88 protein-coding genes and 2 pseudogenes are annotated in these 100,846 nt (G+C 69.6%); 55 read left to right on the top strand and 35 right to left on the bottom strand.

Annotated features, from left to right (window positions below):
- From HLA95_RS18850 to HLA95_RS18830, 5 genes are all read right to left on the bottom strand, one after another.
- Positions 1-602, bottom strand: a 602-nt coding sequence (locus HLA95_RS18850) for a hypothetical protein (RefSeq protein ID WP_222184159.1), incomplete at its 3' end; no start/stop codon positions are given.
- Between the two features lie 541 nt (positions 603-1,143).
- Complete coding sequence (locus HLA95_RS18845) at positions 1,144-3,087, bottom strand: hypothetical protein (RefSeq protein WP_222184157.1); 1,944 nt, start codon at positions 3,085-3,087, stop codon at positions 1,144-1,146.
- 391 nt (positions 3,088-3,478) lie between these two features.
- A complete protein-coding gene (gene ypfJ, locus HLA95_RS18840) occupies positions 3,479-4,348 on the bottom strand; it encodes a KPN_02809 family neutral zinc metallopeptidase (protein ID WP_191060912.1) in 870 nt (289 codons plus the stop codon).
- Between the two features lie 370 nt (positions 4,349-4,718).
- Positions 4,719-6,065, bottom strand: a complete 1,347-nt coding sequence (locus HLA95_RS18835) for a calcium-binding protein (RefSeq protein WP_191060911.1) — start codon at positions 6,063-6,065, stop codon at positions 4,719-4,721.
- 21 nt (positions 6,066-6,086) lie between these two features.
- A complete protein-coding gene (locus HLA95_RS18830; protein ID WP_222184156.1) occupies positions 6,087-6,257 on the bottom strand; it encodes a hypothetical protein in 171 nt (56 codons plus the stop codon).
- 266 nt (positions 6,258-6,523) lie between these two features.
- Here HLA95_RS18830 and HLA95_RS18825 point away from each other — a divergent pair, with 266 nt between their 5' ends.
- The 9 genes from HLA95_RS18825 to ccmI all read left to right on the top strand — a co-directional run bounded on the left by HLA95_RS18825 (position 6,524) and on the right by ccmI (position 16,335).
- Entirely contained in the window at positions 6,524-7,984 is a 1,461-nt protein-coding gene (locus HLA95_RS18825) for a UbiA family prenyltransferase (protein WP_222184154.1), read from the top strand.
- A gap of 2 nt (positions 7,985-7,986) precedes the next feature.
- Positions 7,987-8,979, top strand: coding sequence for a lysylphosphatidylglycerol synthase transmembrane domain-containing protein (locus tag HLA95_RS18820; RefSeq protein WP_191060164.1), 993 nt, complete (start codon positions 7,987-7,989; stop codon positions 8,977-8,979).
- Positions 8,976-10,331, top strand: a complete 1,356-nt coding sequence (locus HLA95_RS18815; RefSeq protein WP_191060163.1) for an FAD-binding oxidoreductase — start codon at positions 8,976-8,978, stop codon at positions 10,329-10,331. The genes HLA95_RS18820 and HLA95_RS18815 overlap by 4 nt, the downstream gene beginning before the upstream one ends.
- Positions 10,324-11,064, top strand: coding sequence for an SDR family NAD(P)-dependent oxidoreductase (locus HLA95_RS18810; RefSeq protein WP_191060162.1), 741 nt, complete (start codon positions 10,324-10,326; stop codon positions 11,062-11,064). The genes HLA95_RS18815 and HLA95_RS18810 overlap by 8 nt, the downstream gene beginning before the upstream one ends.
- 277 nt (positions 11,065-11,341) lie before the next feature.
- Positions 11,342-11,800, top strand: a complete 459-nt coding sequence (gene ccmE, locus HLA95_RS18805; protein ID WP_191060161.1) for a cytochrome c maturation protein CcmE — start codon at positions 11,342-11,344, stop codon at positions 11,798-11,800.
- A complete protein-coding gene (locus HLA95_RS18800) occupies positions 11,797-13,785 on the top strand; it encodes a heme lyase CcmF/NrfE family subunit (protein ID WP_222184153.1) in 1,989 nt (662 codons plus the stop codon). Before ccmE ends, HLA95_RS18800 begins: the two co-directional genes overlap by 4 nt.
- Positions 13,782-14,420: a DsbE family thiol:disulfide interchange protein gene (locus HLA95_RS18795; protein ID WP_255513347.1), complete on the top strand. Its 639-nt coding sequence runs from the start codon at positions 13,782-13,784 to the stop codon at positions 14,418-14,420. The genes HLA95_RS18800 and HLA95_RS18795 overlap by 4 nt, the downstream gene beginning before the upstream one ends.
- Positions 14,417-14,938 carry a cytochrome c-type biogenesis protein gene (locus HLA95_RS18790; RefSeq protein WP_191062512.1) on the top strand — a complete coding sequence of 174 codons (522 nt, stop codon included), beginning with the start codon at positions 14,417-14,419 and terminating at the stop codon, positions 14,936-14,938. Before HLA95_RS18795 ends, HLA95_RS18790 begins: the two co-directional genes overlap by 4 nt.
- Positions 14,935-16,335, top strand: coding sequence for a c-type cytochrome biogenesis protein CcmI (gene ccmI, locus HLA95_RS18785; RefSeq protein WP_222184152.1), 1,401 nt, complete (start codon positions 14,935-14,937; stop codon positions 16,333-16,335). Before HLA95_RS18790 ends, ccmI begins: the two co-directional genes overlap by 4 nt.
- Before the next feature lie 516 nt (positions 16,336-16,851).
- On the opposite strand, the pseudogene HLA95_RS29825 reads toward ccmI, so the two are convergent.
- A pseudogene (locus HLA95_RS29825) lies at positions 16,852-17,797 on the bottom strand (IS3 family transposase); the annotation flags it as partial.
- A 736-nt stretch (positions 17,798-18,533) separates the two neighbouring features.
- On the opposite strand from HLA95_RS29825, the gene HLA95_RS18780 reads away from it, so the two are divergent.
- Complete coding sequence (locus HLA95_RS18780; protein ID WP_191060531.1) at positions 18,534-20,237, top strand: bifunctional metallophosphatase/5'-nucleotidase; 1,704 nt, start codon at positions 18,534-18,536, stop codon at positions 20,235-20,237.
- A gap of 235 nt (positions 20,238-20,472) precedes the next feature.
- Here HLA95_RS18780 and HLA95_RS18775 read toward each other — a convergent pair whose 3' ends face one another.
- From HLA95_RS18775 to HLA95_RS18760, 4 genes are all read right to left on the bottom strand, one after another.
- Positions 20,473-20,658 (bottom strand): hypothetical protein, encoded by a 186-nt coding sequence (locus HLA95_RS18775; protein WP_191060530.1) that lies wholly within the window; start codon positions 20,656-20,658, stop codon positions 20,473-20,475.
- A gap of 277 nt (positions 20,659-20,935) precedes the next feature.
- A complete protein-coding gene (locus HLA95_RS18770) occupies positions 20,936-22,249 on the bottom strand; it encodes an MFS transporter (RefSeq protein ID WP_222184151.1) in 1,314 nt (437 codons plus the stop codon).
- A gap of 161 nt (positions 22,250-22,410) precedes the next feature.
- On the bottom strand, positions 22,411-23,193 hold the full coding sequence (locus HLA95_RS18765; protein WP_191060737.1) for a Crp/Fnr family transcriptional regulator: 783 nt from the start codon (positions 23,191-23,193) through the stop codon (positions 22,411-22,413).
- Positions 23,190-24,971, bottom strand: a complete 1,782-nt coding sequence (locus tag HLA95_RS18760) for an adenylate/guanylate cyclase domain-containing protein (RefSeq protein WP_191060738.1) — start codon at positions 24,969-24,971, stop codon at positions 23,190-23,192. Before HLA95_RS18760 ends, HLA95_RS18765 begins: the two co-directional genes overlap by 4 nt.
- 166 nt (positions 24,972-25,137) lie before the next feature.
- Between HLA95_RS18760 and HLA95_RS18755 the strand changes: the two genes are divergently transcribed.
- From HLA95_RS18755 to HLA95_RS18685, 15 genes are all read left to right on the top strand, one after another.
- Positions 25,138-25,491: a hypothetical protein gene (locus tag HLA95_RS18755; RefSeq protein WP_191060739.1), complete on the top strand. Its 354-nt coding sequence runs from the start codon at positions 25,138-25,140 to the stop codon at positions 25,489-25,491.
- Complete coding sequence (locus HLA95_RS18750) at positions 25,481-26,587, top strand: YcaO-like family protein (protein ID WP_222184150.1); 1,107 nt, start codon at positions 25,481-25,483, stop codon at positions 26,585-26,587. The genes HLA95_RS18755 and HLA95_RS18750 overlap by 11 nt, the downstream gene beginning before the upstream one ends.
- Positions 26,588-26,595: 8 nt before the next feature.
- Positions 26,596-28,503, top strand: coding sequence for a TfuA-like protein (locus tag HLA95_RS18745; protein ID WP_222184149.1), 1,908 nt, complete (start codon positions 26,596-26,598; stop codon positions 28,501-28,503).
- A 265-nt stretch (positions 28,504-28,768) separates the two neighbouring features.
- Positions 28,769-30,814 carry an oxidoreductase gene (locus HLA95_RS18740; protein ID WP_191061226.1) on the top strand — a complete coding sequence of 682 codons (2,046 nt, stop codon included), beginning with the start codon at positions 28,769-28,771 and terminating at the stop codon, positions 30,812-30,814.
- A 13-nt stretch (positions 30,815-30,827) separates the two neighbouring features.
- On the top strand, positions 30,828-32,753 hold the full coding sequence (locus HLA95_RS18735; RefSeq protein ID WP_222184148.1) for a DUF3483 domain-containing protein: 1,926 nt from the start codon (positions 30,828-30,830) through the stop codon (positions 32,751-32,753).
- Positions 32,750-33,940 (top strand): electron transfer flavoprotein subunit alpha/FixB family protein, encoded by a 1,191-nt coding sequence (locus tag HLA95_RS18730; protein ID WP_222184147.1) that lies wholly within the window; start codon positions 32,750-32,752, stop codon positions 33,938-33,940. The genes HLA95_RS18735 and HLA95_RS18730 overlap by 4 nt, the downstream gene beginning before the upstream one ends.
- The gene (locus tag HLA95_RS18725) at positions 33,933-34,691 is read left to right on the top strand and encodes a hypothetical protein (RefSeq protein ID WP_222184146.1); all 759 of its coding nucleotides are present in this window, start codon (positions 33,933-33,935) and stop codon (positions 34,689-34,691) included. Before HLA95_RS18730 ends, HLA95_RS18725 begins: the two co-directional genes overlap by 8 nt.
- Before the next feature lie 45 nt (positions 34,692-34,736).
- Positions 34,737-35,234, top strand: coding sequence for a Fur family transcriptional regulator (locus HLA95_RS18720; protein WP_191060238.1), 498 nt, complete (start codon positions 34,737-34,739; stop codon positions 35,232-35,234).
- On the top strand, positions 35,231-35,815 hold the full coding sequence (locus HLA95_RS18715) for a UbiX family flavin prenyltransferase (RefSeq protein WP_191060239.1): 585 nt from the start codon (positions 35,231-35,233) through the stop codon (positions 35,813-35,815). The genes HLA95_RS18720 and HLA95_RS18715 overlap by 4 nt, the downstream gene beginning before the upstream one ends.
- A 358-nt stretch (positions 35,816-36,173) precedes the next feature.
- A complete protein-coding gene (locus tag HLA95_RS18710; protein ID WP_222184144.1) occupies positions 36,174-36,494 on the top strand; it encodes a DUF8189 domain-containing protein in 321 nt (106 codons plus the stop codon).
- Entirely contained in the window at positions 36,491-36,979 is a 489-nt protein-coding gene (locus HLA95_RS18705) for a DUF8189 domain-containing protein (protein ID WP_222184142.1), read from the top strand. Before HLA95_RS18710 ends, HLA95_RS18705 begins: the two co-directional genes overlap by 4 nt.
- 204 nt (positions 36,980-37,183) lie before the next feature.
- Positions 37,184-37,618 carry a N,N-dimethylformamidase alpha subunit family protein gene (locus tag HLA95_RS18700; RefSeq protein ID WP_191060241.1) on the top strand — a complete coding sequence of 145 codons (435 nt, stop codon included), beginning with the start codon at positions 37,184-37,186 and terminating at the stop codon, positions 37,616-37,618.
- Between the two features lie 77 nt (positions 37,619-37,695).
- Positions 37,696-40,077 (top strand): LamG domain-containing protein, encoded by a 2,382-nt coding sequence (locus HLA95_RS18695; RefSeq protein ID WP_191060242.1) that lies wholly within the window; start codon positions 37,696-37,698, stop codon positions 40,075-40,077.
- Positions 40,077-40,988, top strand: coding sequence for an aromatic ring-hydroxylating oxygenase subunit alpha (locus HLA95_RS18690; protein ID WP_191060243.1), 912 nt, complete (start codon positions 40,077-40,079; stop codon positions 40,986-40,988). The genes HLA95_RS18695 and HLA95_RS18690 overlap by 1 nt, the downstream gene beginning before the upstream one ends.
- 6 nt (positions 40,989-40,994) lie before the next feature.
- Positions 40,995-41,297, top strand: a complete 303-nt coding sequence (locus HLA95_RS18685; protein ID WP_222184140.1) for a hypothetical protein — start codon at positions 40,995-40,997, stop codon at positions 41,295-41,297.
- Here the strand turns inward: HLA95_RS18685 and HLA95_RS18680 are convergent.
- Both HLA95_RS18680 and HLA95_RS18675 read right to left on the bottom strand, forming a co-directional pair.
- Positions 41,294-42,010: a glutathione S-transferase family protein gene (locus tag HLA95_RS18680; RefSeq protein WP_222184138.1), complete on the bottom strand. Its 717-nt coding sequence runs from the start codon at positions 42,008-42,010 to the stop codon at positions 41,294-41,296. The genes HLA95_RS18685 and HLA95_RS18680 overlap by 4 nt on opposite strands.
- 77 nt (positions 42,011-42,087) lie before the next feature.
- Complete coding sequence (locus HLA95_RS18675) at positions 42,088-43,179, bottom strand: GNAT family N-acetyltransferase (RefSeq protein ID WP_191061094.1); 1,092 nt, start codon at positions 43,177-43,179, stop codon at positions 42,088-42,090.
- 74 nt (positions 43,180-43,253) lie between these two features.
- On the opposite strand from HLA95_RS18675, the gene hutU reads away from it, so the two are divergent.
- The 6 genes from hutU to HLA95_RS28960 all read left to right on the top strand — a co-directional run bounded on the left by hutU (position 43,254) and on the right by HLA95_RS28960 (position 50,797).
- Positions 43,254-44,927: a urocanate hydratase gene (hutU, locus tag HLA95_RS18670; RefSeq protein WP_191061093.1), complete on the top strand. Its 1,674-nt coding sequence runs from the start codon at positions 43,254-43,256 to the stop codon at positions 44,925-44,927.
- A gap of 2 nt (positions 44,928-44,929) precedes the next feature.
- Complete coding sequence (locus HLA95_RS28385; protein ID WP_223861652.1) at positions 44,930-45,190, top strand: hypothetical protein; 261 nt, start codon at positions 44,930-44,932, stop codon at positions 45,188-45,190.
- Positions 45,187-45,573, top strand: a complete 387-nt coding sequence (crcB, locus tag HLA95_RS28380) for a fluoride efflux transporter CrcB (RefSeq protein ID WP_223861651.1) — start codon at positions 45,187-45,189, stop codon at positions 45,571-45,573. The genes HLA95_RS28385 and crcB overlap by 4 nt, the downstream gene beginning before the upstream one ends.
- A 42-nt stretch (positions 45,574-45,615) precedes the next feature.
- Positions 45,616-47,145 (top strand): trimethylamine methyltransferase family protein, encoded by a 1,530-nt coding sequence (locus tag HLA95_RS18660; protein ID WP_222184136.1) that lies wholly within the window; start codon positions 45,616-45,618, stop codon positions 47,143-47,145.
- Positions 47,146-47,487: 342 nt separating this feature from the next.
- Positions 47,488-48,888 carry a CRTAC1 family protein gene (locus tag HLA95_RS18655; protein WP_222184134.1) on the top strand — a complete coding sequence of 467 codons (1,401 nt, stop codon included), beginning with the start codon at positions 47,488-47,490 and terminating at the stop codon, positions 48,886-48,888.
- 49 nt (positions 48,889-48,937) lie between these two features.
- Positions 48,938-50,797: an adenylate/guanylate cyclase domain-containing protein gene (locus tag HLA95_RS28960; RefSeq protein WP_222184133.1), complete on the top strand. Its 1,860-nt coding sequence runs from the start codon at positions 48,938-48,940 to the stop codon at positions 50,795-50,797.
- Between the two features lie 280 nt (positions 50,798-51,077).
- Here the strand turns inward: HLA95_RS28960 and HLA95_RS18645 are convergent, their stop codons facing one another.
- From HLA95_RS18645 to HLA95_RS18635, 3 genes are read right to left on the bottom strand one after another with little or no spacing between them, the layout of a single operon-like run.
- Entirely contained in the window at positions 51,078-51,560 is a 483-nt protein-coding gene (locus HLA95_RS18645) for a glycosyltransferase (protein ID WP_191060995.1), read from the bottom strand.
- Between the two features lie 22 nt (positions 51,561-51,582).
- Positions 51,583-52,038, bottom strand: coding sequence for a glycosyltransferase family 28 protein (locus HLA95_RS18640; RefSeq protein ID WP_191060994.1), 456 nt, complete (start codon positions 52,036-52,038; stop codon positions 51,583-51,585).
- The gene (locus HLA95_RS18635) at positions 52,035-52,769 is read right to left on the bottom strand and encodes a nucleotidyltransferase family protein (protein ID WP_191060993.1); all 735 of its coding nucleotides are present in this window, start codon (positions 52,767-52,769) and stop codon (positions 52,035-52,037) included. The genes HLA95_RS18640 and HLA95_RS18635 overlap by 4 nt, the downstream gene beginning before the upstream one ends.
- 55 nt (positions 52,770-52,824) lie before the next feature.
- Between HLA95_RS18635 and HLA95_RS18630 the strand changes: the two genes are divergently transcribed.
- Complete coding sequence (locus tag HLA95_RS18630) at positions 52,825-54,045, top strand: O-antigen ligase family protein (RefSeq protein ID WP_222184130.1); 1,221 nt, start codon at positions 52,825-52,827, stop codon at positions 54,043-54,045.
- A 69-nt stretch (positions 54,046-54,114) separates the two neighbouring features.
- Entirely contained in the window at positions 54,115-55,752 is a 1,638-nt protein-coding gene (locus HLA95_RS18625) for an AMP-binding protein (protein ID WP_222184163.1), read from the top strand.
- Here the strand turns inward: HLA95_RS18625 and HLA95_RS18620 are convergent.
- From HLA95_RS18620 to HLA95_RS18585, 8 genes are all read right to left on the bottom strand, one after another.
- Positions 55,728-56,504 (bottom strand): alpha/beta fold hydrolase, encoded by a 777-nt coding sequence (locus HLA95_RS18620; RefSeq protein WP_222184128.1) that lies wholly within the window; start codon positions 56,502-56,504, stop codon positions 55,728-55,730. The genes HLA95_RS18625 and HLA95_RS18620 overlap by 25 nt on opposite strands.
- A gap of 35 nt (positions 56,505-56,539) precedes the next feature.
- The gene (locus HLA95_RS18615) at positions 56,540-57,466 is read right to left on the bottom strand and encodes a calcium-binding protein (RefSeq protein ID WP_191059093.1); all 927 of its coding nucleotides are present in this window, start codon (positions 57,464-57,466) and stop codon (positions 56,540-56,542) included.
- Positions 57,467-57,613: 147 nt separating this feature from the next.
- Positions 57,614-59,470: a glycosyl hydrolase family 28-related protein gene (locus tag HLA95_RS18610; protein ID WP_191059094.1), complete on the bottom strand. Its 1,857-nt coding sequence runs from the start codon at positions 59,468-59,470 to the stop codon at positions 57,614-57,616.
- The gene (locus tag HLA95_RS18605; RefSeq protein WP_191059095.1) at positions 59,470-59,667 is read right to left on the bottom strand and encodes a hypothetical protein; all 198 of its coding nucleotides are present in this window, start codon (positions 59,665-59,667) and stop codon (positions 59,470-59,472) included. The genes HLA95_RS18610 and HLA95_RS18605 overlap by 1 nt, the downstream gene beginning before the upstream one ends.
- Position 59,668: 1 nt before the next feature.
- Positions 59,669-59,992: a hypothetical protein gene (locus tag HLA95_RS18600; protein WP_191059096.1), complete on the bottom strand. Its 324-nt coding sequence runs from the start codon at positions 59,990-59,992 to the stop codon at positions 59,669-59,671.
- Positions 59,993-60,120: 128 nt separating this feature from the next.
- On the bottom strand, positions 60,121-60,999 hold the full coding sequence (locus HLA95_RS18595; protein WP_191059097.1) for an ABC transporter permease: 879 nt from the start codon (positions 60,997-60,999) through the stop codon (positions 60,121-60,123).
- Positions 60,999-61,940: an ABC transporter permease gene (locus HLA95_RS18590; protein ID WP_191059098.1), complete on the bottom strand. Its 942-nt coding sequence runs from the start codon at positions 61,938-61,940 to the stop codon at positions 60,999-61,001. Before HLA95_RS18590 ends, HLA95_RS18595 begins: the two co-directional genes overlap by 1 nt.
- Before the next feature lie 82 nt (positions 61,941-62,022).
- On the bottom strand, positions 62,023-63,717 hold the full coding sequence (locus HLA95_RS18585) for an ABC transporter substrate-binding protein (RefSeq protein WP_191059099.1): 1,695 nt from the start codon (positions 63,715-63,717) through the stop codon (positions 62,023-62,025).
- A 257-nt stretch (positions 63,718-63,974) separates the two neighbouring features.
- On the opposite strand from HLA95_RS18585, the gene HLA95_RS18580 reads away from it, so the two are divergent.
- The 9 genes from HLA95_RS18580 to HLA95_RS18540 all read left to right on the top strand — a co-directional run bounded on the left by HLA95_RS18580 (position 63,975) and on the right by HLA95_RS18540 (position 74,810).
- A complete protein-coding gene (locus tag HLA95_RS18580) occupies positions 63,975-64,844 on the top strand; it encodes a fatty acid desaturase (RefSeq protein ID WP_191059100.1) in 870 nt (289 codons plus the stop codon).
- A 100-nt stretch (positions 64,845-64,944) separates the two neighbouring features.
- Positions 64,945-66,159, top strand: coding sequence for a glycosyltransferase family protein (locus tag HLA95_RS18575; protein ID WP_222184126.1), 1,215 nt, complete (start codon positions 64,945-64,947; stop codon positions 66,157-66,159).
- A 103-nt stretch (positions 66,160-66,262) separates the two neighbouring features.
- The gene (locus tag HLA95_RS18570; RefSeq protein WP_440588850.1) at positions 66,263-67,540 is read left to right on the top strand and encodes a glycosyltransferase family 4 protein; all 1,278 of its coding nucleotides are present in this window, start codon (positions 66,263-66,265) and stop codon (positions 67,538-67,540) included.
- Positions 67,541-67,602: 62 nt separating this feature from the next.
- Positions 67,603-68,709: a glycosyltransferase family 4 protein gene (locus HLA95_RS18565; RefSeq protein ID WP_222184125.1), complete on the top strand. Its 1,107-nt coding sequence runs from the start codon at positions 67,603-67,605 to the stop codon at positions 68,707-68,709.
- On the top strand, positions 68,706-69,260 hold the full coding sequence (locus HLA95_RS18560; protein ID WP_222184123.1) for a histidine phosphatase family protein: 555 nt from the start codon (positions 68,706-68,708) through the stop codon (positions 69,258-69,260). The genes HLA95_RS18565 and HLA95_RS18560 overlap by 4 nt, the downstream gene beginning before the upstream one ends.
- Positions 69,257-70,375 carry a glycosyltransferase family protein gene (locus HLA95_RS18555; RefSeq protein WP_222184121.1) on the top strand — a complete coding sequence of 373 codons (1,119 nt, stop codon included), beginning with the start codon at positions 69,257-69,259 and terminating at the stop codon, positions 70,373-70,375. The genes HLA95_RS18560 and HLA95_RS18555 overlap by 4 nt, the downstream gene beginning before the upstream one ends.
- On the top strand, positions 70,372-71,055 hold the full coding sequence (locus HLA95_RS18550) for a polysaccharide deacetylase family protein (protein ID WP_191061674.1): 684 nt from the start codon (positions 70,372-70,374) through the stop codon (positions 71,053-71,055). Before HLA95_RS18555 ends, HLA95_RS18550 begins: the two co-directional genes overlap by 4 nt.
- On the top strand, positions 71,052-72,923 hold the full coding sequence (locus HLA95_RS18545; RefSeq protein ID WP_191061673.1) for an ABC transporter ATP-binding protein: 1,872 nt from the start codon (positions 71,052-71,054) through the stop codon (positions 72,921-72,923). Before HLA95_RS18550 ends, HLA95_RS18545 begins: the two co-directional genes overlap by 4 nt.
- Positions 72,924-72,968: 45 nt before the next feature.
- Complete coding sequence (locus HLA95_RS18540) at positions 72,969-74,810, top strand: ABC transporter substrate-binding protein (RefSeq protein WP_222184119.1); 1,842 nt, start codon at positions 72,969-72,971, stop codon at positions 74,808-74,810.
- A gap of 9 nt (positions 74,811-74,819) precedes the next feature.
- Here HLA95_RS18540 and HLA95_RS18535 read toward each other — a convergent pair whose 3' ends face one another.
- The 6 genes from HLA95_RS18535 to HLA95_RS18510 form a co-directional block, all read right to left on the bottom strand.
- Positions 74,820-75,908 carry an ABC transporter ATP-binding protein gene (locus tag HLA95_RS18535; protein ID WP_191061318.1) on the bottom strand — a complete coding sequence of 363 codons (1,089 nt, stop codon included), beginning with the start codon at positions 75,906-75,908 and terminating at the stop codon, positions 74,820-74,822.
- A complete protein-coding gene (locus HLA95_RS18530) occupies positions 75,905-76,747 on the bottom strand; it encodes an ABC transporter permease (protein WP_191061319.1) in 843 nt (280 codons plus the stop codon). The genes HLA95_RS18535 and HLA95_RS18530 overlap by 4 nt, the downstream gene beginning before the upstream one ends.
- Positions 76,748-76,758: 11 nt before the next feature.
- Entirely contained in the window at positions 76,759-78,012 is a 1,254-nt protein-coding gene (locus HLA95_RS18525) for an ABC transporter permease (RefSeq protein WP_222184118.1), read from the bottom strand.
- Positions 78,013-78,085: 73 nt separating this feature from the next.
- Positions 78,086-79,129 carry an ABC transporter substrate-binding protein gene (locus HLA95_RS18520; RefSeq protein ID WP_191061304.1) on the bottom strand — a complete coding sequence of 348 codons (1,044 nt, stop codon included), beginning with the start codon at positions 79,127-79,129 and terminating at the stop codon, positions 78,086-78,088.
- Between the two features lie 185 nt (positions 79,130-79,314).
- Complete coding sequence (locus HLA95_RS18515) at positions 79,315-79,644, bottom strand: DMT family transporter (protein WP_191061303.1); 330 nt, start codon at positions 79,642-79,644, stop codon at positions 79,315-79,317.
- 27 nt (positions 79,645-79,671) lie between these two features.
- Entirely contained in the window at positions 79,672-80,820 is a 1,149-nt protein-coding gene (locus HLA95_RS18510; protein ID WP_222184116.1) for an iron-containing alcohol dehydrogenase, read from the bottom strand.
- An 83-nt stretch (positions 80,821-80,903) separates the two neighbouring features.
- Between HLA95_RS18510 and HLA95_RS18505 the strand changes: the two genes are divergently transcribed.
- The 4 genes from HLA95_RS18505 to hemA all read left to right on the top strand — a co-directional run bounded on the left by HLA95_RS18505 (position 80,904) and on the right by hemA (position 85,539).
- Entirely contained in the window at positions 80,904-82,013 is a 1,110-nt protein-coding gene (locus HLA95_RS18505; protein ID WP_191058697.1) for a mandelate racemase/muconate lactonizing enzyme family protein, read from the top strand.
- The gene (locus HLA95_RS18500) at positions 82,013-82,849 is read left to right on the top strand and encodes an MOSC domain-containing protein (protein WP_191058696.1); all 837 of its coding nucleotides are present in this window, start codon (positions 82,013-82,015) and stop codon (positions 82,847-82,849) included. Before HLA95_RS18505 ends, HLA95_RS18500 begins: the two co-directional genes overlap by 1 nt.
- 153 nt (positions 82,850-83,002) lie before the next feature.
- Positions 83,003-84,199 carry a type III PLP-dependent enzyme gene (locus HLA95_RS18495; protein ID WP_191058695.1) on the top strand — a complete coding sequence of 399 codons (1,197 nt, stop codon included), beginning with the start codon at positions 83,003-83,005 and terminating at the stop codon, positions 84,197-84,199.
- Positions 84,200-84,327: 128 nt separating this feature from the next.
- On the top strand, positions 84,328-85,539 hold the full coding sequence (hemA, locus tag HLA95_RS18490) for a 5-aminolevulinate synthase (RefSeq protein ID WP_191058694.1): 1,212 nt from the start codon (positions 84,328-84,330) through the stop codon (positions 85,537-85,539).
- A 43-nt stretch (positions 85,540-85,582) separates the two neighbouring features.
- Here hemA and HLA95_RS18485 read toward each other — a convergent pair whose 3' ends face one another.
- Both HLA95_RS18485 and rpoZ read right to left on the bottom strand, forming a co-directional pair.
- Entirely contained in the window at positions 85,583-87,802 is a 2,220-nt protein-coding gene (locus HLA95_RS18485) for a RelA/SpoT family protein (RefSeq protein ID WP_191058700.1), read from the bottom strand.
- Between the two features lie 70 nt (positions 87,803-87,872).
- The gene (gene rpoZ / locus HLA95_RS18480; protein ID WP_191058693.1) at positions 87,873-88,244 is read right to left on the bottom strand and encodes a DNA-directed RNA polymerase subunit omega; all 372 of its coding nucleotides are present in this window, start codon (positions 88,242-88,244) and stop codon (positions 87,873-87,875) included.
- Between the two features lie 276 nt (positions 88,245-88,520).
- Between rpoZ and HLA95_RS18475 the strand changes: the two genes are divergently transcribed.
- Together HLA95_RS18475 and HLA95_RS18470 are read left to right on the top strand one after the other, a co-directional pair.
- A complete protein-coding gene (locus HLA95_RS18475) occupies positions 88,521-89,144 on the top strand; it encodes a LabA-like NYN domain-containing protein (protein ID WP_191058692.1) in 624 nt (207 codons plus the stop codon).
- Positions 89,141-89,803, top strand: a complete 663-nt coding sequence (locus HLA95_RS18470) for a uracil-DNA glycosylase (RefSeq protein WP_191058699.1) — start codon at positions 89,141-89,143, stop codon at positions 89,801-89,803. The genes HLA95_RS18475 and HLA95_RS18470 overlap by 4 nt, the downstream gene beginning before the upstream one ends.
- On the opposite strand, the gene HLA95_RS18465 is transcribed toward HLA95_RS18470, so the two are convergent.
- From HLA95_RS18465 to HLA95_RS18455, 3 genes are read right to left on the bottom strand one after another with little or no spacing between them, the layout of a single operon-like run.
- The gene (locus HLA95_RS18465; RefSeq protein ID WP_191058691.1) at positions 89,781-90,701 is read right to left on the bottom strand and encodes an alpha/beta fold hydrolase; all 921 of its coding nucleotides are present in this window, start codon (positions 90,699-90,701) and stop codon (positions 89,781-89,783) included. The two genes, HLA95_RS18470 and HLA95_RS18465, sit on opposite strands and share 23 nt — an antisense overlap.
- Entirely contained in the window at positions 90,698-91,693 is a 996-nt protein-coding gene (locus tag HLA95_RS18460) for a threonine ammonia-lyase (RefSeq protein ID WP_191058690.1), read from the bottom strand. The genes HLA95_RS18465 and HLA95_RS18460 overlap by 4 nt, the downstream gene beginning before the upstream one ends.
- Before the next feature lie 60 nt (positions 91,694-91,753).
- A complete protein-coding gene (locus HLA95_RS18455) occupies positions 91,754-93,694 on the bottom strand; it encodes a lytic transglycosylase domain-containing protein (RefSeq protein WP_222184113.1) in 1,941 nt (646 codons plus the stop codon).
- Positions 93,695-93,909: 215 nt separating this feature from the next.
- Between HLA95_RS18455 and dapA the strand changes: the two genes are divergently transcribed.
- The 6 genes from dapA to HLA95_RS18425 all read left to right on the top strand — a co-directional run bounded on the left by dapA (position 93,910) and on the right by HLA95_RS18425 (position 99,908).
- Entirely contained in the window at positions 93,910-94,785 is an 876-nt protein-coding gene (gene dapA / locus HLA95_RS18450; protein WP_191060393.1) for a 4-hydroxy-tetrahydrodipicolinate synthase, read from the top strand.
- Between the two features lie 11 nt (positions 94,786-94,796).
- Positions 94,797-95,279 carry an SsrA-binding protein SmpB gene (gene smpB, locus HLA95_RS18445; protein ID WP_191060394.1) on the top strand — a complete coding sequence of 161 codons (483 nt, stop codon included), beginning with the start codon at positions 94,797-94,799 and terminating at the stop codon, positions 95,277-95,279.
- 90 nt (positions 95,280-95,369) lie between these two features.
- Positions 95,370-96,248 (top strand): flagellar motor stator protein MotA, encoded by an 879-nt coding sequence (motA, locus tag HLA95_RS18440; RefSeq protein WP_191060395.1) that lies wholly within the window; start codon positions 95,370-95,372, stop codon positions 96,246-96,248.
- Between the two features lie 6 nt (positions 96,249-96,254).
- Complete coding sequence (locus HLA95_RS18435; RefSeq protein ID WP_191060396.1) at positions 96,255-97,208, top strand: flagellar motor protein MotB; 954 nt, start codon at positions 96,255-96,257, stop codon at positions 97,206-97,208.
- A gap of 938 nt (positions 97,209-98,146) precedes the next feature.
- Positions 98,147-98,872 (top strand): sugar isomerase domain-containing protein, encoded by a 726-nt coding sequence (locus HLA95_RS18430; RefSeq protein WP_191060397.1) that lies wholly within the window; start codon positions 98,147-98,149, stop codon positions 98,870-98,872.
- A gap of 16 nt (positions 98,873-98,888) precedes the next feature.
- On the top strand, positions 98,889-99,908 hold the full coding sequence (locus tag HLA95_RS18425; RefSeq protein ID WP_222184112.1) for an SIS domain-containing protein: 1,020 nt from the start codon (positions 98,889-98,891) through the stop codon (positions 99,906-99,908).
- Between the two features lie 234 nt (positions 99,909-100,142).
- Here the strand turns inward: HLA95_RS18425 and HLA95_RS18420 are convergent.
- Positions 100,143-100,682 (bottom strand): annotated as a pseudogene (locus HLA95_RS18420) (transposase); the annotation flags it as partial.
- Positions 100,683-100,751: 69 nt separating this feature from the next.
- Here HLA95_RS18420 and HLA95_RS18415 point away from each other — a divergent pair.
- A partial coding sequence (locus tag HLA95_RS18415; protein WP_222183311.1) for a transposase occupies positions 100,752-100,846 on the top strand: 95 nt, incomplete at its 3' end.

Below are 100,846 nucleotides of genomic sequence, written 5' to 3'. Positions count from 1 at the left end.
AAGATCTTGATCGAGGTCAGGCCGCAGCCGGACACGTTGGGCTTCTTGTTGTAGCGGAACCCGTCATAGACTGGCTTGCGCTTGCCGCTGCTGGGCTGGGCGGCGCTGATCGGCGGGTTCGAGCCGCTCGACGAAGCCGGGCTGCTGCTCTTGGGCGACGAGCCGCCACCGAACTTGGCGTCGACCGCCGCCTTGTAGGCCACGACCCAGGCGTCGGTCAGCTTATGCTTGGCGAGATATTCCTTGTACTGCTTGGCCTTGAAGGAGCTGGTCTTGGCCTGCTCCCGGATCACCGTCATGTTGTAGCGCCAGCCGCTCTTGGCGATCGGCACGTTGCCCAGGTTCACGCTGCTCGAGGAACTGCCGCTATTGGACGAAGAACTACCGTTCTTCGACGAGGAGCTGCCACCGAACTTGGCGTCGACCGCCGCCTTGTAGGCCACGACCCAGGCGTCGGTCAGCTTATGCTTGGCGAGATATTCCTTGTACTGCTTGGCCTTGAAGGAGCTGGTCTTGGCCTGCTCCCGGATCACCGTCATGTTGTAGCGCCAGCCGCTCTTGGCGATCGGCACGTTGCCCAGGTTGACGGACGCCTGGGCCACGGGCGCTACAGCGGTAAGTGCCGTCGAGCAGGCAAGGAACGCGGCTGCACATAATGCAGCCAAGCGTAGGCTTCTCATGATCCCCCCCAGGATCGCAATGGACAAAGCGATCCGGGAAGTTCCGCCTCCATGGCCGCAGTTCTCCTGTCCCCGCGCCATGACGACGCGAAGCAGATGCAGCCTATTGTAGCTCGGGGCGGTTGCTTCCCGGAAATAACACTGGAAGCGATACCCCATGATCGCGGAGCCGTGAACGCCCACGACAGAAGATCGTCAGTTTATAACGGAACGTTCACGGTACATCTAGGCGAACGTCGACGCCTGATCGGAAAATGAACGATGGTCAATCTGTGCCATGCGGCGCTGCTTTGGCCGTAGGTCATGAAACGGCTGTCATTCTGCTTATGAGGATCTGTGTGCGTGCAGCGCGCTGTCCACGCTCGCGAGGCGGCTCAGGGAGGCTACGGCCGCCAGAAACGAACAACGCCTCCTCCCAGAGGGAAGAGGCGTGCTCAGGAAGTGCTGAAGCCTTGGCTGGGCCTCAGTCGGCACAGCTCGCGTTCTGCGGCACGTTGGTGTAGTCGGCCGCGAACTTCCTCGTATAGGGCCACCACTCGCGGGTCTTGTCCCAGTTGTCCCAGCCCTTCGCCTGGAAGGCCACCGAGCCCCAGATCACCACGCTGTCGGAGATGTTGTAGACCTCCTTCATTTGGATCTCCCAGAACTTGATCGGCAGGTAGGTCGTGCCGATGCCGGGCGTGGTGTCATGGTATTGTGGCCAGAGCACCGGGATGACCGGCTTGTTGTACTTGCGCGCTTCCGCGATGTTGGCGCGCGCATAGGTCAGCCAGTCCTGGCGGTTCTCGTAGGGCGTGTAGAGCGAGGGAAAGATCACGTCGACCTCGGCCGCCAGGCGCCGCATCTGCTCGTTGGTCGCCATCCAGGCATCCCAGCGGTCCGGGCGGCTGCCGCGCATGGTCGGCGCCAGATAGTTCCGCTCCGGCACCAGCATGTAATAGCCGAACTGCATCCTGGTGTTCCCGGCCGCGCGCACTCCTTCCTTCAGGGTGCGCACCACCGTGATCAGCTTGTCCATCTCGGTGACGGCGTTCCAGTGCTCGATGTCGATCATCACGTAGGTGACGTTGCGGCGCAGCAGGTCGGGAACGATCTTGTTCTTCAGATGGCTGACGTTCGGCACGTTCTTGCTGGCACCGCCGAACAGCTCGTCATGGTAGAGGATGCGGATGTCGGTGCTCAGGCCGCAATTGGCCAGGCTCGGCATGCCATGATAGCGAAAGCCGCGATAGACGGTGAAGTTCGGCTTCCTGGTGACGGTGATGTCCTTGCCGACATCGTCGGGATTGTACTTTTGCGCCACGGCCGCGGCGTAGGCGTCGACATAGGCATCGGTGACGCGGTTCTTGTCCCGCCAGTATTCATAGGTCGCCTGCCGCTCGGCGCTGTATTCCCCGAGCTTCTTCATCACGGTGAGATTGTAGCGCCAGCCCGAGTTGCTGACCTCGATCCCGTTCAGGATTGGGTCCTGGACGAAGGTCGGGCTGCCGGGCTGGTTCGGCGTCTGGGCCGGGGGCGGCGTTGGTGTGGGGGCAGATGCGGGGGGCGCGGCAGGCGGCTCCGGCTGGGGCGATGTCGCGGGCTCGCTGGGCAAAGGCGTGCCGAACTTGGCGGCGAGCGCCTTGGCATAGGCTACGACATAGGCGTCGGTGATCTTGTGCTTGGCCAGGTACTCCGCGTACTGCTGGGCCTTGAAGCTGCTGGTCCTGGCCTGCTCGCGGATGATCGTCATGTTGTAGCGCCAGCCGGCGTTGTGGACCTCGATCCCGTTCAGGATCGGGTCCTGGACGAAGGTCGGGCTGCCCGGCTGGTTCGGCGTCGGGGCTGGGGCTGGCGTCGGCGTGGGGGCAGGTGCGGGGGTCGCGGCAGGCGGGTTGGGCGATGCCGCGGGCTCGCTGGGCATGGGCGTGCCGAACTTGGCGGCCACGGCCTTGGCGTAGGCCACGACATAGGCGTCGGTGATCTTGTGCTTGGCGAGATAGTCCGCGTACTGCTGGGCCTTGAAGCTGCTGGTCCTGGCCTGTTCGCGGATGATGGTCATGTTGTAGCGCCAGCCCGAGTTGCTGACCTCGATCCCTTTCAGGATCGGGTCCTGGGCGGGTGCCGACCGGTTGTTCTCGCTGGGTAGGGGCGTGCCGAACTTGGCGGCGACGGCCTTGGCGTAGGCGACGACGTAGTCGTCGTTGATCTTATACTTTACCAGATAGTCCGCGTACTGCTGGGCTTTGAAATCGTTGGTCCTGGCCTGCTCACGGATGACGGTCATGTTGTAGCGCCAGCCCTCGTTGCGGATCTCGACATTGCCGAGATCGACGGCTGCGTGCGCAGGATAGGCCAGAGCGCCAGCAAGGCAGGCGCCGGCGAGCAATGACACGGCGACCAGCGCCATGCCTCGTGAAGAACGCATGGATACCTCGGGCTCTATCGGCTGTCCCTGAGGAGTGGTCGCAAGTTGTCGCCACGCGAACTCATGCTTCTCGCAGCCGAGTCGAGCATGTTCGGCGGCCTGTTCTCGGATTCCCCCTCAAGAACCAAGTAATTCATCGATACACGAGGCAAATCTTTCCGGAAACAATGACGAAAGCCGAGGTTGCAAAATGGCGGAAAATTCATCTTCGAGAGAAGAAGATGCTGCTTCCATGAAGCATGAATGACTCTTCATTCATTCGCGTCGATGATCGGCCAAGTTGAGCTGCTCGTAGACCGCGGCGTTCCGGAGGACGCATGACAAGAAGGCCGGATGCACCGCATCCGGCCTCGTGGCGAACTCGCTGCCGAAGGAGACGCAGACCCGGCGTTCAGCCGAACGTGTTGCAGTCGCTCACTTCGCCCGACTGGAGGCCGCGGGTGAACCACTCGACCCGCTGCTCGGAGCTGCCGTGGGTGAAGCTCTCCGGGCTCGCACGCCGCCCGGCTGCCCGCATGATGCGGTCGTCGCCCACCGAGGCCGCAGCATCCAGCGCCTCCTCGACGTCGCCCGGCTCGATCACGCCCCGGCTGCGGTCGGCCCGGTTCGCCCACACCCCCGCCAGGCAGTCGGCCTGCAGCTCGACCCGCACCGACAGGGCATTGGCGGAGGCGCGGTCGGCGCCGGCCTGCGCCTCGTGCACCTGCGGCAGGATGCCCAGCAGGTTCTGGACGTGATGGCCGACCTCGTGCGCGATCACATAGGCCTGTGCGAAGTCGCCGGGTGCGCCGAAGCGCTGGGACAGCTCGTCGAAGAAGCCCAGATCCAGATAAACCTTGCGGTCGCCCGGGCAGTAGAACGGGCCGGTCGCCCCCTGGGCGAAGCCGCAGCCCGACTGGGTGGCGTCGGTGAACAGGACGAGGCCTGGCTCCTGGTAGGTCTGCCCGTCCGCCTGGAACAGCTCGTGCCAGACATCCTCGGTGCTGGCGAGTACCGCGCTGGTGAACTCGGCCTGCTCGTCGCCAGCTCCGCCACCCTGGCGCGGCAGCTCCTGCCGGGTCTCGACCGGGGCGCCGCCATCGATGGCACCGATGATCATGCTGGGATCGATGCCGAGCAGCCAGGAAACCACCAGGATCCCGACCAGGCCCAGCCCGCCGATCCCGCCGCCGACCCGCATGGCGCCGCCGCCCATGCGCATCCCGCCCATGCCGCGACGGTCCTCGACATTGCTGCTGCGCCGGCCGCTCCGCCATTCCATCGCTCAGGCCTCTCCATTCGTCCTCATGCCTGGCGGCCGCGCAGGACGAGCTGCGCCAGGATCATCAGCAACAACGAGGCAGCCAGTATCAACGTTCCGACGGCGTTGATTTCCGGGGGATGCCGCAAGTGCGAAGAATTTTCTCCAAATTGGTGTGTGGTTTCGACAAAGGGACGGGAACGGGCCAGCCAGCTCCCCGGTCTCGGGTTCGTTCGTGCAATACGCGATGAGGCAGGCTTCCCGCCCGGCCTCCGCGACTGGACGAAGCCGATCCAGCCATTCTGCCATGGCCGGGGCCGAAATCCCAGGAGCCTGCCGCAAGAAGATCGCGCCCGGCAGGAGGTCGGGCGCGACTTGCCGGAGGGACGGCTCAGCTGGACGGCGTCGCCAAGTTGCCGACCAGGTCGATGACCATGCCCACGAGCGACAGGTCCGGGCCCGGGATCACGTCCGGCAGGCTGTCGGTGAAGTCGTCGCCGTCGAGCCGAGTCTGGCCCACCACGATCAGGGTGTGGTCCACGTCCGCGAAATGGGTGTTGATCACCAGCGATCTGGCGCCGTCGATCTTGCTCGTCGCCACGTTCTCGTCGTTGCGGTCGACGAAGCCGTCCCCGTTGCTGTCGAGGGCGGAGAACAGGTCGAAGCCGTCGGTCAGGATCCGGTCGCTGCCGCGCTGGAAGTCGACGATCTTGTCGACGTTGAACTCCGGGTCCTCGAACAGGTCCTCGGTCAGGTCGAACAGGTCGTCGCCGGCACCACCCTCCAGCTCGTCGCCGCCGGCACCGCCCGCCACGACGTCGTCGCCCTCGCCGCCGTGGACGAGGTCGTCGCCGTCATCGCCGAACAGCAGATCCGCGCTGGAATCACCGTCCAGGTGATCGTCGCCGGTGCCGCCCAGCAAGGCGTCCTCGCCGCTGCCGCCGGACAATTCGTCGTCGCCGGCATCGCCCACGATCAGGTCGGACTCGCCGCCGCCCTGCACGACGTCGTCGCCGGCACCCGCCAGGATGAAATCGTCGCCGTCGCCGCCGTCGATCCGGTCGTTGCCGGAGAAGCCCGGCGGGTGGTCGGGGACGAATTCCTCCGGCACGCCTTCCAGGATGAAGTCGTCGCCGTCGCCGCCCTCGATCGTGTCGTCGCCGTCGCCGCCGGACAGGATGTCGTCACCCGCATCGCCGCGGATCAGGTCGTCGCCGCTGTTGCCGTAGACCAGGTCGTTGCCGTCGCCGCCATAGGCCTTGTCGTTGCCGGCACCGGCGTCGATGCCGCCGATCCGCGCCAGGATCATGGCCAGCAGGTCGCTGGTGTCGGTGGGCGTGCCGCCGATCCCGCCGGTGAGCAGGGCCGCGAGGCTGAGCCCGTCGCTGCCGCCGCCGCCGGTGATATAGTCGATGCCGTCGCCGCCATGGATCTGGTCGACGCCGTTGCCCCCGGCGATGACGTCGCGCCCGGCGCCGCCAACAATCAGGTCCCGGCCATCGCCGCCATTGAGCCGGTCATGGCCGTCGCCGCCATAGATCGTGTCGTTGTCGGCATCGCCATGGAGCAGGTCGTCGCCTTCATCGCCGAAGATCAGGTCGCGCCCGGTGCCGCCATAGATGTTGTCGGCGCCGCCCTTGCCGGCCAGCATGTCGTTGCCGCCATAGCCCCAGATCGTGTCCGCGGAAGCGGTACCGTCGAGGATGTTGGCCCGGTCGTCGCCCTTGATGATCGCCATGTTTCCTCCCTTGCCGCGAATTTACGTCGTGGCGGGCGGAAATTTTACGGCAATCGGATCAGGTGGTGAAGTGAAAATGTCCGGAAATGTACCAGAAATCACTAAGAGTCCTGCATTGGATAACAAAGCTTCCCAACCGTTGATCGGAGGAATGAAGTCATCATTGATCTCCCGTGACTCGACGGTGGCCATGACTTCGCAGCGTCCTTTGCAAGTCCCCGTGCATGCCACGTCCCCGCGGTCGCGGCCGCATCGGCGCCGGCTGAGCCCGGACGATTGGCGCACCGGCGGAACCCGGCCGGAACCTCGGACGTGGATCCCGATTTTCTGAGGGCAAGCTTCACGTGCGGCTCGCTCAGGAGCCCGAACGCACGTTCATGTCCGTTTAATTCGACGAACTCGGCGCCGATCGGCATCCTGCCACGATAATTCGTATTTTCCGGCGTGGGGTAGCCCTGATGATGAACCTGAATTTCGAGGTCGCAGAGACGGTCGACAGCTCACCCGTCATCGTCGTCGACCTCGATGGCACCCTCACGCCGGTCGATACGCTGCACGAGACCGTCCTGCAGCTGCACCGCACCTCGCCCCAGGCGGCCATCGGCCTGGTGCAGGCGCTGCGCCAGGGCAAGGCAGCGTTCAAGCGGCACGTCGCCCAGTCCCTGTCCCTGGACGGGGCGCTCCTGCCGCTGCGCCAGGATCTCCTGGAATGGCTGACCGAGCAGCATGAGCTGGGCCGCCGGATCGTGCTGGTGTCCGCGGCCGACCAGGCCTTCGTCGATGCGGTGGCGGCCCATCTGCCCTTTCGGGTCGATGCCGCGATCGGCAGCGACGGCCTGGCCAATCTGAGCGGGGAAGCCAAGCTCGCCCGGATCCGCGAGATGGTCGGCGAGAATTTCGTCTATGCCGGCGACGCGGCGGTCGACCTGCCGATCTGGCGGGCGTCCCAGGGCGCCATCCTGGTCGGCCGCGGCATGCGCTTCGAGAAGCGGCTGGGCGACGTCCCGGTGGTCGGCCGATTCCCGCAGCAGAGCGGTCCGCTGCAGGCTTGGCTCAGGGCGCTGCGCCTCTATCAGTGGCCCAAGAACCTGCTGGTGTTCCTGCCGGTGCTGCTGGCCGGGCCGATGGCCGGGATCGACGATTGGGGCGAGGCGGTGCTGGCCTTCCTGATGCTGTCGGTGCTGGCCTCGGCCGGCTACCTGATCAACGACCTGCTCGACCTCGCCGCCGACCGGCAGCACCCGACCAAGCGCAACCGCCCGTTTGCCAGCGGAGCCCTGCCGGTGGCGCACGGCGTGATCGCCGTGCCGGGCCTGCTCGTGGTGGCGGTCCTGCTCGGCCTGTTCCTGCCGCCTGCCTCGCTGCTGGTGGGCTTCGTCTATCTGTGCGGCACGCTGGCCTATTCCTTCTTCCTGAAGAAGGTGCCGATGCTGGACGCGATCGTGCTGGCCTGCCTGTTCACGCTCCGGATCGTGGCGGGCATCGTGCTGATGACGCTGCCCTGGTCGTTCTGGCTCCTGACCTTCTCGATGTTCTTCTTCCTGTCGCTGGCCCTGCTCAAGCGCTTCACCGAGCTGCGCGAGGTGAGCCAGTCGCCCGACCGCGAGCTGCGCCGGCGCGGCTACACCACCGACGACCTGGCCCTCCTGCTCTCCATGGGCAGCAGCTCCGGGATCGCCGCCTGCGTGATCTTCGTGATGTACCTGATGGAGGAGCAGTTCTCGCGCTCGATCTATGCCTCGCCCGAATGGCTCTGGGTGATCCTGGTGCTGCTGCTCTACTGGCTGGGGCGGGTGTGGCAGCTTGCGGTGCGCGGCCACATGAACGAGGACCCGCTCCTGTTCGCCCTGCGCGACCGTGTTTCCCACCTGATCGGCCTTGGGGCCATTGTCTTCATCCTGCTGGCTCGGGCTGCCTGAACGTGATCGACTCACCCCCCGGCGGCGCCGCCCTCGGCGCCCGCCTGCACGATGCCCGCCGCTGGACCGGCTGGCTGATCTTCCTGGCGGCCCTGACGGTCGTCCTGGCCGGCCTGCTGTTCGGCGGCCAGGACCTCATGGCCTATCTGCGCCATCTCACGCCCGGGGTGATCGCCGTCCTGCTCGGCCTGTCGCTGGTCAACTACGCGCTGCGCGCCTGGCGCTGGGACATCTTCGCCCGGCAGCGGCGCATCCGCGTCCCGTTCCTGCGCAACGTCCTCTACTACGTCGCCGGCTTCGCCCTGACCGTCACACCCGGCAAGGTCGGCGAGGCCCTGCGGCTCTGGCTGATGCGCCAGCGCGACGAGCAGCCCTATGGCCGGACCCTGCCGCTGCTGCTGGCCGACCGGCTGGCGGACGGGCTGGCGCTGCTGGCGGTGGCCTGCGTCGGTATCGCCAGCCTGAATGGCGGGATCATCCTGGCCCTGGTGCCGGCGGCCCTGGTCCTGCTCGCCATGTGGTGGCTGTGCACCCGCCCGCGCTTCCTGCTGATGATGGCCCATTGGGTGCAGGGACGGATGGGCCGGGGCCGCGGCCGGGGCGGGTTGCGCAAGCTGCACCGGCTGAGCCGGGAGATCTCCGGCCTGCTCGGCTCCGGCCCGTTCCTCCTGGGCCTGGTCCTCTCGGTGATCGGCTGGATGGCCGAGGCGGCGGCCTTGTGGTGGCTCCTGGACAGTTTGGGCGCCCCGCTCGACCTGCACGTGGTCGCCTTCGTGTTCGCCGCCGCCATGCTGGCCGGGGCCGTGGCGATGCTCCCGGGCGGGCTGGGCGGTGCAGAAGTGTCGATGGTGGCCCTGCTCGTGGGCTTCGGCGTCGCCGCCGAGCCCAGCGTGATCGCCACTGCCCTGATCCGGCTGACCACGCTCTGGTTCGCCGTGGGCCTGGGCTTTCTGGCATTGCCGCTGGCGTTGCGGGTGGCGAGGCAGCGGCCATGACGGCGTGGAAGCGCATGGAGGTGACCGGCTGGGGCCGGGTGCCACGTGTCCTGGCCGAAATCGCCCGGCCCGAGCGCGACGCCGAGTTGGACCGCATCGTCCAGGCGGGCACCGGCCCGTTGCTCGCGATGGGGGCGAGCCGCTCCTATGGCGATGCCGGCCAGCCGGTTCCGGGCGGGCGCGGCCTGCTCACCACCAGGCTCGATCGGGTGCTGGCCTTCGATCCGGAAGCGGGCACGATCACGGTCGAGCCGGGCGTCACCTTCGCCGACCTCCATCGCCACTTCCTGCCGCGCGGCTGGCTGGCGCCGGCCATTCCGGGCACTGCATTTGCCACGATCGGCGGGGCGCTGGCCAACGACGTGCACGGCAAGAACCAAGCGGCGGCCGGGAGCTTCGGCGACCATGTCCGCTCGGTGGAACTGCTGACCGCGGACGGGCAGCGGCGGACGGTGGACCGGGACAGCGACCCGGAACTGCTGCGCGCCACGATCGGCGGGCTGGGGCTCACCGGGATCGTCACCAGGGTGACCTTCGCGCTCCAGCGGGTGCCGTCCAACGCGGTCACCCTCACCGAGCGGCGGATCGACGGGCTCGACGCCTTCCTGGCCGCCTTCGAGGCAGCCCGCGACGCCACCTATTCGGTGGGCTGGATCGATGCGCTGGCGAGCGGCCGCAGCCTCGGCCGGGGCATCCTGGAGACGGCGGAGCATGCCGCGACCAGCGTGGCACCGGTGCCGCCGCGGCAGCGGACGGTCCCGGTCGACCTGCCGAGCTTCGCCATGTCCGCCGCGTCGACCCGGCTGTTCAACGCCTGGTGGTGGCGCCGCATCCCGGCGGAGGGGCGCACCCGCAGCGTGACCATCCCCGCCTTCCTCCATCCGCTGGACGGCCTGCGGCAGTGGAACCGGATCTATGGGCGGCAGGGCTTCCGGCAGTTCCAGTGCGTGGTGCCGTTCGAGGGCGGCGAGGCCAGCCTCCGCCGGCTGCTGGAGGAGATCGGCCGGCACGGCCAAGCCTCGTTCCTGGCGGTGCTCAAGGCGTTCGGCCGGCAGGGGACGGGCCATCTCTCGTTCTGCATGCCGGGCTGGACCCTGGCGATCGACCTGCCCGAGCGCAAAGGCGTGACCGAGTTGCTGGGTGCGCTGGAGCGGATCGTGCTGGATGCGGGCGGGCGGATCTATCTCGCCAAGGACAGCCGGCTTTCCGCGGAAGGCTTTGCCCGGATGTACCCGGAGCTCGACCGGTTCCGTGCGGTGCTGGGCCGGGTCGATCCGGACGGGCGCTGGCAGAGCGGCCTGTCCCGGCGCCTCGGCATCCATGCGCCGCTGCAGGAGGCCATCCATGGCTGAGACCTGGCTGATCCTGGGCGCCTCGTCCGGCCTCGCCCGTGCCATCGCCCGTGAGGTCGCCTCCCGCGGCCACGAACTGCTGCTGGCGGGCCGCGATCTGGGCGACCTGGAGCGCAGTGCCGCCGACCTGCGGCACCGGTTCGGCGTGCGGGCACAGGCGCTGCCGTTCGACGCGCTGGATACGGCCAGCCATGCCGGGTTCGTCCAGGACGTGGCGGAGCGGGCGGCAGGCCCGCTCACCGTGGTGGTGGCGTTCGCGGTGATGACGCCGCAGGACCTGGCCGAGCGCGAGCCGGACACGGCACTCGCCATGATCTCTGCCGGCTATGCCGGGGCGGTATCGATCCTGCTGCGGCTGATCCCGCATTTCGAGCGGACGCGGGCCGGCCGGGTCGTGGTGATCGGCTCGGTGGCGGGCGATCGCGGGCGGCGCTCCAACTATGTCTACGGCTCGGTGAAGGCCGGCCTCGCCACCTTCACCGAAGGGCTGCGCGCCCGCCTGTTCGGCGCAGGCGTGCCGGTGACCCTGATCAAGCCGGGTTTCCTCGACACCGCGATGACCTGGCCGATGAAGGCCGGGCCGCTCATGGCCGATCCCGCCGATGCCGCGCGCAGCATCGTCACCGCCGCCGAGAAGGGCCGGCAGACCGCCTATGTGCCGTTCGTCTGGTGGGGAATCATGCAGGTGATCCGGCTGATCCCGGGCCGGATCATGCAGCGGCTGAGCTTCTAGCCATGGATGATCCTTGATCCGGCCAGATGGCCCGGCACCGGCATGCGGCGTCTTTTCAGGAAGTCTTCAGGAATTCGTGCGATAAGAAGGGCAGGGCAGGGCGAGCGGGCCTCTTGACGCAGGATGGTTCTGCGCCAACGCTGGCGACCATGCTTGTATTGCCGGCGCGGCTGGGTGTCGCAGCGGGGCGGACGGGGTGTTCCATCGGGCGTTCCCCTGGCTACCTCCGCTACGACACCGACCGGGTCCGGGCACCATCGGATTTTTGAACCACTCTATGCGCCTTAGAAAGAAGCAGCGTCTCTATCTGGTGCTGGGCAGCCTCGTGCTCCTGGGTGGTGCCGCCGCCCTGGTGCTGACGGCGCTCGAGCAGAACGTCGCGTTCTTCGTGACGCCCAGCCAGGTGGCGGCGCGCGAGGTACCCGAGGCCCGCAACTTCCGGATCGGCGGCCTGGTGGTCGCCGGCAGCATCGTCCATGACGGCGACGGCGTGGTCCGCTTCCGGCTCACCGACACGCAGCAGGAGGTGCCGGTGCAGTACGCGGGCGTGCTGCCCGACCTGTTCCGGGAGGGGCAGGGAATCGTGGCCCAGGGCGAGTTGGAGCCGGACGGGACCTTCCGCGCCGTCGAGGTGCTGGCCAAGCACGACGAGAGCTACATGCCCAAGGAGGTGGTGGACTCGTTGAAAGACGCCGGCGTCTGGCAGCATGACGGCAGCGGGGTGCCCAGCCAATGATCCCTGAACTCGGCCATCTGGCGCTGGTGCTGGCCCTGGCCCTGGCCCTGCTGCAGGGCACGCTGCCGCTCTGGTCGGCCGCCCGGGGCGACCCGGTCGGCATGCGCCTGGCGGTCAGCGGTGCGGTCGGCCAGTTCGTGATGGTGACCCTGGCGTTCGGCGCGCTGACCTGGGCCTATGTGGCCTCCGACTTCTCCGTGGCCAACGTCGCCACCAATAGCCATTCCGCCAAGCCGCTCATCTACAAGATCAGCGGGGTCTGGGGGAATCACGAAGGATCCCTGCTGCTCTGGGTCTGGATCCTGGCGATCTTCGGCGCGGCGGTGGCAGGGCTGGGTGCCAACCTGCCGCTGCCGTTCAAGGCCCGCGTGCTGGCGGTGCAGGGCCTGATCGGGGCGGGCTTCCTCGCCTTCGTCCTGTTCACTTCCAATCCGTTCCTGCGCCTGGACCCGGCACCCTCGGACGGCAACGGCCTGAACCCGATCCTGCAGGATCCTGGCCTGGCCATGCACCCGCCCATGCTCTACCTGGGCTATGTCGGTCTATCGACGGCCTTCAGCTTCGCCATGGCCGCCCTGATCGAGGGGCGGGTGGATGCCGCCTGGGCCCGCTGGCTGCGGCCCTGGGTGCTGGTCGCCTGGGCTGCCCTGACCTTCGGCATCGCGCTGGGCTCCTGGTGGGCCTACTACACGCTGGGCTGGGGCGGCTGGTGGTTCTGGGACCCGGTGGAGAACGCCTCCTTCATGCCGTGGCTGGCCGCGACCGCCCTGCTGCACTCCGCGGTGGTGGTGGAAAAGCGCGACACGCTGAAGGCCTGGACCATCCTCCTGGCAATCCTGTCCTTCGCCCTGTCGCTCCTGGGCACCTTCCTGGTGCGCTCGGGCGTACTGACCTCGGTGCACGCCTTCGCCTCCGACCCGACCCGCGGCGTCTTCATCCTGGCGCTGCTGGTGGTGGCGATCGGCGGGGCGTTCGCCATGTTCGCCTGGCGGGCACCGATGCTGCGCCCGGGCGGCAGCTTCGCCCCGATCAGCCGCGAAAGCGGGCTGCTCCTGAACAACGTGCTGCTGGCCACGGCGGTCGGCACCGTGCTGCTCGGCACGCTCTATCCCCTGTTCCTCGATACGGTCGGCGGGCCGAAGATCTCGGTGGGCCCGCCCTATTTCGACGCGACCTTCGTGCCCCTGATGGTGCCGCTGCTGCTGGCCATGCCGGTCGGCAGCCTCCTGGCCTGGAAGCGGGGTGATCTGCCGGGCGTGCTCCAGCGCCTGCGCCTGGCCTTCCTGGCGGCACTCCTGGCCGCCGGCCTGGCCCTGCTGCTGCTGGGCTGGCAACATCTGGGTGCCGCCCTGGGCTTCGGCTTGGCGCTGTGGCTGGTGCTGGGGGCGCTGGTCGACCTGGCGGAGCGTATCGCCCTGTTCCGCGTGGCGCCGGCACAGTCGCTGCGCCGGCTGCGCGGCCTGCCGCGCTCGGCCCTGGGTGTCGCCCTGGCCCATGCCGGGGTGGGTCTGCTGGTGCTGGGCATCACGGGTGCCACGGCTCTGCGCGAGGAGCGCATCGCAGCGCTCGCGGTGGGCGAGGCGACGGCGCTGGGCTCCGTGCAGGTCCGGCTGGTCGAGGTGCATCAGGAGCAGGGGCCGAACTATGTCGCCACGGTCGGGGAGTTCCAGGCCGAGCGGGACGGGGAAGAAGTGCACCGGATCCGCTCGGAGAAGCGGTTCTTCCCGGTGGAAGGCATGCCGACCACCAAGCCCGGTATCCTGACCTCGCCCTGGGCCGATCATTACTACGTGCTGGGCGACCAGGCCGCGGACGGGCGCTGGGCCGTGCGACTGTATCGCGAGCCCCTGGTGGTGTGGATCTGGTGGGGTGCGGCGGTCACCGGCCTGGGCGGCCTGGTCAGCCTGTCGGATCGCCGCCTGCGGGTGGGTGCGCCCACTCCGGCCAGGCGCCGGCTGCCGGTCGGCGAGGGGATGGCGGCGTGAGCACCAGCGAGCAGCCGCGGGGCGTCGACGCACCATCACCCATGCCGCCCGCGGACACGCCGGCCATGGCGCAAGCGTCGGCGATGCGTACGCGAGCACGCGGTGGGTGGCGCTGGCTGGCCTTCCTGCCGCTCGTCCTGATGCTGGTGCTGGGCGGTGTGTTCTGGCTGAACATGGGCAAGAACCCGGCGGAACTGCCGTCTGCCCTGGTCGGCAAGCCGGTGCCGGACTTCGATTTGCCGCCCTTGCCCGGGCGCACCGACGGATTGGCCGCCGCCGACCTGCGCGATGGGCAGCCGAAGCTGGTGAACGTGTTCGCCTCCTGGTGCGTGCCATGCCGGATCGAGCATCCGGTCCTGATGGACCTCCAGCGCCAGGGCATCTCGGTGGTCGGCATCAACTACAAGGACGAGCCGGCCAAGGCGCTGGCCTTCATCGACCAGTTGGGCGACCCCTATGCCCGGATCGGTGCGGACCGGGATGGGCGCGCCGCGATCGACTGGGGGGTGTACGGGGTCCCGGAGACCTTCGTGATCGACCGGGAGGGCAGGATCGTGCTGCGCTTCCCGGGGCCGCTGTCGCCGGAGATCGTCCGGGACCGCATCCTGCCGGCACTGGCGGGAGGCGAGGAATGACCCGCTGGATCGGGGCAGCACTCCTGGCCTTCCTGCTGGTCTTGGCACCGGACGGCGGAACACCGCTCCTGGCGGTGACCCCGGACGAGCAGCTGGCCGACCCGGCGCAGGAGGCGCGGGCGCGCGAGCTCGGCCGGGAGCTGCGCTGCCTCGTCTGCCAGAACCAGTCGATCGACGACAGCGATGCCGACCTGGCCCGGGACCTGCGCCGGATCGTGCGCGAACGGATCGCCGCCGGCGACGACGACCAGGCGATCCTGGCCTATCTGACCGACCGCTATGGCGAATTCGTCCTGCTGCGCCCGCCGGTGACCGCCGCCACTTGGCTGCTGTGGTTCGGCCCGCTGGCGCTGTTGCTGGCAGCGGGGGCCACGGCGTTCCTGTGGCGGCGCCGCTCGGCGATGGAACAGGAGCCTGGCCTGAGCGCGGAGGAGGAGCGCCGGCTGGACCGGATGCTGGCGGAAGCCGGCCCGGATGCGCCGCTGCCGGGTCCCGGCGGGCGGCCGTCCACCGGATGATCGACGGATCCTTCCTGCTGGCGGCCGTGCCGGTGCTGGCCGTCGTCGTCCTCTGCCTGCTCTGGCCGCTGCTGGCGCGACGGGGCGTCGCCCCGCGCGGCCGGCACGATCTGGCCGTTTACCGCGACCAGCTGGCCGAGGTGGATCGCGATCAGGCCCGTGGCCTGATCCCCCGGGATCAGGCCGAGGCCGCGCGCGTCGAGATCCGCCGCCGGATCCTGCGCGTCCGTGCTGCCGAGGAGGCCGGTGCGCCGGGTTCAGCACCCGGGCGGCGCGCACCGGTTGCCGCGGTCGCAACCCTCGCAGCGCTGCTGCCGGTGCTGGGATTCGCCACCTATCTGACGCTCGGGCGGCCGGACCTGCCCTCGAGGCCGGCGGGTGACGCCGTGGGCCCGCTCGCGTCGGGCGAGCATCGCGCCCTGCTCGAGAAGGCCGCGGCCGAGGTGTCCGACCGGCTCAGTCAGGAACCGGACGATCCGGGTGGCTGGCTGGAACTCGGCCGGCTGCAGGCCGAGCTCGGCCGGATGGACGAGGCGATCGCCTCCCTCCGCCGCGCCAGGACACAGGCGCCGGACGATCCGCGGCTGTCGGTGGAACTGGCCGACCTGCTGACCCGGGCGGCCGGGGGCGTGGTACCGCCGGAGGCCCTGGAACTGTTCCGTGCGGCACTGGAGGCTCCGGGCGGGGAGGCCGCCGCGGACCCGCGCGCCGCCTACTTCGTGGGCGTTGCCGAGGCCCAGGCGGGTGATGTCGCCGGTGCGATCGAGAGGTGGCGGCGGCTCCTGGCACGGGCACCGGAGAATGCGCCATGGCGCGCTCAGCTGGTCGAAGCGATTCGGGTCGCGGCAAGCCAGGCCGGTCTGGATGCCGGCGACACGGGGGCGACGACGGCGCCCGGCATGCCCGACGCCCAGGCCATGGCGGAGATGGCCGAGCTGGCGCCGGAGGAGCGTGACCAGCGGATCCGGGCCATGGTTGACGGCCTGGAGGCGCGCCTTCAGGCCGAGCCCGACGATGCGGATGGCTGGCTCCGGCTGGCCCGGGCGCGCGAGGTCCTGGACGAGAAGGCACGGGCGGCGACTGCCTATGAGCGAGCGGCCGCGCTGCGTCCGGACGATCCGGCGATCCTCGCCGCCTGGGGCAATGCCCTGATCACCGAGCAGCACGCGCCGACCGGGCTGCCGTTGGTGGACGATGCCGCCAGGGACGTGTTCGAGCGGCTGGAGAAGCTGGCGCCGGACGATCCGCAGCCGGCTTGGTTCCTGGGCCTGGCCGCCGTCCAGGCAGGCGATCGCGCCGGAGCTCTCACCCACTGGACCGCCCTGCTGGACCGTCTGCCCAACGACCATCCGGACCGCGCCGCGATCGAACAACTGATCCACGAGTTGCGTCCATAGGCGTGGCCTAGGGAGGACTCGCAAGATCATGAGCTTCGGATCTTGCTGGCCTCCTCGGCATGATCGGGCTCATGGTGGCAGCTCGCCGCCCATCCGCGGCCAGCAGACCATTGCTTCGGCCCACGGAGGAGGTGCCGGCGGATGCTGAAGGGGCTGCGTTTTTCTGATGCCTCGTGCCAAGCTCCTCGAAGATCTGCTCGGCGAGCCTTTCGGCCAGAGACTCGCAAGCCGTGCGTTCGAGACCCCAGCCATGCCGGCCCTCGTCCTTCACGAAGCCTTTGCCGCGGGTCGGTGCCATCCTGCCCGTCACGAGCCGCACGGAGCGTACCATCGAGCGTCTGCTGGCGATTGGCTACGCCCTTGACGGCTGCTGGCGTGCCTAAGCCGCCGCTTGGGCGGCATGGAGCGGCAGGCCCTGCGGGATGCCGTGCTTTGCCACATCGTCAACGAGCCTTGAAGCCCTGCACGACCGGTCGCGCTCTGTCCGCCTGGCAGGATGCGCTTCCGACCAGCAGGCGGAGCAGGGTCGTAGCAGACGCCGCTGCGGCTCCTTGAGGCTACGGCGCCAATCTGATGGAGGTTGTTGCCGTAGGCATAGGCCGCATACTGGCCGCCGCGGTCACTGTGGTGAACGAGCTCCCAAGGCGGTCTTTGCCCTTGCACCGCCGTCATGACGACACCTGTCGTCAAGGCGGCCTGTATGTGATCGCCCATCGCCCGCCCGACCATCTTGCGGGTGGCAAGGCCCTGCACGATGGCCAGGTAGAGCTAGCCCTCGCCGGTGGGCAGGCAGGTGATGTACGCAAGCCAAAGGCAATTGGGCGCCAAGCCACAAGAAGCACTGCTGCAGCAGGTTGGGCGCGATGGGCAGGGGATGCCGGCTGTCGGTTTTGCCCGGTCGGAACGCGCGACCGACGAGAGCCCGGATACCGCGGCGGCGCATCAGGCGTTCCACCCAGCCAGGGCTGGCCGAGCGACCTTCGGCAGGGGCAGTGAGGCGTGGATACGAGGAGCCCCATACCTTCCGTAATGGCTGGCATGAAGCCGGCCTACATCTTCCAGGAGATGGTGATTTCCGGGAGATGGTGACCGGCCGCCGATCTCGTACACTTAGGACGGGCCCGCCGCCGTGGTAGCCGCTCGCGAGACACCGAGCACGCGGCACCTGCGATGCACCGGCCAGGTGCGGGCATGCTGCTCGATGAAACCGTATCTCGCTTTCTGCATCTCGAACGAAGATGCCGGTCGCTTTATTTAGACACAGCACTCCATGCGCGTCCGGTCGAGTTCACGACGGAGCCGGGCGATCTCGGCCACCTGGTCGGACGGCGACGCACCGGGCTCCTCGGCAAGGAGACCGCCAGAGTTTCTGGGCGTACGCGTGAGGCCGCGCCAGACAGGGCTGCGCGTCACTGTCTCTCGCTTGAACTTGGGGCGTGAACTCCCGTCGCGTCTTCACCATCAGATCACCTGACTCGCCTGCAAGAAGCGTGGCAGAGGCGTCGGTGAAATCGTGGAAGGATCAGCAGCGGCCAAGCCAATTCGGCAGACTGCTGCGGTCGATGCGCAGCTCCGGCAACGGCTGGGGCACCGTCATGTCTAACCAAGTAGCGGAGGCGGGCGACTGGTACCGCGGCATAGGCAGTCGGCCATCACGGATCGCTTGGCGCTGTAGCCAGCGGCGCAGCCAGCAGGGCGTGGCTTTGCCCCGGAGCTGTCGGAGCGGCGGCGTGCCGCATGCGCTGCGGGTTCATTTGGGGGCAGTGCACGGGGCATGAGGAGGGACGTGGCTTCAGCCATCCGACTGCCTGCGGATGGCTGCGCAGGTGCGAGCCGTCATAGGGGCGGATGGCGCACCGGCCGTGTCGGCGGCGAGTGCGCGCTGGGAAGAAAGAGGGGCGGCCTCCGGATCGGGGGCCGCCCCAAGCAGGCATCACAACGTCAGGAAGAACTGGGCCGGCCGCACCCTGGGGGGAGAAGGGTCGCCGGCCCATGACCTGAACTGTACGCCTGCGCGGTGAATCAAAGGTTAACAGGCGCGGCTGCGCCAAAACATTCTGGCCTGCCGAAGGCGAATAGTACGTATCATAATATACGGAAGCACGGTTTCGCTTGAAACGCTGCGGTGGCTTGTCCTGCACCGGCGAGGTGCTAAGGCATGAGCAACCCATCGGTATGACAGCAAAGGATGTGTATGTATGAAGCTCCGGCTCCGCCTGTGCAGCGTGTTGACCCTGGTCCTGGCCGTGCCGCTGACCATTCAGTCGCCGGCACGGGCGCAAGCGCAAGGTGATCCTGGGCCGGGAGCCGGCGAGCGGGTCGAGCTGCGCATCCTCGCCATCAATGATTTTCACGGCAACCTGCTGCCGCCGGCCGGGGGCATTAAGCTGCCGGATCCGGACCATCCGGGGCGGACCGTCGCGGTGCCGGCCGGGGGATCGGAGGCGATGGCGACGCTGGTGGCACAGCGCCGGACCGGCGTAGCGAACACGATCTTCGTGGCGGCCGGCGACCTGATCGGCGCCAGCCCGCTCCTGTCCGGCATCCTACACGACGAGCCGACGATCGAGAGCCTGTCGATGATGGGGCTGGAAGCCAGTGCCGTCGGCAACCACGAGTTCGACGACGGCCTGACCGAGCTGCTCCGCCTCCAGCATGGCGGCTGCCCGCCGGGCCAGCCGGACTGCGCTGCCGAGGACCGGTTCAAGGGTGCGGGCTTCCAGTACCTGGCCGCCAGCACGATCGACGATGCGACCGGCCAGCCGGTCCTGCCAGCCTACCATGTGAAGGAGTTCGAGGGGGTGCCGGTGGCGTTCATCGGCCTGACCCTGAAGGGCACGCCCGGCATCGTGGTCCCGTCCGGCGTGGCCGGCCTGACCTTCAAGGACGAGGTCGAGACGGTCAATGCGCTGGTACCGGAGCTGCGCGCGAAAGGCATCGAGGCGATCGTGGTGCTGATCCACGAGGGCGGCTACCCGACCGGTGGAATCAACGAGTGCCCGGCCATCGTCGGGCCGATCACCGGGATCGTGCCGAAGCTCGACCCGGCCGTGGACCTCGTGATCAGCGGCCATACCCACCAGGCCTATGTCTGCGAGATCGACGGGCGCCTCGTCACCAGCGGCGACAAGTTCGGGACGCTGGTGACCGAGATCGACCTGACCCTCGACCGGAACAGTCGTGATGTCGTCGCGGCCAGGGCTGAGAACCTCGTCGTCCGGACCGGGGAGCTCGCCAAGGACCCGGGGCAGACGGCGCTGATCGAGCACTACGGGAAGATCGTGCAGCCGCTGGCCGAGCGCGTGGTGGGCCATGTGGCAGTAGCTCTGACCAAGGAGGAGACGTCGGCGGGCGAGACCACGCTCGGTGACGTGATCGCCGATGCGCAGCTGGCGGCGACCCGGGCCGAGAGCGCCAGCGGCGCGGAGATCGCCTTCATGAACCCGGGCGGGGTGCGCACCGAGCTGCCCTTCAGGAACGGCGGTGCCGTCACCTATGCCGACCTGTTCGCCGTGCAGCCGTTCGGCAACTCGCTCGTGACCATGGAGGTGACCGGGCGGCAGATCGAGCGGCTCCTGGAGCAGCAATGGCTGGACCAGCCCAAGCCCCGCATCCTCCATGTCTCGGCCGGCTTCACCTATCGCTGGGACGGCACCAAGCCGCCGGGCGAGCGGGTGGACCCTGCCAGCATGATGCTGCATGGCCGGCCGATCGAGCCGGAGGGGGCCTACCGGATCACCGTCAACGGCTTCCTCGCCGAGGGGGGCGACGGGTTCTCGGTGCTGAAGGAGGGCAAGGACCGGGTGACCGGGCCCTACGATGTCGATGCGCTGGCCGACTATTTCGGCGAGCTGGAGGTGGTGAAGCCGGGGCCGCTCGACCGGATCGGCCGGGTCGACTAGGGCCGGGTGTGCCGGGGTAGCGCACCCATGCCGGTTGCCAGGACACTTCGCCTGCGTGGCATCGGGGAAGCATCCTGGCTTGGCAGCGTCGCACATCGCGAGCCGTAACGCGCGTGGGGCCAGCGAGCATGGACCTTTGAGGTGGCTCAGTGCTTCGCCACGGGATCCTCGATCATCGTGGCGAAGCCGGTGTGATCGCAGACTGGCCCGTCATGATCGACGTCCGGCTGTGCGGCTACCTCCATCGCGGTGCCGAGCACAGCAGCGGCATGACCCGCGCGTTGTCGAGCTGCATCGCCGGGAGTTCCTGCGGCTGGCGCTCGAAGTCGGGCGGCGGCGTCTGGAACACGCCGTCGGTCAGGACCTTGGCAGCTTGCTCCGCATCACCCGCCTCCACAGCGTCGGTGACAGGATGAGGCACCGAACGACGTCGGGATCGGCCAGTGCTGCGGCGATGGTCACATCCTCGCCATAGGACCATTCGACCAGTCGTTGGTACCGAAGTATTGGAGGGCAGGAGCAATGAAGCGATACTTGCCGGTCATCTCCGCCCGGATCGGGTCTCAGGCACCGAGGTCGCTCACCCCGCCATGCCTCCTGGCGGCGTCCAAGGACGGTTCTTTGGGCCTTTCCTCGGACAGTGGCATCGAGGCCCGCAGCGCCGGCGGCCAGGCGGCGGCCGGCGCTGGCGGGAACGATCAGGCTGCCCGGGCGGCGGCCCCCTCGGGCCGGCCGGCCGGCCGGTCCTCGTGGATGCAGGCCAGGGCTATCAGGGTGAGCACGGCCGAGCCGGTCAGGTAGTAGCCGACATGGCTGAGCCCATAGCTGGAGGCCAGCCAAGTCGCGATATAGGGGGCCAGCGAGGCGCCGAAGATGCCGGCCAGGTTGAAGGCGAGCGAGGCGCCGGTATAGCGGACCGCGGTGGGGAAGGGGTCGGCCAGGGCGGCGCCCAGGGGGCCATAGGTCATGCCCATCAGGGCCAGGCCCAGGATGCAGAACAGCAGGGCGGAGGCGGGATCGCCCGGCTGGAACAGGCTGGACAGGACCAGGCCGAACAGGCCGATCGTGGCGGTGACCAGGCCCAGCACCAGCCGGCGGCCGAACCGGTCGGACAGCCAGGCCGCCACCGGGATGGTCAGGCCGAAGAACAGGACGCCGATCATCTGGTAGATCAGGAACTCGACCCGGGTGTAGCCCAGCGCCGTGGTGCCCCAGCTCAGCGAGAACACCGTCATCAGGTAGAACAGCACGAAGGTGGCCAGGGCCGCGACCGTGCCGATCAGCACGTTCAGCTTCTGCTCGCGCAACACGACCATCACCGGGACGGCGACCCGCTCCTGCTTCTCGATGGCGCGGCGGAAGGCCGGAGTCTCGGAGATCCTCAGCCGGACATAGAGGCCCACGATCACCAGGATGGCGCTGAGCAGGAAGGGCAGCCGCCAGCCCCAGGCGAAGAAGCTCTCATCGGTCATGGTCTCGGTCAGCAGCAGGAACAGCGCGGCCGAGAGCAAAAAGCCGATGGGGGCGCCCAGCTGCGGGAACATGCCGTACCAGGTGCGCCGGCCGGGCGGGGCGTTCTCGGTGGCGAGCAGCACGGCCCCGCCCCATTCGCCGCCCAGGCCCAGCCCCTGGCCCAGCCGGCACAGGGCCAGGAGCAGCGGTGCCGCGACGCCGATCGTCTCGTAGGTCGGCAGCAGGCCGATCAGGACGGTCGACACGCCCATGGTCATGAGGGCCGCCACCAGCGTCGCCTTGCGGCCGATCCGGTCGCCGAAATGGCCGAACAGGGCGGCACCGATCGGCCGGGCGAAGAAGGCGATGGAGAAGGTGGCGAACGACTGCAGGATCGCCGAGGTGGGGTCGCTCGCCGGGAAGAACAGGTGGGGGAACACCAGCACCGCGGCGGTGGCGTAGATGTAGAAGTCGAAGAACTCGATCGTGGTGCCCACCAGGCTCGCGGTGAGCACGCGGCGCGGGTTGTCGGCGACCGGCTGAACGTTGCGGGAGTGCATCGAGATCCGTCCGAAAGGGCCCTGGGATCAGGCCGGCAGCATGGACCGCACCGGCAGGCCGCCGGCGGGTCGGGTCGATGGGGCAGGTCCATAGAACCGGCCACGAGCCAAAACCAGCCCGGACGTGCGGGACGCCGGCAGGTGGCGTCGATGCCGCACGGTCAGCCGCGCACGTCCTCCAGGTGCCGGCGCAGGGCCGGCAGGTCGAGCACGACCATGGCGGCGCGCGAGCGGCTGAGGAGGCCCCGGCGCTTGAGCTCGTTGACCACGCGGTTGACTGCCTCGCGATGGCTGTCGCAGCGTGACGCCAGTTCCTCGTCGGTGGGGGCGGGGACGATCTGGACCCGCACCGCGTCCGAACGGTCCGCCGCCGCCTCGGCCAGGCGGACGATGCCGCCGATGATCCGCACCGCCGCCTTCGCCCCGTTCTCCGCGACCCGGTCGCTCAGGGCACGGACCAGCCGCGCCAGGGATTTGAGCACCTCCTCGGCTACGCCCGGATGGGCCGCCACCAGGCGGTGGAAGCCCGCGGCGGAGATGCGCAGCAGCCGGCTCGGCTGCATCGCCTTGGCGTTCGCCGAGCGCGGCTTGCCGTCCAGGGCTGCCAGCTCGCCGAACCCATCGCCCGGCTCGTAGTGGCGAAAGCCGATCTCGCGCCCGGTGAACCCGGTGGTGCTGATGGCGATCCGCCCGGAGATCAGGATGTAGACCTCGCTGCTGTGGTCGCCGGTGCGGAACAGCATGCGGTTCTTGGGCAGGGTGACGAGGCTGCCTTCCTGAAGGACGTGGCGCAGGCCGGCCTCGTCCAGCCGGCGGAACCAGCGGCACTTCGCCAGCACGGGCAGGATCTCCGCACTGCGCGGGTGCCGTTGCAGCGTCCGGGCGTCCGGCTCGTCCATACGTTCGGCCACGCAGGCCGGTGGCATGTCGTCGGAATCGGTCATGGCGGCAGGCCCGCGCGGAGCAGGCCGATGCGGAAGCGCTCCTTGTCGTCCTCCAGTGCATCGGGCTGGGTGTCCATCCAGCCGCTCACCGTGAAGCCGGGCTGGCGGCGCAGCACCTCGTCGCGCCAGCGATACGCCTCGTCCAGCATGTCGAGATGGGCATAAGCCGACGCCAGCAGCCGTGCACCCTCCCCAGGATCGCGCATCTTCTGGATCACCTGGATGACCCGCCGGTACTCGCCCTTCTGGAAATACACGTCGCCCAGCCGCCAGAACAGAATGTCGGGCGTGTCCGGCTCGAGCTGGATCGCGCGCTCCAGCAGGGCCTCGGCCTCCTGGGTCCGGCCGGCATAGGAGTGGACGATGGCGAGCTGGGACAGGATCTCGCTGTCGTTGGGATTGTGGCGCAGCGCGGTCTCGTAGGTGGCGAGCGCCCGGTCGAGCTCGCCGCGATAGAGCTGGACCCAGCCGAGCTCGCCATGGGCGCGCGCATCGCTCGGGTCCAGCCCGATCGCGTGCTCGGCGCAGATCTGGGCCAAGTCCATCGAGCGGTCGGGTGCATCGCTCCAGCGATAGCGCCACTCATGGTTGTAGGCCCGCGACAGGTTGCTCCAGGCGCGGGCGAAGTTGCGGTCCAGGTCGATCGCCTGCTGGAACAGGCTGCGCGCCCGCGCATTGCCGGCCGGATCGTAGCGGTTCATCTCGTAGCGGCCCCGCAGGACCAGATGGTAGGCCTCCAGGCTGCTGGTGCCGCGGCCCAGCGCCTGGCGCTCCTCGTGGCGCACCAGGCCGCCCACCAGGTGTCCCACGATCTGCCGGGTCAGCTCGTCCTGGACGTCGGCCAGCTCGGTGAAGCCGCCGCTGTAGCGCCGGGACCAGGCGACGAACCCGGTCTCGACCTCGACCAGGTTGGCGTTCAGGCGGAAATGGTCGCCCAGCAGCATGACCACGCCTTCGAGGATGTAGCGCACGCCCAGTGCGCGGCCGATCTGCTGGAGGTCGCCGCCGCGGCTGCGCAGGGCGAAGGAGGTGGTCCGGCCGATCACGAACAGCTCGCGGAAGCGCGACAGGTCGGTGATGACGTCCTCGGTCATGCCCTCGGCGAGATAGGCGTACTGCCTGGCCTCGCCGCGCAGGCTGAACGGCAGCACCACGATGGACGGGATGCCCGGCAGGTGAACGCGGCCGAACGGGCTGGTGGCCGCCTCGTCCGGCTCGTTCGGCCGGCGCAGCCGCCACAGCCGGACCGGGCGCACGATGTTCTTGAGCCGGACCTCGCCGAGATCGACCGGTTCCAGCCCCTCGGCCGCCCCCAGGCTCAGCACGAAGCCGTCCGAGGCGCAGATCGTGCCGGGTGCCGCCTGCTCCTGGATCCGTGCGGTCAGGTTGACCGCGTCGCCCCAGATCCCGTCGCCGTCCACCAGCACCGCACCGCGGTGCAGGCCGATCCGGTAGCGCAGGGTCTGCTCGCCGCCGGCCAGCTCGGTCTGGATGCGGACCGCGCAGCGGGCGGCATGGCGGCAGGTCGGGAACTCCGCCAGCACGCTGTCCGCCGCCAGGTTGACGATGCGGCCCCCCTGGCGCTGGACCTCGTCCTCGAACACCGCGAAGGACCGCTTGAGGGCGCGGAAGGTGCCGGTCTCGTCGTGCCCCATCCGGCCAGTATAGTTCTCGACGTCGGCGTGCAGCAGCACGGCATCACGGCGCGCGGGGCCGGCCTCGTCCGGCAGCGGGCCGATGCTGAACTCTCCGGGCGTCGGTTCGATGGCGGGCGGCACGTTCTAGTACGTTTTGCTTGAGGGCGGCTTCCGGTCGGATGGTCAACCCGACAGCATCGTGAGAAAAATCACAGATCCAGCCATTCACCAAGGGTAGCTTGAGCGACGGCCGGGTCGGTGTGCGTATGCAATCGATTTCTAACCGGCGTAGCGCAAGGCTGATCCGATGACGAGCACGGCAGGCGCCAGTTCCGGCAAGCGGGCGGGAATCCTGATCCGCGACGAGCAGGATGTTACCTACTTCATTCCCTTGGATGAACTGGTAAATTATCGCCTGCCGGACGATCAGCAGCTCGGCTCCGCCACGGGCGACCGGGCGGTCGACGCGCTCAATGCTGCCGCACCGATCCACCGGCTCAAGAACGCAATCCTCACCGAGGACGGCATGGAGTTCGAGGCCGATCCCGCGAGCCCGCGCGGCGGCAAGGACAAGTTCAAGATCGATTCAATCGTGGCCGATCCCGGCAGTGCGCGCGGCGGCAAGGACAAGTTCGCGCCCGGCAGGTTCGGTGACGACTGAGGCGCGCCCTTCGTTCGAGCCGCCACCGTCGGCCAAGCGCTGGTGGACGGGCAGCCACCGGACCCGCCTGCCGGAAACGACCCTGGCGGACCTCCTCCCGCATCTGCCGGCCTATGGCATCACCCGGCTGGCCGACCTGACCGGCCTGGACCGGGTGGGCGTGCCGGTATGGTCGGCGGTGCGGCCCCGCACCCGCTCGCTGTCCGTGGCCCAGGGCAAGGGGCTGGACCCGGTCCTGGCCAAGGTGTCGGCGATCGTCGAGGCGATCGAGCTGTGGAGCGCCGAGCGCTTGGCACCGGAGCGGCAGGGCTGGGCGGGCGAGCCCCTGGTCACCGCCCACGACCTCTTCAGCGGCGAGCCGGGCCTGGTCCCCTGGGCCGCGGTTTCCCTGGACGCGCGGGTGGCGACGCGGCCGCGGCCGTGCGGGACCTCCAATGGGCTGGCCGGCGGCAACTGCCGCGACGAGGCGCTGCTGCATGGCCTGTGCGAGCTGGTCGAGCGCGACGCGCTGGCGCGGGCGGCAGCCATCGGCCAGGTCGCGGGCGGGCTGCCCCGCATCGACCCGGCCAGCGTCCAGGACGGGCAGGCCAGGCGGCTGATCCGGTTGCTCGACGAAGCCCAGGTGCTCCATGCCGTCTGGCGCCTGCCGGCCTGCGTGGACCTGCCGGTGTTCCTTTGCCATGTCATGGACGCGGCCGAGCTCGGCGATGATGCCCGCGGCTGGGCACATGGCTCGGGCTGCCATCCCGACCCGGTGGTGGCCTGGCTGCGTGCGGTGACCGAGGCGCTGCAGGCCCGCCTGACCCATATCTCCGGGGCGCGCGATGACACGGGCTGGGACCGCTACGCGCCCCTCGACCTGGACCGGGTCGGGCGCCAACGCCGCATCCTGCGGGAGGGCAGGGGGCTGCGGCCGCTGCCCGCGCCTAGCGCGCTCGGCCCCGGCGACAGCATCGCGGACGACGTGGCCATGGTGCTCGCTGCGCTGCAGCGTGCCGGGATGGGGCCGGTGCGGGCCGTGGACCTGCCCTCCGGACCGGCACCGGTCGCCGTGGTCAAGCTGCTGGCACCGGCCCTGCGGGAGCCCGTCCACTGAACCGCGCGGTGATCTTCGCGGGGCCCAGCCTGCATGGTGTCGCGCCGCCGCTGCCGGACGGGGTCGAGCTGCGCCCGCCCGCAGCGCTGGGCGATCTGTGGCAGGCGGCCTTGGCCGGCTACCGGATCCTGGGGCTGGTCGACGGCCGGTTCGGCGACGTCCCGGCCATCTGGCACCAGGAGATCCTGGCGGTGCTGGACATGGGTGCCACCGTGCTCGGTGCCGCCAGCATGGGGGCATTGCGCGCTGCCGAGCTGGACGGGCTGGGCATGATCGGGCTGGGCCAGGTCCATGCCGCCTTCCGCGACGGGCTGCTGGTCGCCGACGACGAGGTCGCGGTGGTGCACGGGCCGGCCGAGACCGGCTTCGCCCCAGCCAGCGACGCCCTGGTCGACCTGCGCGCCACGCTCGATGCCGCCAGCGCCCGCGGCGAGATCGCCGTCCACGAGGCGGTGCTGCTCACCGAGGCGATGCACCGGATCTGGTTCCCCGAGCGCAGCCGCGCCCGGCTGGTGGCGGAAGCCCAGTCCCTGCTCGGCCCGGCGCGCGCGGGCGTGATCGAGGAATTGTGCGCGGAACGCTGGGTGTCGGTGAAGACCGCCGACGCGCTGCTGCTCGTGGACGAGGTCGTGGCGCTCCAGGCGCGCGGCCTGCCCGCAGGTCGGGGCGACGGCGCGTTCGAGGAAACCCTGCCCTGGCGGGCGGCGCGCCTGAGCCTGCCCGGCAGCAACCCGATCGATCGCCCCTCGGAGGAGCCCATGCCCAGTTGGTTCGACCGCGCCCCTCTGACCGCGCCGGACCGGCGGCCCTGGGCACTGGCGCTTTATGTCGGTGCCGACAACGACCTGGCCGCCGACGTGGGCGGGGACATCGACGAGCTGCGCAGCGCTGGCGCCAGCCCCAAGGTGCATGTGGCGGGCCAGGTCCATGTGCCGGGCTGCTCGGTGTCCGGCCGGTTCCTGCTGGGCCCCAAGGCCGATGGCGAGCTGCGGGCCCCCATCGAGATCGCCCCCTTCGGCCCCCGCAATTCCGGCGACGCCGCGACGCTCACGGGCTTTTTGGAGTGGAGCCTGGTGGCATTGCCGGCCGACCGGCGCGCCCTGGTGATGTGGGGCCATGGCCGCGGCCTGTCGGTGCTGGGCGACGATACCGAGGGCGGCTGGATCGAGCTGGACGAGCTCGGCCGGGCCTTTGCCACCGCCGGGCTGGACACCGACCGCCGCCTGGCGCTGCTGGGCTTCGATGCCTGCATGATGGCCAGCGCCGAATGCCTGGTGGAGTGCGCGCCGTTCGCGGACTGGATCGTCGCCTCCCAGCAGGTGGTGCCCGACGAGGGCTGGGCCTATGACGCGATCCTCCAGGGGCTGGGCGCGGCGGTGCTGGAGCCCGAGGCGCTCGGGCGGCTGATCGTCGACAGCTACGTGGCCGACCATGGCAGGCGCCGCCAGGGGGACGTGGACATCGCCCTGCTCGACCCCGACCCGGCGGGCGACCTGGCCCGCGCCGTGGGCGCACTCGGCGACGCGCTGATCCCGCTCCTGGCAAAGGACGGCAAGGCGATCGACGGCCAGCGCATGCTGGCCCGCACCTTCCGCAACGGCGAGCTGGTGGATATCGGCGACGTGGCGGACCGGCTCCTCGCGGTCTGCGACGACCGCCGCCTCCAGTCAGCCGTCCGGTTCCTGAAGGAGCAACTGGCGGCGATCGTGGTGCACCAGCGCTCGATCCGCGGCTTCGATGCCCAGGGCCAGGCGCAGCCGGATCCGGCGCGCTGTGGCCTCTCGCTGGTCTGGCCGCGCATCGCCGGCTCCTGGCAGCGCCTGCGCCCAGCCTATCAGCGCCTGCGCCTGGTGCGGGAGGGCGGGGAGGGCTGGGTGCGCTTTCTCGACGCAGCGCTCGGTTCTGGCACGGCCTGACGTCATGTGATCAATGTCACAGACCGACGGGCTGGCAGGGCATACGTGGTTCTCGTGCCTCCCTCGCACGTGATTCTTCGAGCTCCGGCCGCCGAGCGACCAGTCCCCCCGTAGCTCGGCGGCCGGCTTTTTCTCAGGCGGCACGTGATGCCGCTCCCGGGCTTGACGCCCGGCCGCCCCGGTCGCCACCATCGATCCTAGAACGCCCATCCGGCCTGCGCCCCACTTGGCCCGCGCATGGTGCGCTTTCGGGGGATCCTTCGCGATGGCGTCGACCGACGCGCTGTTCCAGCCCTTGACCATCCGGAACTGCACGATCCGCAACCGGGTGATGAGCACCTCGCATGCGCCGTCCTACGGCAAGGACGGCATGCCGCAGCTCCGCTACCAGCTCTACCACGAGGAGAAGGCCAAGGGCGGCATCGGGCTGACCTCCGTGGGCGGCTCCTCCTCGGTGGCGCCGGACAGCCCGGCCGCACTCTGGAACCAGCTCGACATCGGCGAGGACAAGGTCATCCCGTTCCTCCAGGAGTTCAGCGAGCGGGTGCACCGGCACGGGGCCAAGATCTTCTGCCAGATCACCCATATGGGCCGGCGGACCCGCTGGGACGCCGAGAACTGGATGGCGACCATAGCACCCTCGCCCCTGCGCGAGCCCTCGCACCGCTCCTTTCCCAAGGAGATGGAGGACTGGGACATCCGGCGGGTCCGGCAGGACTATGCCGCGGCGGCGCGCCGGCTAAAGGAAGGCGGCTTCGATGGGGTGGAGGTCCTGGCCGACAGCCATCTGCCGGGCCAGTTCTGGTCGCCGCACGTCAACCGCCGCACCGATGGCTATGGCGGCTCCACCGAGAACCGCAGCCGGTTCACGCTCGAACTGTTCGAGGCGGTCCGCAAGGCCATCGGCGACGACATGGTGTTCGGCATCCGCATGTCCGGCGACGAGCTGCTGGACGACGGCATCACGCCCGAGGAAGCCATCAAGCTCGCCCGCATCCATGTCGGCCAGGGCTGCATCGATTATCTCAACATCAACTGCAGCCACGTCTATACCGAGCGGGGCCTGGCCAACCTGATCCCCAACATGTCGATGCCGGTGGCGCCCTATCTCGCCCTGGCGAGTCTCATCAAGCGCGAGATCGGCACGGTGCCGGTGTTTCATGCCGGCCGCATCCCCGACGTGAACACCGCTGCCCGCGCGGTGGCGGAGGGCCATGTCGACATGGTCGCGATGACCCGCGCCCACATCGCCGACCCGCACATCGTCAACAAGCTGCGGGAAGGCCGGGCCGACGACATCCGCCAGTGCGTGGGGGCCGGCTACTGCATCGACCGGATCTATGTCGGCGGCGACGCGATCTGCATCCAGAACCCCGCCACCGGCCGGGAGGCGACCCTGCCGCACATCGTGCCGAAGGGACAGGGCGGGAAGAAGGTGGTGGTGATCGGCGGCGGGCCGGCCGGCATGGAGGCCGCCCGGGTCTCGGCCGAGCGTGGCCACCAGGTCGTCCTGTTCGAGAAGGCTCCAGCGCTGGGCGGGCAGATCACGCTCGCCAGTAAGGCCGACTGGCGGGAAGGCCTGAACGGCATCACCCGCTGGCTGCACGGTCAGTTGCGCAAGCTGGGCGTGGAGGTCCGGCTCGCGACTGAAGCCACGGTCGAGGCGGTGGCGGCGGAGGACCCCGACATCGTGGTGGTCGCCACCGGCGGGCACCCGAACCTGAACGAGGTCAAGGCCCAGCCTGGCCACGTGGTCAGCACCTGGGACATCCTGAACGGCACCGTCGCCCCCGGCGAGAACGTCCTCCTGTTCGACGACCATGCCGACCATCACGGGCCCTCGGTCGCGAGCTTCCTGATCAAGCGCGGCAGCAAGGTCGAGGTCGTGACGCCGGAGCGCAAGCTCATGGTGGAGGTCGGCATGACCAACTTCCCCCACTATCTGCGCGACCTCTACAAGAGCAAGGCAGTGATCACCCCGGACACAAGGCTGACCGAGGTCTATCCCGAGGGCAACAAGCTGGTGGCGGTGCTGGTCAACGAATACACGGACGAGGAGGAGGAGCGGGTGGTCGACCAGGTGGTGGTCGAGCACGGCACGCTGCCCGACGATGAGATTTACTTCAAACTGAAGCCACTCAGCCGGAACCTGGGCGAGGTCGACATGCGCCGGCTGCGTGACCGGCTGCCCCAGGAGATCGTGCGCCACCCGGACGGGCGCTTCATGCTGTTCCGGGTGGGCGATGCGGTCGCCTGCCGCAACATCCATGCGGCCCTCTACGACTCCCTCCGGCTGTGCCTGACCTTCTGATGGGGCCGGGCTGATGGGTTCGGGCGGCGTCGTCCTCCTCATCCTCCTGGGGGCGCTCGGCTGGGCGCTGATCGGGGTGCTCGGGCGGGTTGCCGGCTGGCGGGCCGGGCGGCCGGCGAAGGTCGACTGGCTGGCGGGGCTCCTGGCCCTGCCGCGCCGCTACTTGGTCAATGTCCACGAGGTGGTTGCGCGCGACCGCTATGCCTCCACCATGCATGTGATGGCGGCGGGCGGGCTGGTGCTGGCGCTGCTGCTCCTGGTCCTGGTCCATGGCTTCGGCATCGCCAGCCCCTGGCTGGCCTGGCCGCTGCTGCTCGCCTGCGGCCTGACCCTGCTGGGTGCCGAGCGCGTCCTGCGCCGCCGCACCGACCGGCCGCCCCGCCTGTCCGGGGGGCGCTGGAACCGCTTCGGCTGGGCGATCGGCGGCTTCGCCCTGGGGCTTGCCTGGTTCACCCTGCCGGCCGCGGGCGTCATGGCCGACCCTGGCCTGTTTCATCCGGCGTCGCTGGTCTTTGCCGCCCTGCTGGCCTGGTCGGCCTTCGAGCTGGCCGATGGTCTGGCCCATGGCCCGATGCGCCATGCCCTGGCCGGTGCCCTCAATCTCGTCGCCCATCCGAGGGCGCAGCGTTTCTCCGCCGACCGGCCGGTGGCCGCCATCCACCCGATCGACCTGGACGCGCCGAAGCTGGGGGTGGAAACCCCGCAGGACTTCACCTGGAACCGGCTGGTGATGGCGGATGCCTGCGTGGCCTGCGGCCGCTGCGAGGAACAGTGCCCGGCCTTTGCCGCCGGCCAGCCGCTCGACCCGAAATTCGTGATCCGCGCGGTCGCGATGGCCCAGGCCGCCGACCATGTCGACGACCGGCACTATGCGGGCCGCCGCTGGCCCGGGCTGGAAGGGCGGGTGGGCGAGGGCGGTGCCGCCCGGCCGCTGGTCGCCGACGGGGGGCTGATCCCGCCAGCGGCCCTTTGGGCCTGCACGACCTGCCGTGCCTGTGTCGAGGCCTGCCCGATGATGATCGAGCATGTCGACGCGATCATCGACCTGCGCCGCTTCCAGACCCTGGAGCTGGGCGCCGTGCCGGGCAAGGCCCCGGCAGCACTGGCCGAGCTCGCGGCTTCCGACAACATCCATGGCCGGGCTGCCGCACGGCGGATGGATGCGTTCGTCGACCTGGACCTGCCGCTGCTGCGCGAGGTCAAGAGCACCGACCTGCTGCTCTGGCTGGGCGATGGTGCCTTCGACCCGCGCGGCCAGTGCGCGATCCGCGCCTTCGTCCAGGTCGCCCGCCATGCCGGCCTGGAGCTGGCGGTGCTGGGCGAGGAGGAGCTGGACACCGGCGACCTCGCCCGGCGCTTAGGCGACGAGGCGCAGTTCCAGCGCCTGGCGGAAGCCAACATCGCGACGCTCGCCCGCTACCGCTTCCGGCGGATAGTCACCACCGACCCGCACGTGCTGAACAGCCTGCGTAACGATTACCCGGCGATGGGCGGCCATTACGAGGTGGTCCACCACACGGCCGTCCTGCTGGAGCTGGCCCTGGCCGGTCGCCTCCAGTTCCAGCCGAGCGATGGACAAGGCGCGTTCACCTATCACGATCCCTGCTATCTCGGCCGCTGGAACGGCGAGTTCGAGGCGCCGCGCCGGCTGCTCGACCTGCTGGGCGAGGGGCGGGTCGAGATGGCCCGGCACGGGAAGACGGCGCGCTGCTGCGGCGGCGGGGGCGGGGCGCCGCTTACCGACATTCCCGGGCCGCGGCGGATTCCGGACATGCGCATGGCCGATGCGAAGGCGACCGGGGCGGACACGGTGGTGGTGGCCTGCCCGAACTGCGCGGTGATGCTGGACGGGGTCACCGGCGACTATCCCGCGGTCGCCGAGGTCGCCGAGCTGGTGCTGGCGCGGCTGGCCGTGCCGGCCGAGCGGGTGGTTGCATGAGCGCCCGCCCGCGCCGCGATCCGCATGCCGAGCGGGCAAGGGCAACCCGGGTCGGTCCCGCCGGCCGGGCGCGCCGTATCCTGGGCGACGTGGCACCGGCAGCACCGGTGCGGCCGCGCCGCGACCCGCACGCCCTGCGTACGGCCGCCGTGCCCGGCCCGGCCGGCCGGATGCGCCTGGACCCGCATGGCGGCGAGCTGCTGGCCCATATGCCCTCCCTGGCCGCGCCGGGGGCGGAGCAGCCGATCGTCGTGGAGCGGCCTGCCTGCCTGATCCTGGCGGTGCTCGACCTGCCGGGCGGGCGGCTGGAAGGCAGCGATCTCGGCCTCCTGGCCGCTGCCCGCGATCTGGCCGACCGGCTGGAGGGGGCGGTCCTGGCGCTCACCCTGCACGGACGGCCCGACCTCGGCCGGCTGGGCGTGGACCGCCATATCGCCCTCGACCTGCCGGACCGGTGGGACCCTGCGGCCGCGCTTTCCGTGCTGGGCACCGTGCTGGCCGACCACGCCCCGGCCCACATCCTGTTCGCCGAGACGCCGCTGCTGGGCGCGGACGTCGCCCGCCGCCTGGCGGCCGCCACCGGGCTTCCCGCCGCGTTCGCCGTGCATCGGCTGGAGCCCGACGAGATCCGCGCACGCGGCGCCGGGCTCGACCTGGTGGGCCCGCCGCCGCCGATCATGACCCTGCACGAGGTGCTGCTCGCCGACCGGCCGGAGCCCGTCCTGCGCGAGGCGCGGCCCGTGGCCGTCGCGGTCAGGCCCGATGCCGGCCTCATCGAGGATCTGGGCGAAGTTCCCGTCGACCTCACTGGGGCACCACTTGCCGAGGCGGACCTGATCGTCAGTGCCGGCGACGGGGTGACCGACTGGCCGGCGTTCCACGCGCTGGCGGCGCGGCTGAACGCCACGGTGGGCGGCTCGCGCCAAGTCTGCGACCGCGGCCTGCTGCCCCGCGACCGCCAGGTCGGCGCGTCCGGCACGCTGGTGGCGCCCAGGGCCTATCTCGCCTTCGGCATCAGTGGGGCCCCGCAACATCTGCAGGGGATCGAGCGCTGCCAGCGGGTGGTGGCGGTCAACACTGACCTCCATGCCAAGATGATCGAGCGGGCCGACCTCGCGATCGTGGCCGACGCCCAGGCGGTGATGCCCGCACTTCAGACCCTCCTGGAGCAGCGGCGTCATGGCTGAGATCGTGGCCCTCCTGTCCGCCGGCTGCCATCCCGAGACCGGGCGCCTGCGCCCGGCAGCCGGGGATGCCGCCGCCCTGGCGCTGGGCCTGGCGCTCTGCGCGTCTGGTCACCGCCTGATCGGCCTGCATGCGGGGCCGGCCGACGACGCGCTGCGCGTCTATGCCGGCTTTGCCGCGTTCGACCTGGTCCGTCTCGACCTGCCGGCCGAGGCCGACGCCCTGCCGGCGATCCTCCCCTGGCTCGCGGAGCGGCACCCGGCCCTGGTGCTGGCGGGCGCCAGGGCGGAGCAGGGTGCTGGCACCGGGCTCCTGCCCTATGCCCTGGCCCAGGCCATGGGTGCCGCCTGCATCCCGGAGGTGGCGGGGGTGGAGGAACTGGCCGAGCGCGTGACCCTGGTGCAGGCGCTGCCGGGCGGGCGGCGACGGCGGCTGGCAGCACCGGCACCGGCCGTGCTGGTGGCGGCGGCGAGAGCGGCCCCACCGTCCGGCTGGGCCTATGCCCGTGCCCTGCGGGCGCGGACCGTGCCTGTTACCGTCCAGGAGCCGGCAGCGACACCCGCCTGGCGCAGCGAGCCGGCCCGCCCGCTGGCCCGGCCGGTGCGCCGGATCCGGGGTGGTGCTGCGGCGCGCATGGCCGCGGCCACCTCGTTCACCGCAGGCAAAGGCCAGCTCCTGGTCCAGCCGCCGCCGGACGAGGCTGCCCGGGTGATCCTGGCCTATCTGGAGGCCGAGGGGCTGCTGCGCTCCTGATGCATGCCTGACATGACGAGGCGGCGACACTATGTTCGGCGGGACATGGCCAGCCTCCCGCACTCCCACGAGCACGACCACCAGCACTGCATCGCCGATGCGCTGGCGACCGCCGACCGCGTCTGCAGCCGCAATGGCGGCCGGCTGACGGCGATCCGCCGCCGTGTCCTGGAGATCGTCTGGGCCAGCCACCGCCCGGTCGGCGCCTACGACATCCTGGAAAGCCTGTCCGCCGAGCGTGGCCGGGTAGCACCGCCCACCGTGTACCGGGCGCTCGACTTCCTGGTGGGGCAGGGGCTGGTCCATCGGATCGACCGGCTGAACGCCTTCATCGGCTGCCCGCATCCCGACGAGCCGCACAGCAGCGCCTTCCTCCTGTGCCGCTGCTGCGGTGAGGTGGCGGAGCTGGCCGCAGGCGAACTGGACACGGCGCTGGCCGGGATCGCCAAAGCCAGCGGGTTCCAGGTGGAAAGCCGCACGGTGGAACTGGCCGGTCTGTGCCGCAACTGCGCCGCGTCCGAAGCGGCGGGCGCCCAGACATGAGCAGCCGCCCCCGCCTGATCGTGGGCATCACCGGGGCATCCGGTGCGGTCTATGGCGCCCGACTGCTTGAGGTGGCGCGCGACCTGGACGTGGAAACCCACCTGATCCTCACCAGGGCGGCGCGGCTGACCATCGCCTATGAGCTGGATCGGTCGATCGACACGATCGAGGCGCTGGCCGACCGGGTCCATCCGGTGGCGGACGTGGGGGCGTGCATCGCGTCGGGGAGCTACCGGACGCTCGGCATGGTGGTGGCACCCTGCTCGATGAAGACGGTGGCCGCGATCGCCTCGGGCGTGACCGACAACCTGCTGACGCGGGCGGCCGATGTCGTGCTCAAGGAGCGCCGCCGGCTGGTGCTGCTGGCGCGCGAGACGCCGCTGCATCTGGGTCACTGCCGCAACCTCCTGGCGGTCACGGAGATGGGTGCGATCGTCGCCCCGCCCGTGCCGGCCTTCTACGCCAGGCCGCGCAGCATCGAGGACATGGTCGACCATACGATCGGCCGGGTCCTGGACCTGTTCGACCTCGATGCCGGGCTGGCGCATCGCTGGCGTGACGACGCACCAATAACGAGTTGACGGCAGAGCATCGGCTGGCCTGCGAGCCCGTCGCTCCGGATGTTCACACGACTTCAGCCGAAGTTGTCGCGAAGACTTCCGCCAGTATTGTTCGGTTCTTGATTTTCTCGGAAAAATCGCCAGCAGGTCACCGCCTATCAGGACGTGGTGCTGATGGGCGGCTGGTAGTATCCTAGAAGAATCCTTCTGCTAGCCTGCCTTGGCGGTCGATATGAGTGGTCGCCCGAAGGTCCGGTTGACTATGCCCTTCAGGCACATGCAGGCGGGAAGGTCCGACCCGGCCGGGTATAGCATGTGCCATGCTCTGTCCTGGGAGCAGGCGCTGCCGGCTGCGTCGGCGATTGCACCACTGGAGGACATGACGATGCTTTCGGGACGTGCTGGTCCGCCCGCGGCGGGCATTCGTGCGATTCGAGCTTGGCGGACGTTCGCGGTGGCCCTGGTGCTGGCAGCGATGGCGTGGATGCTGCCGGGTACCGCCCGAGCCCAGTGGGGTGGCTGGGAAAGCCTGGGCGGCATCATCAAGGAGGAGCCCGAGTGCGTCAGCTGGGGCTTCAACCGGATCGACTGCTTCGCCCGGGGCACCGATCGGGCCATGTGGCACCGTTGGTGGGATGGCCGGAGCTGGACGGCTGGGAGAGCCTGGGCGGCATCATCAGGGAGGAGCCGTCCTGCGTGACCTGGAGCCGTAACCGGATCGACTGCTTCGCACGCGGGACCGACCGCGCCCTGTGGCATCGCTGGTGGAACGGGAATCGCTGGCTGGGCTGGGAAAGCCTGGGCGGCGTGATCACGCACAAGCCGGAATGCGTGAGCCGGGCGTCCAACCGGATCGACTGCTTCGGGCGCGGCACCAACGGCTCGATGTGGCGGCGCTGGTGGGATGGCAGGCAGTGGCTGGGCTGGCAGAACCTGGGTGGAATCATCAAGGAGCAGCCGTCCTGCACGAGCTGGGGCCCGCAGCGGATCGACTGCTTCGCGCGCGGCACCGACGAGGCACCGTGGCATCGCTGGTGGGACGGTTCGCGCTGGCGCGGCTGGGAAAGCCTGGGCGGCATTCTCACCCACCGGCCGGAATGCCTGAGCTGGGGTCCGCGCCGCCTGGACTGCTTCGGGCGCGGCAGCGATGGGGCGCTCTGGCATAACTGGTGGCCCGACGACTGAGCTTCCTTCTCGCTTGTCATGGGTGCCCGGATCAGCCGGGCACCCTGCTGCGCGCAGGCTGGGCAGCCGAAAGCAACGTCGCGGCCTCGGCCCTGTTCTGGGAAGCAACATGCCATTAACCGATTAACCTCGGGCGCTTCTCGTTGGCGGCAAATCGTGCTGAGCTTGCGGACGACCAGAGGGCGAGCGCAGGGAGGCAGCGCGATGATCCCCATTCCCCGGCCCGGGACACCGGAGCGCCAGCGCCTGATCGACACGCATTGGCGATGCATCCAGTCGATGAAGGGCGTGGCCGGCTGCGCGATCCTCGAATGTGCCACGCCCGGCGACACCACCGATGTCGGCGGCGGCATCTATGACGACCCGCTGCTGCGCCAGGTCCTGTTCCGAATGCGGGCCCAGCCGCCCGCCGGCAAGCTCGTGGTCATCTGCACCAAGCCCGACCGGGAATGGCGCATCGGCCGGCTGTCCGGCATCCGCGGCGTGCCGCCCAGCTTCGTGGATGAGCGGGTGTTCGAGGACGAGCAGGAGGTCCAGCACGCGATCTTCCTGATGCGCCTGGACGAGCTGCCCGAATCCGACGGCATGCCCGAGCATTTCCACGAAGGCTGGAAGCGCGGCGCCTACAACTGGACCTGACCGCCCAACCCTCCCGCCATCCCGATCGTCGAGAGCAAGAACGTGGCGCCCGTGGCGCGCCATGCGGAGAGCCCAGCATGCCTGCGATGCGCCTGACCGGATATGCCGACAAGTTCAGCGTCCACCCCGGCGAGCCGATCAGCTTCTTCGTCAACTGCGACGGCCCCAGGACCTACCGGGCCGAGATCGTCGAGCTGGTGAACGGCGACACCAACCCGCGCGGGCCCGGCTTCATCGAGCGCCATGTGCCGAGCGACATCGAGGGCGAGTATCCCGGAAGGCCGCAGGTGATCCATAGCGGCTCCTATGGCTGGGTGGCCGACTGCCCGCAGCTCGACCTCCAGAGCTTCACCCTGCAGTGCTGGATCTGGCCGACTGCGCCAAAGACCCACGAGCGCTACTGGAAGCACGGGCCCCAGGCGATCATCGGCCAGTGGAGCAGGGGCAGGGGCTATGGCCTGTTCATCGATGTCGATGGCCATCTGGAGCTGCGGGTCGACGACCAGGTGGTGACGGCACCCATGCCGCTGCGCGACCGTGCCTGGCACTTCGTCGCGGCCAGCTTCGATGCGGCCACGGGCAGGGCGGTGCTCCATCACGAGCCGCAGGTCGTCTATGCGCTGGACCCGGTGGCGGAGCCGGTCGAGGCGCAGCTCAGGCCGGGCCTGACCCATGCGGCCGCACCGTTCGTGATCGCGGGCTATCCGGCCGAGGCCATGCCGGGCGACCGCCAGCATCCGTCCGGCTTCCGGATCGCCGGCAACTATAACGGCAAGATCGATGGGCCGCGCCTGTGCAACCGGGCGCTGTCGCGGCTCGAGATCGAGATGATGAAGGCCGGTGCCGATCGCGGCCTGACCGAGCGCACCCATGCCGGCCCGACCAACGCGCTCGCCAGGTGCCTGGTGGCCTCCTGGGACTTCGGCCAGGGCATCGATACGCTCATCGGCCACGACCGCGGCCCCTATCGCCTCGACCTGACCCTGGTGAACTGCCCGACCCGGGCCATGACCGGCCACAACTGGCGGGGCGAGAATTTCGACTGGAAGCACGCCAAGGACGAGTACGGCGCGATCCACTTCCACGACGACGACGTGGACGATGCCCGCTGGGAGGTGGACTTCACCTGGACCGTGCCGGAGGGCACCAGGAGCCGCGCTTATGCGGTCAAGCTGACCACGGCAGAGGGCGACGAGGACTATCTGCCGTTCTGGGTGGTGGCGAAACTCGGCACGACGTCGGCGAAGATCGGGGTGATGATCCCGACCATCAGCTATCTCGCCTATGCCAACGAGCACATGGCGACCAATGGCGCCGGGGCCGAGCTGATCATGTATCGCGTGCCGATCATGCAGGACCAGAACATGTTCCTGGCCGAGCATCGCGAGTACGGCAGCTCGCAATATGACGTGCATACCGACGGCAGCGGCGTCAGCTTCTCGTCGCGCCTGCGGCCGATCCTGAACATGCGGCCGAAATACGATACCTTCGTGGCCCAGGCGCCCTGGCAGTACAATGCCGACCTGCATCTGATCTACTGGCTGGACCGGATGGGCTACGAGTACGAGGTGTTCACTGACGAGGACGTCACCTACGAGGGCCTGGCTCGGCTCCAGCGCTACAACGTGGTGCTGACCGGCTCGCATCCCGAGCACAACAGTGGCCCGCAGATCGACGCGCTCCACGACTACACCCAAGCCGGCGGCCGGCTCATGTATCTGGGCGGCGATGGCTGGTACTGGGTGCAGACCTACCATCCGGCCTATGATCATCTGGGCCGGGGCGTCATCACCGAGCTGCGCCGCTGCGAGAGCGGCATCCGGCCCTGGTTCGCCGATCCTGGCGAATACTACCACCAGAGCACCGGCGAGCTCGGCGGCATGTGGCGCTTTCGCGGGCGGATGCTGCACGCGGTGGCCGGCGCCGGCATGGCCGCGCAGGGCTTCGACGTCGGCACCTACTACACCCGCACGCCGGACAGCACCAACCCGCGGATCGCCTGGGCGTTCGAGGGGATCGGGCCCGACGAAAAGCTCGGCAATTTCGGCCTGTGCGGCGGCGGTGCCGCTGGCCTCGAGGTCGACATTGTCGACACCATGCTGGGCTCGCCGCCGCACACGCTGACCGTGGCGACCTCGGCCGGCCGGCATACCGAGGCCTATCTGCTGGTCGGCGAGTATTACGGCACCAGCCAGCCCGGCATCGACGGGACCCAGCATCCGCGGGTCCGCTCGGACCTGGCCTATCACGAGACCCCGAACGGTGGCGCCTGCTTCGCCTTCAGTTCGATCGCCTATTGCGGGGCGCTGCCCTGGAACAATGGCGACAACAATATCTCGAAGCTGACCAAGAACGTGCTCGACCGGTTCATGCAGGACGGCCCGCTGCCGCCGCCCCCGCCGGAATCGATCAAGCCGCGCGGCCGCGCCGACTACGACCCGAACGCCATGATCCCCTGATGGAGCCGGACTTCACCGATCCGGCCACCTACCGAAACGGGCTGCCGGCGGCTGCCTTCGGCTCGTCCGGGTTCGGCCGGCTGGAGGACGAGCGGCTGTGGCCAAAGGTCTGGGTGTGTGTCGGCCGGGCTGAGGAGATCCCGAACCCCGGCGACCTGCTGCCCTACACGGTGGGCGTCCATGGCATCCACGTGCAGCGGATGGCGGACGGGGGGCTGGTGGCACGCCTCAACAAGGCGCAGCACGGCGGCTGCCACTTCATCCCGCTGCAATGCCAGAGCGGCAGGAAGACCCGCTGCGGCTTCACCTCCTGCGGCTACAGCCTGGACCGTCCGGCCATCCCGGCCGGGCCGGACGGCGAGCCGGTGCCCGAGATGTACCAGTATCTCGGCATGCGGCCCGAGCGCCTGCCGGTCCTGCCGCTGGCCCTGCAAGCCGGGCTGCTGTTCGTCGCCGTCGATCCGGCACTAGGCGAGCGCCCGCCCGAGCCTGGCCCGTTGCCGCTCCACGCAGCACCGGCTTGCTGGCGCACGCTCGCCGGCAACTGGAAGCAGGTGGCCGCAGCGCTCCTGGCCGGGGACGGCGACGAGCCGGCAACGTGCGCGACTTGGCATTTCCCGAATCTCGTGCTGCTGCAGGGCGAAGGTGAGACCTGCATGGTCGTGCTTCAGCCGGTGGCACCAGAGCGCACCTTGTGCCGGCTGAGCCTGCTGGCCCGGACTCCGCCTGCCGACCAGGCGCGTGCCGCCTGGACGGCCCAGGTCGAGCGATGGGCTGCCGCCGCTGCACCGGCGGACCTGCCCCAGCACCGGTGGCTGATCGAACTGCTGCTCGCCGGGCCGGCCCGTCCGACCGGCCCGCGCCCGGACAGCGTCTATCGCAGCCATCCCCGCTTCAACCACGTCGCCTGAGCGGCCATGCAGCGCGCCTACAGCGTCAGCCAGATCCAGTTCGACTGCCTGAGCTATATCAAGGAGTTCGGCGCCAGGCCCGAAGAGTGGCTGGTCGGCACGGCCGAGGCGCCTGAGCCGTTCCTCGAGGTTCATGGCGGGGCAGGCGGCCTAGCGGTGCCCTGGCTGGCCAAGCCGGCACTCACCCCGAAGGCAGCGCAGGCGGTGGCGGCGGGGCTCCACCGGCGCTACGGCGTGGCGCTGGCAGCCCCGCCGCCCGATGGGCCGAGAGGCCGCTACGTCTGCCTGCTGCGCCGCCCTGCCGGCTAGGCCGGGGGCGGCACCGCCCGCGCCTGTGCCAGCTCGCCCACCCGCTGGCAGTGCGCCACCAGTTGCGGGGTGGCCTGGACCGTCTCCTTCAGCGGCGTGTCGATCTCGTAGCAATGGATGTTGGCGACGAAGCCGTAGATCGCCGCGTCGATGCCGTGCACGCGGTCGCCGAACAGGAACGGCCCGTCTCCCAGCAATGCCGCCAGCACCTCCAGGTCCCGTACGCCCCGGGCATAGGCATCGGCCGGCTCGTAGCGGCCGATGCCCTGGTAGTGGTAGCGCTGGAAGTTGTAGCCGCGCGCCGCCTCCAGCTGGTCGGCGGTCAGCTCCGCATGGGTCGTCAGCAGGGCATCGCGGAACAGCGGCCAGTAGCGGTCGTCCCGCCAGCGGGAATACGACATCACCCAGTAGAGGTCGTCCAGCATGCGCCGGACCAGGAGGTCGGTGCAGCGCTGGGACGGGCTCAGGTCCCGGTCGATCGCGAGGTCGAGCTTCGCCGTCAGGTGCGCGATGATCGCATCACTGTCGCCGATGACCTGGCCGTCGTCGTCCAGATAGGGCAGTTGCCCGCGCGGTGCCGCGCTCGCGTCGATGATGTGCGCGTGCCGGAACGGGACGCCGCACAGCTGCATGAAGGTCGCCACCTTCAGCCCGTAGGGGTTGTTGTCCGACAGTCCGAACAGCTGGGGGTAGGAGAACAGCGTGAGGGTCATCGAAGGGACGCTCTTTCCTCGCAGCCAAATGCAATCCAGCTTGGGCGTGTCGGCTGGTTCCGACCACCGTCATTCTGTCACCGAGCATCTTCCGTCCGCCACATGGCGACGTGCGGGATGCCCGCGTCGTCGAACGGCTCGCCTTCCGCCCTGAAGCCCAGCCGCGCGTAGAAGCCCTGCGCATAGGTCTGCGCGTTCAGGAGCAGGGTGGCATGGCCCTGCGCTGCCAGCACCTGGGCCGCAAAGCGCACCAGCCGCTGGCCCAGCCCCAGGCCCCGCGCCTCTTTCAGCAGCGCCACCCGTTCAATCTTGCCCACCGCACCATCCCGGCCATAGGCCCGCAGCCGTGCGGTCCCGACCACCCGGCCGACGACCGTCGCCACCAGGTGCCGGCACTGGTCGTCCAGGCCATCCATCTCCTCGGCCAGCGACACGCCCTGCTCGTCGCAGAACACCGCGCACCGCACGTCCAGCGCCGCCGCCACTTCCGCCTCGTCCCGGGCGAAGCGGACGATGCCCGTGCCTTCTGGCAGCTCCAGCACGTCCGCCCGCATCGGCTGGCGGAACGCCCTTCCGTCCTCAACTGCCCGGCCATGCCGGGCGAAGGCTGCCTCGACCGCGTCCTTGGCCTGCGCCACCGCCGCCGCCCGTTCCGGATCGACCGTGACGAAGCCTTCGAGGATGGAAGGCACATCCTTCGCCCGCCGCTCGATCTCGAAGAACCGCCGGTCGCTCGGAACGAACCCGACGACCCCAGCGCGCGCCAGCGCTGCGGCCGCCGCGTTGCGGATCCCGGTCTCGTCCTCCACCGGCTGCAGGATCTCGAACCATTCGCCTTCTGGCAGCGGTTCCACCACCACCAGAAGGCCGCCCGGCCGCAGCACTCGGGCGCCCTCGCCCAGTGCCTGGTCCATCCCGTGCACCGGGACGTGGTGCAGGCTGTTGACGAACAGCACGGCGTCGACCGATCCGCTCGCCACCGGCAGGGCTTCTGCCACGCCTTGCAGCAGCCGGTCGCCCTTTGCCTGCGGATCGACGCCCTGGGCATCGAAGCCGTTCCGGCCGAGCCAGCGCACCAGCCCGCCATCGGCGCAGCCGACATCCAGGACCCGCCCCCGCGCAGGAAGGACCGCCTCGAGCACATCGGTCACCCGCACCGTCCCGGTCATCGCTGGCACTCCCTGGCCCTGGCCTGAGCTTCGTCCTAGCTTCCGGTAGGCCGTTCGACCAAGGAGCAATCGCCATGTCCGAGAGCCGCCGGGATAATTCGCGCCGCATCCGCGCGCCCCGCGGGCCGGAGCTGACTTGCCGGAACTGGCAGGCCGAGGCGGCGCTGCGCATGCTCATGAATAACCTGGATGCCGAGGTCGCCGAGAAGCCCGAGGAGCTGGTGGTCTATGGCGGGATCGGCCGGGCGGCGCGGGACTGGCAATGTTTCGATGCGATCGTCGCCACGCTGAAGCGGCTGGAGGACGACCAGACCCTGCTGGTGCAGTCGGGCAAGCCGGTGGGCGTATTCCGGACCCATGCCGATGCGCCGCGCGTCCTGATCGCGAACTCCAACCTGGTCGGCCGCTATGCCACCTGGGAGCATTTCCACCAGCTCGATCGGCTGGGCCTGATGATGTACGGCCAGATGACCGCCGGCTCCTGGATCTATATCGGCACCCAGGGGATCGTGCAGGGCACCTACGAGACCTTCGTCGAGTGTGGCCGGCGCCATTACGATGGAGACCTCAGGGGCCGCTGGATCCTGACCGGGGGGCTGGGCGGGATGGGCGGGGCCCAGCCGCTGGCGGCGACCATGGCCGGTGCCTCGATGCTGGCGGTGGAGTGCCGGGCGTCCCGGATCGAGCGGCGCATCCAGACCCGCTATCTGGACCTGATGGCGCTCGACCTGGACGACGCGCTGGAGCGGATCGAGCAGGCCAACCGGGACAAGAGCCCGGTCTCGATCGGTCTGCTCGGCAACGCCGCCACCGTGTTCGAGGAACTGGCCCACCGCGGCATCCTGCCGGACATTGTGACCGACCAGACCTCCGCGCATGATCCGGTCCATGGCTACCTGCCGGCCGGGTGGACCGTGGAGGAGTGGGAGGAGCGGCAGGAGAGCAATCCCGAGGCGGTGCGCGAGGCGGCGCTGGAGACCATGGCGCGCCATGTCCGGGCGATGCTGGCCTTCCATGCCGCGGGCGTGCCGACCCTCGACTACGGCAACAATATCCGCCAGTTCGCCATGGAGGCGGGGGTGGACAATGCCTTCGACTTCCCGGGCTTCGTGCCGGCCTATATCCGGCCCCTGTTCTGCCGGGGCATCGGGCCGTTCCGCTGGGCAGCGCTCTCCGGCGATCCGGAGGACATCTTCCGCACCGACCAGCGGGTCAAGGAACTGATCCCGGACGACCGCCACCTCCACCACTGGCTGGACATGGCCAAGGAGCGGATCGCGTTCCAGGGCCTGCCGGCCCGGATCTGCTGGCTGGGCCTGGGCCAGCGCGCCCGGATCGGCCTGGCGCTGAACGAGATGGTGGCACGCGGCGAGGTCAAGGCGCCGATCGTGATCGGCCGTGACCATCTGGATTCCGGCTCGGTAGCCTCGCCCAACCGCGAGACTGAGGCCATGCAGGACGGCTCGGACGCGGTGGCGGACTGGCCGCTGCTCAACGCCCTGCTCAACACCGCGTCGGGCGCCACCTGGGTCAGCCTGCACCATGGCGGCGGGGTCGGGATCGGCTTCTCGCAGCATGCCGGCATGGTGGTGGTGGCCGACGGCACGGCCGAGGCGGCGCGGCGCCTGGAGCGGGTGCTGACCAACGATCCGGCCACCGGCGTGATGCGCCACGCCGATGCCGGCTACGAGATCGCGATCGACTGTGCCAAGGAGCAGGGGCTGGACCTGCCGATGCTGGGCCGCTGAGCATGCCGGGATGGATCGTGATCGCGGCCCTCCTGTCGCTGCTGGGCGTTGCCGCCTGGGGCTCGTGGCAGCTCTGGCAACAGCTGGACGGTGTCGTCATCGGAATGCACGGGCAGATCGCGCTGGCGCTGGGCGGCAGCCTGGCGCTACTGATGACCGTCCTGTTCATGGTCCTGATCTATGTGAGCCGGGCCAGGGGCTTCGACGGGCCGGAGGAAGAGGAGAGGGCGGCGGACGCTCGGCCGGGCGAGGCACAGGGGTGAGCGGCCAGAGCCTCCTGCTGGTATTCCTGGGCGGCGGGCTGGGGGCGGCCGCGCGTCACCTAGTCAATCTCGGTGCCGGCCGGCTGCTGGGCCTGGGCTTCCCGTTCGGCACGCTCATCGTCAACGTGCTGGGTAGCGCGCTCATGGGCGTGATTGTCGCAGGCGCAGCGCTGCGCTGGCAACTGCCCCAGGACGCGCGCCTGTTCCTGACCACCGGCGTGCTCGGCGGCTTCACCACGTTCAGCGCCTTCTCCCTGGACGTGCTGACCTTGTGGGAGCGCGACCGGCACGACCTGGCGCTCCTTTATGTGGCGGCCTCGCTGCTCCTGTCGCTCGCAGCGATCGCCTTGGCGATGTACGGCATGCGCCGGGCACTCGCCTGATCTAGCGTGCCGTCCGGCGGTAGTGGACGGTGCGGGGGCGGGATGCGCGAGGCGGGACGGAACCGGCGGCGGACGCGGCGGGATGCGGGCGCAGGCCCGGCGCAGCGCCCCTGGCGCCGGGTGGACAGCCACCTGGCACCGGTCGAGCCGCTCTCGGCCGACCAGATCGAGCAGATCCACCACGCTTCCCTGCGCGTGCTGGAGGAGATCGGCATCGAGTTCCTCCATGAGGAGGCGCGCGCGATCCTGAAGGCGGCGGGTGCGGAACTGGTGCCGGGCTCGGCCCTGGTGCGCCTCGACCGCGGCTTGGTGCTGGAACGGATCGTGGAAGCGCCGGCCGAGGTCACCCTGCACGCGCGCAACCCCGCCCACGACCTCAGGATCGGCGGGAACACGATCAACTTCGCGACCGTGGCGTCTACGCCCAATGCCCATGACCGCCGGGGCGGCAGGCGGCCGGGTTGCCTTGCCGATTTTTTGAACTTCGTCCGCCTGGGGCAGGCGCTGAACTGCATCCATCTGTTCGGCGGCTATCCGGTGGAGCCGATCGACCTGCCGCCGGCCACCCGTCACCTGGACTGCCTGGCCGCGTTCGCGACCCTGTCGGACAAGGCCTTCCACGCCTATGCGCTGGGCCATGCCCGGATCAGCGACGGGATCGAGATCGCCCGGATCGTCCGCGGGATCAGCCGGGAGCAATTGCTGCGCGAGCCGTCTTTGTTCACCATCGTCAACTCCAACTCGCCGCTCCGCCTGGACGGGCCGATGCTGGAGGGGATCATGGCGATGGCCAGGGCCGGCCAGCTCATGGTGCTGACCCCGTTCACGCTCGCCGGCGCCATGGCGCCGGCCACGGTGGCAGGCGCCCTGACGCTGCAGAATGCCGAGGCCCTGGCCGGGATCGCGTTCGCGCAGATGGTCAGGCCAGGGGCGCCTTGCGCCTATGGCGGGTTCACCAGCAATGTCGACATGAAGTCCGGGGCGCCGGCCTTCGGCACGCCCGAATACGTGCAGGCGACGCTGGCCGGCGGGCAGCTGGCACGCCGCTACCGGTTGCCCTACCGCTCGTCGAATGCGAACGCAGCCAACACGCTGGATGCGCAGGCGGCGTATGAGTCGATGATGTCGCTCCAGGCCGCGGTGATGAGCCACGCCAACATCGTCATGCATGCGGCGGGCTGGATGGAGGGCGGGCTGGTCGCGAGCTTCGAGAAGATGATCCTGGATGCGGAGCTGATCCAGATGCTGGCCGAGACGGTGCAGCCGATCCGGGTGGACGAGGACACGATCGGGCTGGATGCGATCCGCGAGGTGGGCCCCGGCGGCCATTTCTTTGGCAGCGCCCATACGCTCGCCCGCTACGAGACCGCCTTCTACCCGCCGATCGTCTCGGACTGGCGCAACAGCCGGCAGTGGGCTGAGGCGGGCGAGCCCACCGCCTATGACCGCTGCGAGAAGCTGGTAGCCGAGCTCCTGGCCGGTTTCGAGCCGCCGCCGCTGGATCCCGGGATCGCCGAGGAACTCGCCGAGTTTGTGGCCGGCCGCAAGGCGGAGGGCGGGGCACCGGCCTGACGGTCCAGGCACGACTGGCTGTTCAACCGGTCCGTGATTGGACGTCCGCCGGAATCCGGGCAGTTCTTCTGCATGCCACCTGTCCTGCCTGTGGACGGGGCTGGAGAATGGCAGGCTGCCGTCGGCAGGCGACTGTACAGTCCCGGGAAGTCGCGAACAGACGTCGTGTTGGCGAGAATATTCTGCATTCGCCAGCGTCTAGTCGGATGTTTCCTTGATTCACCTAAGTTAATGCCCCCGGTAGTCTGCAAGACGCTCACCGCGGCCATGCGAACAACGCGCTTCCACTCCCTGGCGTATTCAACTATCAGTAAAGAAACGGGTCAGGCAGGGTGTGGGCACATGTTTCGCGATTGCCGCAGCTTCGTCAGTCCTTGCCGACCGGAAGCTCATGGCGGCCTGGCAGCCGTCCATATCGACCCGAAATGCGGGCCGGCGCTGCTGCTGGCCGGCATGAACGGGCCCAACCGTCTGTACCGCTTCCGGGGCGGCCGGCTGGTCGACGAGGCCGACCCGGTCCTGGCCGATGCCGGCGCCGCCACGCTCGCGGTCGCCGGCGCCGACATCGACCGCGACGGCCGCGAGGAACTCTACCTGCAGAACTGCGAGGTGCTGGCCGGGCCCAAGCAGGCCCAGGACCGGCTGCTCACCCGGCTCGGCCGGAGCTGGCTGGACCGGTTCGACGACCCTTATGTAGAGCCGCTGCTCAACCGCCTGGCAGCCCGCAGCGTGGTGGCCTTCGACCGCAAGGGTGGAGGCAAGTACGGCTTCCTGGTGGCGGCCTATGGCGGGCCGATCCGGCTGTTCGAGATCGACGCCAGCCAGGGCCGGCTGATCGATTCCGCCCCGGCCGTGCACCTGGACGAGATCGTGGGCGCCAACGGCTTCGCCATCGCGCCCCTGGAGGGCGAGGTCACCGGCCTGTTCGTGGCGTCCGCGATCGGGCCGGACCTGTTCTTCCGCGCCAAGCCGGAGCGCACCTTCGCCGAGGTCGGTGCCAGCCTCGGCCTGTGCACCGAGCCGGGCGCGCAGGCGGCCCTGCCGGTCGACCTCGACCAGGACGGCCGGCTCGACCTCCTGCAGGTCGGCACGAGCGGGCCGCACCGGATGATGGTGCGCCGGGGCGAGGCCGACTGGCACGATGTGGCGCCAGCCCTGTTCGCCGAGCCGTCGCCGGTGCGCGGCGTGGTCGCCGCCGACTTCGACAATGATGGCTACCAGGAGATCTTCCTGCACCACCAGGGCGAGCCGAACCGCCTGTTCGGCTGGCGCGAGGGCCGCTGGCGCTCGCTCGACCCGGGCGACGCGCTGGAGCCGGCGGCACCGGGCCTGGGCTGCATCGCCGCCGACCTGGACGGCGACGGTCGGCTGGAACTGCTGACCAGCTATGGCGAGAGCGGCGAGGGGCGGCTCGGCTGGTTCGCCCTGGCAAAGGACAACGACCATCACTGGATCCGGATCGCGCCCTGCACCGCGGCCGGCGCGCCGGCCCGGGGCGCCCGGGTGACGATCGAGGCGGGCGGGCGGCGCCAGGTGCGCATGATCGACACGGGCAGCGGCTATCTCTCGCAGAACGAGCCGGTCGCCCATTTCGGGCTGGCCCAGGAGCGCCATGTCGACCGTGTCACTATCCTGTGGCCGGACGGCACCGAGATGTCGCTGCATCATCTGCCGGCCGACCGCACGCACTCGGTCCAGCATCCGGCCCGGCTGCGCGATCCGGTGAGCCGGCTCAGCCGCTGACCACCCGTTCCCCCTTTCACAGCTGCGAGCGGCCGGCCAGACTGGCCGCGTGAAGGGCAACGTCCATCCAACGCGCCGGCACTACCGCATCGGCCTGGGCCCGCTGCTGACCGGCGGCTCGGTCCTGTTCGTATCGGCCGTGACCGTCATCCTGGTGCTGTTCGCGCTGGTCAGCGCTCGCGAGGCGGCGATCGAGCCGCTGCGCCAGGGCACCAGGCTGTTCGTCGACGCGCTGGCGGCCCGGATCCAGGACCATCTGCAGACCGCGCAGAACCAGGGCGACTTCATCTCGGGCATGGTGGCCCGTGACCTGGCCGAGGGGGCCGGCGCCGCCCAGTTGACCGGGACGCTCACTGCCTCGCTGGCCGCGGCCCCGCAGGTCGCCTCCATCGTCTATCTGCGCCCCGACCTGACCGGGCTGGAAGTGAGCCGCGAACCCAGCGGTCCGGCGCGCGTGCAGATCCTGGACCTGTCGGGCAATGTGGACGCCCACCGGCACGCCCGGGAGGTGCGCGCGCAGGAGGGCGGCAGCTGGGGCCGGCCCTTCACCCTCGCCGGCAATCCCGGCCTCGCCGTGCTGAACTACCGGGTGCCGCTGCGGGACCCGCATGGCGGTGCCGAGCCCGGGATGATCGTGGTGACGCTGCGCTCGGACCGCCTTTCGCGCTTCATGCGCGAACTGTCCGCCCCGCCCGTGCGGGCCGCCTTCATCCTCTACGGCAGCGACCGGGTCCTGGCCTATCCCGGCTTCGACGGCAGCATGGGGAGCATGCCGAAGCTGGCGGAGATGCGCGACCCGGCGCTGCGGGCCCTGGTCCGCCCGTCGCCGGACGAGAGCTTCTTCGGTGAACGGGTGGACGGCACCCTCACGCTCCGCCAGGTGGATGGCCGGCAGCTCCTTTATCTGCTGCGCGATCTGCCGGGCTTTGCGCCCGAGACCCTGTGGGTCGGCGCCTATGTCGACCTGAACGATGTCGGGGTCGGGCCGGACCGCTTCTACATGATCGCCATGGTCGGGCTGTCGATCGTCGTGGCCGCCGCGGTGATGGCGGCACTGCTGGCGCGGCGGCTCACCAGCAGCATCCGGAACCTCGCCGACATCGCGGCGGCGATCGGCCGGGTCGAGCTCGACGAGCTTCGCCTGCCCCGGGCCTCGCGGGTGCGCGAGCTGGACGAGCTGGCGCGGGCCTTCGCCCTGTCGCTGCGCACCATCGGCGCGTTCGCGACCTATGTGCCGCGCCAGCTGGTGCGCCAGCTCCTGGCGGTCGATCCGGCCGACCGGCCGCCGTCCGAGCAACGCGAGCTGACCGTGATGTTCACCGACCTGTCGGGCTTCTCCCGCCTGGCGGAGCACCTGTCGGCGGAAGAGACGGCGCGGCTGCTGAACGACCATTTCCGCCGCCTGACCGCCTGCATCGTCGCGGAGGGCGGCACGGTCGACAAGTTCCTGGGCGATGCGGTCATGGCCTTCTGGGGCGCGCCGGAACGGCAGGCGGATCACGCGGCACGGGCGATCCGGGCTGCCCTGGCCATGCAGGAAGCCTACGGGGACGACCCGCTGCTGCGCGACCACGGCCTGGGCCTGCGCATCGGGCTGCATACCGGGACCGTGCTGGTCGGCGACATCGGTACGGCCGAGCGGCTGAACTACACGATCGTCGGCGATGCCGTGAATGTGGCGGCCCGGCTGGTGGATCTGGGCCACCAGGCCGGCGGCGGCAGGGAGGTGGTGGTCCTGCTGTCCGAGACCACGGTGCACGCGGCCGGTGCCGAACCGATCGTCGAGGATCTGGGCGATCAGCAGATGCGCGGCCGCTTTCGGGCCCAGCGGGTCTACCGGCTGCCGCGTCGCCCCCTGCCTGATGCTGATCTGAATGTCAGTCTAACTCATCTAACTCCGCATCCATGAAATGAAGTCGCCAGATTGTATGTATGACTTTGGTTATAGCGCGCTATAGCCCCGAGTTGGGCAAGATCCTTACACGCTTTACATATGTTGATATATTGTGCTGCTCCTGTCTGAGGCGGTACATTGCCTGTGCTGGATCGATATCGATCGGGCATCAACCACTCTGCATTGTCTCTTGGTTACCGCATTGACATCTTATTCCGACTGAGGCGGCCCGGCTGATTGTCCTCTGCGCCGGGCCGCTCTTTTTTTTGCCGTCGGATACGGAGGAGTCGGCGGTTCAGGGACTCGGCCGGCCGAGCCAGTCGGCGAGGATCGCCGGGACATCGCTCGCCAGCCGATAGGCGGGGCGCTCCGGGCGGTTCAGCAGCTCCGACGCCAGATCGGGCAGGTCCGCCGGTCGATCGCAGACAGTCAGCCCGTGCCTGGCCGCGAGCCTGCGGGCCAGAGGCGTCTGGTCATTGGCCGGATGCAGGGCGCTGGTTGCACCCTTGCGCGGGAACAGGATGATCGGAACACCTGAGCGCATCGCCTCGCCGACGATCCCCATGCCGGCATGGCACACCACCAGCCGCGCCGTCTGGAAGCGCGCCACCAGCTCGCCATGCGGCAGGAAGCGCTGCCAGCCCATCCGCTCCGGCAGGTAGCGCGACTGGCCGATCTGGGCGAAGCCCGGCAGGTCGAGCTCCATGCAGGTCCGGTCCGCGGCCTCGACCAGCGCATCGAACCCGGCGATGAAGGTGCCGACGGCCGCTACCAGCATCGCCATGGCCTGCCGGACGTGCTCACAGCAGCGGCCCGCTCGCCAGCACCGCGCGCGGGAAGGCCGCCAGCTTCTCCGGCCAGGGCACCACGAACAGGTGGCAGAAGGGATAGACCAGCCGGCCGGTCAGCGACGGCTCCAGCGTGCCGCTGGTTTCCACGAACACCACCTCGGCGCCCAGCAGCCGGCCGAGGATCAGGGTCGGCACGGCGACGTCGGCACCAGTGGACAGGATCAGAGCCGGGCGCTCCTTCAGCAGCACCCGGAGCGACTGGATCAGGTTGAGCAGCGTGCGGCCCGGCCGGCGGCGCGGGTGGCAGACCAGATGGACCCGCTCGCCCGCTGCCGGCTGGCGTCCGGACGCGAAGGTGACATGGTAGAGGTCGGTGAACCGGATCCCGGCCGTGGCCCGCTCCAGCTCGGCCAGATGGCCACCGGGCGAGTAGACCCAACAGGTCCGGCGCACTTCCACCATCATGCCACCCGTCCCTCCATGGCGGTGCCGGCGAGCTGGCCGAACCAGGCGGCCCGGCCCGGGAACGCCCGGTGCAGCCGGCCCAGCTCGTCCTTCACCACCAGCAGCGGCTCGTCCTGGTCGAAGCGGTGCAGGGCGTCCGGCCGGTCATAGGCGTAGAGGTCCAGCGGCACGCCCTGGACCAGCGCCCGGCTGCGCAGGCGCAGGAGCAGCCAGTTGGTCCGCCACCAGCCGAGGAGGCCCGGGGGGAACACCAGGCGCAGGTCGATGTCGGAGCGGTCGTTGGCCCGGCCACCCCGCGCGCGCGAGCCGATGAAGGCCGCCTCGGTCAGCCAGGGCAGCCGGGCGATCTCCCGGGCGAGGTCCCAGGTCGCCCGCTCGATGTGCAGGGCCTGGCCGCGATAGGCCCGGCAATAGCGCGCGCAGACCCAGAACTGGCCGTTGAGGAGGAAGTTCACGCTGTGCCCGACCAGGATGCCGGCAATCGCGGCCAGGGGTGCCGGCAGGTCGGCCAAGCCCAGAGGGAGGGCGGTCGCCAGCGCCAGCAGGGCGCCCAGGCCGATCCGGAAGGCCAGCTCCTTGGCCTGCATGCCGCGCATGCCCTGGAACACCCAGTTGATCGCCAGGATCACGAGGCAGCTCTGCAGCAGGTGGTCGAGCCAGGCGGCACCCGGGCGGATCGGGAAGTGCTTGCGCTTGGGCGGCGTGGTGAGGTTGGCAGGCGGCAGGCTCATGCGCTATTTCTATCATTAGTTGAAATTCTGTCGAGCGGACTCTATTCACAAGCCCATGCCCTCCGTGATCCCGGCCCTCCCGCGTCGCCTGGCCCTGACCCTGCTGGTGCTGCTGGCGGCCCTGGCCATGCTCAGCGCCGACCAGGCCGAGCGCCTGGCGCTGGGCGGGCTGCGCATGCCGGTCTTCCTGCTCGTCTGCCTGGTGCTGGCGGCTTTGTGCCTGATGCTCCGGCCGCGGCTGGACCCGGACGAGGCAACGGCGCCGGCCCTCCTGCTCCTGCTCGCGGCCGTCATGGCGGTCCTGGACCTGCAGGGGCAGGTCGATCCGCTCGACTACAAGCTGCTCCTCCCGGTCCTGGCCCTGCTGATCGCGGGTCCGCTCGCCGCCATGCTCGGGCCCTTGGACCTGCCGGGCCTGCTCTGGCGCCTCCTGGCCCTCTATGTCCTGGCCGCCTCGCTCAGCGTGCTGGTCCACGGCACCGAGGCGCTGGCGCGCGGTGCCGATGGCGTGGTGCGGATCGATGCCTCGGGCTCGCTGGTCACCCATGGCAGCATGTGCGTGCTGGCGCTCGGCCTGAGCGCCATGACCTGGTCGCGTGCCGGCGTGATCGGCCGCCTGCTGCGCCTCCTGGTCCTCGGTGCTGGCGGCCTCCTGCTGCTGGCCGCCGCCACCCGCACCCCCTTCCTGGTGCTGGCGATCGCCGCCCTGCTGGTCCTCGTCACCAGCCGCCGGCGCGGCCGCTGGCTGTCGGCCTGCCTGCTGCTGGCCGCCGTCGGGGCACTCGTCCTGCTGCTGCACACCCTGCTGATCGACGCTTCGCTCTGGCGGCGGCTGACGGCCGACGGCCAAGCCGAATGGTCGACCGGTCGCGCCGTGGCCATCGCCGGCTGGCTGGAGCGTGCCGCCGACCACCCGCTGGGCATGGGGCTGGGCACAGTGCGGGCCACGCTCGCCGACGGCAAGCCGTCCCTGGACGGGGACGCGATCTTTGACTGGCCGCACAACGAGGCGGTGCGCTTATGGGTGGAGGCCGGGCCGGCGGGGCTGGCCTTTCTCCTGGTGCTGCTCGCGACCCTGCTGGCGCAGGCGGTCCGAGTGGCCCGGCACCATCCCGACCCGGCCGCACGCGGCCTGGCCCTCCTGCTCGCGGCGGACGCGCTCGCACAAAGCATGTGCCAGAACTGGCTGAACAGCGTCTACCACGCCACCTTCCTGGTGCTGGCCCTGGGCCTGCTCGCCCGGCAAGGCCGGATCTTGGCCGAACATCCCGCCTGACACCTGCGCCGGCTTCGGCGTAGGCTTTTGGCGGGGAGGGAGGAGCCTCGTGGGGAGACGCGGATGGCCATGGAGCGCGGCAGGGACCGGGTCGATGCACGCGATCTGGACAAGGTGCGCGCCACCCATCAGGCGCTGACGCCACTCGGGTTCCTGGACTGGGCGGCCGACGTGTATGGCGGCCGCACGGGCTGCATCTACGGCCAGGAGCGCCGGAGCTGGGCGGAGATCCGCCGCCGCTGCCGCCGCCTGGCCTCGGGCCTGCGCGGGCTGGGCGTGCGGCCGGGCGACACCGTCTCCGTGCTGCTGCCCAACGTCCCGGCCATGCTGGAATGCCAGTTCGGCGTGCCGATGGCGGGTGCCGTCCTGAACGCCCTGAACGACCGGCTGGATGCCGTGACCCTCGCCGCCATCCTCGGCCATGCCGAAAGCACGGTGCTGATCACCGACACGACCTATGCGCCGGTGGTGCGCGAGGCGCTCGGCCGGCTGGCCCGGCCGATCCTGGTGGTGGACCTGGTCGACCCGGCGGAGGCCGGCCAGGCGCTGGGCCAGCTCACCTATGAGGAACTGCTCGACCAGGGCGACCCGGAGGCAGCGATGCCGCCGCCGGCGGACGAGTGGTCGCCCATCTCGCTCTGCTACACCTCCGGCACCACCGGGCCGCCCAAGGGCGTGATCTGCCACCATCGCGGCGCGTATCTGAACGCGCTGGGCAGCGCGCTGATGCTCGGGCTGCGCGCCGACAGCGTCCATCTCTGCACGCTGTCCATGTCCCACTGCAACGGCTGGACCCTGCCCTGGGCGGTCACCGCGGCCGGGGGTACTCATGTCTGCCTGCGCCGGCCCGAGCCGGCCCGGATCTTCCGGCTGCTGGTGGAGGAGCAGGTCACCCATCTGTTCGCCGCACCGCCGGTCCTGAACATGCTGGTGCATTGCCCGCGTAACGTGCTGGCGGTACTGCGCCGCCCGGTGGAGGTGCTGACCGGCAGTGCCGCCCCGGCGGACGCGGTCATCGAGGCGATGGAGGCGATGGGCTTCCGGGTGACCCATGCCTACGGGCTCGCGGAAGCGCACGGGCCGGCCATGTTCTCGGCACCGCAGCCGGCCTGGCAGGACCTGCCGTCGCCCGAGCGCGCCCGGATGATGGCCCGCCAGGGGGTGCGCTCCGCGATCCTGCCGGAACTGCAGGTGGCCGATCCCGTGACCCTGCGGCCGGTGCCCAACGACGCGACCACGCTGGGCGAGATCATGCTGCGCGGCCATACCGTCATGGCCGGCTACCTGAAGGATCCGGCCGCCACCGCCGAAGCGTTCGCCGGCGGCTGGTACCATACCGGCGACCTCGCCGTGGTCCACGCGGACGGCTATGTCGAGCTTCGTGACCGGGTCCAGGACATCATCGTGTCGGGCGGCGAGAACATCAGCTCGCTCGAGGTCGAGCAGGTGCTCCAGCGCCATCCGGCCGTGCTGGAGGCGGCGGTGGTGGCCCGACCGGATCCCGTCTGGGGCGAGGTGCCTTGCGCCTTCCTGATGCTGAAGCCGGATGCCAGGCGGCCCGACCCGGCCAAGCTGCTGCGCTGGCTGCGCCAGCAGCTCGCCAGCTACAAGCTGCCGCGCCGCTTCGTGTTCGGCACGCTGCCCAAGACCGCGACCGGCCGGGTGCGGAAGAACGAGCTGCGTCAGCGTGCCCGGCTGCTCGACTGAAGGCCCGTCAGGAACGGCACCACGGCCGCCGCGAACGCTGCCGGCCGCTCCAGCATCATCATGTGCCCGGCGCCCTCGATCCGGACCAGCCCAGCACCCAGTGCCGCGGCGAGCTCGGCACCCCGGGCGGCCGGCGTCATCCGGTCCCTGGCACCCGTCACCACCAGGGCCGGCATGTGCAGGGGCACCGGCTCCGGCCGGGCGGCGTCGCAGGCCCGCAGGTCCCGGGCCAGCACGCCCGGCCGCGAAGCCGCCAGCAAGGCCATGCCGCCGCCGGCCAGGCGGACGCCGGGCGTGGCGGGGGCTGCCAGCCGACCAGCCGGGGCGATGGCGAAGGTGGCGACCATCCGTGCGGCCTTGGGCAGGTCGTGCTCCGCCGCCTCGATCAGGGCCGGGTTGACCGGCATCCTGGCGGCGGCACCCGCCAGCACCAGGCCAGCGCAGCGCTCCGGCTGACGCAGAGCCAGCTCCAGCGCCACCAGCGCGCCCATGGAATGGCCGACCAGGCAGGCAGCTTCGATGCCCGTCTCGTCCAGCACGCCCATGACGAACCGGGCATAGGCCCCGATCGAGTCGCAGCCGGGCGCGGTCGAGCGGCCGTGGCCCGGCAGGTCGAGCGCCAAGCTCGGGACCGAAGGCAGGTCAGGATCGCGGGCGGCCAGCATCCACACGGTCCGGTCCATGCCGGCACCGTGCAGCCAGACGATCGGCACCTGCCTGTCCGCCCTTGCCGAAGCCTGCTGTTCCGCCATGCCGTGCTCCCTCCTGGAGCCCCATTCTGGCAGGCTCAGAAGGTGATGTCGCTCCCGGGAGCCTGGCCGATCGAGAGGCCGAGCGCGTCGACGTTGCCGCCGAGCGTGATCTGGTAGCTGGCGCCGCCGGCACTGTAGACGATCTGGCCGGCATCGATCGCCTTGACGCCGGAAGCTCCGGCCAGGCGGATCTGGTCCTCGCCCTTGACGAAGTCGGTGATGGTGAACGAGCCGGAGAAGGCCTCGAACCGGTCGCGGCCGGCGCCGCCGCTCGCCACATCGCCGGCATCGACGAACAGCATGTCGTCGCCCTTGCCGCCGGACAGGATGTCGGCGCCGAGCCCGTCGTTCAGCGTGTCGTTGCCCGTCCCGCCCAGCAGACGGTCGTCGCCGCCAAAGCCCATGAGGGTGTCGTTGCCGGCAGCACCATGCAGGACATTGGCGGCGGCACCGTCGCGGATCACGTTGGCGACGTTGTCGCCGATGATGTCCAGGCCGCCCCGGCCAAGCCCCTCGTCATAGATCGCGGTCTGGATGCGCTCGACCGTGCTGGACGCGGACAGGGCATGGCAATGCGCCGGATCATCGTTGAGGCCGGCCTCGGCCAGCAGGGCGGTCGGGGTCCCGCTGCCGAGATAGACGACACCTTCATCCCCCAGGAGGTCGTAGAGCTCGGTATTGAGCTGTACGGTGTCGTAGCCGGCTCCGCCATTGACGATGACGCTCCGGCCCTTGACCGACATGAAGTCGTCACCGTCGCCGCCGCGGATCTCGCGGGTGTGGGCTCCGCCGATGATCACGTCGTCGCCGCCGCGGCCATCCAGCAGTGAGGTGCGCGGGCCGGCATGACTGTCGGTGATCCGGTCGTCGCCCTGGCTGCCATACACCACCATGTGCTGGGTGGGCGTCCCGGAAAGGGTGAAGGTCCGATTATCGTCGGTGAGCTGGATATATAGGGTCATGCCGTTCCTCGTATGCAACCTAGAAGCGATGAAAAAGCGAATTATCAACTTATAGTATAAGAAGCAGATGAGATAATCCTCTTCCGGCTGCATGCTGCGGCGATGGCGACCCCAGGGCGGCCGGCTGCCCGCCCCGAGGCCGCTCGCTCAGACGAGCCGGGTGCGCACCAGGGTCGCCGTCACCCAGCGCAGCACCAGGGTCTGGCCATCGGCGCTGGTGGAGGTCGGTCCCTCGATCACCACGCCGCTCGCCGGCACGAGCGTTACGGTACCGCTGTCCACCTGGCCGACGCTCGTCTCGCAATAGATCTTCCGGCCGGAGATCACGTTGGTGCCGCCAGGCGGCTTGGTGCCCGACGCACCCGGCACGGAGGGCAGGGACGGCACCGTTACCGTCTTGGCAGCCGTGCCTTTCATCTCCACCCAGTCGCCGACATCGGTTGCCGCCAGCGTATAGGTGGCACCGGTCTGCTCGTTGACCGCCACCCAGCCCTTCATTCGGCTGTCCTGCAGCCGGTGCCAACTCCCCCCGGCCCGCAGGTACAGGCCCCGGTCATAGGCCGGGTTCCAGCCGCCGGAGGTGGGGTTGCCGTCCGCGAAGGTCAGCATGAAGTCGGTCTGCATGGGCGGCGCGGCGTTGCGCTCGTTCATGTGCAGGACCGGCTCCACCGTCACCTTGCGGATGTTGGTGTCGCCCAGATACAGGGTCGAGTCATAGGGCGCGCTGAGCCCGTCCACGCCGCAGGTCACCCGGGAGTTGTTGCCGGTGGCGGGCGCGCCGAACTGGATGTAGGCCGCGGCACCGCGATCGACCCGTAGTGCCCCGGCGGCTTCGGTCGTCCGCACCGCCGGCAGCCCGGTGGTGGTGGAGCTCAGCCACATCCCGCGCGGCAGCATGGTGTCGCCGTCGGCAAAGGTCGCGGTCAGTGCCGGGAAGTTGTCGCAGCCGAGGAAGCTACGGTGCCGCACGGCACCGGGCACCGCACCGTTGTTGTCGGCATAGGCGGTGGCCGGGCTCGTGCTGTTGGCGAGGAAGAAGGTGCCGAGCCAGGAGTTCACCTCGCTCATCGCGGCCGCCGTGCCTTCCTCGAGCACGCCGGTGGTGAGCGATTCCAGGTCGACCGAGACGAAGGTCAGCCGGCGGGCGTTCCTGATGTGGATGCCCGTGCAGCCGGTCTGGCCGGGCGCCACGATGTTGGCCTTGGCGACCAGCACGTTGTTGACGATGCCGGGCGACGCGGCGCCACCCTCGAAGAACAGCCCCTTTAGGTTCGGGCCGCCCAGCTTGATCGAGACCTGGCGCAGCGAGCCGTCGCCGTAGTTGACCGCGGCGGCGGTCGAGTTGCGCACCCAGATGCCGTTGCCGGCGAACGCGTCGGCGGCATCGCCCCAGGCCAGCAGGTCGACGATCGACCAGTCGTTGGACCGGTCCAGCTCGATCGCCCAGGCCTGCGGCCCGCCGCCGCGAAAGCGCAGGTCGCGCCCGATGAAGTTGTTGCCGGCCACCTTCAGCGCTGCCGCCTGAGCGGTGGCGCGCAGGGTGATGCCCAGGCCGATGCAGGTCCCGTCGGTATATTCGGCCGTCCCGGCGGCAAAGCCTGCGCCGAAGAACAGGCCGACCCCGTCATGGTCCAGGCGCAGGATCGAGCTGTCGCGGCCCTGGCCCACGATCGCGGTGCCGTTCGGGACCTGCACGGGGACGGTCAGCCGGTAGCGGCCGGGCGGCACGTGGATCGTCCTTGCACCCGAGGCCATGGCGAGCTGGAAGGCTTGGCTGTCGTCTGCGGCATCGTCGCCCTTGGCACCGAAGTCTTGCACCGAGACGTCCTCGCGCAGCTTGCCGGGCAGGGTGCGCGCCACGGCACCGGGCCTGGCCGCCCGGAAGGGCAGGGCTTCCAGCGTGGCGCGGCGGGTGAGGTTGCCGCTGGCGGTCGAGACGACGATCCGGTCCGTTTCGGTCAGGGACGTCACCCCGTCCAGCTCGTGGATCTGGCGGTTGGCCATCAGGAATTCTCCCAGACGAGGTTGTTGCCGGCCTCGTCGACCAGCGGGTCGCCGCTCGCGGCCAGCAGGAAGCTGGTCTCGACGACCGGCGGCGGCGGTGGGGGAGGCGGTGGCGGCGGCGAAACGGGCGGCAGCAGCTCGGCGGAGACCTGTCCCGAGAATGCCAGGGTCTGCGCCAGCCCCAGGCGCAGCGCCATCTCAGGTCCGCCCGATCACATAGGCCTGGCAGGTGCCGCTCTCGGCGATCAGCGCCACATGGCTGGCATGGCCCGGCACGGGCAGGTCCACATAGACGCCCGGATGCAGATAGGGGCTGGTGGCCGCGTCCGCGGTTACCGTGGCACCGCCCAGCTCGAAGCGGACCGGGCCGGTCGCGATCAGGCTGATCACCGCGATATCGGCGGCCAGGGCGGTACTGCGCACCGAGGCCGTGCCGACCGTGAGCTTCTGCGTGCCGCGCGGCACGAAGCCGAGAATCGTGATCGGGTGCCCGTTATCGTCCAGAGGCAAGAGGGTGCTCATGATCAGGACCTCGCAACTCGTCTGCTCGCAATCCTAACGATCCGAGTTGAATTGCTTATATTCCTATCATCAGCCCAAGGCAAGAGAACTAGGACTGTGTTCCTCGCTCGCTTGCCTGCTCGCTTTCCTCAGTCCTTGAGCGCCAGCTCCCGGATCCCGTCGGCCAGCAGGTTGAAGCCGATCACGAGCGACGAGATCGCCGCAGCCGGGATCAGCGCCATGTGCGGGTAGACCGACATCAGCCCGTACGTATCCTTGACCATGCCGCCCCAGTCGGGGTCGGGCGGCGGCAGGCCCAGGCCCAGAAAGCCCAGCACCCCGATCGCGATGATCGTGTAGCCCATGCGCAGGCAGGCATCGACGATCAGCGGCCCCCTGGCGTTCGGCAGGATCTCCACCGCCATGATGTAGAGCGCCGATTCGCCCCGGATCTGCGCCGCGGTCACGTATTCGCGGTTCTTGATGTCCAGCGTCAGGCCGCGGACGATCCGCATGATCTGCGGCGTGGCGGTGAAGGTGACCGCCAGCACGATGTTGAACGCCGAGGCGCCGAAATTCGCGATGATGATCAGGTAGAGGATGATCACCGGGAAGCTCAGCACGATGTCGGCCAGGCGCGAGAACACCGTATCGACCCAGCCGCCGAAATAGCCGGCCAGCAGCCCCATGGTGCAGCCGATCAGATAGGCCACCACCACCGCGATCGGTGCCACCACCAGCACGGTGCGCGCACCCCACATCACCCGCGAGAGCATGTCGCGGCCGAGCATGTCGGTGCCCAGCAGGTGTTCGCCGCTGGGCCGCGGGTTGGCCAGCGCCATGAAGTCCTGGAAGTTCGGGTCGTAGGGTGCCGCGAACGGCGCGATCACCGCCACCACCACCCAGAACAGCACCAGCGTGGCGCCCACTACCGCCACCCAGGAATGGCGCAGCCCCAGCAGCTTGCTGACCAAGCCCGGCGGCTTGGCCGGGGCGCGGATCTCCAGCTCGTCGGGTACCGTGGCCATCACGCGATCCGGATGCGCGGGTTGAGGAGCATGTAGCCGATGTCGCCGGCGACCTGGGTGGTGACCGCGATCGCGACCGCGACCAAAGCACCCGCCTCGATCAGCGCCACGTCCTTGTTCAGTGCCGCCTCCAGCATCATCCGGCCAAAGCCCGGATAGGCGAACACTGCCTCCACCACCACCACACCGGTGATCAGATAGTTGATCTGCAGCAGGATCACGGTGAAGGGGGCGATCAGCGCGTTGCGCAGCGCATGGCGGCGGATCACGTCGGGGAAGCTCAGGCCCTTGAGGATCGCCGTGCGGATATAGGGTGCCAGCATCACCTCGATCATGGAGGCGCGCACCATCCGGATCACGTAGCCGGCGTCGTAGAGCACCATGACCATGACCGGCAGCACCAGCTGGCTGGCGATGCTCCAGCCGCTGCCGGGATCCAGGGTCGAGGTGCCGGGCAGGATGCCCAGCCAGATCACGAAGATCGACGACAGGAAGGCGCCGAGCGCGAACTCGGGCAGGGAGGTGCAGATGATCGCCGCCACCGAGATGACCCGGTCCAGGAGCGAGCCTTCGCGCATCCCGGCCAGCACCCCGAACAGGATCGAGACCGGCACGATGATCGCGAACGCGATCGCCGCCAGCATTGCGGTATTGGCCAGCCGGTCCCGGAAGATCGGCGCCACCGGCTGCTTGTAGAGGGTCGAGTAGCCGAGATCGCCTTGCAGGATGTTGCCGGCCCACTCGAGGTAGCGGACCACCACCGGCCGATCCAGGCCCAGTTCCTCCGTCAGGATCTGGACCTGCTGCTCGGTGGCATAGGGCCCGAGCGTCTTGCGGGCGACGCTGCCGGGCGTCCATTCGGAAACGGCGAAGATCAGGAACGAGGCGACGATGATCGTGAATGCCATCTGGCCGAGCCGGCGCAGGACGAAGTTCAGCATCGTCGTTGCTATCCGCGAGCGAGGTTGCGGCTACCGGGGGAGGCGGGGGGCGGCCCGCTTCGGGCCGCCCGGTTGAGCCGGCTCACGCCTCGTTGAGATAGAGCTGCTCGCCGAAGATGTAGCTGGTCGGGTGCTGCTTGAAGCCGCCGACCTTCTTGTCCCAGAAGGTGAACATGCCGCGCCACAGCGGGATCACCGCCGGGCCTTCCTCAAGCATCAGCTCCTCGATCGGCACCATGGCCTGGCGCCGCTCCTCCACGTCCAGGATGCCCTCCGCCACCGAGAGCAGCTCGTCGAACTTCTTGTTCGACCAGTTCGACTCGTTCCACGGCACGCCGGTGCGGTAGGCCAGGCCCAGCACCATCACCCCCAGCGGCCGGTGGGTCCAGGCGGTGAAGCCGAACGGCACCTTGGTCCAGTTGTCCCAATAGGCCGAGGACGGCATCACGTTGATCTTCACGTTGATGCCGGCCTGCTTCCACATCTCGGTCATCGCCTGCACGGCGATCAGCTCCCAGGCCGGGTCCTGCTTGCAGGAGATCTCGGCCTCGATGCCGTCCGGGTAGCCGGCATCGGCCAGCAGCTTCTTGGCCCCCTCGATGTCCTGCTGCATCAGCCCGATATCGGCATATTCCGGATGGACCGGAGCCACATGATGGTGCTCGCCGGGCGCGCCGATGTTCAGATGGGCCAGTTGCAGGAGCTTGGGCGTGTCCACCGCGAGGCGCAGCGCCTTGCGGACCCGGGCATCATCGAACGGCTTGATCGGATGGACCCGCGCCACGCCGGTCTGCGCCGACACGCCCTGGTAGAGCTCCAGGTGCGGCATCTGCTTGAGGACCTCGTACTGGGTCACCGAGGCCTCGTACATGCCGTCGGCCTGCCTGGACGCCATCGCCGCGACCTGCGCCGAGGGATCGTCGCCGTGGTCGATGAAGTGGAGCTCGTCCAGATAGGGGCCCTCGCCCCAGTAGCCCTCGCGCGCCTTGAACACCGCCCGCTTGCCGGTCTCGATCACGGCCGGATCGAACGGGCCGGTGCCGGGCGAGCCCACGCCCCACTTCCCGTTGTCTTCGGGCCAGAGCATGAAGGCCGGATAGTGGAACAGGTTCTCCGGCACCGCCATCTGCGGGCCCTTGCCGTTCAGGACGATGGTGAAGTCGTCCTTCTTCTCGATCGCGTTGGCGTCCCAGTAATCGGTCGTCATGACCGGGTTGCCGTCCGCGTCCTTCTGGCCGGTGTCCTTGTCCTCCACCAGGAAGCCGCTGAACAGGCCCAGCACCGACGAGCCGGTGGCCGGGTCCAGCATGTGCTTGAGGTTCCAGATCGCATGGTCGGCGACGAACTGCTCGCCGTTCGACCACTTGACGTCCTTGCGCAGCCGGAGCGTCCAGGTCTTCAGGTCGTCGGAAGCCTCCCAGTTCTCCAGGAGCCACGGCACCGTGATATTGTCGACGCCGGTACGGGTCAGGTAGTCGTTGCACTGCCGGACCGAGTTGCTGTCGTAAACCCAGGAGAAGATGTGCGGCGTCGACAGGTCCGGGATGCGGATCGACACCCGGACGATGCCGCCCTTCTTGGGCGTCGCGTCCTGGGCGCGGGCCTGCGGGACGAAGCCGGGTCCGTCGATCCTGCCGACAATGCCGTAGGCGGTGGCCGCCGACAGGCCGAGCAGCGTCGAGGTCCGTAGGAACTCGCGCCGGTCGACCTTGCGCTGCTCGTACTGGTCGACGAGCTTCGGGATGAACGGATGAATCCTGTTCTCACGATCGGCCATGAGCTCCTCCCTGTCGTCAGGATATGCCGGTCCGGATCGTGGATCCGAATCGCCCCCTGCGAACCGTATCGGTTCCAGCCTACCTGTCAACGCGCCGACACTGCTCCCTTCCCAGGGGGACTGCCTCTTCTACGGCGACATGAATTTCGGTAGAACAAGCCATTTCTCGTAAACAAGGACGGGACATGGCGGACACGATTGAACAGGTTGCTACTTCTCGGTTGATCAAGTCCGAATTGATTGCTTCTGAAGGTTGGATGTCCTGGGCGAGCGTCGCCGGCGCCTGGCTGGCTTGGCTGACCCTGACCTGGTTTGCCACCGCACTTCCCTGGTGGCTCCTGCTCCCCGGCGCCGCCTTCACCATGGCGCTCTATGGCTCGCTCCAGCACGAGGCGCTGCACGAGCTGATGACGACCCGGCGCTGGCTGAACCATGTGGCGGTCTATCTGCCTTTGAACCTCTGGCTGCCCTATCCGGTCTATCGCGCCTCGCATCTGGCCCATCACCGCAAGCTGCATCACCTGACCGATCCCCGCCGCGACCCGGAAAGCTACTATGTCCCGGCGGAGCGGTGGGCCACGCTGCCCGGCTGGTGGCGCCAGATCCTGGTCTTCAACCATACCCTGCTCGGCCGGCTGACGGTCGGCCCGTTCCTGATCGTGGGCCAGTTCCTGCGCTACGAGGCGCTGGCCGTGCTGCGCGGCGATCGCGCCAATCTCGGCTACTGGCTCTGGCATGTGCCGTCGGTGGCGCTGGTGCTGTACTGGGTGACGGGGGTCTGCGGCCTGCCGGCCTGGCAGTATCTCCTGCTGTTCGTCCTGCCCGGCACCTCGCTGAGCCTGGTCCGCTCCTATTGCGAGCACATCGCGCACGAGACCCCGGAGGAGCGCACCGCTCTGGTCGAGGCGGGCCCGCTGATGAGCTTCCTGTTCCTCAACAACAACCTGCACTACGTCCATCACAAGCGCCCGGACCTGCCCTGGTACGCGATCCCCCGCTACTACCGCGAGCATCGCACCCTGCTCCACCAGGAGAACGGCCACTACGTCTTCGACGGCGGCTATCTGGAGGTCTTCCGCCGCTTCCTGCTGACCCCCTTCGACCTGCCCAGGCACCCGTTCATGTAGGCACATGGCGCAGCACCGGCGGCGCGCCTTCGTCCGCAGGTAGGCGGCGCCGTCGAAATCTGCCATCTTCCGCCGCCGGCCGCCCACGGATCAGAGCCGCATGAACGATCACGCCCGCCTTCTGATCTACAGCCATGACAGCTTCGGCCTGGGTCACCTGCGGCGCTGCCGGACCATCGCGCACCATCTGGTCGAGCGCTTCAAGGATCTGTCGGTCCTGATCCTGTCCGGCTCGCCGATCATCGGCAGCTTCGACTTCAAGACCCGCGTCGACTTCATCCGCATCCCTGGCGTCATCAAGCTGCGCAATGGCGACTACACGCCGCTCGGGCTGCATATCGACCTGGAGAAGACGCTGGAGATGCGCCGCTCGATCATCGAGCACGCCGCGGCGATCTTCGACCCCGACGTGTTCCTGGTCGACAAGGAGCCGCTGGGCTTGCGCGGCGAGGTCGAGCACACCCTGCGCCTGCTCAAGGAGCGTGGCACCCGATTGGTGCTGGGCCTGCGCGACGTGATGGACGACCCGGCCAGCCTGGAGGAGGAGTGGCGGCGCAAGAACGTGCTGCCGGCCCTGCGCTCGCTCTATGACGAGATCTGGGTGTACGGCACGCCGGAGATGAGCGACCCGCTGGACCAGATCCATGACTGGGCCGGGCTGGCCGCCAAGACCCGCTTCACCGGCTATCTGCGCCGCCACGTTTCCGAGACGGCCGGCCTGGAGCCGGCCATCGAGCTGCCGGACCGGCCTTATGTCCTGGTCACCACCGGCGGCGGCGGCGATGGCGAGGATCTGATCGACTGGGTGCTCTCCGCCTACGAGACCGACCGGAGCCTGCCGCATCCGGCCGTGGTGCTGCTCGGTCCCTTCATGCACCGCGAACGGCGCGCCGCCTTCATGGAACGCGCCCAGCATCTACCCGAGGTCACCATGCTGACCTTCGCCGCCCGCACCGAGCCGCTGTTCGACCGGGCGCTCGGCGTGGTCGCGATGGGCGGCTACAACACGTTCTGCGAGATCCTGTCCTTCGGCAAGCCGGCCCTGGTGGTGCCGCGCACCCGGCCGCGGCTGGAGCAGGCGATCCGGGCGGAGCGTGCCGAGCAGCTGGGCCTGCTGCGCATGCTCCCCGACGACGGCCGGCGCGACCCTTCGATCATGGCTGCCTGCCTTCACGCCCTGCCGGGCTGGCCGGCACCCGCCGGCGCCAGGATCAGCGGGATGCTGGACGGCCTGCCGCGGATCGAGGAGTTCATGCGCCCCTGGCTGGAGCGCGACCCGGTCGTCCACCGGCTGATCGCCCGCCGCAGCGCCTGACCGGCCGGCCCTGCCCGCTTGTGTCGGCGCGGCAGCGCGGGCAGGCTCCGCGCGGCCGTGCCCCGGCCGGTCCATCCCCAGTTTCGCCTGACCGAGACCCGTCCTGCCCAAGATCGCCGTCGTCCTGAAGGGCTGGCCCCGCCTGTCCGAGACCTTCATCGCCCAGGAACTGCTGGGGCTGGAGCGGCGCGGCTTCGAGCTGGCGATCGTGTCGCTGCGCCATCCGACCGATCCGGCGATCCACGATCTCCACGAGGCGGTCCGCGCGCCCGTGCGCTACCTGCCGGAATATCTGGAGGACGAGCCTGCCCGGGTGGCCGCCGCGGTGCGCGCGGCCACCCGTCTGCCGGGCTATCCCCTGGCGCTGCGCCGCTACCTCGCCGACTACCGGCGCGACCCCACCGAGAACCGGGTACGCCGCTTCGGCCAGGCCTGCGTGCTGGCGACCGAGCAGGAGCCGGACACGGCACTGCTCTACGCACATTTCCTGCACACGCCTGCCTCGGTCGCGCGCTATGCGGCACTGATGCGCGACCTGCCGTTCGCCGTCTCGGCCCATGCCAAGGACATCTGGACCACGCCTGCTTGGGACAAGGCGGAGAAGCTGGTGCAGGTGCGCTTCTGCGCCACCTGCACCGAGGCGGGTGCCCGCCATCTCCAGGCCCTGGCCCCGCCGGGCCGGGTCCATCTGGTCCATCACGGCGTCGATCCCTGCCGGTTCGCCCCGCCCCCGGAGCGGCCGCCACGCGACGGCAGCGATCCCGGCGATCCGGTGCGGCTGCTCACGATCGCGCGCGCGGTGCCCAAGAAGGGTCTGTTCCTGCTCCTGAACGCCCTGGCCCGGCTGCCGCCGGGGCTCCACTGGCAGCTCGAGCATGTCGGCGGCGGGCCGCTCCTGCTGGAGCTCGCCGCCCACGCGCAGGCGCTGGGCCTGGCCCCGCGCGTGAACTTCGCCGGCCCGCAGCCGGCGGCCCGGGTGCGGGAAGCCTATGCCCGGGCCGACCTGTTCGTGCTGCCGGTCCGGGTCGCCGAGGACGGCGATCGCGACGGGCTGCCCAATGTGGTGGTGGAAGCCGCGGCGTGCGGCCTGCCGGTCCTGTCCACCCATGCCGCCTCGGTGGCCGAGCTGGTCCAGGACGGGCGGAACGGCCGGCTCGTGCCGCCGGACGACCCGGCAGCCCTGGCCGCAGCGCTCGCCGAACTGCTGACCAGGCCCGAGCTGCGCCAAGCATATGGGCGTGTGGCCCGCGGTGACGTAGTCGTCGGGTTTGACTCCGGGCGTGGTATCGAGCGTATTGCGGGGCTACTGGATGCGGCGCTGGGCAGGGGAGGTGCCAGTACCAGCAATGCCGCCAGTGAGCGCGGAAGGGAACCAAGTTGAGGATCGCGTTCTACGCGCCGATGAAGCCACCAGACCATCCGGTCCCTTCCGGCGATCGGCGCATGAGCCGCGGCTTCATCCGGATCCTGGAGCGGCTCGGCCACGAGGTCCGGGTGGTGTGCCGGCTGCGCAGCTATGACCGCGCGGGCGATCAGCTCCACCAGCTCCGCCTGGCCCATACTGCGGCTGGCCTCGCCAATCGCCTGTCGGTGCGCCTGGCGCGGGACTGGCTGCCGGACGTCTGGTTCACCTATCACTGCTACCATAAGGCGCCCGACCTGCTCGGCCCAACCGTGTCGGAGCGGCTGGGCGTGCCCTATGTGGTGGCCGAGCCTTCCTTCGCCCGGCGGCGCCGCGAGGGCAATTGGGCGGTCGGTCATGCCGGCTCGATCCGCGCCCTGTCGCGGGCCGACCTGCTCTTGCCGATGACCAAGGTCGATCTGCGCGGCATGCATGCCGCCGGTTCACGGATCAAGGGCGTGGTGCGCCGCCTGCCGCCCTTCATCGACACGCTGCCGTTCCGCCAGGCGAATGCCCGGCGCTTCGCCCATCGCAACGAGGTGGCCCAGGCCTTCGGGCTCGACCCAGGTGCCGTGTGGCTGCTCACCGTGGCGATGATGCGAGACGACGATGCCAAGCGGAACTCCTATCTCCAGCTCGCCGACGCGCTGTCCCGGCTGACCGCTTGGCCATGGCAGCTCCTGGTGGTGGGCGACGGCCCGGCGGCGCCGAAGATTCGGGCGGCGTTCGCGCAGTTCGAGCCGGAGCGCGTCCGGTTCGCGGGTGCGCTGCCCGAGGACCGGCTGCCGCCCATCTATGCCGCCTCGGACATGTTCGTCTGGCCGGCGCTGAACGAGGCCTATGGTGTCGTGTTCCTGGAGGCGCAGGCGGCGGGCCTGCCGGTGGTGGCCGGGCGCGGCACCGGGGTCGCCGACGTGGTCCTGCACCGCCGCACCGGCCTGCTCGCCACCGGCGGCGATGCCGTCTCGTTCGCCAACAGCATGATGATCCTCCTGGACGAGCCCGAGCGCCGCGCCAGCATGGGGCAGGCCGGCATCCGCCATGTCGAGCGGGTCCACAGCGAGGCGGCCGCCGCCCATGCGCTGGACGCCGCACTCGACCTGGCGGTGGCGCGCCGGGTGCGCCGCGAGGAAACCGGCGAGCGGTGACCCTGCTGCTGATCCGGCACGGGCCGACCCGCTGGAACGAGGAGCGGCGCCTGCAGGGTCGCGCGGACATCCCCCTGTCGGAGGCGGGCGCCCGGCAGGTCGCCCTCTGGCGGCTGCCCGGGCGCTTTCGCGACTTGCCGGTCAAGACCAGCCCGCTCCTGCGCGCGACCGCGACCGCGGCCCTGCTGGGCCTGGCCGCCGCCGTGGAGCCGGACCTGGTGGAACTGGACTGGGGCGGCTGGGAAGGGCGCTCGCTCGCCGAATTGCGGCTGGGCGATCCGCGGGAAGTGGCCAGGCGCGAGGCGCTGGGCCTGGATTTCCGCGCACCGGGCGGTGAGTCCTACCGGGAGGCGGCGATGCGCGTGGCGCCCCATCTGGAGGGGGCCAAGGTCGTGATCGGCCATCGCGGCCTGATGCTGGCGGCACTGGCGGTTCGTACCGGCTGGGCGATGCAGGGCCCGCCGCCGGTCGAGTTCGGCCATGCGGACGCGATCCTGATCGAGAACGGCACCGTCGGCATCGTGCCGCTGGCAGCGCCGGCTGTCGCATGAGCGTCCTGATCTGGACCCAGCACCTGCTCGGCACCGGCCATCTGCGCCGGGCCCTGGCGGTGGCTGCCGCCCTGGCGCGCCGGGGCGTGGCGACGGTGCTGGCCAGCGGCGGGCCGCCCACCAGGTTCGCCTGTCCGCCAGGGGTGCGCTTCGTCCAGCTCGACCCGGTGAGTGCCGGGGCCGACTTTCGCGACCTGCGCGACGCTGCCGGCCGGCCGTGGGGCGAAGCTGGCCGCACCGCCCGCAGGGAAGCGTTCCTGGCCCTGGTCCAGGAGGTCCGGCCGCGCGTCCTGGTCACCGAGCTGTTCCCGTTCGGCCGGCGGGCCTTCCGCGAGGAACTGCTGCCGGCACTCGACCTGGTCCGCAGCAGCGGCGGCCGGGTGGTCTGCTCGCTGCGCGACGTGCTGGCCGAGAAGGCCCAGCCGGAGAAGTCCGTCGCGATGCGCGACCTGGCGCTGGCCTGCTACGACCGGATCCTGGTCCATGGCGACCCGGCCTTCCTGCCGCTCGGCACCACCTTTCCCCATGCCGACGAACTGGCGCCACTGCTCCGCTATACCGGCTTCGTCCTGGACCGGCCGGTCCGGCCCGCGCCGGTGCGCCGCGGCATCCTGGTGTCGGCCGGGGGCGGGCGGGTCGGTGGCCGGCTGCTCGAGGCCGCCGCCGTCTGCCGGATCGACGGGGCCCTGGCCAGAGAGCCCTGGCAGCTCGTGGGCGGTGCTGCGCTGAAGGATGCGGAGCGGGCGAGGCTCGCCGCCCTGCGCGGGCGCTCCGGCCGGGTCGACGCTCATCTGTCTGACCTGCCGGAGCAGCTCGCCGGTTGTCGCGTATCCGTCTCGCAGGCCGGCTACAACACGGTCGCCGAGGCACTGATGGCGGCGGCCCCGATGGTGCTGGTGCCCTATGCCGCCGGTGGCGAGACCGAGCAGCGGCGCCGGGCCGCCCGGCTGGTGGAGCTCGGCCGAGCGGTGCTGCTGGACGAGGCCGGTCTCACGCCCGGGCAGCTGGCCCTGGCGATCGCGCGCGCCGCCGAGCAGGACGTCGCGATCAGCCAGGCCTGGGCGTTCGACGGTGCCGCGGCCAGTGCCGAGCTGATCCTGGAGCTGCTGCGGTGACCTTCTGGTGGCGTGACGACGATGCGGCGGCGGACGACCCGCGCCTGGAGCGGCTGCTCGCCATCGCGGAAGCGCGCGCCGTGCCGATCGCACTCGCGGTGGTACCCGAACGGCTGGAAGCGGCGACGGTGCGCCGGATCCTGGCCTGCCCGTGGGTGCAGGTGCTCCAGCACGGCCTGGCCCATGAGGACCATCGCAGCCAGGACGGGCGCAAGTGCGAGCTGGTCGACCGCCTGGACCTGGACCGGCGGCTGGTGGCCGCGAGGGTCATGCTGGCAGAGCGGTTCGGGGAGCGGTTCGTTCCGGCCCTAGTGCCGCCCTGGAACCGGATCGAGCCCGGCCTGCGCGCGCGGCTGCCGGAACTGGGCTTCACCGGCCTGTCGACCTTCGCCGGCCGCCACAGCCCGCCGCCCGTGCCGGGCCTGTGCCAGCGCGACACTCATGTCGACGTGATCCGCTGGGGGGAAGATCGCCGCCACCTGGACGCAACGGAGATCGTCGCGGCGCTCGATGCGGCGGCTGAGCGGCACATCGGGCCCCTCGGCCTGCTCAGCCATCACCTCGTGACCGATGCGTCCGGATTCGTGGCTCTCGACCGGGCGATCGGTCTCCTCCAAGATCGGCCCGACGCGACGTTTCGCGCCAGTGACGCGCTATTTCGGGGGCCAGCAGCGGCGTGACCACTCCACTGCTCGAGGTCGACGACCTGTTCGTGAGCTTCCTGGCCGACGAGGGGCGGGTGGAGGCAGTGCGCGGCGCGTCCTTCGTGGTGCCGCGCCACCAGACCGTGGCGCTGGTGGGCGAGAGCGGCTCCGGCAAGACCGTGATCTCCCAGGCGATCCTGGGCATCCTGCCGGAGCGGGCGCGGATCGAGCGGGGTGCGATGCGCTTCCTGCTCGACGGGAAGATCGTCGACCTGGCCGGCCTCGGCCAGGACAGCGTGCAGCGCCGCGCCCTGCGCGGCCAGCGGATCTCGATGATCTTCCAGGAGCCGATGAGCTCGCTCTCGCCGCTGCACCGGATCGGCAACCAGATCGACGAGGTGCTGACCCTGCACGAGGGGCTGGATGCCAAGGGCGCCCGGGCGCGGACCAAGGAGATGCTGCGCCTGGTGGGTTTCCCCGACGCCGACCGGGCCTATGCCGCCTATCCGTTCGAGCTGTCGGGCGGGCTGCGCCAGCGCGCGGTGATCGCCATGGCGCTGGTGTGCCGCCCGGACCTGGTGATCGCGGACGAGCCCACCACCGCGCTCGACGTGACCGTCCAGGCCCAGGTCCTCAAGCTGCTGAAGGACCTCCAGGCCGAGCTCGGCATGTCGATCCTGTTCATCACGCACGATTTGGGCGTGGTCGCCAACATCGCCGACGAGGTGGTGGTGCTTTATCGCGGCAAGGTGGTGGAGCGGGGCTCCACCCGCGAGCTGCTGACCCATCCGCAGCATCCCTATCTCAAGGGCCTGATTGGCGCTGTGCCGCGGCTGACCACCGACCGCTCGGTGCGGCTCAAGGGGCTGCGGGCGATCGATGTCGGCCAGGCGCAGGCCCTGCACCGGCCGGCCAGCCAGGGCGGGCCCGCCCGCGGCGAGCCGCTCCTGGAAGTGCAGGGGCTCAACAAGCGCTTTCTGGCCCGCAAGGGCGGGCCGTTCAGCGGCACCTGGCTGGAGATCATCGCCGCGGACGATGTCAGCTTCACCATCAACAAGGGCGAGAGCTTCGCCCTGGTCGGCGAGAGCGGCTCGGGCAAGACCACGGTCAGCAAGATGATCATGCGCGGGCTCACCCCCGACAGCGGCAAGATCATCTTCCATGGCGAGGGTGGGGCCATCGACGTCGCCACGCTCGATCCGGCGGCACTGCGCCGGTTTCGCCGCAACGTCCAGTACGTGTTCCAGGACCCGTACAGCTCGCTCGACCCGCGCATGACCGTGCTCGACATCGTGGCCGAGCCCCTGGTCATCCACGGCATCGGCACCGCGAAGGAACGCGAGGCGCGCGCCCGGCAGCTCCTGGAGGCGGTGGGCCTGGATGGCAGCCGCCACCTGCGCCGCTACCCGCACAGCTTCTCCGGCGGGCAGCGCCAGCGCATCGGCATCGCCCGGGCGCTGGCGCTGCAGCCCGACCTGCTCCTGTGCGACGAGCCGGTCTCGGCCCTGGACGTGTCGGTGCAGGCGCAGGTCCTGAACCTGCTGCGCGACCTGCAGCAGGCCCTGGACCTGACCTACCTGTTCGTCGCCCACGACCTGGCGGTGGTCCGCTACGTGGCCGACCGGATCGCGGTGATGAGCGGCGGGCGGATCGTCGAGATCGCCACGACCGACCAGTTGTTCGCCAACCCGCGCCATCCCTATACCCGCGCGTTGCTGGCCGCCGTGCCCGAGCCGGATCCCGACCGTACGTTGGACCTGGGCACCCTGCTCGCCGGCGGCTCGGGCCGGCCGTCCGGCTGGCCGGCACCGTTCACCGTGGGCGAGCAGCCGACCCGTCTGATCGAGGTGGAACCGGGCCATCAGGTCCGGATGCTGTCCGATCAGGCGAAGATCGCCGCGTGAGCGTCATTTGATCGAGTCATTGCCGTACCGGGGAGAGCCCCTGCCATGATTACCCGCCGGACCCTGATCGAGACCGCTGCGCTTGCCGCCGGCTGCAGCTTCCTGCCGCGGCGGGGCGCGGTCGCGGCCGACGGCGGCCCGCCCGAGGTGCCGCTGGTGGTGGAGGTCGAGCAACCGGGGCAGCAGGGCGGCACGCTGCGCACGCTGATCGGCCGGGCGCGCGACACGCGGCTGCTCACGGTCTACGGCTATGCAAGGCTGGTGGGCTACGACCTGGACTACCGGCTGGTGCCCGATCTCCTGGAGTCGTTCGAGGTCGAGGAAGGGCGGATCTTCACCTTCCACCTGCGCCCGGGCCATCGCTGGTCGGACGGCCAGCCGTTCACCTCGGAGGACTTCCGGTTCTACTGGGAGGACGTCGCCAACAACGAGACGCTGATGCCGACCGGGCCGGACGTCCAGATGGTCATGGACGGCGAACCGCCCGAGGTGAGCCATCCCGACGAACTGACCGTCCGCTATGCCTGGAAGCAGCCCAACCCGTTCTTCCTCCCGGCCCTCGCGGCGGCGGCACCGATCTATCTCTACCGGCCGGCCCATTACCTGAAGCCGTTCCACGAGAAATACGCGAAGCCCGACGAACTCGCCCAGCAGATCGCCAGGACCAAGTCGCGCGACTGGGGCGACCTGTTCGGCCGCAAGGACCGCATCAGCAAGATCGACAATCCGGAGATGCCGGACGTGCAGCCCTGGGTGCTGCAGACCCCGCCGCCGTCGGAGCGCTTCGTCGCGGTGCGCAACCGGTATTTCCACCGGGTCGACCAGAACGGCGTGCAGCTTCCCTACATCGACCAGGTCGTGCTGGACGTGGTCGACAGCAAGCTGATCCCGATCAAGACCGGGGCAGGGGAAACCGACCTGCAGGCGCGCGGCCTGTTCTTCAAGGACTATACCTTCCTGAAGGAGAGCGAGCAGCGCAACGGCCTGGTGACCCGGCTGTGGAAGCAGGCGAGCGGCGCGCATCTGGCGCTGTTCCCGAACCTGCATGCCGCGGACCCGGTCTGGCGGGCCATGTTCCGCGAGGTGCGCTTCCGCAAGGCGCTGGCGATCGGGATCGACCGCGAGGCGATCAACCAGTTCCTGTTCTTCGGCCTGGCGGTGCCGTCCAACAACACGGTGATGCCGGAAAGCCCGCTGTGGCGCGACGAGCTCGGCACGGCCAATACCGGCTTCGACCCCGGCAAGGCGAACGAGCTGCTCGACCAGCTCGGGCTGGCGATGGGACCGGCCGGCTTTCGCAAGCTGCCCGACGGCCGCGACCTGCGCCTGGTGGTCGAGACCGCGGGCGAGGACAGCGAGCAGAGCGACGTCCTGGAACTGGTCGCGACCAACTGGCGGGAGATCGGCTTCGGCATCGACGTCAAGCCTTCCCAGCGGGACGTGCTGCGCAACCGGGTCTTCTCGGGCGAAGCGCTCATGACGATCTGGTACGGCGTGGAGAACGGCATCCCGCAGCCGGACTACCCGCCGGTCGAGTTCGTGCCCACTGCCCAGGACCAGGCGCAGTGGCCGAAATGGGGCCAGTACATGGAGACCAAGGGCATGGCCGGCGAGAAGCCGGACCTGCCCGAGGCCAAGGCCCTGATGAAGCTGTTCGAGGACTGGCGCTTTGCCGAGGACGAGCAGGCCCAGGCGGCGATCTGGCTGCAGATCCTGGAGAACCATGCCGCCAATGTCTGGACGATCGGCCTGATCGGCGGGGTGCTGCAGCCGGTGGCCGCCCGGCCCGGCCTGATGAACCTGCCGGCGGAAGGCATCTACAACTGGGAGCCCGGCGCCCATTTCGGCATCTACCGGCCGGACAGCTGGTGGCTGAAGTCAGCCTGAGCCGGCGGCCTAGCTGAACACCAGCCCGTCTTCTTCACGCCAGCCGACCAGGATCTCCGCACCGATCGTCGGGCGCTCGGGGAACTGGTCGACCGGCTTGCGCACGATCATCCGCTGCCCACCGCCGATGTCGACCTGTGCGCGCAGATGGTCACCCAGATAGGCGACATCGGTGATCCGGCCGCGCAGCCGGTTGGCGAGCAGTTCGGCAGGCCGGCCGATCGCAAGCCGTTCCGGCCGGACAGCGAGCGTCACCTGGCCGGTGGGGCGGGTGCGACCGCCGGGCAGGGCCGCCCTGGCCTCCGCACCGGAAGCGAGCGTGATCCGACAGCGGCCATCGGCAGCGCTGCCCTCGGACCGGCCGGCCAGCAGGTTGTTCTCGCCGATGAAGCCCGCCACGAAGGCGCTGGCCGGGCGCTCGTACAGTTCCTCCGGGGCGGCGATCTGCGCGATCCTGCCGTCCTGGAAGATCGCGATCCGGTCGGACATGGCCAGCGCCTCGGACTGGTCGTGGGTCACGTAGACGACCGTCACCCCGAGCTCCCGGTGGATCTGGCGGATCTCGTCCTGCATGTGCTCGCGCAGCGCCTTGTCCAAAGCACCCAGCGGCTCGTCCATCAGCACCAGATCCGGCTCGAACACGAGGGCACGGGCGAGCGCTACGCGCTGCTGCTGGCCGCCCGACAGTTCCGAGGGGCGGCGGTGCTCCATGCCTTCCAGGCGCACCATGTGGACGAACTTCTCGACCCTCCTCGCGATCGTCGCCCGGTCGTCGCCGCGCATCTTCAAGGGATAGGCCAGGTTCTGTGCTACGCTCATGTGCGGGAACAGGGCGTAGTTCTGGAACACCACGCCGATGCCGCGCCGGTGCGGCGGCAGGTGCTCGATCGGCACGCCCTTCATCAGGATGTGCCCGCGCGTCGGCGTCTCGAAGCCGGCCAGCATCATCAGGGTCGTGGTCTTGCCCGAGCCCGAGGCGCCGAGCAGGGTCAGGAACTCGCCGTGCCGGATGCCGAGGTCGAGGTCGTGGATGACCAGGTGCCGGCCGTCATAGGACTTCTGCACGCCGGCGAACTCGACGATGTTGCCGCGCGTCATTCGCCGGTCTCCGCCATGGTCCCGCCGGGCCGCCCGCCCAGGTTCCGGGTGTTCTTCTTCATCAGCATGACGGACACGATCAGGGTCATCGCCGCGATCACCATGAGGAACGTCGCCATCGCCAGGATCGACGGCTCGATATTGTCCCGCAGCCCCTCGAACATCTTGAGCGGCAGGGTGCGCTGGGCGGGGCCGGCCAGGAACAGGGTCACCACCACCTCGTCGAAGGAGGTCATGAAGGCGAACAGCGCGCCGGCCACGATGCCCGGCGTGATCACCGGCACCACGATGGTGAGGAAGGCTCGGGTCGGCGACGCGCCCAGGCTCGCGGCCGCGCGCAGGAGGCTCATGTCGAAGCCCTGCAGCGTGGCAGTCACCGTGATCAGGACGAAGGGGGCCGCCAGCACGGTATGGGCCACGATCACGCCCGCCATGGTCGAGGTCAGGCCGAGCCAGGCCAGCAGGAAATACATGCCGAGCCCGCTGATCACCGGCGGGACGATCATCGGTGCGATCAGGAAGCCCAGCACCGCCGTGGGCATCGGCAGGTCGCGCCGAGCGAAGGCGTAGGCCGCCAGCGTGCCGAGCACAGTCGCGGCGATCGTCGCCACCACGCCGACGATCAGGCTGTTCTTCAGGGTCGCCAGCCAGGGCCCGTCCAGGAAGACCGTCTCGTACCACCGCAACGACAGGCCCGGCAGGGGGTAGGACAGGAAGCTGCCCGCACTGAACGAGAGCGGCACCACGGCGGCGAGCGGGGCCAGCAGGAACAGCACCATCGCGGCGCCGAACAGATGGCGCAGCGTGCGCACGAGAGCGATCTGGTGGCGGTACTGCATGGCCCTTGCGCTCACTTCAGTCCGGCGAGTTGCCGGATGCCGACCATGCGGGCGGCGATCAAATAGAGGACGACCACGCAGGCCAGCAGCACCATGCCCAGTGCCGAGGCCATGCCCCAGTTGATCGTCGTGTTGGCGAAGAAGGCGATGAAGTAGCCGACCATCTGGTCGCTCGCACTCGCGACCAGGGAGGGCGTGATGTAGTAGCCCACGGTCACGATGAAGGTCAGCAGCGCGCCGGCACCCACGCCCGGCAGGGTCATCGGCAGGTAGACATGGAGGAAGCCGCGCAGCGGATGGGCGCCGAGCGAGGCCGACGCCTTCATGAAATGCGGCGGGATGCCCTTCATGGTGGCGTAGAGCGGCAGCACCATGAAGGGCAGCATCATGTGCACCATCACGATGTAGAGGCCGGTGGTGTTGAAGATCAGCTCGAGCGGTGCCTGGATCAGGCCCAGCCATGCCAGCAGCGAGTTGACCAGCCCCTCCTTCTGCAGGAGCACGATCCAGGCCGAGGTGCGCGCCAGGAGCGAGGTCCAGAACGGCAGCATCACCGCGATCATCAGGACCACGGCGAAGGGGCCGGACGCATTCGCCATCAGGTTGGCCAGCGGAAAGCCCAGCAGCAGGCAGACCAGGGTGACCACGGCGGCGATGCGCAGGGTGCGCAGGAGGATGTCGACATAGGTGCGCTGGTCTTCCGGGGCCTGCACGACGTCGCCGCGATCATCCTGGCGCAGGTCGACCGCCGCCAGGATGTAGTAGGGCGTGTAGGACGGCGTGGCCCGCTTCATGGCGTGCCAGTAGGCCGGCTCACCCCAGCGCGCGTCGAGCTCGATCAGCGCGTCGCGCATGGCCGAAGGCTCGGCCGGCTCGATCGAGTCGATCTTGCGGGCGCTGCTCGAGATCAGGGTGCGAAAGCCGCTGATCTCGTAGTTCAGCCGGCGTGCCGCCTCGGCGGTCGCCCGCTTGGGCGCGTCCGCGAGCTCGCGGGCGAAGGTCGCGAACACCGGGTCCGGCGGCAACCCCTCGCCGCCGTCCCAGCCGGACAAGGTGGACGCGGTCTCGGGGAAGGCCTCGATCAGCTCGGGATTCTCGAAGGCCCGGTAGAGCACCAGGCCGATGGGCAGCATGAAGGTCAGCAGCACGTACAGGAACAGCGGTGCCACCAGGAGCAGCGAGACCAGCCGCCGGCGCTGGCCCGAGCGATGCCAAGCCCGCCGCAGTTCCGCCGCTTCGGCGCCATGCGCAACAGCAACCGCCATGCTTTCCGATCCCGATGCCGTGCCGGACCGCGCGATCCGGCACGATCACGCGGTCCGGCCTGCCGACTAGAGGTTACTGCGCGACCCAGGCGGCGAAGCGCTCCGACAGGTCCTCGTTGTGGTCGATCCAGAAGTCGGCGTCGAAGCGGACCGAGTTCTTGAGATTGTCCGGGGCAGACGGCAGCCGCGCCAGGACCTCGGCCGGCAGCTCCTCCATCGCCTTCGCGTTGCTCACCCCGTAGGGGATCGTCTTGGCGAACTCGACCTGGGGCTCCTTGGTCATCATGAAGTCGACCAGGCCGATCGCCTGATCCAGGTTGGGCGAATCCTTCATGATCGCCCAGAACTCCACCGAGTTGATCTGGCCGTCCCAGGAGATCGGGAAGTTCTTGCCCTCGTCCTGGGCGTTGGCGACCCGACCGTTATAGGCCGCGGTCATCACGATATCCCCGGAGGACAGCCATTCCTGCGGCTGGGCGCCGCTTTCCCACCACTGGATGTGCGGCTTCAGCTCGTCGAGCTTGGCGAACGCCCGGTCCTGGCCCTCCTCAGTGGCGATGACGTCGTAGACCTCCTGTGGCGGCACGCCGTCGGCCATCAGTGCGACCTCGAGCGTGAGCTTCGCGGTCTTGCGCAGGCCCCGCTTGCCCGGCCATTTCTCGACGTTCCAGAAGTCGGCCCAGGTCTTCGGCCCGTCCTGGAGCTTGTCGCCGTCATAGGTCAGGATGAGGGCCCAGCTCAGCGCGCCGACCGCACAGTCCTTGAACAAAGACGGGTCGATGTCGGCGGCGTTGGGCCGGGTCGACCAGTCGATCTCCTCGAGAAGACCGGCCTCGCAGGCCATGGTCACCTCGTCGTCCTCCATCTGCATCACGTCCCAGACGATGTTGCCGGCCTCCACCATGGCCTTCTGCTTGGCCAGGCCGCCATTCGTCGTGTCCTCGAGGATGGTGATGCCGTGCTCGGCAGCGTAGGGGGCGAAATAGGCCTTGCGGAACGCATCCTGGATGGCACCGCCGAAGCCTACCGCCGTCAGGTCGCGCGCATCGGCCGCGGCCGACCAGCCGATGACGGCGGCGACCCCTGCGCACAGGACGCCCTTGCTCGAAACACCCATGAATACCCCTCCCTGCTCGACAGCATGGCGCGTCTGCGGCGCCGTCGTTCCCGATCCTGTCCTGCGACCGGTTCGATCCCCTGGTGTGGATTGTTCGACGGTTCTCGGGGTGAGGGCAACCCTCCCATGGCCATCCGCAGCCGCGTCCGCTTCCAGACGCTTCCGGTTCGCAGCGTCGGGGGGCGTCAGTGCCGGACGCTCTCCGAGAACAGGTTCACCACCAGGACGCCGGCCACGATCAGGCCGAGGCCGATCAGTGCCGGCAGGTCGAGCGGCTGGCGGAACCAGATCCAGCTCACCGCGGTGATCAGGACGATCCCGACCCCCGACCAGATCGCGTAGACCACGCCGGTCGGAAAGCTGCGCATCGCCAGGGACAGGAACAGGAACGCCACAGCATAGCCGACCAGCGTGACGAGGCTCGGCCAGAGCCTGGTGAAGGTGTCGGACGCCTTCAGCGCCGAGGTCGCGATCACCTCGGCGACGATGGCGATGGCGAGATAGAGCCAGGGCAAGTCAGGCGGTCGCTTGCAGGGACATGCTCAGCCCGCCAGCACCGTCGCGACCAGCTCGTGCAGTTCCTCCTCGGTGAACAGCCGGCAGTTCGCCTGGAGCATGGGCAGGTTCTCCGGGCCGAGCGTGGTGGCGTAGATCGCCTCGGTCTGCTCCGGCCCGAGCCCGACATCGGCGAGATCACGGCCGATCTCGACCTCGTCGAGCAACCGGTCGTAGCTCGCGACCAGATCGTCCGGCAGTACCCCCAGGGCTGCTGCGACCTCGGCATGCTGGCGTGGCGCCGCCTCCTGGTTGGCTTCCAGGGCAGCGCCGAGCGCCAGCGCCACCGCCCGGCCATGATGGACATAGGCATGGGTGCCCATGGCATGGCCGATCGCATGAGCGACGCCGGTGCCGGCATTGTCGATGGCGCTGCCGGCCAGGGCAGCTGCCATCAGCATCCCGCCGCGCGCTTCCAGGTTGCGCGGCTCGTCCATGGCCATGCCGAGATGCCGCGCGATCAGCCGGATCGCCTGCAGGGCCGAGGCCGACACCAGCGGGTTGGCGCGCCTGTTGGTGGCCGCCTCGATGGCATGGACCAGCGCATCCAGGCCGGTCCAGGCGGTGAGCCGCTGCGGCAGGGTCGCCGACAGGACCGGGTCGAGCACCGCCAGGGCCGGGCGCAGTTCCTCGCCCCAGGCCCAGACCTTGTGGCCGTGGCTGTTGGTGAACACGGCGGTGCGGGTCATCTCGGCCCCGGTGCCGGCCGTGGTCGGCAGGGCGATGATCGGCAGGGTGCGGGCCGGCAGCGGCGTCGCGCACAGGCCATAGGCATCCAGCGGTGCCTCGCCCAGGATGGTCACGGCGGCGAGCTTGCCGGCATCGATCGCCGAGCCGCCGCCCACGGCGATGACCAGCTGCGCGCGTGCAGACCGTCCGGCAGCGGCCGCCGCCTCCACCCGCGCCACATCGGGCTCGCCGGTGATCTCCGCGTACATCACCGCCTGGTGGCCGGCCATGGCGAGTCGCTCGCGCATCGCGACCACCCGGTCCAGCGTGGCGATCGCCCGGTCCGTGACCAGCAGGATCCGCGCGGCGGGGCCGACCAGGGCCGTGACGTCGTCTGCCAGGGCCAGCGCCCGGTCCTCGCCATAGGCGATGGGGGTTCCCCGCTCGAGCCCGAAGCTGGTCGCCATGCAATGCTCTCCGCCACCGCCTGCCTCCCGTGCTATCCGGGCCGCATGACGCGCCGCAAGGGACATGGTGGGAGCAACCCTGGATGAAAATCGCGAAGATCGAGCTTTCGCATCACGCGATCGATCTGGACCCGCCCTTCCGGGCCTCCTGGGACCCCGTGCCGCGCCGCCGCTTCGTGGTCGATCTGGTCCGCGTCACCACCGAGAGCGGCCTGACCGGGGTGGGGGCGGGCGACCCGATGCCCGGCCTGCGCGGCAACGAGCACCTGTTCATCGGCCAGGACGCACGCGCCCTCGGCCGGCATTTCAGGATCATCGACAACCTGTCCTTCTTCTATGGCCGGCTCTGGCCGCTCGACATCGCCCTTTGGGACCTGTTCGGCCAGATCACCGACCAGCCGGTCTGGCGCCTGTTGGGCGGCACGTCCGGTCGGGTGCCCTGCTATGCGTCGTCCGGCACGCTGCGCGAGCCCAAGGCGATGGCGGCACAGGCGGAAGCGTTCGCCGAGCGTGGCTTTCGCTGGATGAAGATCCGCTTCCACGAGCGGAACTGGCACCGCGACGTGGCCAAGATCGAGGCGATCCGTGCCGCGGTGGGCGGCAGCATGGAGCTGATGGTGGACTGCAACCAGGGCTGGCGGATGCCCTGGGACGCCAGCCCGTCCTGGACGCTCAAGGATGCGCTGGCCGTGGCGCGGGCGCTGGAGCCGCTCGGCGTGTTCTGGCTGGAGGAGCCGCTGCACCGCGCCGATGTGGCCGGCATGAAGGCGCTGCGCGACGCCACGCCGATCCGCATTGCCGGCGGCGAGCTCGCCCGCGACATGGAGAGCATGCGCAGCTGGATCCGGGAGGGCTGCGTCGATGTCCTGCAGACCGATGCGGTGTGCGGCGGGGGCATCTCTGGCCTGAACGAGCTGTTCCGCGAGGCGCGCGCGGCCGGGATCGCGTTTACGCCCCACACCTGGGGCAACGGCATCGGCCTGCTCGCCAACGCCCATCTGGTGGCGGGCCTGGGGCCGATGCTGCCCCTGGAATTCCCCTATGACCCGCCGGAATGGACCACGGCCAGGCGCGACCATGGCCTAATGACACCCATCGAGGCGGATGCGGATGGCTGCATCGAGCTGGGCGAGGCCCCGGGCCTGGGCGTGCAGCTCGACGAGGCGGCGCTGGCGGCGACGAGGATCGGCTGATGCAGACGGGGCGGATCACCGGGCTGTGGATCTACCCGGTCAAGGGCTGCCGCGGCATTCCGGTGGAGGCGGCCCCCGTCGAGCCCATGGGCCTTGCCCATGACCGGCGCTGGATGGTGGTGCGGCCAGGCGGCCGGTTCCTCACCCAGCGCGAGCTCCCGGCACTGGCGAGGATCGACACCGCGATCGAGGATGGCCAGCTCGTGCTCGTCCTGGACGGGCAGCGCCATCCGGTCCTGCCGGCCGAGGGCGACAAGCGGATGGGCGTCACGGTCTGGGGCCAGAGGCTGCCGGCGATGCCGCAATCGCCAGAGATCGACCGGCTGCTTTCCGAGTTTCTCGGCCGTGCCGTGCACCTGGTCCGCTTCGCGCCCGAGGCGCTGCGCCCCTGCGATCCCGCCATCTCGCCGCCCGATGCCCGTACCGGCTTCGCCGACGGCTTCCCGCTGCTCCTGGCCAGCACCTCCTCCCTGGCACGGCTCAACGACCATCTGGCCGAAGCGGGTGCGGAGCCGGTGCCGATGGCGCGCTTCCGGCCGAACCTGATCGTGGACGGCCTGCCGGCATGGGCGGAGGACGAGGTGCCCTGGCTGCGCGCCGGGACGACGGTCTTCCGGCTGGTCAGCCCCTGCGAGCGCTGCATCGTCACCACGACCGACCAGGCCAGCGGGGAACGGCTGGGTGAGGAGCCGTTGCGTACCCTGCGCCGCGTGCACTCGGATACTGCCGGCTTCCCGCTGTTCGGTTGGAACCTGGTGTCGATCCTGGGCGACGAACCCGCGCCATGCCTGCGAATCGGCGACCCGGTGGTCCTTGCGCCGGGTCCACAGCGTTAAGCCCGGTTGAAAACGGGGGTAATTATCCCTTGCTTCGCGGGGGTCCTGACCCTATCTACCGCCCACACGAAAAGAAGCCCATGCACTGCGGCGCGCGCGGCGGCGGCTTTCTGATCAGCCCTGGACCCTTGGTGGTCTCTCGGAAGGTTGGAAATGACCCCTAGCTACGGCAGCGCCGAGGCGTTGCTTACCCATCACCTCGGCTCCCACCCCATTGTCGGTGTCCGGCCCCACGTCGTCGAGCGTACGGCGCGGCAGATGATCGCCCAGTTTCCGGGCGACGTCCTGTATGCCGTGAAGTGTAACGACGCCGATCCGGTTCTCGATGCTTTGTGGAAGGGCGGAATCCGCCACTTCGACACGGCCTCGATCGGCGAAGTGCGCCAGATCCGGCGCCGGTTCCCCGGTGCCGTCTGCCACTTCATGCATCCGGTGAAGTCACCGGAGGCGATCGCCGAGGCTTATTTCGAGCACGGCGTGCGCAGCTTCGTCCTCGACCACGAGGAGGAGCTGGCCAAGATCGTCCAGGTGACCAACCGGGCCAAGGACCTCGACCTGTTCGTGCGGCTGGCCGTGCCGGGCGAGGGCGCGGTGCTCACGCTGACCGGCAAGTTCGGCTGCGATGTCGAGGAGGCGCCGGCTTTGGTGCGCGCCTGCCGGGCGTTCGCGCGCAGCGTCGGCATCACCTTCCATGTCGGCTCGCAGTGCCTGGACCCGATGGCGTTCCACCGGGCGATCGCGCTGTGCGGCCAGGTGGTGGCGGAGGCCGGTGCGGTCGACATGCTCGACGTGGGCGGCGGCTTTCCCGGCCGCTACCGGGGCGACGAGCCGGGCTTCGACCTGTTCGTGGCGACGATCAAGGCGGCGCTCCACCAGTACGGGCTGGCGGGCACGCCCCTGCAGTGCGAGCCTGGGCGCGCTCTGGTTGCCGACGGGGCTTCCGTGTTCGCCCGCGTGGAGCTGCGCCGTGGCGCCTCGCTCTACCTGAACGATGGCGTGTACGGCAATCTGGCGGAGCTGAAGTGGATCGGCCCGCAGTTCCCGTTGCGCGCCATCCGGGTGGGCGGCCGCCATGGCGACGCGCCGCTGATCCCCTACGACCTGTTCGGGCCCACCTGCGACAGCATCGACTCCATGCCGGGCCCGCATCTCCTGCCGGCCGACATGGACGAGGGCGACTGGATCGAAGTCGGCCAGATGGGAGCCTACAGCAACGCGCTGAAGACCCGCTTCAACGGCTTCGAGACTGGCGGCGTCGTGTTCCTGCACGACGACGCCTTCGACCGGATCCGGCTGGAGGCGAGCCTGGCCCGCCGCGGTGATGCGTTCGCGTATGCTCAGGCGGCCTGAACCGGCCGCCTGAGCCGCTTCACCCGCGACATCCTGGCCGAGATCGTGTTGTATTACTGGATGCTCGGCCGGCATGAACCCACATTTCGCCGGCCAGCAGTCGTTGCAACGGAACCGGGACAGGGTTGATGGATTACGAGCGCATCTTCCGCGAGGCGGTCACGGCCGTGCGCGCTGAGGGTCGCTACCGGGTATTCTGCGATCTCGAGCGTCAGGTCGGATCCTTCCCCCGGGCATTGCGGCACATGCCGGACGGACCGCGTCCGGTGGTGATCTGGTGCTCCAACGACTATCTGGGCATGGGCACCGACTCGCGCGTGGTCGAGGCCGGCCAGGCGGCGGTCGCCCGGCACGGCACCGGTGCCGGCGGAACCCGCAACATCAGCGGCTCCAACCACCTGCACGTGGCGCTGGAGCGCGAGCTGGCCGACCTGCACGGCAAGCCGGCGGCCCTGGTGTTCACCTCCGGCTATGTCGCCAACGAGGCGGCGCTCTCTACCCTGGCGAAGCTCCTGCCCGACTGCGTGGTGTTCAGCGACGAGAAGAACCACGCCTCCATGATCGCGGGCATCTGCAACGGCCGGGCGCCCAAGCGCATCTTCCGGCACAACGACGTTGCCCATCTGGAGCAGATGCTGGCCGAGACCGCGCCGGAACGGCCGAAGCTGATCGCCTTCGAGGGCGTCTATTCGATGGACGGCAGCTTCGGGAAGGTCCGCGAGATCCTCGATCTGGCCGACCGTTATGGTGCCATGACCTATCTGGACGAGGTGCATGCGGTCGGCATGTATGGGCCGAGGGGTGGCGGGATCGCGCAGATGCTGGGCGAGCAGCACCGGGTGACGGTGATCCAGGGCACGCTCGCCAAGGCGTTCGGTGCGCTGGGTGGCTATATCGCCGGCTCCGCGGCCCTGGTCGACGCGATCCGCTCCTATGCGTCCGGCTTCATCTTCACGACCTCGCTGCCGCCGGCCGTGACCGGGGCGGCGCTCGCCAGCGTCCGACACCTCAAGTCCAGCGACGTCGAGCGACAGCGCCATCAGGAGCGCGCGCGGACCGTGGCCAGCCGGCTGGCCGCCGCCGGCATCCCGGTGATGGCCAACCCGTCCCATATCGTGCCGGTGTTCGTGGGCGACCCGGTCCGCTGCAAGCAGGCCAGCGACCTGCTCCTGGAGCGCCACGGCATCTATATCCAGCCGATCAACTATCCGACCGTGCCCAAGGGCACCGAGCGGCTGCGCATCACGCCCTCGCCGCACCATGACGACGAGCTGGTCGACCAGCTGGTGGCGGCGATGGTCGAGGTCTGGGCCACGTTGGATCTCGCCCGGGCCGCCTGAGGGCGCCCCGCCGGAACCGTGCTGGCCCCTCCGGGCAGGTCGGTCAGCCGACCAGCAGCCGCTCGACCCCGTTGACGATCGAGCTGGAGCGCAGGGCCGCCTGGATCTGGTCGAGCTGCTCGCGCGACTGGACCTCGACATCCAGCGTGATCTCGAAGAGCTGGTCGTCCTTGCGGTTCATCCGCACGTCCGTGATGTTGCCGCCCTGCTTGCCGATCAGCGTGCTGATGGTGCCGAGCGCGCCCGGCTTGTTGGTGGCCATGACCGTGAGCCGTGCCGGTGCAGTGGCCCCGTTCAGCTGCCCGTTCCAGCCGAGGGTGAGCGCGCCGCTCACGTCCTCCGCCGCCACGGTGCGGCACTCGACCCGGTGGATGGCGATGCCCTTGCCCGTGCGCACCAGGCCGATGATGCCGTCGCCCGGCACGGGATGGCAGCAGCCGGCGAAATGGAAGGCCACGCCCGGCGGCAGGCCGCGGATCGGGCCCGCATGCTCGGTCTGATCGACGGCCAGACCCTTGGCGCGGTTGGGCACCAGGGTCTCTTCCTGGGGCTCGGCCGGCTGCAGCTCGCTGCGGACCGCGTCGATCACGCTGCGCGCCGACAGCGTGCCGTCGCCCACTGCGACCAGCAGATCCTCGACGCTCTTCAACCCGAGCGCCGTCCTGGCCTTGTCCAGGTGCTTCTCGCCGAACGGCAGGTGCTCGCGCTCGGCGAGCTTGGTCACCTGGTCCTTGCCCTGGTCGATGAACTCGGACCGGCGCTGCTGGCGCAGGAAGCGGCGGACCCGCGAGCGGGCCCGGCCGGTGACGACGAACCGCTCCCAGGCAGGGGAGGGCGTGGCCCCTTTGGCGGTGATGATCTGGACTTGGTCGCCGTTTTTCAGCTGGGTGCGCAGCTGCACGATGCGCCCGTCGACCTTGGCGCCGACGCAGGTATCGCCGATCTGCGAATGGACCGCATAGGCGAAATCGACCGGCGTGGCGCCGCGCGGCAGGTTGATCAGCTGGCCCTTCGGCGTGAAGCAGAACACCTGGTCCTGGAACATCTCGAGCTTGGTGTGCTCGAGGAATTCCTCGGGGTCGCTGGCATGCTCCAGGATCTCGAGCAGGGAGCGCAGCCAGCGGAACTGCCGGCCGTCGCGCGGCCGCTCGCCCTCCTTGTAGGCCCAGTGCGCGGCCACCCCCAGCTCGGCCACCTCGTGCATCTCGGCGGTCCGGATCTGGATCTCCACCTTGCGCCCTTCCGGGCCCAGGATGGTGGTGTGCAGCGAGCGGTAGCCGTTGGGCTTGGGCAGGCTGATATAGTCCTTGAACCGCCCGGGCAGGGTCTGCCACTTGCCGTGGATCACGCCCAGCGCCGCATAGCATTCGCCGACCGTGCCGACGATCACCCGGAAGGCCATCAGGTCCGAGAGCTGCTCGAAGCTGACGTTCTTGTTCTGCATCTTGCGCCAGATCGAGTAGGGCGTCTTGACCCGCCCCGTGATATCGGCCTCGATGCCTTCCTTGTGCAGGGTATCGCGCAACGCGGCGCAGACCCGCTCGATCAGCCCGTCATCGCCCTGGCGCAGCGTGTTCAGCCGGTGCAGCACGCCTTCGCGATAGTCCGGCCAGAGCTCGGCGAACGCCAGATCCTCCAGCTCGCCCTTCATCGCCTCCATGCCGATCCGCTCGGCCAGCGGCGCATAGATCTCCAGGGTTTCCCGGGCGATCCGCCTCCTGCGCTCCTCGTTCTTGATGAAATGGAGGGTGCGCATGTTGTGCAGCCGGTCGGCGAGCTTGACCAGCAGCACCCTTATGTCCTCGCTCATGGCGAGGAGCAGCTTGCGGAAGTTCTCGGCCTGGGCGGTCTCGGCCGACTGGAGCTCGATCTTGTTGAGCTTGGTCACGCCCTCGACCAGGCGCGCCACCTCCTTGCCGAATAGCCGGGCCAGCTCGGCATTGGTGGTGACGGTATCCTCGACCGTGTCGTGCAGCAGGCCGGTCGCGATTGAGGCGGTATCGAGCTTGAGGCCTGCCAGGATGCCGGCCACCTCGACCGGATGATGGTAGTACGGGTCGCCCGAGGCGCGGAGCTGCGAGCCGTGCGCGCGCATGGTGAAGACGTAGGCGCGGTCCAGCAGCTCCTCGTCCACGTCCGGATCGTAGGCGCGCACCAAGTCCACCAGCTCGTACTGGCGCAGGACCTTGCGACGCGGCACGGGCTTGGGCGGCTCCGCCTGCACCTCGGCGGCCGGTCTGGCCAGAACTTCGCCGCCTTCCATGCTCAAGGCCGCCTCGACGGGGGTGTTGGCGGCCGCTTCCGCCCGGCTGGCGGCCGCCTAGTTCGTGCGCTCAGCGATCGAAGCCCTCATCCTCGATGATGTCCTGGTCCTGGTAGGACACGTCCTCGGGCATCTGGCCGATCTGGCCGAGATCCGGGGCGGGCATGAGGGCGTCCAGCTCGTCCTGCAGGCTTTCCGGCTCCTCGCTGCCGACCTCGGCATGGCGGCGCAGGCCGTGGATCATCTCGTAGCGCAGATGGTCCAGGTCGATCTTGTCCTCGGCGATCTCGCGCAGCGCGACCACCGGGTTCTTGTCGTTGTCACGATCCACGTTGAGCGATGCGCCGGCCGACACGTCGCGTGCCCGCTGCGCGGCGAGCATCACGAGTTCGAACCGGCTCGGGACGCGTTCAACGCAGTCCTCGACGGTGATGCGGGCCATGAAGAAACTCCGGAGCAAGTCACAAGACGTCTGCCCGTCATGTAGTGCATCACGCGCCCGTCTGCAAACCAGCCGCGCGGTACCGCGACCACATGCCAGCCACGCGTGGGCGCGGTATGCTGCCACCGCCGGCGGCCGCGACGTGCAACTGTCAGGTGATCAGAAGAGTGCGTCCTGGTCGCAGGGCGATTGCCCCACCGAGAGAGTCGCTCTACACCGGCTTCTTCCGTCGCTCGGCGGAGAATATCAACAACGAACTGAATTCGGAGCGGCCCGATGGGGCTCCTGCCCTCTGACATCCTTCACCCCGACGATCGAACCTCGCTGTTCATCGACGGGGCCAATCTGTATCAAGCTGCCCGCGCTCTTGCTTTCGACATCGATTACAAGAGGCTGCTCAGAACCTTCAACCTGTCCTGCCGGTTCATCCGAGCCTACTACTATACCGCTCTCCTGGACGAGCAAGAATACTCGCCGATCCGACCTCTGGTCGACTGGCTCGACTACAACGGCTACACGATGGTGACCAAGCCGTTGAAGGAGTACACCCAGAGCACCGGCCGGCGGAAGTTCAAGGGCAACATGGATGTCGACATCGCCGTCGACATCATGGAGCAGTCGCACTTCCTGGACCACATCGTCCTGATCTCCGGCGACGGCGATTTCCGGCGGCTGGTGGACGCGGTGCAGCGCCGGGGCAAGCGGGTCACGGTGATCTCGACCATCAAGATCCAGCCGCCGCTGATCGCGGACGAGCTGCGCCGCCAGGCCGACTTCTTCGTCGACCTCGCCGACCTGATGCCGCTGATCGCCCGCGAGACGCCGCGTCCGATGGTGTCGAGCGAGCTGGAAGACGACATCAACGAGGACGAGGAAGACGACGAACAGGTCAGCACCTGACCAGTTCGCCGGTACAACGGGCAGAGCCGTCGCCGGACTGCCCGCTCTGCCCCCGTCTGGCGGCGTTCCGCGGCGCCAACCGGGTGAGATTCCCCGGCTGGCACCATGCCCCGGTCCCTTCGTTCGGTCCGGCGGATGCGCGCGTCCTGATCGTCGGGCTGGCGCCGGGGCTGCGCGGGGCCAACCGGACCGGGCGGCCGTTCACCGGCGACTTCGCCGGCGACGTCCTCTACGGGGCACTCGCGGCGCACGGCCTCGCCAGCGGCACCTATGGGGCCGATCCGGCGGACGGCTTCACCCTCGTGGACACCAGGGTGACCAATGCCGCGCGCTGCGTGCCGCCGGAAAACAAGCCCACGCCGGCGGAGGTCGCCACCTGCCGGCGCTTTCTCCAGGACGAGCTCCTGGCGTCACCCCGGCCGCGAGTGGTGCTGACGCTCGGGCGGATCGCCCATGAATCGGTGGTGCGGGCGTTCGGGCGCAAGCTCAAGGAGCTGCCCTTCGGCCACGGCCTGGTCCAGCCGGTCGACGAGGTGACCAGCCTCGTCTCCAGCTATCATACCTCACGCTACAACGTGCAGACCGGGCTGCTCACGCCCGCGATGGTGGACGAGGTCGTCCGCACCGTGGCCAGGCTCAGGGCGGCGGCAGCCGGCTGAACCAGGCGTCGAACCTCGTCCAGAAGGCTTGGCGCAGTGCCGGCCGCTCGATCAGGATCTCATGGCGTGCGCCTGGGATCCGCAGGAGCTCGGCCCGTGGCAGCAGGGCCGCTGCCCGCATGATGGCACGCGGGTCGACCACCCGTTCCTCGTCGCCCAGCGCCAGGAGGACCGGGCAGCCGATCTGTTGGAGGAAGGCCGGCTGCCGGGAGAGCGCGATCGAGCGCAGGGCTGCCCGGACCCAGCCGAAGGTCGGCCCACCCAGGCCCAGCTCCGGATCGGCGTCGACCAGTGCCCGATAGGCGAGATAGCTCTCCTCGCAGCTCGTGAGCACGTTGCCCGCAAAGTCGTGGTAGACATAGGGCTTCGGCCCCTGGCCGAAGGCGTAGTCCCGGCTCCGTCCGCCTGCGCACATGGCCCGGATCAGCCCCACCGCGACAGCCGGTGGGATGCCGGCAAAGCGCATGCCCAGCATCGGTGCGGACATGGCAGCGCCCGTGAACGTGCCGGGATGGTCGTGGAGGTAGCGCAGGCCCACCTGACCGCCGGTGGAGTGGGCGAGCATCACCCGTGGACCCGGCAGGCGAAGGCGGTCGACCAGCGCCATGATCGCCCGAAGGTCCTCCAGATAATCGTCGAAGCTCTCGACATGGCCCTTGCTGCGATCCGGCAGCAGCCGGTCCGACAGGCCCTGGCCGCGCCAGTCGAAGGCCACGACGTCGAAGCGCCGCTCCTGCAACTCCTCCACCACGCCCAGATATTTCTCGATGAACTCGGTGCGGCCGTTGCAGATCACCACCGTCCCGCGCCGCTCGCCGTCGCTGCGCCAGGTGATGCAGCGCAGGCGCAGTCCCGCGACGGTCGGCCAGTCGACCCGGGTCTCGCGTTGCGGGCTCAAGCGTCGGCGCTCTCGTCCAGCACCTCGGCGAACAGCTCTGCGTCGACATTGCCGCCGGAAAGCACCACCACCACGGTCCGGTCCCGTATCGGCACGGCCCCCGCCAGCACGGCCGCGAGACCGACGGCACCGCCCGGCTCGACCACCAGCTTCAGGTAGCGGAACGCCGTCAGCATCGCGGTACGCACCGCCCGGTCGTCTGCGACCGTGCCGCCCGCCAGCCGGCGGCGGTTGACCTGGAAGGTCAGCTCGCCCGGGATCTTGGCCATCAGCGCGTCGCAGATCGTCGTTCCATCCTCGGGCCGGGCGGTGCGCTCGCCTGCTGCCAGCGAGCGGGCATGATCGTCGAAGCCCGCTGGCTCGGCGGTCATGATCGCCGTTGCCGGCAGGCTCGCCTGGACCGCAGTGGCCACGCCCGCCGCCAGCCCGCCGCCGCTGGCCGGGACCAGCACGCACTCCGGCCGGATGTCCCGGTCCAGGCAGTCCCCTGCGATCTCCAGCCCGACCGTGCCCTGACCCGCCATGACCAGCGGGTCGTCATAGGGGCGGACCAGCACGGCCCCCTGGTCCTTCGCGATGCCTGCCCCGATCGCCTCGCGGTCCTCGTTCCACCGGTCGTAGGTGACCACGGTGGCGCCATAGGCCCGGGTGTTGTCGAGCTTGGTGCGCGGGGCGTCCGCCGGCATGATGATGGTTGCCGGCACGCCCAGGATCTGTGCCGCATGCGCCACGCCCTGGGCATGGTTGCCGGACGAGAACGCCACCACCGGTCGCCCGCCGGCCGAGCTGACGGCGTTGTAGGCGCCGCGGAACTTGAAGCTGCCGGTGCGCTGCAGGCATTCCGCCTTGACCAGCAGGCGTCCGCCGAGCCGGGCGTTCAGCAGCGGGCTTTCCAGGAGCGGGGTGCGGACGGCCAGCCCCTCCAGGCGGGCAGCGGCCGCCTGGATCTGGTCGATCGAGAGCGGCAGGTCGTCTACGGGCGGCACGAGCATCTCCGGGCGCTGGCGGTCCGGCCGCCGCGACCGGAGCGAGTGCCGGTCAGGACGAGCCGATCAGGAGGGGTTGCCGTGGCCGGGCGCGAACGGATGACCCGCCACTTCCGCATTCCAGCCGAAGCGGAGCCGGTACACGTTGCGCCCCTCCAGGACGCGCTGAACATAGTTCCGGGTCTCGGTGAACGGAATGAGTTCCATCCAGTCGACCAGCCGGTGCAGCCCCTTGCCGCGTGGATCGCCATAGCGGGCGATCCAGCTGTCCACCCGCCTGGGACCCGCATTGTAGGCGGCGATCGCCATGGCCGGCTCGCCCCAGCGACCGAGTTGCTCCTCCAGATAGGTCCGGCCGAGCGTGACGTTGTAGCCAGGATCGGTCAGGAGCCGCACGTCGGCGTAAGGCATGCCCTGCTTGCGGGCCATCGCCTTGGCCGTGCCGGGCATGAGCTGGAGCAAGCCCAGCGCACCCGCCGGGCTCTGCGCCCGCGGGTAGAACTGGCTCTCCTGGCGGGCGATCGCGGTGACCAGCGCCGGATCGACCGCCGAGCCCTCGGCCAGCGCCACGAAGGGCGGGGCCGGGAAGGCGGCCGCAGCATTCAGGCTCCCGCCGCGCTGGGCCAGCCGCGCGGTCTGCACCACCGTGTCGAGCCGGCGGCAGTCCGTGGCGAGCTCCGCCACCTGGCCCAGCGTCACAGGCTCGTCCAGGGCCAGGCTGGCCAAGTGGCTCAAGATCGGACCGGCCTGCACGTCGCCGCCCTCGGCACACAGGAGCTGTGCCAGGCGGACCAGCCGCCGCTTCTGGAATGCCGCGCGTTGCGCCTCGTCCGGCTCGGGAAAGCCCAGCTCCGGCAGCTGGGGCGGCCGGCCGCTTTCCAGCCAGGCGAGCTGGCCATAGAAGGTCGTCCCGTACGCCGCTGCGGAGCGCCAGTTCGCATCCGCCGCCTTGTCTGCGCCGCTCGCGGCCTGCGCTCGCCCCGTCCAGTACTTGCCGCGGGCGACGCTGATCGGCGAGGACACCTCGGCGGCCATCGCGCTGAAATGGGCTGCCGCGTCCTTGGGCCGGTCCAGGAAGCTCAAGGCCAGCCAGCCGGCCAGCCACTCGGCGTCGGCATAGCTGGAATGGTCCTTGGGCTGCCGATGGGTTGCCGCCAGCCGATAGGCTTCCTTGAACGCGCCGGCATCGATCCGGTCGCGGATCTGGATGTGCCGCTCGCGCCACCAGGCCGCCGGCTGGCTTTCCGCATCGCGGGTCAGCAGCTGCAGGAGCTCGCGGGCGCGTGCGTCCCGTCCATCCTTGCGGGCCCGCTCGATCCGGTCGAGGCTGAGGCCGGGATCGGCCTTGAGGGCGTCCGGCACCCTGGCCACCGCCCGGTCGATGCCGCTGGCCCCCGACTGGAGCAGGATCCGCGCCTCGGCCAGGCGCTGCCGTCCCTGGTCCAGGCGCTTGGCCTGGCGGCGTGCCTCCTCCCACGCCCCGGCGGCCAGCAGAGTATCCAGCCGCTGGCGGTCCTGGTCCCTCGTGATCAGGCGGCCGAGCCTGGCGAGCAAGTAGCGTTCCTCGGCAGCGCTGAACCGTCCCTCCACCCAGGCCTCCCCCGCCACGGCAGCGGCCTTCTGCTCGTCCGTCGCGAGCAGGGCGATCGCCAGCCGGGTGCGGCCCTGGCGGGTCACCGGCTCGTGATCGGCAAAGAACGCCAGCACGGTCGCGTCATCCACGCTGCTGTCCAGCGCATCCTCCGCCCGGGCCCGGATGCGGGGCAGGGCCGGCCAGTCCGCCTCTGTCGTCAGGAAGCTGCGGAAGCGCTTGAAGCCCGGCACGGGCGTGGCATCGCGCAACTCGCGCCAGTCCACATACTCTTCCAGCAGCGTGCCGCCGGCCTCCTCGGCCTTGGCCCGCGCCCAGGCGTAGTGGCCGGCTTCCACCGCGCGCAGCACGTCCGCCACCGAGACGGCGGCCTGCGCCGGCAAGGCTGCCGCCGCCAGGGCCAGCCCCGCCAGCACCAGCCCGGCAATCCGACGAGCTGATGTTGGGCGATGTGCTGCCGCTGGACGGCGGGCCGCTGCTGGCCGAGGGGCGGTCGAGGCAGTCGGCTGGGACAGGCACATCGTCGATCGTTCCGGCGCAGGTCTCGCCCCGGCTTGCCGGGGGTAGCAGGGAAAGACTATCGTGCAACTAGGACACTGCTCCAAGCCAAACTGCCAAAAGGTTGAGAATGATGTTTCGTGGCTCCATCGTCGCGCTAGTGACGCCGTTCCGTGACGGCGCCGTCGACGAGAAGGCGCTGCGTGACCTCATCGAATGGCACATCGATTCGGGCACGCATGGCTTCGTTCCGGTCGGCACCACCGGCGAGAGCCCGACGCTCAGCCATGACGAGCACGAGCGGGTCGTGGAGCTGTGCATCGAGGTGGTGGCCGGGCGGCGTCCGGTCATCGCCGGCGCCGGCTCGAACTCCACCGCCGAGGCGATCAGCCTCACCCGCCATGCCCAGCGCGCGGGCGCCGATGCGGCGCTGGTAGTGACCCCCTACTACAACAAGCCGACCCAGGCCGGCCTGTTCGCCCACTACCGGGCGATCCACGATGCGACCGACATCCCGATCATCATCTACAACATCCCCGGCCGCAGCGTGATCGACATGACCCCGGAAACCATGGGCCGGCTGGCGGAGCTGCCGCGGATCATCGGGGTGAAGGACGCGTCCAACGACATCGCCCGCCCGCTGCTCACCGAGGCCACCTGCGGCGGGGACTTCCTCCAGCTGTCCGGCGAGGACGCCAACATCGTGGCCTTCCTCGCCCATGGCGGCCATGGCTGCATCTCGGTGACGGCGAACGTGGCGCCCAAGCTGTGCGCCGAGCTGCACGATGCCTTCGCGGCCGGCCGGGCCGACGAGGCGCTGCGGATCCACCGGCGGCTCCTGCCGCTGCACGAGGCGCTGTTCTGCGAAAGCAGCCCGGCGCCGACCAAGCATGCCCTGGCTAGGCTCGGCCGCTGCTCGGGGGAGCTGCGTCTGCCGCTGGTCGAGCCGCAGCCCGGCTCGAAGGAGCGGATCGATGCGGCCCTGCGCGCGGTCGGCCTCATCAACTAGAGAAGATTGCGTTGGCCAAGAAGCAGGAAGGCCGCAAGGTCGTCGCGCAGAACCGCAAGGCCCTGCACGAGTACTTCATCGACGAGCGCTACGAGGCGGGCCTGGTCCTGAGCGGGACCGAGGTGAAGTCGCTGCGCGAAGGCCGCTCCACCATCGGCGATGCCCATGCCGGGGAGATGCAGGGCGATCTGTGGCTGTTCAACGCCTATATCCCCGAGTTCCACGGCGGCAACCAGTTCAACCACGAGACGCGCCGGCCGCGGAAGCTGCTGATGCGCCGCCGGCAGATCGAGAGCCTGAAGGGTGCGGTCCAGCGCAAGGGCCTGACCGTGGTGCCGCTCTCGATCTACTTCAACGAGCGCGGCTGGGCGAAGGTCGAGCTGGGCCTGGCGCGCGGTAAGAAGCTGGTCGACAAGCGCGCCAGCGAGAAGGAGCGCGACTGGCAGCGCGACCGCCAGCGCCTCCTGCGCGAGACGCACAAGTCCGGGGACTAGCGCGGCCGGAACCGCCGGGCCGTTAACCTTTACGAAAGAGACCAAGGCGTATGGTGCCTCCGGCAGTTCCAGCGGAGGCGTCGTTCGCGCATGTTCGCCATCATCGGCCTCGTCCTGGTCTTCGTGATGATCTTCGGCGGCTACGCGCTGGCCGGCGGCAAGTTCGGCCTGATCATCAAGGCGGCGCCGTTCGAGCTGATGATGATCGGCGGCGGCGGGGCCGGCACCTTCCTGCTCGCGAACGGCTCACAGGTCGTCAAGGGCACGCTGCGCGACCTGAAGCGGGTGTTCTCCGGGCCCAAATGGAAGAAGGACGACTATCGCGACCTGCTCTGCCTGATGTTCACCATCATCAAGCTGCTAAAGACCAAGGGTGTGCTGGCGCTGGAGCCGCATGTCGACAATCCGCACGAGAGCGCCCTGTTCGGGCGCTATCCCAAGATTCAGCACGACCATTTCGCCTGCGACTTCATCGCCGACACCGTCCGGATGATGATCATGAGCCTGGACGACCCGATGCAGGTCGAGGACAGCATGAACCGGCAGCTGAAGAAGCATCACACCGAGCAACTGACCAACTCCGGCGCGTTGCAGATCATGGCCGACGCCTTCCCGGCGCTGGGCATCGTCGCCGCGGTGCTGGGCATCGTGAAGACGATGGGGGCGATCGACCAGCCGGTCGACATCCTGGGCAAGATGATCGGCGGCGCGCTGGTCGGCACCTTCCTCGGCATCTTCCTGTCCTACGGGATGTTCGCGCCGATGGCGTCGCGCATGGCGCAGACCTTCGAGGAGGACGGCCAGTTCTACGCAATCATCCGTGACTGCCTGGTGGCCTACCTGCAGGGTCATTCGGCGCCGGTGGCGATCGAGCTGGCCCGCGGCAGCGTACCGACCCATCTCCAGCCGAACTTCCACGCCGTGGACGAGCTGCTGCAGCAGCTCCCGGCCGATCCGCTGGCGGCCTGAGCCCCCATGGCCGGTAAGCGCGAGGGGCGGGTCGTCGTCCGCAAGGTGATCGAGGGCGGACATGGCGGTCACCATGGCGGTGCCTGGAAGGTCGCCTATGCGGACTTCGTCACCGCGATGATGGCCTTCTTCCTGCTCATGTGGCTGCTGGGCACGACCAGCCAGGCGAAGCTCGAGGGGCTGGCCGAATATTTCACGGATCCCAGCTCGCTCAGCCGGCTGCCGCCCGGCGGCGACGCCGGGATCCTCCAGGGCACCAGCGTCATGGAGCCGAGCTTCATCGAGGCACCGCCGGCCTCGCCGTTCGACACCGCACCCCCGGCGCGGCGGGGCGAGCCGGTCGAGAGCGAGCTGGCGGAGGAGCTGGTGGCGGCCTTCGCGCCGGTGGGTGAGACGGTGCTGGACAATATGCGGGTGGAACGGGCCGCAGAGGAAGATCCGGCGCCATCGGCCGCGCAGGTCGAGGCCCGCCTGCGCCAGGCGCTGGCAGAGCGCCCTGACCTGGGCGGGCTGCGCGAGCAACTGGAGGTCACGCACACGCCCGAGGGATTGCGCATCGAGTTGCTCGACCGGGAAGGCAGTGCGATGTTCGCCTCGGGCAGCGACCAGCTTTCGCCGGAGGCACGGCGGCTCCTGGAACTGGTGGCCGCTGCCGTCGCGAGCGGCGCCGACCGGCTCTCGATCCGCGGCCACACCGACTCCCGCCCGTTCGCCAGCGGGTCCGGCAGCGACAACTGGCTTCTGTCCTCCGACCGGGCCAACGCCACCCGCCAGGCCCTGGTGGCGCTGGGCGTCCCCTCCGAGAAGATCGCCGAGGTCATCGGCAAGGCGGACACCGAGCCCCGCCTGCCGGAGCACCCGGACGACCCCGGCAACCGGCGGATCTCGATCCTGCTGCTGCCAACGCCGGCGCCAGCCGCGGCTCAAATACCTTCCGATGGAAGCAGGACGCAGCGGTGAGCATCCGGCGCACGATGGAGGGGGTGCTCGTGCCGGAAGCCTGTCGCGCCCGCCCGATCCTGGATGATGCCGCATCACTGGAGCGAGTAATGGATCGAGGTGAAGTGAGGTATGGCCCTGGGAGCAAGAGGATGACCACGGCGGCGACCGCATACCTGCAACGGTCTGTGGTGGCCACTCATGATCGCACGTGAGACAGCGGAAGCGTGCGGCCGGCTTAGGTTCCGCTCGACGAAGCCTCTGCGGCAGCAGCGCGAAGCCGCGCTTGGGCCGGCGGCCGTTTGATAGCCTCCAAGCAGATGCCGTGTGCGTGGGTTGCCGCAGGCAGGGCTTTGCCGGTTTGGCCGGGTGCGGACGCAGTTCTGCGTGTGGGCCGAGATGCCATGCCGCGCTAGCAGATGATCGAGGGCGTGGACTATGGGATCGAGCTTGGAGCGCTTCTGCCGACTGGCGCCGCCATCACCTGTTCGGCCGCCGCTCTCGGATGTGGAGCGATGGCATATGCCTGGAGAACATAGTGGCCCCCATCGGAGCACTTTCCCTCCGCCAGCTACGGCCCAGCGCGCAGGCTGCACGCCATGACGTCGGACACACACGCTGCCAGCTACCGCAATGCCTGGTCGCGCCTCCATGTCCTGGAAGCGGTGCTGACCTCACTCCGTGATTCGATACACCGCACCGACGGCGGACCTGTACGGTCTGGTGCATCGCGTCATCGACCGCAGGTCGTGTCTGCTGCCCGGCATCCAAGTGAAGCGACAGAGTGGCAGCGGCAGGCGTCCGCTCCTCCGCGCTCGTGTCGGTTGGGTGGAGATCATGCCACGGCTCAGCGAACACACCGGACAGTCCGGGATGGTCCGCAGGTTCATGCCGCGGCCTGTCCCGGTGGTGGCGCCGCCGGCGGTGACGGGCCGACGGGATCCTGGTAGGCCATGGGCATGAGCGATGCGATCGACGACTATCTTCGTCATGTGACGGCGCATGCCGCGCGGCTGGCGGGGCCGGGGCGGGCGGAGCTGGAGGCGGTGGCCCAGGCCTGCCTGCAGGCGGTCCTGCGCGACCGTACGATCTGGCTGATGGGGGCGGGGCATGGCCAGTGCCTGGCCCTGGAACTGCACCATCGTGCCGGTACGCCGGCCTGCTTCGTGCCGATGGCGTCGCCCGTCCTGGCATTCTCTGAAGGGGCCGCCATGGAAACGGCGCTGGAGCGGCAGGCGGCGCTGGCGCCGGCACTGGTCGAGCGACACGACTGGCGTGAAGGCGACGTCTTGATCGCGATCTCGTCGAGTGGGACGACGCCGCTCACGGTGGAGGTGGCGCGGCTGGCCAGGGCGCGCGGGCTCCTGGTGGTGGCGCTAGGCTCGCCAGCCTGCGCGGCGAAGCGACCGGAGCGGGCGTCCCTGTTCGCCCTGGCCGATCATGTGCTGGACAATGGCGCACCGGAAGGCGACGCGGTGGTGGCGCTGGGCGACGATCTGCGCGTCGGCGCCTTCTCGAGCGTTGGCGGGGCGATGATCCTGCAACTCCTGGCGATTCGGCTGGCCGTGCTGCTGCAGGAGCAGGGCGTGGCACCGCCGGTCTGGCGCGCCTCGGCACTGCCAGGCTCGGATGCGCACAATGACCGGCTGGCCGCTGTCTGGCGCGGGCGCAACCGGAGCCTCTGAACCGGGAGGACATGGCATGGCCGATGGTACCCTGATGGCAGCGGAGGCAGCCAGCGCCCCGGACCGGGTCGCCCGGCTGCTCCGGGACGAGGCGGGTACCATCGCGGCGATCGCGGCGGCACTGGCGCAATCTCCGCCCGGCCTGGCGGTGACGGTGGGCCGCGGCAGCTCCGATCATGTCTGCACCTTCGCCGCCTGGAGCTTCGCCCGCTGGCTGGGCCTGCCCTGCATGTCGCTGCCACCGTCCCTGATCACCAGGGAAGCAGCACCGCTGCGGGTGCAGGACGCGCTGCTGCTGGCGGTGTCCCAGTCCGGTCGGGGTGCCGACGTGGTCGAGGTCACGGGCTGGGCAGGGCGGGCCGGGGCCTGCACCGTGGCGCTGGTGAACGATCCGGCCTCGCCCCTGGCCGAAATCGCCCGGTTCGTGCTCGACCAGCAGGCAGGCCCGGAACAGAGCGTCGCGGCGACCAAGTCGGTGATCTGCTCCATGGCCGCGGTGCAGGCGCTGACGGCCGCGCTGGCAGGCCGGCTGGCGCTTCGTACCGCCCTGGCGCGCCTGCCGGACGATCTGGCAGGAACCGCGGGCAGGGCGGGCCATCTGCCGATCGAGAAGCTGGCCCAGGCGCGCAACGCCTTCGTGCTCGGCCGCGGCGCCGGGCTCGCCGCCGGCCTGGAGATCGCCCTGAAGCTGAAGGAGACCTGCGGGCTGCCCACCGAGGCTCTGTCGGCGGCTGAGGTGCGCCATGGCCCGCGCGAGGTGGTGGGCCCAGGCTTCCTGGTGCTGGCCATCGCCCTGCCCGACCTGGGCGAGCCGGATGTCCGGGCGGCGTCGGCCGAACTGGCCCAGCAGGGTGCCGACATCCTGACGCTCGGCACCCGCCCGGAGGACGACTGGATCCTCCCGCCGATCGATCCGGTCAACACGCCCTTGGCCGCGCTGCAACTGGCCTACCCAGCCATCGCCCGCGCCGCCCAGGCCCGCGGCCGCGACCCGGACCGGCCGCGTACCCTGTCCAAGGTGACCAGCACCTTCTGACGCGTCCCGTCAGGATCGGCCAAGCCGCCACGATAGCGGGCAAGACCGGGTGTGGGCGTCGGAACGACGTCGCTAGGCCGTACTGGACCTGAAGGTGCGGGACTGCAGCATGCAGTACCGGTCCGATGGACGCCTTGAAGAACTTCTTTCCTTCAGCTCGGGCCTTGGGTTCGTAGAGGTGGTCCCTATCCGTCGGACAGTTTGGCCGCCGGGACAAGCTGGTTCCGGTTGTCGTCAGGCCGCCAATCTTTCTACCCCAGCCATCTCGTATGCCTCCTCCGGCATATGCCCGGCCAGAGATGAGTGAGGCCGCCTTGCGCTGTAATAGCCGATCCAGCGGCTGAGGTCCGTCCGCAACTGTGAGCCGGTCTCGAACGCGTGCAGGTAGACGCACTCGTACTTCAGGCTGCGCCAAAGCCGCTCGATGAAGACGTTGTCCATCCACCGGCCCCGCCCGTCCATCGATACCCGGATACCGGCTTCCTTCAGCACGCCGGTGAACCTGGCCGAGGTGAACTGGCTGCCATCCATGGGCAGCAGACCATGGATCCGGCATCCGCAGGACCGGCGGTCAGCAGACCGCCGAGGAGTTGGCGTTGAAGATTCAGGCCGAACATGGTGAGCCAAGGCCTCCTGTAGGGCGTCCAGGCAGAGCTTGACCCCCATCGTGTTCGACACCCGCCAAGCCAGCACCTCGCGGCTGGCCCAGTCCATGATGGCGACCAGGTAGAGAAAGCCCCTGCGCATCGGGATGTAGCTGAGGTCGGCACACCATCATCCGTGACCTTGCCCCCTGAAATGCCCTCGGTCTGAAGCTAGGGTCCGTCGATCAGGAGACGGACGATGAAGAAGAGCCGGTTCAGCGAGGAGCAGATCATCGGGATCCTGAAGGAGGGTCAGGCCGGGCTGCCGGTTGCCGAGATCTGCCGGAAGCACGG

This window comes from Geminicoccus harenae, assembly GCF_019800005.1.
Lineage (GTDB): Bacteria > Pseudomonadota > Alphaproteobacteria > Geminicoccales > Geminicoccaceae > Geminicoccus > Geminicoccus harenae.
This window is presented reverse-complemented; position numbering and strand designations above follow the sequence as displayed.

Excerpts from the sequence above, each read along its gene's own strand:
- HLA95_RS18825 (WP_222184154.1), top strand. The coding sequence starts at position 6,524 with ATGATGAACCTGAATTTCGAGGTCGCAGAGACGGTCGACAGCTCACCC.
- HLA95_RS18565 (WP_222184125.1), top strand. The coding sequence starts at position 67,603 with ATGAGCCGCGGCTTCATCCGGATCCTGGAGCGGCTCGGCCACGAGGTC.
- HLA95_RS18530 (WP_191061319.1), bottom strand. The coding sequence starts at position 76,747 with ATGCAGTACCGCCACCAGATCGCTCTCGTGCGCACGCTGCGCCATCTG.
- hutU (WP_191061093.1), top strand. The coding sequence starts at position 43,254 with ATGTCCGAGAGCCGCCGGGATAATTCGCGCCGCATCCGCGCGCCCCGC.
- hemA (WP_191058694.1), top strand. The coding sequence starts at position 84,328 with ATGGATTACGAGCGCATCTTCCGCGAGGCGGTCACGGCCGTGCGCGCT.
- HLA95_RS18460 (WP_191058690.1), bottom strand. The coding sequence starts at position 91,693 with ATGCTCGTGCCGCCCGTAGACGACCTGCCGCTCTCGATCGACCAGATC.
- HLA95_RS18500 (WP_191058696.1), top strand. The coding sequence starts at position 82,013 with ATGCAGACGGGGCGGATCACCGGGCTGTGGATCTACCCGGTCAAGGGC.
- motA (WP_191060395.1), top strand. The coding sequence starts at position 95,370 with ATGTTCGCCATCATCGGCCTCGTCCTGGTCTTCGTGATGATCTTCGGC.
- HLA95_RS18595 (WP_191059097.1), bottom strand. The coding sequence starts at position 60,999 with ATGGCCACGGTACCCGACGAGCTGGAGATCCGCGCCCCGGCCAAGCCG.
- HLA95_RS18555 (WP_222184121.1), top strand. The coding sequence starts at position 69,257 with ATGAGCGTCCTGATCTGGACCCAGCACCTGCTCGGCACCGGCCATCTG.
- HLA95_RS18780 (WP_191060531.1), top strand. The coding sequence starts at position 18,534 with ATGAAGCTCCGGCTCCGCCTGTGCAGCGTGTTGACCCTGGTCCTGGCC.
- HLA95_RS18475 (WP_191058692.1), top strand. The coding sequence starts at position 88,521 with ATGGGGCTCCTGCCCTCTGACATCCTTCACCCCGACGATCGAACCTCG.
- HLA95_RS18740 (WP_191061226.1), top strand. The coding sequence starts at position 28,769 with ATGGCGTCGACCGACGCGCTGTTCCAGCCCTTGACCATCCGGAACTGC.
- HLA95_RS18430 (WP_191060397.1), top strand. The coding sequence starts at position 98,147 with ATGAGCGATGCGATCGACGACTATCTTCGTCATGTGACGGCGCATGCC.
- HLA95_RS18610 (WP_191059094.1), bottom strand. The coding sequence starts at position 59,470 with ATGGCCAACCGCCAGATCCACGAGCTGGACGGGGTGACGTCCCTGACC.
- HLA95_RS18790 (WP_191062512.1), top strand. The coding sequence starts at position 14,417 with ATGACCCGCTGGATCGGGGCAGCACTCCTGGCCTTCCTGCTGGTCTTG.
- HLA95_RS18600 (WP_191059096.1), bottom strand. The coding sequence starts at position 59,992 with ATGAGCACCCTCTTGCCTCTGGACGATAACGGGCACCCGATCACGATT.
- HLA95_RS18680 (WP_222184138.1), bottom strand. The coding sequence starts at position 42,010 with ATGACCCTCACGCTGTTCTCCTACCCCCAGCTGTTCGGACTGTCGGAC.
- HLA95_RS28385 (WP_223861652.1), top strand. The coding sequence starts at position 44,930 with ATGCCGGGATGGATCGTGATCGCGGCCCTCCTGTCGCTGCTGGGCGTT.
- HLA95_RS18815 (WP_191060163.1), top strand. The coding sequence starts at position 8,976 with ATGACGGCGTGGAAGCGCATGGAGGTGACCGGCTGGGGCCGGGTGCCA.
- rpoZ (WP_191058693.1), bottom strand. The coding sequence starts at position 88,244 with ATGGCCCGCATCACCGTCGAGGACTGCGTTGAACGCGTCCCGAGCCGG.
- dapA (WP_191060393.1), top strand. The coding sequence starts at position 93,910 with ATGTTTCGTGGCTCCATCGTCGCGCTAGTGACGCCGTTCCGTGACGGC.
- HLA95_RS18660 (WP_222184136.1), top strand. The coding sequence starts at position 45,616 with ATGCGCGAGGCGGGACGGAACCGGCGGCGGACGCGGCGGGATGCGGGC.
- HLA95_RS18765 (WP_191060737.1), bottom strand. The coding sequence starts at position 23,193 with ATGACCGATTCCGACGACATGCCACCGGCCTGCGTGGCCGAACGTATG.
- HLA95_RS18770 (WP_222184151.1), bottom strand. The coding sequence starts at position 22,249 with ATGCACTCCCGCAACGTTCAGCCGGTCGCCGACAACCCGCGCCGCGTG.
- HLA95_RS18700 (WP_191060241.1), top strand. The coding sequence starts at position 37,184 with ATGATCCCCATTCCCCGGCCCGGGACACCGGAGCGCCAGCGCCTGATC.
- HLA95_RS18485 (WP_191058700.1), bottom strand. The coding sequence starts at position 87,802 with ATGGAAGGCGGCGAAGTTCTGGCCAGACCGGCCGCCGAGGTGCAGGCG.
- HLA95_RS18640 (WP_191060994.1), bottom strand. The coding sequence starts at position 52,038 with ATGATGGTGGAAGTGCGCCGGACCTGTTGGGTCTACTCGCCCGGTGGC.
- HLA95_RS18605 (WP_191059095.1), bottom strand. The coding sequence starts at position 59,667 with ATGGCGCTGCGCCTGGGGCTGGCGCAGACCCTGGCATTCTCGGGACAG.
- HLA95_RS18730 (WP_222184147.1), top strand. The coding sequence starts at position 32,750 with ATGAGCGCCCGCCCGCGCCGCGATCCGCATGCCGAGCGGGCAAGGGCA.
- HLA95_RS18505 (WP_191058697.1), top strand. The coding sequence starts at position 80,904 with ATGAAAATCGCGAAGATCGAGCTTTCGCATCACGCGATCGATCTGGAC.
- HLA95_RS18585 (WP_191059099.1), bottom strand. The coding sequence starts at position 63,717 with ATGGCCGATCGTGAGAACAGGATTCATCCGTTCATCCCGAAGCTCGTC.
- HLA95_RS18540 (WP_222184119.1), top strand. The coding sequence starts at position 72,969 with ATGATTACCCGCCGGACCCTGATCGAGACCGCTGCGCTTGCCGCCGGC.
- ccmI (WP_222184152.1), top strand. The coding sequence starts at position 14,935 with ATGATCGACGGATCCTTCCTGCTGGCGGCCGTGCCGGTGCTGGCCGTC.
- HLA95_RS18710 (WP_222184144.1), top strand. The coding sequence starts at position 36,174 with ATGACGATGCTTTCGGGACGTGCTGGTCCGCCCGCGGCGGGCATTCGT.
- ypfJ (WP_191060912.1), bottom strand. The coding sequence starts at position 4,348 with ATGGAATGGCGGAGCGGCCGGCGCAGCAGCAATGTCGAGGACCGTCGC.
- HLA95_RS18755 (WP_191060739.1), top strand. The coding sequence starts at position 25,138 with ATGACGAGCACGGCAGGCGCCAGTTCCGGCAAGCGGGCGGGAATCCTG.
- HLA95_RS18635 (WP_191060993.1), bottom strand. The coding sequence starts at position 52,769 with ATGAGCCTGCCGCCTGCCAACCTCACCACGCCGCCCAAGCGCAAGCAC.
- HLA95_RS18425 (WP_222184112.1), top strand. The coding sequence starts at position 98,889 with ATGGCCGATGGTACCCTGATGGCAGCGGAGGCAGCCAGCGCCCCGGAC.
- HLA95_RS18735 (WP_222184148.1), top strand. The coding sequence starts at position 30,828 with ATGGGTTCGGGCGGCGTCGTCCTCCTCATCCTCCTGGGGGCGCTCGGC.
- HLA95_RS18615 (WP_191059093.1), bottom strand. The coding sequence starts at position 57,466 with ATGACCCTATATATCCAGCTCACCGACGATAATCGGACCTTCACCCTT.
- HLA95_RS18525 (WP_222184118.1), bottom strand. The coding sequence starts at position 78,012 with ATGGCGGTTGCTGTTGCGCATGGCGCCGAAGCGGCGGAACTGCGGCGG.
- HLA95_RS18830 (WP_222184156.1), bottom strand. The coding sequence starts at position 6,257 with ATGGCCACCGTCGAGTCACGGGAGATCAATGATGACTTCATTCCTCCG.
- HLA95_RS18695 (WP_191060242.1), top strand. The coding sequence starts at position 37,696 with ATGCCTGCGATGCGCCTGACCGGATATGCCGACAAGTTCAGCGTCCAC.
- HLA95_RS18800 (WP_222184153.1), top strand. The coding sequence starts at position 11,797 with ATGATCCCTGAACTCGGCCATCTGGCGCTGGTGCTGGCCCTGGCCCTG.
- HLA95_RS18690 (WP_191060243.1), top strand. The coding sequence starts at position 40,077 with ATGGAGCCGGACTTCACCGATCCGGCCACCTACCGAAACGGGCTGCCG.
- HLA95_RS18655 (WP_222184134.1), top strand. The coding sequence starts at position 47,488 with ATGTTTCGCGATTGCCGCAGCTTCGTCAGTCCTTGCCGACCGGAAGCT.
- HLA95_RS18645 (WP_191060995.1), bottom strand. The coding sequence starts at position 51,560 with ATGCTGGTAGCGGCCGTCGGCACCTTCATCGCCGGGTTCGATGCGCTG.
- HLA95_RS18715 (WP_191060239.1), top strand. The coding sequence starts at position 35,231 with ATGAGCAGCCGCCCCCGCCTGATCGTGGGCATCACCGGGGCATCCGGT.
- HLA95_RS18520 (WP_191061304.1), bottom strand. The coding sequence starts at position 79,129 with ATGGGTGTTTCGAGCAAGGGCGTCCTGTGCGCAGGGGTCGCCGCCGTC.
- HLA95_RS18720 (WP_191060238.1), top strand. The coding sequence starts at position 34,737 with ATGGCCAGCCTCCCGCACTCCCACGAGCACGACCACCAGCACTGCATC.
- HLA95_RS18535 (WP_191061318.1), bottom strand. The coding sequence starts at position 75,908 with ATGACGCGCGGCAACATCGTCGAGTTCGCCGGCGTGCAGAAGTCCTAT.
- HLA95_RS18625 (WP_222184163.1), top strand. The coding sequence starts at position 54,115 with ATGGAGCGCGGCAGGGACCGGGTCGATGCACGCGATCTGGACAAGGTG.
- HLA95_RS18590 (WP_191059098.1), bottom strand. The coding sequence starts at position 61,940 with ATGCTGAACTTCGTCCTGCGCCGGCTCGGCCAGATGGCATTCACGATC.
- HLA95_RS18435 (WP_191060396.1), top strand. The coding sequence starts at position 96,255 with ATGGCCGGTAAGCGCGAGGGGCGGGTCGTCGTCCGCAAGGTGATCGAG.
- HLA95_RS18620 (WP_222184128.1), bottom strand. The coding sequence starts at position 56,504 with ATGGCGGAACAGCAGGCTTCGGCAAGGGCGGACAGGCAGGTGCCGATC.
- HLA95_RS18630 (WP_222184130.1), top strand. The coding sequence starts at position 52,825 with ATGCCCTCCGTGATCCCGGCCCTCCCGCGTCGCCTGGCCCTGACCCTG.
- HLA95_RS18810 (WP_191060162.1), top strand. The coding sequence starts at position 10,324 with ATGGCTGAGACCTGGCTGATCCTGGGCGCCTCGTCCGGCCTCGCCCGT.
- HLA95_RS18845 (WP_222184157.1), bottom strand. The coding sequence starts at position 3,087 with ATGCGTTCTTCACGAGGCATGGCGCTGGTCGCCGTGTCATTGCTCGCC.
- HLA95_RS18495 (WP_191058695.1), top strand. The coding sequence starts at position 83,003 with ATGACCCCTAGCTACGGCAGCGCCGAGGCGTTGCTTACCCATCACCTC.
- HLA95_RS18510 (WP_222184116.1), bottom strand. The coding sequence starts at position 80,820 with ATGGCGACCAGCTTCGGGCTCGAGCGGGGAACCCCCATCGCCTATGGC.
- HLA95_RS18675 (WP_191061094.1), bottom strand. The coding sequence starts at position 43,179 with ATGACCGGGACGGTGCGGGTGACCGATGTGCTCGAGGCGGTCCTTCCT.
- HLA95_RS18835 (WP_191060911.1), bottom strand. The coding sequence starts at position 6,065 with ATGGCGATCATCAAGGGCGACGACCGGGCCAACATCCTCGACGGTACC.
- HLA95_RS18685 (WP_222184140.1), top strand. The coding sequence starts at position 40,995 with ATGCAGCGCGCCTACAGCGTCAGCCAGATCCAGTTCGACTGCCTGAGC.
- HLA95_RS18580 (WP_191059100.1), top strand. The coding sequence starts at position 63,975 with ATGTCCTGGGCGAGCGTCGCCGGCGCCTGGCTGGCTTGGCTGACCCTG.
- HLA95_RS18725 (WP_222184146.1), top strand. The coding sequence starts at position 33,933 with ATGGCTGAGATCGTGGCCCTCCTGTCCGCCGGCTGCCATCCCGAGACC.
- ccmE (WP_191060161.1), top strand. The coding sequence starts at position 11,342 with ATGCGCCTTAGAAAGAAGCAGCGTCTCTATCTGGTGCTGGGCAGCCTC.
- HLA95_RS18575 (WP_222184126.1), top strand. The coding sequence starts at position 64,945 with ATGAACGATCACGCCCGCCTTCTGATCTACAGCCATGACAGCTTCGGC.